Genomic DNA, 110,730 nt, shown 5'->3' on the forward strand with positions numbered 1-110,730 from the left:
TTGTGTATTATTGTATTGGAATTTGATATTAACCAAATTATTGAAAATGGATGCAATAAATGTTTTATTTGGGAAAATAGAAAATGCCAAGGATTTGGACTTTGGTACTATTTTTAATCAATCTATAGAATTATTCAAAAAGGTATGGCTGCAAGGTTTGGTCACCATTTTGCTAACCATGCTTTTAATGATGCCCTTTTACTTTTTGATGTATATACCGTTAATAGCTTCGGGTATGATGGATCCAGAGTCTTTCAATAGTGGAGGGCAACCGGATATATCGGTGCTTATTCCGTTTTATGCTTTGGGCGCCGTATTTTCATTTTTTGCAACGATTATCGGTGTTGGGCTTAAAGGTGCATTTTTCAGAATATGCAAACACAAGGATTTCAACGAAGCTAAAAATGATGATTATTTTTATTTCTTCAAGAAACCTTATTTTGGGAAAACGTTCGGCGTAGGAGCCATCTCCTTTGGTATTATGATTGGGGCGTATTTACTGTGCTTCTTGCCAATTATTTACGCAGTTGTGCCCATTTCTATTATAAATGTGATTTACGCTTTTAACCCTGATTTATCAACTTCGGATATAGTTAAAGCTGGTTTTAAGCTAGGAAATAAAAAATGGCTAATCACCTTTGGGTTGATGATAGTTGCAGGCATTTTGGCATCCTTAATCGGATTCTTGATGTGTTTTATTGGAATCCTTGCTACTTCTGCATTTGCTTACATACCTTTATATTACATTTATAAAGAATCCGTAGGCTTTGATGAGAAAACCGATATAGACCGCATAGGGACTGGGGAAATATAATATTCCAAAGCCAAAATTTAAAGCCCGCTTTTTAGTATTTAAAAGCGGGCTTTTTTTATTTAATTAATATACAGTTCATCCGAAAATTAGGTAGATAAACTTTTTTTCATATACATTTGTAGCCTCAAAAATGATGTATGGCGAAGAATTTAGTAATAGTTGAGTCACCTGCAAAGGCCAAAACAATAGAGAAATTTTTAGGAAAGGATTTTAAGGTAGAATCCAGTTTCGGACACATTGCTGACCTCCCTTCTAAGGAGTTAGGTGTTGATGTGGATGGGGATTTTAAACCGAAATATCAAGTGTCTCGGGACAAAAAAGATGTTGTAAAAAAATTAAAGGAACTTGCCAAGAAAGCCGAAATGGTTTGGTTGGCAAGTGATGAAGACCGAGAGGGGGAAGCTATTGCGTGGCATTTGGCCGAAACGTTAAAATTGGATAAATCCAAAACGAAGCGTATCGTGTTTCATGAAATTACCAAATCGGCCATTCAAAAAGCAATTGAAAATCCACGAGGTATAGATTATGATTTGGTGGATGCGCAACAGGCGCGCCGTGTGCTGGATAGAATTGTGGGATATGAATTATCTCCGGTGTTATGGCGAAAAGTAAAAGGCGGTTTGTCTGCCGGACGGGTGCAATCCGTTTCCGTACGATTGATTGTTGAAAAGGAAAGGGAAATTGAAGGGTTTACGCCGGTTGCTTCTTATAGAATAGATGCTGAGTTTTCAAATGAAGACGGTCAAGCCTTTAAGGCCAAATTGTCGAGAAATTTTGAAACCGAAAAAGAGGCTCTTGAGTTTTTAAATAAAAATATTGGTGCCGCATATGAGGTTTCAGATTTAGAAAAGAAACCTGCGAAAAAGACATCGGCACCCCCATTTACAACGTCAACCTTACAACAGGAAGCCTCAAGAAAGCTTGGGTTTTCTGTGAGCAGAACCATGACCAATGCCCAACGTTTGTATGAGGCAGGTTTGATTACCTATATGAGAACGGATAGTGTGAATCTATCTGATGAGGCCAGGGCCGGGGCAAAAGCCGAAATTCTTTCAGCTTACGGTGATAAATACAGCAAACCTCAAAATTATAAAGGCAAATCCAAAGGGGCGCAGGAAGCACATGAGGCCATTCGTCCAACTGATTTTTCAAGACATTCCTTGGCTATTGAAAGAGACCAAGCTAGATTGTACGAATTGATTTGGAAACGTGCCATCGCTTCTCAAATGAGTGATGCTGAATTGGAGCGTACCAATTTGAAAATCAAAGTCAACAGCTCAAAGGCTGTTAGTCAGCAATTTGTAGCCAATGGTGAAATCATCACCTTTGACGGCTTTTTAAAGGTATATTTAGAAGGTACCGATGATGAAGAGGTGGAGCAGGATGGTATTTTGCCAGATATGAAAGTTGGTGAAACCCTAAATAACCAATACATCACGGCCACGGAGCGCTTTACCCGTCCTCCATCCAGATATACCGAGGCATCTTTAGTAAAGAAATTAGAGGAGTTGGGTATCGGTCGTCCGTCAACTTATGCGCCAACTATATCCACCATTCAAAATAGAAATTATGTGGAGAAAGGTTCTAACGAAGGTGTTGAAAGAAAGTATAAGCAGTTTGTGTTTAAAAGCGGTGCTGTAAAAGAAAAGAACCTTACTGAAAAAACGGGAGCCGATAAAGGAAAATTGGTGCCAACCGATATAGGAATGATAGTAACGGACTTCTTGGTAAACCATTTCGAAGCTATTTTAGACTATAATTTTACGGCCAAAGTTGAAGAGGATTTTGACGACATTGCAGATGGCAAGGAAGATTGGACGGAAATGATGCAATCATTTTACAAGAAATTTCACCCCGTGGTGGAAGATGTAAAAGAGAATGCCGATAGGGAATCTGGTGAACGTATTTTAGGTGAAGACCCAAAAACAGGACGCCAGGTAAGTGTGCGACTGGGGAGGTTTGGGCCAATGGTTCAAATTGGTACCGTGGACGACGAAGAAAAACCCTTGTTTGCTAGCTTAAGCCCAGACCAGCAATTGAATACCATTACTTATGATGAAGCCATGGCATTGTTCGAACTGCCTAAAACCCTTGGGAATTATGAGGGTGAGGAGGTTCAGGTAAACAATGGACGTTTTGGGCCATATGTTAAATTTGGTTCGTCATTTGTGTCCTTGCCAAAAGGTGTCGATCCTTTGAGTGTGGAGCTTGACGAAGCAATTAATTTAATAGAAGAAAAGAAAAAGGCGGATGCACCTATATATATGTATCAGGATTTGCCGGTGCAAAAAGGTAAAGGGCGTTTTGGACCATTCATCAAATGGAATAACATGTTCATCAATGTGAACAAAAAGTACGATTGGGATAATTTGTCAGATTCTGATATTGTGGAATTGATTGAAGACAAAATTCAAAAGGAAAAGGATAAATTGATCCACCATTGGGAAGATGAAGGTATCCGAGTTGAGAAGGCGCGTTGGGGCAGGCACAATGTCATCAAAGGCAAAATAAAAGTAGAATTGCCCAAAACCGTTGATGTTACGGATATGACTTTGGAGGAAGCCAAAGCCCATATCGAGACAAAAGCACCAAAGAAAAGAGCGACCAAAAAGCGAACCACAAAAAAAGCAAGCGAAAAAAAATAAACACAACACCCAAGCATGAACTTCAATTTTCTCTCCCCAGTATCTGACAATGTTTTAGCCCATAACGAGTTGTTGTCGATGCAAGCCCTGGGAAGGAAGCTACGGGTGCATTCTAATCAGCGAGGTATTCCGGATTTGGATGGGGTCAATATCGCCATATTGGGCATCATTGAAAACAGAAATGATGTAGATTATATTGGTGAGGCCTTTGAATTGGATGAAGTTAGAAAATCCCTTTATGCCCTGTTCCCGGGAAGTTGGTCCGCTACCATTGCCGATTTGGGTGATATCAATGCCGGTGAAAGTGTTGAAGATACATATTTTGCTCTTAAGGAAACCATTGCCATTCTGGTAAAGAAAAATATCATTCCCATTTTGTTGGGAGGCAGTCAGGATTTAACCTATGCCAACTATAGGGCATATGATAGTGTTATCCCAATGGTGAATTTGGTCAACGTGGATTGCAAGTTCGATTTGGGCGATTCAGCTAAGCCCATCAAAAACAATAGTTATGTTGGGAAGATAATTCTCGACGAACCGTATAACCTGTTCAACTATTCCAATATCGGATATCAAACCTATTTCAATTCACAGGAAGAAATTGATTTGATGGAGCGCCTCTACTTTGAATCCTATCGTTTAGGCCAGGTCAACCAAGACATCACTATTGTGGAACCCGTATTGCGGGATGCTAATATCGTAAGTTTAGATTTAAGATGCGTTAAGGGCGCAGAAGTGAGTTTGCGCCAAAAGTTTTCGCCAAACGGATTGGACGGAAAGGAAGTGTGTGCCATCGCACGTTATGCTGGCATCAGCAATAAAGTCAGCTCTTTTGGCATTTATGAATATAAACCTTCAAGTGACGATGCCCTTTCGTCGATGCTTATAGCTCAAATCATTTGGTATTTTATCGAAGGTGTAAACTGCCGGGTGAAGGATGATGATTTCACGGATGAAAGTAGCTATCAAAAGTTTACCGTATTGGTTGATGAACAAGAACTTGTCTTCTATAAAAGTAATAAAACGGGGCGTTGGTGGATTGAGATTCCTTTTTTAGCCGAGGTAAATAATAAATTAAAAAGACATACGTTATTACCATGCACGCACCAGGATTACGTCGATGCCACTAAAAATACGGTCCCAGACCGCTGGTATAAAGCGTTCCAGAAGAATTCCGTGTAATAGACAAAGTATGGTCAAACGGTTAATTTTATCGATGAAATGCTTTCTTTTTACGATGAAACGTTAATTTTTTAGACAAATAGTTGTTTTTCTTAAAATATATAAATATGTTTACGCTCTCAAAATTGAAGCATAAATAATTAACCTCGAGTTTTCTATGAATATGAAGAAGTTTGTTTTATTAACCGCAGTTTTAGCTCTGCTCACTAGTTGTGGCTCTAACGATAAGGGTGAACTGGTAGGAGTTAAAGGAAAAAAATGGCATCCAGAAAAACCTTATGGTATGGAATTGGTGCCTGGTGGTGCTTTTATAATGGGTAAAGCTGACGATGATCTTGCCGGGGTAAATGATGCTCCTGGTAAAACCGTGACGGTAAGAGCCTTTTACATGGATGCAACCGAAATTACAAATAGCGAATACAGACAATTCGTTCATTGGGTAAGAGATTCTATATTACGTATGAAATTGGCAATTCTTGCCGATGAAGTCGGGAAAACTCCTGAAGATGGTGGTATTGGTGAGTTTGCATTTAAGGATGCTGATACCGCTAATATGTCCGTATACGAAAAATATATGTTTGAAAACTACACTGGATTGGGCCCGACTGGCTATGAAGGTAGAAAAATCAATAGAGATATCGATTTGATTTTGGATACAGCAGACTATCCGGATGAATTCTATGCAGAGGTAATGGATACCATGTATTTACCTTTGGAAGAATCTTATAACGGACAACGCACTTGGGATGTGAAGAAATTCAAGTTCCAGTATAGCTTTATGGATATTCAGGAAGCCGCTAGAAATAGAGGTGTCAAGCGCAGTAAAGTAATGAAGAAGGAAGAAATCGAAATTTATCCAGACACAACGGTTTGGATTCGCGATTTCCAATACTCTTATAATGAGCCAATGCACAATGATTATTTTTGGCACGAGGCCTACGGGGACTATCCTGTAGTAGGCGTTACTTGGCAACAAGCCAAAGCCTTCTGTGAGTGGAGAACAATCAACAAGAATTCTTATCAAAAATCAAGAAAAGGAGCGGCTTTGGTCAATACCTTTAGATTGCCATCCGAGGCAGAGTGGGAGTACGCAGCCAGAGGTGGTCTACAAGCGGCAACATATCCTTGGGGAGGCCCATATACCAAGAGTGATAGAGGATGTTTTATGGCAAACTTTAAGCCGGTACGTGGGGACTATGCGGCAGATCAAGCATTGTACACGGTAGAAGCAAAAAGCTATGAGCCAAACGATTACAACTTATACAATATGGCAGGTAATGTTGCTGAATGGGTAAATGCATCGTACGACCCTGCATCATATGAGTACAATTCAACCATTAACCCAAGCGTTAATGATCCAGACAACAAACGTAAAATCATACGCGGCGGGTCTTGGAAAGATGTAGCTTACTTTTTACAGGTAAGTACTAGAGATTACGAATACGCAGATTCTGCGAGAAGTTATATAGGTTTCAGAACGGTTCAGGATTACATGGGGACAAACGTAACCCGGAACGCAAGAAACAAGTAAAATCAAAATAATAACTATTAATTTAACCTACTTGAGCGGTTTATCTGCTCAAAATTAAAAACCAGAAATTATGGCACAGTCAAAAGCAAGTAAAAGGTTCATGAATATGGCCTACGGATTGGGAGCATCAATTGTAATTGTTGGAGCTTTATTCAAAATTACACACTTTGAAATAGGATTCCTTACCGGAAATGTTATGTTAACGATAGGTCTTGTTACCGAAGCAATTATATTCGCGCTCTCAGCGTTTGAACCTGTAGATGACGATTTAGATTGGTCTTTAGTATACCCAGAATTAGCTGGAGGATCTGCTAAGGAAAAAGAGAACCCTAAAGGTGTTTTATCTCAAAAATTAGATGAATTATTAAAAGAAGCTAAGATTGATGGAGAATTAATGGCCAGTTTAGGCGATAGCATCAAGAATTTTGAAGGTGCTGCAAAAAGCATTTCTCCAACAGTGGATTCAATCCAAGCTACTCAAAAATATGGTGAAGAACTATCTTTAGCGGCCGCTCAAATGGAATCTTTGAACAGCTTGTACAAAGTTCAATTGGATAGCATTAACAAACAAGCTTCTATCAACGAAGAGTCTGTTGAAAATGCAGCCAAGGTAAAAGAACAAATGGAATCTTTGGCGTCTCATTTATCCTCACTTAACGGTGTGTACGGTGGTATGTTGTCTGCTATGAACAAAAAATAATTAGGGGTTAACCCAAATTTAATTAACCATTAAAACCTAATTAACATGGCAGGAGGAAATTTATCACCAAGACAGAAGATGATAAACTTAATGTATTTGATATTTATTGCGATGCTCGCATTAAACATGTCAAAGGAAGTTTTATCAGCCTTCGGATTAATGAACGAAAAGCTTACAGAGTCTAACGAGGCTACTGAAGCTAGAAACGCAAGTTTCGTAGCTAGTTTGGACCAAAAGGCTTCAGACCAGCCCGAAAAATACAAACCTTTAAAAGCCAAAGCAGATCAGATTGACGCGCTTGCGCACAAGTTTGATTCTTATTTAGTGGATTTAAAAGGAAAGATGACCGCTACGGTGGACGACCCTACCGATTACGAAATCATGGATAAGGGTGATTACCTTGACCAAAATTTCTTTAAGGGCGATAAGCTTAAACCTGAAGGAGAAGAATTCCTAAATCAGATCAATGGATTTAGAGATGGAGTGATTCAAGTACTTTCAGGCGATAAAGCTATGGAAGGGATCATCAAGGAAGTTCAGGACAAATTTAGTACTGAACAAGAAGTTAACCGTGACGGTATTAAAGTAGATTGGTTGGATTACCACTATAAAGGTTTCCCTCTGGTAGCTTCCTTAACCAAAATGACACAACTACAAGCTGATATCAAAACTACCGAATCTGAGATTTTATCAAAAATGTTAGAGGGTGAGTTGTCTAGCCAGGTATCTATGACGAACTATACCACTTTAATGGAGACCTCTAAATCTGCCTACTTTAATGGAGAGCAGTTTGATGGTCAGATCGTACTAGGTCGTAAAGATGCTACAACCAAGCCTAAAAGAGTAGAATTAAAATTGGATGGCAGACCACTTTCTGAAAACCAATATACTATCGAAGATGGTAAGGTGAAATTGAAATTAGGAACTGGTGGTGTTGGAGAGCACAAAATCACAGGTGACCTTATTTTTGGTGAAGGTGGTGAGGAAATTAAAGTTCCTGTAAACACATCTTTCGCTACTGTGGCAAAACCAAATTCGGCAACGATTTCAGCTGATAAAATGAACGTAGTGTACCGTGGAGTAAAAAACCCAATGACTATTTCGTTTGCAGGTATTCCTGATAACAAAGTTTCGGCTAGTGCCCAAGGATTGGCAAGAGGTGGTGGAAGCAAATACGTAATGGACGTGACTACTGTAAAGGGACGTGAGGTAACCATCAACGTTACCGGTACACTTCCTGACGGTGGTAAAGTATCGGATAGAGCTACTTTCAGAATTAAGGATTTGCCAAGGCCTACAGGTACTATCAGAGGTGAAACTTCTGCAAAAATGCAACGTCAGAGTTTAGAAAAATCTACTGTTGGTGCTATGTTTGAAGACTTTGACTTTGAATTACCATTGCGTGTTACAGGATTTAAATTTAAAGTTCCTGGACAACCAACAATAAATGTAAGAGGAAGTAAGTTAGATAGTAGAGCCAAAAGTGCTTTACGCAAGGCCAAGCGTGGTTCTGGTGTTCAGATATTTGATATCGAAGCTAAAGCCAGTGGAGTAAGTGTGATACTTAAAAAGGTATCCCCAGTATTTATTGAGCTTACAAATTAAAAAGAAACTATTGGGCTAGCCTCGGTTGGCCCAATATTTATAAAATTGAAAATAAGATGAATTTGAAAAGTGTTTTGTTAGCTGTTGTTGCTGTTTTTACGGTATCTAGTGTATTTGCCCAAGCGAATATATTAAATGCCAAAAGCCCTGAGGAAATCGGGGTAAGAACGGCGGAACAAAAGGAAATTGACAACGATAAACCATTGGAATATGGATATGTTGACGATAGAGATATCCTTTTTTCTAAAATGACATGGGAAAAAGTTGTGCTTGATGAGCGCGCCAACTTTCCATTGTATTATCCAATAGATACCAATAATATTGGAAACGACAGGAGATCTCTTTACGATGTTTTGATGAAGAACATCAAAAATGGGAAAATCAAAAACATTTATGATGATTCTTATTTTACTACTAAGCGTACACTTAAAGATATTCAGGCCGCATTGAAAAGTATTGATACTACCGAATTGGGTATCGAACAGTTGAATGCAGGCGAACAATTATCTGATGAGTATATAGACGTAAGGGAAATTACAGCCGCCGAAATTCAAGAGTACCATATCAAGGGACTTTGGTATTTCGATAAGCGTCACGCTGAAATGAAGTACAGACTTTTGGGAATTGCTCCAGTAGCGCCAGATGTTAACTTCATCGATGATGATAATCCAGATTTAGTGGAGTTATTCTGGGTATTTTTCCCAGATGCCCGAGAAGTATTGCATGAGGCTAAAGCCTTTAACAATTCCAATAGTGCCATTCCGCATTCGTTTGATCATATTTTGAATGCCCGTCGTTTTCAAGGTTATATTTACAAAGAAGAAAACGTACAAGGCGATAGAAAGATTAGCGAATACGTTTCGGATAATGCTTTAATGCAACTTCTTGAATCTGAGCGCATCAAAACAAAAATCAGGGATTTTGAATTGGATATGTGGACATATTAGTTTAAAACCTAAAGTATAAAAATGAACGCCCGCTTTTTTTTTGCGGGCGTTTTTATTTATCTAATATTCAAACGGCACCAATTCCTCCTCTTCATTTCAAGGGGAGGACAATCCTGCCTTTGGCGGGATTAGGAGGGGTTTATGTGCATGAGTGGGTAAGTCGTTGCAAGTTCGGCCTAAATTCTTCACCATTTCCACTATATTCGTACCAAATGAAAAAAGAATACGACTACATCATTGTGGGCCTTGGTTTAGCTGGCATCAGCTTTTGTGAGCAGTTAAGAAAGCATAATAAGACCTTCGTGGTCTTTGATGACGGCTCCCAAAAATCGTCCACAGTTGCGGGAGGATTATATAATCCAGTCGTTTTAAAGCGTTTTACTGCCGTTTGGAAAAGCGATGAGCAATTGCCCTTAGCACTTGCAATGTATCAAGACTTAGAGCAATTGCTGGGAGTAAAAGTGGATTTTAAAATCCCGGTGTACCGAAAATTTGCATCAATTGAAGAACAAAACGATTGGTTTGCGGCCTCAGATAAACCGGCACTTAAGCCATATCTTGCAAGTGGCATTATTAAAAATGAAAACCCAGCCATTCAAGCCTCCTTTGGTTTTGGTGAAGTGCTGCATACAGGGCGGATTGACGTCAAAACTCTATTGGAAGCCTATCGTAAATATTTATCTGAAAAAGGGCTTCTTAGAAAGAAGTCTTTTGAGTGCTCGGAGGTTTTAAACAATACTGATTCAGTAAGTTATAAAAATATCAATGCGAAACATATTGTGTTTTCTGAAGGCTTTGGGGTCGCCAAAAACCCCTTTTTTCAAAACTTGAAATTATCGCCAACTAAAGGAGAACTACTGGTTATCCATGCGCCCGATTTGAAGATTGATTTCGTATTGAAAGGTCCAGTGTTTTTGATTCCTTTGGAAAACGATTTATATATCGTTGGGGCCACTTATGAACTCTACGATTTAACCCACAAACCTACTGATAAAGCCAAAAACAAATTATTGGAAGGTTTAAAAACGATGATTTCCTGTCCGTTTAGTGTTGTAAATCAAGTAGCGGGCATCCGCCCCACAGTTAGAGATAGGCGGCCTTTAGTGGGGCAACATCCAGTTCATAAGAACCTGTATGTTTTAAATGGATTAGGAACCAGGGGGGTGATGATAGGGCCCTATGTAGCCAAACAACTTTACAATTTTATTGAAAACGAAGAAGAACTTGAGCCCTCAATAAATATTTCCCGATACAACTAGGATTGTCCCTTTTTGTTCGCTAATTTTTCATCATAATTCATGAACATATTGATCCAAATATTTCGGGAAAGGCGCATGATTATTGGCATAAACACAATTAGGGTCCCCACTATCGAAATAAAAGTTATTTTTAGGTTGGCACCTAAAAAAAGATTGCTAATGAAGAAAGCGGCCACCGCAAAAGCAATCCCAACAGCATAGCTGACATACATGGCGCCGTAGAAAAATGAAGGTTCGATTCTATATTTGGTATTGCAGTGCGAACAGCGCTCATTAACTTTCAAAGTTTCTGAAAACACATAAGCATTTTTGTTGCTGTACATCGATTCCTGATGGCACTTAGGGCAACTTCCCGTCAAAATGCTGTACAATTTCGTCCCTTTTTTAAACATTTATTTCAAAAATATGTCAGCTCGCCACAACTGTGGTGAGGCTTCAAATTAAACTGTCATTCCCATGAAAATGGGAATCTAAATAAAAAATTTCAAGAAATTTTTTATCGTATTTTTGCTCGCAACAAAAGTAATTGTAATAATCCAAAAGGTTGTAACATTAGTCACATTTCTATGTTGAATATCCATAACTTATCTATTTCATTTCAAGGCGAATACCTGTTTGAAGATATTACCTTTAAGCTAGGTAATGGTGATCGTGTAGGTCTGATTGGAAAAAATGGTGCCGGGAAATCTACGATGCTCAAAATTCTATCCAAGGAATTGGAACCGGATTCGGGACAGATTGCTACTGATAAAGCACTGAAGATAGGGTTTTTAAAGCAGGATATTGATTTTGTTCAAGGGCGAACAGTTTTGGAGGAAGCCTATCAAGCATTTACGGAAATCAAGGCTTTGGAAGCCAAAATGGAGCGCATCAATACGCAATTAGCCGAGCGTACGGATTATGAAAGTGAGGGTTACAACCAATTGATGATTGATATCAATGATTTACAACATCAATATGAAATTTTAGGTGGTTATAATTATCAGGGTAATACAGAGAAAATTCTGCAAGGGCTTGGGTTTTCACGTGATCAATTCAATAATCCTACCGATACGTTCTCTGGAGGGTGGCGCATGCGGATTGAGCTGGCAAAATTGCTACTTCAAAATAATGATATCCTCCTTTTGGATGAGCCTACAAACCATTTGGATATTGAATCTATTATTTGGCTTGAAGGTTTTTTAAAGAACTACCCGGGAGCTGTGGTAATTGTGTCTCATGATAAAATGTTTTTGGACAATATTACCAATCGGTCTATTGAAATCTCATTGGGCAGAATTTATGATTACCCGAAGCCCTATTCCAAATATTTGGTTTTAAGAAGGGAACTGCGCGAACAACAGTTGGCCTCACAAAAAAATCAACAAAAACAGATTGAGCATACCGAAAAATTGATTGAAAAGTTCCGGGCAAAGGCCTCTAAGGCCACCATGGCTCAATCCCTCATTAAAAAACTGGATAAGATTGAGCGAATCGAGGTGGACGGGGATGATAATAGCGTTATGACCTTAAATTTCCCCGTATCTGTAACACCGGGCAAGGTGGTAGTAGAGGCAGAGAGGATTTCGAAAAGTTACGATGAAAACGAGGTGTTAAGATCAATCGATTTATTAATCGAACGTGACAGCAAAACCGCTTTTGTTGGGCAGAACGGTCAAGGAAAATCCACTTTAGCAAAGATTATTGTTGGTGAAATCAAGCACCAAGGACAGTTAAAGTTGGGACATAATGTGCAAATCGGCTATTTTGCTCAAAACCAAGCTGAGTATTTGGATGGCAACAAAACGGTGCTGGATACCATGATAGATGCTGCCAATGAATCCAATCGAAGTAAGGTACGCGATATTTTGGGATCGTTTTTGTTTAGGGGAGACGAGGTTGAAAAGTATGTGAGAGTACTTTCTGGTGGGGAGCGCAACCGATTGGCGTTGGCCAAGTTAATGCTTCAGCCATTTAATGTCCTCATAATGGATGAGCCTACCAACCATTTGGATATCAAATCGAAAAATGTTCTTAAAGAAGCGCTCAAGCGCTACGAAGGGACATTGATTGTGGTGTCTCACGACAGGGATTTTCTTCAAGGGCTAACCAATAAAGTGTACGAGTTTAAGGACCACAAAATCAAAGAATATTTAGGCGATATCGATTATTATTTGGAGCAACGCCAGGTACTGAATCTTCGCGAGGTAGAAAAGCGTACGGTGGTTAAAGATACACCGAAACAAAAAAATAAACAGTCCTACGAAGAACAGAAAAGGCTCAAATCATTAAATAACAAATTGAGCAGCGTGGAGGCCAAAATTTCTCAATTAGAAAAGGAAATAAAAGAAGACGATGTAGAATTGGCCACGAATTATGATGCTACGGTGGCTGATAAAAGTTTTTTTGATAAATATCACAAAAAAAAGCAAAGGTTGGAGGAGCTCATGGCAGACTGGGAAGCTATTCAATATAAGTTGGAAACTCTGTCCTAACCGGTAATCTACCTTTTTAAGTTTTTTTTAACTGCAATCGGCAGGTATTTTGAATACTTTCGTAGAGAATGCCTAAATTGTCATGTCAAAATTTTTTGGCTTTCGCTAACCATCAACATTCATGCGCAATATCATCTTATCCCTTCTGGGTGTTATACTTATTATAGGAGCCGTTTTTATTGGTAATAGCATTGCCGAAAATAAAAAGAAAAGGCGGCCTGTTCCGAAAAAAGTTGTAAAAACGGTGTTTACCGACACGGTTCAAAATGGCATAGTTCAAATAGTGATTCCAGCCAATGGAAATTTAGTGGCCAAACAACGTGTGGAATTGTTTGCCGAAGTACAGGGCATATTTCGGTCTAACGGAAAGCTTTTTAGGCCTGGGCAGAAATATGTCAAGGGGGAAACGCTCATTAAAATTGACGCTTCTGAGCATTTTGCCAATGTGCAATCGGCCAAAAGCAATCTTTATAATTCTATTGCTTCAATAATGCCGGATTTAAGGTTGGATTTTCCTGAAGTTTATCCTAAGTGGCAAACCTATATCAATAATTTTAATTTGGAGGAATCAACGCCGAAATTGCCCGAAATGACTTCTGAAAAAGAGAACTTTTTTATCACCGGTCGAGGCATTGTATCCAGTTACTACAATGTGAAAAACTTGGAGCAACGTTTGGCAAAATACAATATCCGCGCACCATTTTCAGGTATTTTAACGGAGGCCTTGGTTACAGAGGGCTCGCTAATCAGAAACGGACAAAAATTAGGCGAATTCATCAGTCCTTCAGTTTATGAGATGGAGGTGGCCATTAGTAAGGCATATGCAGGTTTTCTTCAAGTTGGGGAGCAAGTTGCGCTTAATAATTTGGAGCATACTGAAACGTATTCTGGGGTAGTTTCCCGAGTTAATGGACGCATCGACCCCACGACCCAAACTGTTACGGCCTTTATTGAGGTGAAAGATGAGCGCCTAAAAGAAGGCATGTACCTTGAGGCCAATCTCAATGCTAAAAAAGAAGAAAATGCCATAGAAATTAGTAGGAGTTTGATGCTGGAGGGAGAACAGATTTTTGTAGTAAGAGATAGTATTTTGGATGTGATAGATGTCAATCCCGTCTATTTTTCGGATACCAAAGTGGTGCTAAAGGATATTCCCGAAGGCACTGTGATTATTGAAAAGCCCGTTCCAGGAGCCTACGCAGGCATGATGGTACGGCCTTTCGGTATAAAACAAAAGGAAGCTCCTCAAAAAACTAAGATAAGAAAAGCGCAATAGGCATGAGGAAATTAGTTGCCTATTTTATCAAACATAGTGTTGCGGTCAACGTTGTTGTTATTGCGTTTTTGCTTTTTGGCCTTTTCGGAGCTTCTAAACTGAAATCCTCTTTCTTTCCTTTAGTCGATTCAAAAAATATTAATATCAGTGTAACCTACCCTGGTGCTTCGCCACAAGAAGTAGAAGAAGGTATTATTCTGAAAATAGAAGATAATCTCAAGGGACTTAACGGCGTGGAACGTGTCACGTCAACTTCTAGGGAGAATAGCGGTACTATTAATGTTGAAATTGAAAAGGGAAAAGACGTTGATTTTATGTTGCTTGAAGTCAAGAATGCCGTGGACAGAGTGCCGTCTTTCCCTATCGGGATGGAGCCTTTGGTAGTGGCCAAAATAGAGAACATGCGCCCCACCATAACCTTTTCTATTAGTGGTTCCAACATTCCTTTGGCAACCCTTAAGCAATTAGGAAGGCAAGTTGAAAATGATTTAAGAGGTATTGATGGCATTTCCCAAATTGAAATTACTGGCTATCCAGATGAAGAAATTGAAATAGCGGTTAAGGAAACCGATTTATTGGCTTACAACCTTTCTTTTGCCGAAGTTTCTCAAGCTATCAACCGGTCCAGCCTTATAACTACTGGTGGTACAATAAAGACCGTTGCCGAAGAATATTTAATACGGGCCAATGCCCGCTCTTATTATGCCGATGAATTATCTAACCTTGTTGTAAAAGCTGATCCTTCTGGGCGTATTGTTCGGTTGAAAGATATTGCTGAGGTAAGTGATAAATTTTCAGAAACACCCAATGCCTCATATTTCAACGGGAATTTAGCAATTAATGTAACGATTACTAGTACGAATACAGAAGATTTAATTTCTTCCGCCGAGAAAACCAAAGCATATATTGAAGAGTTTAATCAAAAATACGACAACGTTCAGCTCAATGTGGTCAGGGATTTGTCTACTACGCTTGTACAACGAACAGACCTCCTTACCGAGAATGCCATTATAGGCATGATTTTAGTGCTCACCTTTTTATCCCTTTTTCTGAACATCCGCTTGGCGTTTTGGGTGGCTTTTGGGCTACCCGTGGCCTTTTTGGGTATGTTTATGTTTGCAGGGTTTTTTAATGTCACCATTAACGTGCTGTCCTTGTTTGGAATGATTATCGTGATTGGTATTTTGGTGGATGATGGTATTGTAATTGCCGAAAACATCTATCAGCAATACGAAAAAGGTAAATCCCCCAAGCAGGCTGCCATAGACGGCGTAATGGAAGTGTTACCGGCAATTATATCAGCAATAATTACCACGGTATTGGCTTTCAGTATATTCCTGTTTTTGGATGGCAGAATAGGAGAGTTTTTTGGGGAAGTATCGGTTGTTGTAATACTTACGCTTATCGTGTCTTTAGTCGAAGCTTTAATTATTTTACCAGCGCATTTAGCCCATTCCAAAGCGCTTAAGAAGCAAAGCACAGAGCCGAAATCTGGCATAGCTGGTGTTTTTCAAAGGTTGTTTTCCAAACTTCGGTATATCAATACCCTGGGTGATAGTATCATGAAATGGCTAAGAGATAATATGTATAGCCCAACCCTAAAATTCGCTTTGAAATATAAGTTTTTAACCTTCTCTTTTTTCGTGGTATTCTTCATATTGACTTGGTCAAGTGTATTAGGGGGTATCATAAGAGTATCCTTTTTTCCGCAAATTGCCAGTGATCGAGTGCAAGTATCGTTGAATATGCCAAATGGCACTAATGAAAAGGTAACGGATAGTATAATTTCGTTTATCGAGCAGAAAGCTATTGAAGCAACAAATGAAATTCATAATGAGTTTTTGGGTGAAAATGCTGAAAGTCATCTGGTGGAAAACATGATTAAACGTTTAGGGCCAGGGTCTTCATCGGCCTCGGTGTCAATCAATCTATTGCCAGGGGAAGAACGCCCTAATGAGATTACCGCAGGCATGGTGACTAATAAGATTCGTGAAAAGGTTGGACCAGTATTTGGAGTCGAGAGTTTAATTTTTGGATCCGGTAGAAATTTTGGTGGTAGTCCTGTTTCGGTTTCTTTGTTAGGCAATGATATCAATGAATTAAAAGCTGTAAAAGCCGAGTTAAAACAAAATCTTGAAAATAATATCTTATTGAAAGATGTTGCGGACAATGACCCGGCTGGCATAAAGGAAATCCGTCTGAAGTTAAAGGAAAGCGCCTATGCGCTTGGACTGAATTTGCAATCTATAATGGGGCAGGTGCGATCGGCATTTTTTGGTGCCCAGGCACAACGTTTCCAAAGAGGTCAGGACGAAATTAGGGTTTGGGTACGCTATGATAAAGAGGACAGAACATCCGTTAAAAATTTGGACAATATGCGCATTGTAACACCTAATGGCCAACGCGTTCCATTAAAGGAAGTAGCCACTTATACCATAGAACGAGGCGATGTGGCTATAAACCACTTGGATGGGCGCAGGGAAATTCAAGTTTCTGCCGATATCAAAGACCAAAAGAAAACGAGCGCCACGGATATTATGGCCGAGATACAAAATGATATTATGCCAGATATCCTGGCAAAATACCCAACGGTTACGCCGTCTTATGAGGGCCAGAACCGGGAACGTTTAAAACTCACCAATTCCTTAGGCCCAGTGGGTTTGGCAGTTTTAATCCTCATTTATATTGTAATAGCGTTCGCTTTTAAAAGTTACAGTCAACCGCTTTTGCTCATTATTTTGATTCCGTTTAGTTTGCCTGCAGTCGCTTGGGGCCATTGGATCCATGATTTTCCTTTGAATATTATTTCCCTTTTGGGGATTATTGCGCTCATTGGCATTATGGTGAATGACGGATTGGTACTTATTAGTAAGTTCAATAATAACCTTCGGGAAGGGATGACCTTTGACGACGCCCTTTACGAGGCTGGTCGTTCAAGGTTTCGGGCTATCTTCTTAACCTCAATAACAACTGTGGCAGGTTTGGCACCTTTAATTTTTGAGGAAAGCAGGCAGGCGCAGTTTCTAATTCCCATGGCGGTTTCTATAGCATACGGCATCGGCTTTGCTACTGTTTTGACATTGATTATGTTGCCTATCTTTTTATCCTTTGGCAATAATGTAAAAACGACCGCTAAATGGTTATGGCTCAATAGGGAAATTTCAAAAGAAGAAGTTGAGCGCGTGGTTTATGAAAAGGATGATGATTTGGAATTGGAAGACACGGAGACTCATTTGATGAATGATAAGTATGTGACCGAGGAAGAAGTATTAGCTCTATTAAATAAACAAAACAATTCCGATGAAAAGTAGAATAGTACTATACTCAGCATTAGTTTTACTTGGAATGTTTGGTAATTCCCAACAGGTACTGGGTACAGAATACGCACTAAAATTGGCATTGGAGCATAATTATGGTATTAAAATTGCCAATAACCTAGCGGAATTGGCCGAGAACAATGCCGATATTTTGAATTCAGGCTACTTACCGACACTCACGGGGAATGCAGGGGCTTCTATTGATAGACAAAATACTGAAGGGCAATTGGCCCCTCAGCCCGATCCAGATAACCCTGATGGCCCAGCTATTCAAAGACCACCTCGTATAGCTAATGGGGCTGAGACGAGGAGATATAATGCTTCACTAAATTTAAATTATGTATTGTTCGATGGGTTGGGCAGAATGTATAATTACAAACGCTTAAAGGAAGAATATCAGCTGTCGGAATTGGACGCACGGGAAACCGTGGAAACTACAATTACACAATTATTCTCAATATATTACACCGTTGCGCAATTCTCTGAGAATACTAGGATTTTGGAGCAGACCTTAACCATTTCTAAAGATAGACTAACCCGAGCGACGTATCAGTTTGACTATGGTCAAAGCACGAAGTTGGAAGTGCTGAATGCCGAAGTAGATATAAACAACGATAGCATCAACCTTATTAATGCCCGACAGCAATTGAGAAATGCAAAACGAGACTTAATGGTAGTTTTGGGTAATAAAATGCCGATTGAGTTTGACGTGCAAACGGATGTCAGCTTTCTGCTTAATTTGGATAAAGAAGAGTTACTTTCAAAAACTCAGATGAACAACATTGACTTATTGAGGGCCGAAAAAAACATCAGTATCAGTCAATTTGATGTAAAAGCTAGCAAAGCCCAATTTTTACCTTCGGTGGGATTACAGGGGTCTTATGGTTGGAACGAAACTGCAAACAATAACAATCCAATAGCGTTCGTACTCCAAAGTACGAGCAGTGGGGTTTCGGGTGGGGTAAACTTAACATGGAATCTGTTTGATGGAGGTACTTCAATAACCCGAACAAAGAATGCTAGAATCAATCTCGAAATCCAAGAGCTACAAAAAGAGCAGTTGCAAATGGATGTGGAACGGAATTTTAACAATGCTTGGGAAGACTATCAAAATAAACTTACTGTTTTGGGGATGCAGGAGGGTAATATCATCACCGCGTCCAATAATTTTGAAAGAACCCAGGAGAAATTCAAGCTAGGACAGGTCAATTCTATTGAGTTTAGGCAAGCTCAGATTAATTTAATAAATGCGGAACTCAATAGAAACCAGGCTAAATATCAGGCTAAAGTGGCGGAGTTGGAAGTCTTGAGAATAAGTGGAGAATTGCTGAACGTCGATTTTTGAAGAAATTAAATGTTAAAATTTTATGTATTTCGTCGAATAAAATAGTTTTTCATCTATATGATAGCTAATTTCGTTGAGTATTAGTCCTAAAATCGACCTAAAGATGAAAACCTTAAAGCTAACAATTCTTAGTCTATTCGTAGCAGTTTCGGCTTTTGCGAATATTTCGAATAGTGAAAAAGAGGCGCTCTTAGCCCTTTATAACAGTACCAATGGCGCGCAATGGAATGCTACTTGGGATATTAATGCCTCCATAGATACATGGAACGGTGTTAAAATTGAAAACGGAACGGTTACCGAAATCAACTTACCTTTCAATAACCTAAAAGGTGAATTGCCTGCTGAAATTGCCAGTTTGGTAAATCTTAAAACCTTAAATCTTGGTTTTAATGGCTTAACTGGAACTATTCCATCGGAGTTGAGCAAGTTGACCAACCTTGAGGCTCTTGAATTGTTTATGAATAAATTTGAAGGCGATATTCCTTCTGAATTAGGTAACTTAAAAAACCTAAAATCCTTAAAATTATATAGTAACCAATTAACGGGAAATATTCCTTCTTCTATTATGGAATTGACCAATTTAGAAGAGTTGTTATTGGGTAGTAATTTTTTAACAGGAAATATTCCAACCGAAATCTTTGCATTGACCAAGTTGAAAAAATTCAGCGTTATGGACAATAAAATGGATGGTGAAATTCCTGTTGAGATTGCACAATTGGAAGACCTGGAAGAGTTATTATTGTCAAGCAATCAGTTTACTGGGGATTTGCCAATGGAGTTGATTAATTTGACAAACCTTAACACCATTATGGTTAGCGATAACAACCTGAACCAAGAATATATCAGTGTTTCAGGCAAGAATCCACCAGCTTTGATGCGTTTAAATACCCAAAGCGCTACGGCCACAATGGACATTGAAAAAGATTAATTAGTAAAGTTATTTATCAATAAGTTAATGGGAAAGTAGGTGCAGTAGTTGCACCTACTTTTTTTGTTTATATATGAAAGAGCATTATTTTACCTGTCCTTATTGCTGGCAAAACATTTCGATGTTGATCGATGAATCCGTCTCCAGTCAATCCTATATAGAGGATTGTGAAGTATGTTGCAACCCTATTCAACTCACTGTAAAATTTTCCGAGGCGGAATTAACAGACTTTCAGACCACTAGTATCGAGTAACAATTTTTTTCGTTTGAAGCCTTGCCAAATCTAAAAAGGGTTGTATATTTGCTGTCCAATATCGCGGGATAGAGCAGTAGGTAGCTCGTCGGGCTCATAACCCGAAGGTCACTGGTTCGAGTCCAGTTCCCGCTACAAAGTAGATTTTACGGAAACATAAGAGACAATGCGGTTTAAAATAGATTTGAGCCGCATTTTTTTATGCCCAAGAAATCTTGTCTTTTTAAAAACCGTACACTCTAATGTACACCCTTTGGCTGCAAAAAAACATGTTCAACTGGCCTATATATTCGAGGAGAAATTTATTTTTACTTTTTGTTTTTGGTTGCAGTCTTTTAGGGGTTTCTCAAAATAAAAGGAGTTATACCTACGCAAGAAAGGACTCCAAGAAGTTGAGATTGGATGTTTACACCCCCGAGCACCTAAAAAAAGGAGAAAGTTTACCTGTGGTCATTTGGATGCATGGAGGGAGCTTTTCTGGAGGAGAAAGGGATGGCGCTACCGAGACCCGCTTTATGAAATATCTAACAAAAAATGGATATATCGGGGTGTCGATTTCGTATAGATTGTTGCTAAAAGGTTCTAAAACCGGGTTTGGATGCAATTGCCCTGCGTCTTTAAAAAAGGAAGTGTTCCGTCAGGCCGCAATGGATTTTTTGGACGCGACTAAATACATTATTGCCCGAAAGAAAAAACTCCGGATTGATATTGATAAAATAATTGCAGGAGGCAGTAGCGCCGGAGCGGAGGCGGTATTGCATGCAGTGTATTTGAAACGATTTTTGCTTGATGATGTTAAAACATACGCCAAAGTGAATTTTGCCGGTGTTTTTGCATTGGCTGGCGCTGTCATGGATACCAGCTATATTTACGAGGACAATGCCGTTCCAGCGGTTTTGTTCCATGGGACTGAAGATAAATTGGTGCCTTTTGGGGAAGCCCCGCACCGCTATTGTTCTGAGGATGATTCAGGTTTTTTGGTTTTAAATGGCTCAGAAAGTATTGCCAATAGATTGCACCAGTTGAACCAATCGTACTATCTACATAAAGTAATAGGAGGAGGGCACGAAGTCAACCATATTCCTTATGACGAATTGGATGCTGTGTTTGAGTTTTTTGAAACAACACTGGGCTCCGGTGAAACTATTCAGACCGTTCGTTCCGTGAAAAAGTAGGATTGGATTATTCATCCATATGATGTTTTTAATAGGACTTATGCCTCAAAGTGTATTTCGCTTTGATAAACAAAAAAGGCTTTCTAGAAAGAAAACCTTTTTCTGTTACCGGTTGCTCAACCAATAACCAAACTAAACTAAACAAACTATAGTGCTATTAATTAATTCATTAAGCTAGTTACTTACTATCTTTTAAAACTTTGCAAGTTTTGTTGTAAACGTATTTCCTAAATCGTTTTTAGCCCTTACAACATATATACTTTTAGGTAAATCGTAAATATTAAAATTATATCCACTTCTAAAATTGCCATCGAATGATTTTACCAGTTTACCATGTATGTCATAAATGGAAACTGTTGCGACATCAACATTTAATGAAAACTCGTTTTGGGCAGGGTTGGGATACAAAGTAACGTTGCGTGTTGTTTCAAAATCATTTGAGGAAAGTGTTGATAACTGATTCCCATAAATTTTGAATTTGCCCGGAGCTAGGCTGATTGAGGTAGTACTGCCGTCAATAGTTGCTGGTGAGCCTGAGGTATCCATTAAATCGTACCAAGTTCCCCCGTAAGGGAAATTTGGATTGATATTCATAGTGGTCAATTCAAAATTAGCGATGATAATCACATTTTTTAATTCAGAACCCGAAGTGTTTTCATCTCCGGTGAAAATGCTTATCCGAGGACGAAGGTTTCCAGAGGAAATATTATAGTCTCCCTCAAATACAGGTTCGTTAATTTTTAAATTATTGATTCTAGACCACGCTTCGTATATCGGGCTTCTATTGACATCGTTAATCCAATCTTGGGTCCATTGTGGTTGTGGTTTGGTATCTAATTTACAATCGCCTGATGGTGTTCCGCCATCGCCTCCGGGAGGGGCATCATCTGGTAGGTTTAGTGTACCATTGGAGCACGTAAATATAGAGTTATCCATGCCCAATTCTCCGAAATGCCAGATCATTTTTGGCCCGGGAATGGTTAAGGAAACTGCACCTAAAGCAGATATTCTAGACAAAGCAGTGTTGATATCCTTTGTATCATAGCCACCACCGCTATTGCCAAAACGCCAATTTTTTTCCATTGTTCTTACCTCGTCATGACTTTCAGCATAGCCTACTACGCGCGGTGCTGTATAACCTGTGCGTGCCTTATGTCCCATGCGGCTAATGTTGGAGCTACTGGAATATCCCATAGTCAATTGGGCATAGGGGTCGGTCATTTTTCCCCATAGCATAATGCCTTTTGGAATGGCATCACCCAATCGGTAATTGGCCCATTCGCTTTCTTCTGTATCACCTCCTAGATGTTCGAAAATCACATAGTGGGTTTCGTCCAAACTCCAGGAATAATCGGCATATTCTTTTAAAACGGCCACACGATCGGCCTGATAACTATTGGTGCAACTTTCATTGCCGCTCGAACAATTTTGTGTAAATCCCTTGGTCAAATCCCAACGGAAACCATCGATATTAAATTCTTCGATCCAATGTTTTACCACTCGTTTTGTGTAATCTTTTGTGATAGTATTGGAGTGATTAAAATCCGAACCTACATTGTAAGCATGTCTTGGAGACGTATTAAAATAGGGGCTGTCAGTACTTGGCTCGCCCCATCCGTCACCATCGGGATCATTCATCCACATGCGTACCATAGGGTTTCTGCCAAAGGCATGGTTTAAAGCGATATCCAAAATTACGGCAATACCGTTTTGGTGACATACGTCTATAAACTCTTTAAATTTGTCCTCAGTACCATAAAACTTGTCCAAAGCCATATGAAATGAGGTATTGTAGCCCCAACTTTCATTGCCTTCAAACTCCATCACTGGCATTAACTCAATAGCATTAATATTTAAATCTTTGAAGTAATCAATCTTACCAATCAAATCCTGGTAATTTCGGTCCGCATCAAAATCGCGAATCAACACTTCATAAATCACTAAATCTTCTTTTTTAGGTTTTACGAAATTTGTGACCTGCCAATTGTACGGTGTTTTGTCTGTTTGTAAAACGGTAACCTCGCGTTCCTGTCCTGTTGGATAGGCAGGTAAGCTTGGGTAGGTTGATGCAGGAATGAATGGGTCATCAAAAGGGGATAATACCAAGGTAGAAAAAGGATCGGCCGTCTTTACCATTTCCGGAGAATTGGCAATCGGCGTTTTATCCACCACCCAGTATTGATAGGTTTCAATTTTTTGTGAAGTGAGCCCTGTCAGTGTTAACCAAAATTTATTTCGTGTGGTGTCATATTTCATGGCATCTGAGATTTCGGGTTCCCATCCGTTGAAGCTTCCGGCAACATATACAAAATCCTTGCCCGGCGCATTTAACACCAATGTCGCAATTGTTGGGTCTGAGTCGTCGTAATTGATGCCATCTTCATAATCTTCCGGCATCGTTGCACTATTGGAGCCAGGGTCAATGATGGCTGAAAATTCGGCCGATTTTGTTGTGCCTCCGATGGTGGCTTCCAAAACGTAATTCTTGTTTACCAAAATATTCATATCCGTAAAGGAGTAGGAAGATATACCGTTTTGGGTGTTTATGGTAGCACCATTTGCCTTTAGGACATAATTGGCGTTGCCACCGGAGTTGGTGGCAGAAATACTAAGATTTCCACCAGACGATATAATGGTTGTTGCGTCTGTAGGTGATGTAAGTGTCAGTTGAAGGGTGCCCACATCCTCATCTAAGTCTTGAGATTTTTTATCTCCTGTGCCGTCCTTTGCTTTAATTAGAAAACCTATGCGTCCGATGCCTGTTCTTCCATAAAACGTGGTAGGGGTGAAAGTAATGGTATAGGTATCGCTACCGCTATTGTAGGTCAGTCGATTGGCTTCGTTCGAATTGTTCCATGTGCCGTTGGTAGGGCAATCTTGCTGGTTAGAGATATTTGTATCCCAGGACCAGGCCCAAAGGTAAAGTGCATTGCCAGTAACGCCCCATGTAGCTTCGTTAATACTGCTGCCTTGAAAGGTAATCGTTATTGAGTCATCCTCTTCAAAGGGAAGTGGTGAAACGCTGTACGTAACTGTTTGTTGTTGTGCCAAAACGAAAGCTGATACAACGAAAAGCATATATGTAATTTTTTTCATTTGCATTATTTTTTTGTGATAGTGGACTAGGTCGAAGTTTATAGCTATCTAATAGCTTCGAAATAGTATGTAAAATGTTAAGGCACCACGATGCTTAAAGAAAACATGGTGCAAGTTTTAGGCAAAAAAGGCTGTACGATATAATTGGCACAGCCTTTTTAGTCACTTAACACTCTTAAATCAAATTCCTAGTTAGGAATGATGACGTAAGCGCCATCCAAATCATTGAACCAAACGTCGTAGGTTCCTGTAGGTGCGTTAAAGGGGATATTATCTCCACCTCCTGCAAGTACTGAAGTGCCATAGAGTTCAGACGAACCGGTATACCTCCAAACATCGGCCCAGTCGTCGTTTGCTCTAATTAGCATTTGTCCTCCATTGGTTAAGGTAACACCATTTAGGTACCATAAATGGGGGTTATTAGGATCTTGTGTAAAATCGGTATCTGAGCCCCATCCACCTGGGGTGGCATCTCCGATTATGCCTATAGTACCATAAGTTGGCGCTCCAGAAGCATCGTATGGGGTTACTGTAAAGCTTCCTCCTTCTCCAACTGTGGTGAAGGTATAGGTGTAATAACCAGCAGCGCCTACGTTAAACGTTCCGGGGTCAGATCCGCCACCTGGATTAACTGCCAAGGTTGAGCCATCATTTGTTCCCCATTGTGGTTGCCACTGTCCTTTTACTTCTAATAATTTGAAAGCTCCTGCACCAAAGTATCCTGTAAAGAAATAGCCGTTGGGTACATCTTGATCTCTAAATATAGGTGTATTGTTATTGTCATTGCTCCATCCTGGAGTAGTGGCATCTCCTACCATATATAAATATGGGAAGGATACATTATACGGAGTAATTGAAACCGTAGTGGTATCGCTTACGCGTTCTAAAGTATTCCCATTTTGGTTAGTATTTCTGGCAATGATTCTCATATCGACATTTCCTGCAGTATCTGGAGCAAGGCCCAAGCCTATGGCTACAGCATTTAAATCAGAATTCGTAACGGATAAAGTTGTGCCATTGGTAACCGTTCCAACGGTAACTGGGACAGCAAAGTCCGTTCCGGCTGCGGCTGCTTCTACGGTATAGATGACTTCGATACCTAAGGTTGAAGATAAAACGGCATCCTCCCAATCAATAGTCATTGCTGTTTCCCCTGAATTGGCCAAAGCTAGAACAAATGCATCATTATTTGATGGGCTTGACATCATGGGAGCATCTGTAGGGTATGTAGTAACCAAATAAAGTACAGAATTGCTTAAAGTGCCTCCTGCATTAATTCTGAAATAAACGGCTACATCCCTAAAGTTTGCAGCTCCTGCATCCCTAATAGCATTGTTCAAATCAGTTACGCTAATGGAAAAGGAATTAGAGCTAACGTTTCCAAGATTAACTGTGGAGGTAAAATCGGCATCCAAAGACATTTCCACATCGTATGATGAACTACCGGTTACCTCGTCGTTCCATGCTATGCTTAGGGCGGCATTATCTGGTGTGCCAAAATTTAAGAACACACTGCTTATACCTGGTTGTTGCAAGGTGAATGCTGGATCAGGTGATGTTATTACAAGCGTTTCCTCAGTTTCACAGGCTGTGAATATCAAAGCAAGTGAAAGAAAAAGAAAGCTTATTTTGTTTGTTAATATTTTCATCTCTAATTTTTTTTATGATTATAAATTCAATGGGATTAGTATATAACGACCGTCTAAATCGTTAAACCAAACCTCGTAATCGTCCTCTACAACTACAGGTGTAATGCCACCTTCAGTAGCCTGTCCAGAAAATTCTGTACTTCCGCCCCAAGCTGAACCAGTATTTGTAACAAATTGCAAATCTCCGGGAACGAGACGAACACTTGGAAGGTTCCAAATATGGCTGTCAAAACTAGATTGTGTCATAGCAGTTGTAGTAACCGCCGAACCTTGGATTTCCATACTTGTAAAATCTGTGGCACCAGATTCATCATAAGGTTCCATTGTATATGAATTATCACCGAAATTGATTGTAAAGTGATAATATCCAGAACTGGTAACTCCAAACCGTCCGGGATCACTGTCTTGAGTCCCAGGATTACCCGCAATTTCTCCACTTGTTTTGGGTGTGTCTTCTCCTTCGCTGTCTGTAACACCCCATTGTGGTTGCCACAAGCCTCTGGTTTCTAAAACTTTGAATCTACCTTCACCAAAATCGCCTGAACTATTTGCGAAAAAACCAGTATAGTGATACAAATTTGAATTGCCAGCATCCCTAAATAATGCAGGGTTGTTTGAATTGTTGCTCCACCCGGGAGCTACGCCATTTCCAACTAAATAGTAATCGTCAAAAGGATAGTTGAAGTATGGAAATACCATAAAACTAATACTGTTAGAAGCCACAGGTATGCCATTTTGAGTTCCTAATGAAGAAACTATCCGTGCATATAACGTGCTCCAAGCAAAAGGAGCTAGCCCAACGGTTCCGGCTGCGGAATTCAACTCGCTAACAGAGAGTGTAGCGACATTATTTCCAGATACCGTTGTTGCAATTGTTGACGTTGCAAAAGCCTCATCAGCGGCAATTTCTATGCTGTAGTTTACAGCAGCCTGCTGTCCATAATCAGCTTCTGTCCAAGTTAAGGTCATCGCTGGATTATTGATGTTTACTGGGTCAAGCTCTACATTGGTAATAGATAAATCTGATAAAACCACTGGAGCTGTTTCCGAGATAAAGAATTCATCTGTCCCATCTTCACATGAACTTGAAAGTAGCATAGTGCACACTGCAAGTACAACTATTGATATGTTTTTAATATGTTTCATTTTAAATCTTTTAAGTATTAATACCCAGGGTTTTGCTCAAGGTTAGGGTTAGCGGCTAAACTACCTACTGGAATTGGGTAAAGGTTAAAGTGTGCAGGTAGAGAAATACCATTACTACCATTTCCTTTCCAAACCCAGTTATAGCTACCGCCAGTAAATCTGCCATATCGGATTAAATCCTGTCTTCGGTGTGCTTCCCAGTGTAATTCACGGGCTCTTTCATCTAGGATAAGATCTAATGTTAATTCCCCGGAAGTAATAGTATTAGGATTATTTGCCCTAGTTCGAAGATTGTTGAAATAATCAACTGCGGCAGACAATGTGCCTCCACCACCACGTAAGTGCGCTTCGGCATACATTAAATATACATCTGCCAATCTGAACAATGGGAAATCGGTATCCACAAATGTTTGGTCTGGGCCGAAATCTCCAGTAGACGTGGCGTTTGAATATTTCTGAAGAATATATCCAGTGTCTCTATCTGAAATATCAGTAATTTCAATTGGTCTTCCTGCTGAAATAATCGTATTTCTATCGTCGTTGTTAAAACCGGCACCGAATAAATCAGCCAATTGCTTTCTTACTCTTAGGGCACCACCCCATCCGCCAGCTCCTACGCCAACTTCAGAGCCATTTTGCTCGATACTTCCAACAGATCCGTTGATCATCACTGTGGTAGGCCCGTAGTTTTGTACGGTAATACCATCCGAAACAATCGGGAAGATGATTTCCTTGGTTGCTGAATTGGTATTGTTGTCTGCCATAAAGTTATGCAGATAGCTATCGGCCAATTGATAACCACCACTGATAATTCTTTCACAGTAGGTAAGACACTCTGCGTAATGGGCCTCATTGATATATACCTCGGCATTAAGATAGATCTTTGCCAAAAGCATATACGCTACGCCCTTATCGGCTCTGCCATATTCATTCTGCCCTGGAGCTGGTAAATCATTTTCGATAGCTAACAATTCTGATTCAACAAAATCGAACAGTTGAACTCTATTATAAGCTTCTGGCTGTGAATTGATTGGTGTATTTTCGTCAGAAAAATTGGCTTGTCCGAAAAGGTCCATCATATAATAGTAAGCCATGGCTCTCAACAGCCTTGCTTCAGCTCTATAGGCCACAATTTCACTTCGTGTGTTGGCTGAGACACCCCGTGCATCCAATGCGCCATCTGTGGTTTCTCGTAAAAAGCTATTTGCCAAGGCTACAGATAAATGAGCCCTACTAAACATGCCTAATAATAATGGGTTTTGGGAGGTCCAAATATTTCTTTGGATTTCGCGTGTACCCGGGTCATTTTCATAGGACCAAATCATCTGATCTGCCGAAAGAGTTTGTGTATAAAGTAGTACACGCCCAAACTGGCTAGTACCGGCATCAATACCCTTTAAGTTTGAGCTTTCTGGCCCGTCTGTCCCGGTTAAAGCTAAGTTTGCATAAATACCTGCTAAAACTTGCTTGTAGGCTCCTTCATTTTGAAACAAATCCCCACCAAGTGTGGTTTGATCATCTTTCGGAGTGATATTTAAGTCATCGGTACACGAAGTCAATGTAACGACAAGCAGTAATATCAGACCAAATGTGTCGTGTATTTTAAATCTTGTATTCATAGTTTGTTTTTTTTAAAATTTAAAATTAGCGCCCACCAAGAAAGTTCTTGGTCTTGGGTATACTACGTTGTCGATTCCTAAAGTCAAAGTAAGATCGGAATCGTTATCCGTTACCTCTGGGTCTAATCCGCTGTATTCGGTAATGGTGAATACGTTTTGAACACCCCCCCATATTCTTATACTTTTTAAGGAGTTGGATATCTCATTAAAGGTGTAGCCTAAAGTTATATTATCCATTCTTAAAAAGGAAGCGTTTTCTACATAAATATCGGAAGTGATGACGTCCGAAGTATTTTGGAAATTGGTTTCCAAAACAGAGGTTGGCACGTTGGCTGGTATACCGTTATCCAACAACAATGCATATTGGGATTTCGAAGATCTAACGTTATTGTAAACGTAGTTACCAAGGTTAGCTCTTAAGTTGAAGGCAAAATCAAAATTCTTGTAAAAGATATTCGATTGAAAACCTAAAATGGTATTAGCGCCAGGGTTTTCCTTGATATAGCGGTCTTCATCATTAATGACGTTATCGCCATTCAAATCCGCATAGGCACCTTCAATTGGGTTGCCGGATGGGTCGTACAATTGCTTAAATACGTAAAAGGAATTAGGCGCTTCGCCTTCCCTATGGATTTGGATATTATTACCTGTTCCTCCAGAAATACCGCCTGTTCTCACATCTTGGCCAAGTGCTAATTCTTGGATTTCTCTGTCCAATAATGTGGCGTTAAGGTTAAAATCTAATTTAAAATCATCGGTGTTTACAACGTCAGTGTTTACAGAGAATTCCATACCTTGAATCTGTAATTCACCTATATTTTGGATGACACTATTTGAAAAGTTGGTACCGTCAGCAACTGTAGCTGTAAATAACAAGTCGGTTGAATTCTTCTGGAAGAAGTTTAACGAACCCGTAACCTTATTGCCAAAAAGGCCATAATCAACACCAAATTCAATAGTAGTTGTCTCTTCCCATTTTAGGTCAGGATTTATCTCTGAAGCTATTAGGGATTGGATTACTGAGTTGCCAAATTGATACTGAGAGTTGCTCAATCCACCTCTATATCGGTTTAGGAAGATATCCTTTTCGTCAATATCCTGCTGCCCCGTAATACCAAAACCAACCCTAAGCTTTAAGTTTGAAATGGTTTCAGAGTCTTTTAAGAAATCTTCATCACTAATATTCCAAGCAAATGCTGCGGCAGGGAAATCACCCCACCTATTATTTTCGCCAAAGCGGGAGGTTCCATCGCGCCTGTAGGTAAGAGTTAATAAGTATTTGTCGAGGAAACTGATATTGGCTCTTCCAAAAAATCCTATTAAGACAATATCTGGATCCGCATAAAAATCATCAACACTTAATTCATCCCTTATGTTTCTACCATTTTTTCCGTTATTGATAAAACGTTGATAAGAGTACCCCGCTGTAAGCTCAGCACCAACTTTATCAAAATCTTTTTTATAGGTCAAATACCCGTCAAAAAGTCTGTTAATCCTTATTTGATTGTTTCTCTTGAAGGATCCAATAAAGTTTAGTCGCTCATTTGAATTTGGAGTGCCAAAGGCATTTATATCGGTACCAGTAGATTTTGTTTGGTCAAAACCTAAATTCAATACTGCTCTTAATTCTGGTAAGAAATGGAATTTATAATCGAAATTCAAATTACCATAAGCTCTATTGGCATCACCTGTATTATTCCTTTGTAATAGCGAAGCTACAGGGTTTTGGGTGCCAATGGATATAATATTGCCATCCCTATGCTGGTAATAACCCCCAAATGGAGAAGAAGGATCAAAAACAGGTTGCGTAGGATCGTAGCGCATAGCTGCACCGATTTGTCCAGCATCCGCAAAGCGGTTGTCCTCGAAAGCCAAATTGGCGTTTAAGTTTACTTTTAAATGATCATCAAAAAACGATGGGTTTAAGGCGACACTTAAGTTTCGTCTATCAAAATCTGAAGTTTCCAGTACACCTTCTTGTTTCACCGCCCCAAAGGAAAATCTAGTTGGCAGTACCCTAAGCAAGGAGCCTTGCATTGATATATTATGTTGACTTGAAGCTGCAGTGCTTCTAAAAACTTCCTCTTGCCAATTCGTGTTAGCATTTCCTAATAAACTCTCATCAATAGTTTGATTGTTGATGGGTTGGCTGGCCACTAATTGACGGAAGCCATCAGCAGAAAATACGTCGATATAGTCTGTTACCTCACCAAAACTAAATTGTGTGTCATATGTAGCGCTAAAAGTAGATTTACCTTTTTTGGTAACAATAATGATTACACCGTTTGCCGCTCGAGACCCATAGATAGCGGTGGCCGACGCATCTTTCAAAACGGAAAATGAATCGATATCATTTGGGTTGATGGAAGCTAGCACACCTCTTGATCCGGTAACACCTTTATTATCAATAGGTAAACCGTCAATAATAATTAAAGGATCATTGGATGCATTAATAGAAGAACCACCCCGAATTCTAATTTGGGAACCAGAACCTGGTGCACCACTAGTATTAACACTCACACCTGCAACACGACCGTTTAAAAGGTTTTCGGCTGTTACAATGTTACCTTTGGTAAAGTCTTCTTGTGTTATGGCCTCAACCGAACCGGTAGCGTCCTTTTTGGTTGTGGAACCATAACCAATCACCACAATTTCTTCCAGTTGCGCAGCGTCTTCGGATAACTGAACATCCAAAGAGGTTTGACCGGAATAAGTGATTTCTTTAGATTGATAGCCCACATAGGAGAATACAATAACATCACCATTATTGACTTCAATCTGATAATTTCCATCAAAATCCGTGGCGGTTCCCGTTGTAGTTCCTTTGATTACAACATTAACGCCCGGGAGTGGGATGGAAGTTGACTGTTCTGTTACCATTCCTGTTACCAAGTTTTGCCCGAATAAGAACACAGGGAAAACCAGCATCAAAAACAGTAAGCTTTTAGTATTTGTTTTCATACAGTTTATTAAATTAATGTATTAATTAGTCAGTTATACTTTCACTTCTCACGTCAAAATTATGTAAAGGAATTGTTAAGAAATAATTTTCAATTACGAAATATTTAACGAAAACGTTTTCGTGTTGACAACTTTTTAATTTTTTGTCTTAAAATTGAGAAATTAACATTTTTATGCCATCAAATAATTATGCGTGCATAGTTTAGATTACATGGGAATAATTATTATTTTAGAGTGAATTTCAATCCATGAAGAAAAAGATAACATTAAAGCAGATAGCCAAGGAATTAGATGTTTCAGTATCAACGGTTTCCAAGGCATTGAGCAACAGTAAGGAGATTAGCGAGGATACTACCCAAAAAATACAGGCCTTTGCCAAACTCTATAACTACAAGCCCAATAATATAGCGCTTAGCTTAAAGAATAGAAAAACTAAGACTATTGGTATACTGATTCCTGAAATTGTGCACCACTTTTTTTCTACCGTGATTCGGGGTATTGAGCGTGTGGCCAATCGTCGAGGATACAACGTTATTGTTGGACTTTCCAACGAATCGTTTACTAAGGAAATCATCAATATGGAAATGTTGGCCAATGGTAGTATTGACGGCTTTATTTTATCCATTTCTAAGGAGACTCTTTTGAAACAGGATTATCACCATTTTAACGCCACGATAAATCAAGGGATGCCAATCGTAATGTTTGATAGGGTAGTGAATGAGGTACAATGTGATAAGGTGATTGTGGATGATTTTAATGGAGCGGTTAAGGCTGTGAAAAAGTTGATTGAAAACGAATGTAAAAACATTGCACTAATAACCACAATGGACTACGTGAGCGTTGGTAGGCTTAGGACTCAAGGCTACTTGGATGCTCTGCAAAGTAGCGGGATTGAGGCCGATTCCAATTTGATTTTGAAGATTGACGATAGCTTGGACGTTGAAAACCATGTCGAGGTTTTGGAAACCGAAATTGCCCATTTTTTTAAATCGAATCCCTCCATCGACGGAGTATTTGCGGTAAACGAATTGTACGCGGTTAGCGCCATGAAAGTGGCCAGAAAATTAGGGCTTACCATTCCGGATGACATGCAGGTAATCGGGTTCACTGACGGAGTGCTTTCAAAACATGCCACACCTAGCCTTACAACGGTTAGCCAACATGGCCAAAAAATGGGAGAACAATCCGCTAATTTATTGATTGATAGACTGGAAGCGGAAGAGGCCGAAAGCGAGCAATACTTTACAAATAGCGATCAAAAAAGAGACTTTATAAAGGTGGTTATCGAGACCGAAATCATTGAAAGGGAATCTACTAAATAGTTTCGTAACCAAATTTGGCCATTAGGAAAATCAAAATTCTTTTATATCTTTGATTCGAAATCAAAACTTATATTTTCACTTCTCACATAAGTTTTGGTAAGTAATATCTAAAATATCGCTTATCAAATAGTATTAATCATTAAAATACTATTTAATGGAAAAGCGTCGATTAAGTTTCTGGGAAATTTGGAACATGAGTTTCGGGTTTCTGGGAATCCAGATGGGCTTCGCCCTTCAGAATGCAAACGCCAGCCGAATACTTCAAATCTTTGGAGCGGATGTTCATGAATTATCATGGTTTTGGATCATTGCACCATTAATGGGTTTAATTGTTCAACCCATCATTGGACATTATAGCGACAAAACTTGGGGTAGATTTGGCAGAAGAAAGCCTTATTTTTTGGTGGGAGCTATTCTCGCCTCAATTGGGTTAATATTAATGCCGCAGGCCGATATTTTTATAGCATTTATACCTGCCCTATGGGTTGGCGCTGGGATGCTGATGATTATGGATGCTTCATTTAATATTGCCATGGAGCCTTTCCGAGCATTGGTTGGAGATAACTTAAGAACAGACCAGCGAACGCTCGGTTTTAGCGTTCAAACTGCACTTATTGGTTTTGGAGCCGTAGTAGGTTCTTGGTTGCCCTATGTTTTAGCAAATTGGTTTGGAGTTTCAAATGAATCTGCATCTGGGTCCGTGCCATTTCATTTGGTATTGTCTTTTATTATTGGGGCTATTATCTTAATCGTTTCAATTTTAGTTACTGTAACAACTACTAAAGAGTATTCTCCTGAGGAACTGGCTAGTTTCGAGGATGAAAAAGCACATTCTGAAGCGCTTGAAAAAGACGGCGAACAAGAAAAATCAAGTTTATTGGACATTTTTGAGGATTTCAAAAAAATGCCCGAAACGATGCGCCAGCTAAGTTGGGTGCAGTTCTTTTCTTGGTTCGGACTTTTTGGGATGTGGGTGTTTGCTACACCAGCTATTGCACAGCATACCTATGGCTTGGCATTTGATGATAGCAGTAGCGCGTTATATCAAGATGCTGGAGATTGGGTTGGGATTCTCTTTGGAGTCTACAATTTTGTTTCCGCATTTTATGCATTTGCATTGCCATCTATCGCAAAAAAGGTTGGACGAAAGAAAACGCATTCCATTTCACTAATTATTGGTGGTTTGGGGCTACTATCTATTTACATCATGCCAGACAAGAATTGGCTAATGCTTTCAATGATAGGTGTTGGGGTGGCATGGGCAAGTATTTTGGCAATGCCTTACGCGATTTTAGCAGGGTCTATTTCTCCAAAAAAAATGGGCGTTTACATGGGAATCTTTAATTTTTTCATTGTGATTCCTCAAATTATAAATGCGCTTATCGGAGGACCTTTAGTGAAGTATGTTTATGGAAATCAAGCAGTAGTTGCTCTAGTAATGAGTGGTATAAGTTTTTTAATTGCGGCGGCTTTAGTGTTTAAAGTTAAAGACGTTGACGATGTAGTGGAAAAGAAATATTAATAAAACTCTTATCCGCCCGAGTAAGAGTTTCCCGCTGTAAGCGGGACTATGGGGCTTTTCAAATGAATAAAAAAATAGGAGTCATATTCGATTTGGATGGTGTTATCGTCGATACGGCAAAATACCATTATTTGGCATGGAAAGACCTTGCCGATCATTTAGGTTTTGAGTTTACCGAAGCGCATAATGAGCAACTGAAAGGTGTTAGTCGTGTGCGCTCGTTAGAAATCCTTTTGGATATCGGAAAGGTGCATCTGTCCGAAGAAAAAAAGCAGGAATATCTGTTGAGCAAAAACGAACATTATTTAGAGTATATCTATAAAATGGGGCCTGATGAAATCCTTCCTGGGGCAAGTGAGTTGCTCGATATGTTGGATGAATTGGGTTTTCATTATGTGTTGGGCTCAGCGAGCAAAAATGCACCGCTAATCTTAAAACAAGTAAAACTATTCAGCAGATTTGCTGGAATTGTAGATGGTAACAGTGTTTCAAAGGCCAAACCCGATCCGGAGGTATTTTTAATTGGTGCCGAAAAATTGAATTTAAAACCTGAGCATTGTGTGGTTTTCGAAGATGCCATTGCCGGTATTGAAGCGGCCAATAGGGCAAATATGATATCTGTCGGTATTGGAGACAAGGACGTGCTCCATGAAGCCGATTTTAATTTTAAAAATTTAACTGAAATCCCAAATGATTTTTTCACAAGGAAGGTTTCAGAAAAAATATTGAAAGGAAATGAACCAAAATTATATTAAGCCAGATAGCTGGTCGATTATAGAGGAGGGGTTTGATGCCAGTCGTGTTAAGTCCTCTGAGAGTTTATTTAGTATAGGCAATGGTGCCATGGGGCAACGTGCCAATTTTGAGGAGCAGTATTCAGGAGCCACCTTCCAGGGTAGTTATATTGCTGGCGTGTACTATCCGGATAAAACCCGTGTGGGTTGGTGGAAAAACGGTTATCCAGAGTATTTTGCAAAGGTGCTCAATGCACCCAATTGGATTGGTATTAATGTGTTGGTTAATGGCGAGCCTTTGGATTTGCATACCTGTAAAACTGTTAAAAAATTCAGGCGAGAACTTAATATGAAGGAAGGCTGGCTGTCCCGATACTTTATAGTCAAACTCCCAAATGATGTGGAGGTTGAGGTTTCGATAAAACGTTTTTTAAGCTTGGAATTGGATGAAGTGGGTGCAATTCAATATGAAATTAAGCCGATAAATATGGATGCCGAAATCGTCTTTCAGCCTTATTTGGACGCTGGGATAACGAATGAGGATACCAATTGGGATGATAAATTTTGGGACACCACCCATGTAAGCCATCTCAACCATCAAGCCTTTATCGAAGCTAAAACCATGAAAACGGATTTTCATACATGTACGTTCATGGAGTCCAAGGTTTTTATTTCGGAAAAACCAATTTTGGTAGAGCACAATGTTACTGCGGATTCCAATCGGGTGGCTTTTAATTACGCCTATCCTGTTAAGCAGGGAGCGGTATATAGCATTCAAAAATTTGGCGGGTATGTTGTGGATAGAAATCACGATAAATCCAAATTGGTGAAAGTTGCTAAAAGCGTTCTCAAAACAGCCACTAAAAAAGGATTCGATAAGCTACTTGAAGAACAAAAGAAAGCATGGAGCAATATTTGGGAAATGGCAGATATCACTATTGAGGGTGATGTAAAAGCACAGCAAGGCATCCGATTCAATATTTTCCAATTAAACCAAACTTATTTAGGCAAGGATTCCAGATTGAATATTGGCCCGAAAGGGTTCACTGGCGAAAAATACGGCGGTAGTACCTATTGGGATACTGAGGCCTATTGTATTCCATTTTATATGGCTACAAAGGATCAAAAAGTGGCACGTACCCTTTTGGAATACCGCTACAACCATTTGGAAAAAGCTATTGAAAACGCTAAAAAATTAGGTTTTAAAAACGGGGCAGCCTTATATCCGATGGTAACAATGAACGGTGAGGAATGCCACAACGAATGGGAAATCACTTTTGAAGAAATACACAGAAATGGAGCGATTGCCTTCGCCATTTACAATTATTGTCGCTATACGGACGATTACTCGTATATTCCTGAAAAAGGATTGGAAGTGCTCATTGGTATAGCGCGTTTTTGGCAGCAGCGCGCCAACTTTTCAACGGCTAAAAACCAATACGTTATTCTTGGTGTCACAGGACCTAATGAATACGAAAACAATGTGAATAACAATTGGTACACCAACTATATAGCGAAATGGTGTATCGATTACACCTTGGCTCAAATTGAAAAGGTGGAAGAGGGATATACCAAGGATTTTTCGCGAATTGCCAAAAAAGTGAAATTGTCAAAAAAAGAATTGGCACTTTGGAAGGCGGTTGCCGATAATATGTATTTCCCGTTTTCAGATAAGCATAACGTTTATTTGCAACAGGACAACTTTTTGGACAAGGAACTGATTACCGTTGCCGATTTACCAAAATCTGAAAGACCCATTAACCAAAAGTGGAGTTGGGATCGGATTTTACGGTCGCCCTACATCAAGCAGGCGGATGTGCTTCAAGGCTTATACTTCTTTGAAGATCATTTTTCAGATAAGCAATTAGAACGGCATTTCGACTTTTATGAACCATTTACGGTACATGAAAGTTCTTTGTCGCCCTGCGTACACAGTATCCAAGCTTCAAAATTAGATAGAATGGAGCAGGCTTATACTTTCTATTTAAGAACGTCGCGGTTGGATTTAGACGATTATAATCACGAAGTCCACGAAGGTCTGCACATTACTTCAATGGCTGGTACCTGGATGAGTATAGTGGAAGGTTTTGGCGGTATGCGGGTTAAGGATGGAAAACTGTCTTTCGCTCCTAAAATTCCAAAACAATGGAAGGGCTATTCTTTTAAAGTGAATTTCAGGGACCATATTTTAAAAGTAAATGTGACTCCTAAGCAGGCCAATTTTGAGATGCTTTGTGGCGAAGCACTTGAAATTTTGGTAAACGACAAGCCCCTAACATTGGAAAGCAATGTATTAAAAGCAGTGAGCTGATTTCCGGAAGTACAAAAAATAGATATATGTCAGTTCGAGTGTCCCGACAGGTTTCGTCGGGATGTATCGAGAACCATTTAAAAAACAAAATGAGCTAATTAAAATGTTAAAACATAAAATGAAATCAAAAAATTTAATAATCCTTATTTTCCTCATATTGATCTTCAATTTTGGCCATGCTCAAGAGTTGACTTCCCCAAATGGAGCGCTTTCAATGCAATTTTCTTTGGAAGAAGATGGCAAACCAATATATCAATTGTCCTATAAAAATGAAGAGGTCATAAGGCCAAGTCATTTGGGTTTAGAGCTAAAGGATGATAAAAAATCATTGCTTAACGATTTTGAAATTGTTGAAACAAAGACATCAGCTTTTGATGAAACATGGCAACCAGTTTGGGGTGAAGAAAGCAAAATAAGAAACTATTACAACGAGTTAGCTATAACCCTAAAACAAAAGGAAACCGATAGATTAATGTTGGTGCGTTTTAGGATGTTTAATGAAGGCTTAGGGTTTCGTTATGAATTTCCACAACAAGACAATTTAGTGTATTTCGTAATTAAAGAAGAACGGACACAATTTGCTATGACTGGAGATCATATGGCGCATTGGATTGCTGGTGATTATGATTCCCAAGAATACGATTATACCAAGTCTAGGCTTTCGGAGATAAGGGAAAAGTTTGATAGCTCGCGCCAGAGCAATGCTTCGCAAACCGCATTTTCAAAAACTGGGGTTCAAACGGCATTAATGCTAAAAACGGATGGTGGCTTATACATCAATTTGCATGAAGCGGCGCTGGTGAATTATGCTTGTATGCATCTGGATTTAGATGATGAGAACATGATATTTGAGTCGCATTTAACTCCAGATGTAAACGGTGATAAAGGCTATATGCAAGCCCCGTGCAATTCGCCGTGGCGTACCATTATGGTTAGTGATAATGCACGCGATATTCTAGCATCCAGAATCACTTTGAACTTAAATGAACCCTGCGCCATTGAAGATACCTCTTGGATAAAACCAGTGAAGTACATAGGTGTTTGGTGGGAAATGATAACCGGTAAAGGCTCTTGGGCGTATACCGATGAATTGCCAGCCGTCCAATTGGGAGTAACGGATTATTCAAAAGTCAAACCAAACGGTAAGCATTCTGCAAATAATGAAAAGGTAAAGCGCTATATCGACTTTGCTTCTGAACATGGGTTTGACGGGGTATTGGTTGAAGGCTGGAACGAAGGTTGGGAAGATTGGTTTGGAAAATCAAAGGATTATGTGTTCGATTTTGTAACGCCATATCCCGATTTTGATGTGCAGGAAATTCATGATTACGCCAAGTCAAAAGGCGTCAAAATGATTATGCATCACGAAACTTCTGGTTCCGTCAGAAACTATGAGCGTCATATGGATCAAGCTTATCAATTTATGAAGGACAATGGATACGACGCGGTGAAAAGTGGGTATGTTGGTAATATCATTCCAAGAGGCGAACACCACTACAGTCAATATATCGTGAATCATTATCAATACGCTATTGAAAAAGCGGCCGACTATGAAGTGATGGTGAATGCCCACGAAGCTGTTCGTCCGACAGGCATTTGCAGAACGTACCCTAATTTAATTGGGAACGAATCCGCTAGGGGGACAGAGTTTCAGGCGTTTGGCGGTTCAAAACCAAATCATGTCACCATTTTGCCGTTTACACGATTGATTGGCGGGCCGATGGATTATACCCCCGGGATTTTTGAAATGGATATCAGCAAGTTGAATCCGGAAAATAATTCCCATGTGAATAGTACGCTTGCCAATCAATTGGCATTGTACGTTACCATGTATAGTCCGTTACAGATGGCCGCTGATTTGCCGGAGCATTACGAACAATTTATGGATGCCTTTCAATTTATAAAAAATGTGGCGATAGATTGGGATAAGAGCGTTTACTTGGAGGCTGAACCTGGGGATTATATCACCATAGCTCGAAAAGAAAAAAGCGGCAATAATTGGTTTGTTGGAAACGTAAATGGGATTGTCCCCAGAAAATCATCTATCAAATTAGATTTTCTTGAAAAAGGGAAAAAATACATGGCGACCATCTATGCCGATGCCAAAGACGCGCATTTCAAAACCAACCCGCAAGCATACACAATCAAAACGAAAAAGGTGACCAATAAATCTAAATTATCCCTGACGTCAGCTCCGGGAGGTGGTTATGCTATTAGCATCGTTGAAATAAAATAACAGAATTATGGCAAAGTATCATAAAATAATAAAACAGTTAGCTTTTGTTGGGTTTCTGTGCGTATATACAGTAACTTTATCGTGCAAAAAACAAACCGCAGAAAACAAGGAAGAGGTGGCCGAAACATCTTCATTTACAGAAAAAAAAGATATCCAACGCATTGAGCCACTAAACTGGTGGGTAGGTTTCAAAAACCCATCCTTGCAACTTTTGGTACATCACCCGAACATTTCAAAATGGACACCTGAAATTAGATACACAGGGGTTTCAATTGAAAAAGTACATCAGGCAGATAGCCCAAATTATCTCTTTTTGGATTTAAATATTTCAGAATCTACAAAACCTGGAAAATTCAATATCATTTTTAAAAAAGAAGGAGAGCCGAGTTTGGTGCATACTTATGAATTGAAATCACGTTCAAAATCAGCTGAGGATTATTTAGGCTTTGATAGCACTGATGCCATTTATTTAATTACGCCTGATAGGTTTGCCAATGCAAATCCAGAAAATGATGTGATTGCATCCATGAAGGACACCAGTTTGGACAGAACTGATGGTTATGCTAGACATGGTGGGGATATCAAGGGCATCATCAATCATTTGGATTATATTGAAGATTTGGGGTTTACGGCTATTTGGTCATGTCCGTTGTTGACCAATGATATGCCAGAAGGTTCGTACCATGGATACGCCATAACCGATTATTATCAGGTCGATCCGCGTTTCGGCACCATTGTAGACTATTTGGAATTGTCCAAAAAGCTTTCCCAAAAAGGTATGAAATTGATTATGGACCAGGTGGCCAACCACTGTGGTGTAGAGCATTGGTGGATGAAAGATTTTCCGTTTAAGGATTGGGTCAACCATCAAGAAAAATATGAAAACAGGGATGAAAACTGGGAGGCTGGAAAGAATATTATGACGACCCACAGACGGACCACTAATCAGGATATTTATGCTTCAGAAATTGATAAAAAAGGGATGAACGAAGGCTGGTTTGTTTCGGCAATGCCAGATTTAAACCAGCGCAATCCGTTTATGGCGCGATATACTATTCAGAATAGTATTTGGTGGATTGAAACGGCAAATTTAGGGGGCATTCGTCAGGATACTTACCCTTATCCCGACAAGCATTTTATGAGCCAATGGGCGGGTGAAATCATGCATGAATATCCTAATTTCAATATTGTAGGAGAGGAATGGACAAACAACCCATTGCTGATTGCCTATTGGCAAAAGGACAACGCTAACAAGGATGGTTACAATTCTAATTTGAAATCCCCGATGGATTTCGCCATGCAGGAAAAAATCGTAAAAGGTTTGAACGAAGAGGAAACTTGGGGTACAGGCTTTATCGAAATTTATCGGGCCTTGGCTAACGATTTTATCTATGTAAGTCCGAAGGATATTATGGTCTTTCCCGATAATCATGACATGAGCCGCATATTTACCCAAATGTACGGTAGTGTGGTGAATACCAAAATGGCGCTGAGCTACATTTTGACGTTGCCACGAATTCCACAATTGTATTACGGTACCGAAATTTTAATGCATGATTTTGATAACCCCGGCGACCATGGATTGGTTCGAACCGATTTTCCTGGGGGATGGAATGGCGATACTGTAAACGCATTTACGGGCGAAGGTTTGACCAATGAGCAAAAAGATATGCAGGCCTATCTCAAAAAGATATTGAATTATAGGAAGCAAAGTACTGCGATTCACGAAGGCAAAACCGTTCATTTTGCTCCTGAAAATGGTATTTATGTGCTTTTCAGGATTCACGAAGACGAAGTTGTGGTTCATATCATGAACAAAAATGTGGAGCCGGTAGAACTGGAATTACAGCGATTTGAGGAAGTTGGTTTAGATGGAAAGACACTAAGAAATATACTTACAAGTACTGATGTGCTCTGGAAAGACAAGTTCGTTTTAACCGAGAAGGGTACTACACTTTTGACTACGAAATTGGATTGATGTGACAGACCTCACAGGTTTTTAAAACCTGTGAGGTCTCCAAAAATCCAAAAGACCAAATACATGAAATACGAGCCATTAACTTCTGGTAATTATTATCACATTTACAATTGTGGTAATAACAAGGAGGACATATTTATTGAAGAAAAAAATTATCCTTATTTTTTGAATCTTATCAAAAAGTATATTGTCCCTGTTGCTGACATACTATCATATTGTTTGTTGAAAAATCATTTTCATTTATTGATAAAAACGAAAGATGGGATTGATGCCAAAACCATTTCTCGTGCTTTTTCAGATACTTTCAATGCTTATGCTAAGAGTATCAATAAAAGTTATGGCAGAACGGGAAGCTTATTTCGAGATAGGTTTGCGCGCATAAGAATTGACGATGAAAGCTATCTGAAGTCTTTAATTATTTACATTAATTCGAATGCCGTACAACACGGATTTGTGTCCAATTTTCGGGAATATGAACATTCGTCGTTTCATGCATTAGTGTCCAATAAGGTAACACTCGTTAAACGTGAATTTGTTTTGTCGCTATTTGATGGTTTAGAAAATTTTGAGACTGTGATGAACGCCAAAATGGAAATTTTGGAAGAACTGATTTTAGAATGATTCTATAGGATGAAAAAGACCTCACAGGTTTTTAAAACCTGTGAGGTCTGAAAAAAAAATAAAAATTTAAACAGATGAAATATGGTATCATAGTGTTTGTGTTTATAACGATGTTGTCTTGCAAAAATGAAATCAAACAGGAAAACTCTATAAATAATCAGAATAGAACAACCTATTTCAAAACATATCCAAAGGCGCAATTATCCAGTGGAAAATTAATGCGCATGGACAGTTTTCCTTCGAAATTTATCACATCAAGACCTGTTGATATTTGGTTGCCCAACGATTATTCAAAAGAGAAGAAGTACGCCGTAGTTTACATGCACGACGGGCAAATGTTATTTGATTCCACTTCTACATGGAACAAACAAGAATGGAAAGTGGACGAATGGGCTTCGAAATTAATGGACGAAAACAAAACAAAGGATTTCATTGTTGTTGCCACCCACAATATCAAAGCAGAGCGCTGGCAGGATTTATTTCCGCAGAAGGCATTTGCAAATTTGTCAGAAGGCGATAAGCAGATAATCAACCAGCAAAAAAAACATATTAAAGAAGGCAGTAAGCTAAATGGTGATAATTATCTAAAGTTTTTGGTAGAAGAATTGAAACCGATTGTGGATATCGAGTTTTCAGTGCATAAAAACAAAGAAAACACTTTTGTGATGGGTTCAAGTATGGGAGGGCTTATGAGCATGTATGCGATATGCGAGTATCCTGAGGTGTTCGGAGGAGCAGGTTGTCTGTCCACCCATTGGCCTGGAGCACAACCGATTGACAATAATCCGCTCCCATGGGCCATTCTTAAATACATGGAAAATAACTTGCCAAATCCATCAAACCATAAAATATATTTCGATTACGGTACTGAAACCTTGGATGCACATTATCCGCAGTATGCTCCAACAGTAACACAGATTTTAATGTCAAAAGGCTATTCAGAAGATAATTTCAAAAATTTAAAGTTTGAAGGTACAAACCATTCTGAAAATGCGTGGAATAAGCGACTGGATATTCCCTTTACTTTTTTATTAGGACAAGATTAAAATGAAATCGATTCAATACATATTAATAGCATTAATGATGGTAGGTTTAAGTTGTACGAAAGAAAAAAAAGAAGCTAAAGCCCAAACAAGTGATGTTGAAATAACCAAGAAAAAATACGTGGTCTACCAAGTGTTTACACGTTTATTTGGCAACACCAATACCACCAACAAACCTTGGGGTACCATCGAAGAAAATGGCGTTGGTAAATTCAATGATTTTACAGAAACGGCATTAAAAGAAATCAAGGATTTAGGTGTCAGCCATATTTGGTACACGGGAGTGCCTCATCACGCGGTCATCAATGATTATACGGAATATGGTATTTCAAACGACGACCCCGATGTAGTGAAAGGAAGAGCAGGTTCGCCGTATGCCGTAAAGGATTATTTCAATGTAAATCCAGACTTGGCGGTTAATGTGGAAAACCGTTTGGAAGAATTTGAAGCATTGATAAAACGCACTCACGATGCGGGCCTGAAAGTGATAATCGACATAGTGCCCAATCATGTGGCAAGAAACTACAAAAGTATTTCCAAGCCTGAAGGAGTTACAGATTTTGGAGAGGATGATGATGCCTCCATATCCTACCATAAGCACAATAATTTTTATTACAACCCGGGCGAAGCCTTTAAGGTGCCCGATTGGAAAAATGGCTATTCTCCTTTGGGCGATGAAAAACACCTTCTTGAGGACGACCAATTCCCAGAGCAACCCGCAAAATGGACCGGGAACGGTTCAAGATTGTCGCAACCCGATATGAACGATTGGTACGAAACCGTTAAGGTAAATTATGGCATTTCACCAGAAGGGAAAAAGGATTTTGACGAACTTCCCGAAGGTTTTGAAAAAGAAGACTATAAAAAACACTTCGAGTTTTGGAAGGACAAGGAAGTGCCAAATTCTTGGTTGAAATTTAGGGATATTGCCTTGTATTGGGTGGATAAAGGTGTTGATGGTTTTCGATATGATATGGCAGAAATGGTGCCAGTGGAGTTTTGGAGTTTTATGAATTCGTCTATCAAAGTGAAAAATCCAGATGCTTTTTTATTGGCAGAAGTGTACAATCCATCATTGTATAGAGATTATATCAAAAAAGGAAAAATGGATTACCTGTATGATAAAGTTCAGCTTTATGATACCATAAAAAGCGTAATGCAGGGCAAAGGAAAAACGGATCATATACCGCCAATTTTGGAAGAGCTGATGGATATTGAGCATCACATGCTTCACTTTTTAGAAAACCATGATGAGCAACGATTGGCAAGTCCAGATTTTGCTGGGAATCCTGAAAAAGGCAAGCCGGCGATGGTGGTTTCGGCGACATCAACAACCTCGCCCACTATGATCTATTTCGGACAGGAAGTTGGGGAAGATGGTTCTGAGGACGCTGGTTTTGGTTCGCCAACACGCACCTCGATTTTTGACTACGTTGGTGTACCCGCACATCAGCGATGGGTGAACGACAAAAAATTCGATGGGGGACAATTGTTTGACGGTGAAAAAGCCCTGCGTGATTTTTATAAAAGATTGTTGAATTTCACCATTCAAAGTGATGCCCTAGTTGGGAATTATTCAGATATCCACAGTTACAATCGCAAGTACACCGAAGGCTATAATGATAAAGTTCTGTCCTTTGTGAGGTGGAGTGACAATGAAAAACTGATTATAGTCGCCAATTTTGATGATGTCAATACCTATGAATTTGATTTAGAAATTCCTGAGCGTATTATTAAAAATTGGAAGTTATCCGACGGCGATTACCTAATGCGTGATGTTCTTTACCGCGAATATGTTTCAAAATTGGAGGTTGAAAAGGGGAAAGGAAGCATCAATATTCGATTGAAGCCTTTGGAATCCTTCATTTTAAAAATCAAATAGCCCATGAAGCATTTACTTCTTTTATTAGCTTTTGTATTCATTTTCAATTGTAAAGACGAAAAACAAGCCCCTGTGAAGCATGTTGAAATCCCTTTTGTCTGGGAGGGCGCGAACGTGTATTTTTTGTTGACGGACAGGTTCAATAATGGCGATACTTTAAACGACATCAACTTCGGCAGAACCCTTAAAACTGGAAAACTCCGTGGTTTTGAAGGTGGTGATATCAAAGGGGTCACCCAAAAAATTAACGAAGGTTATTTTACTAATTTGGGTATAAATGCCATTTGGATGACGCCAATAGTTGAACAAATCCATGGAGGGACAGATGAAGGTACTGGGTTAACCTATGGGTTTCATGGCTATTGGGCCAGTGATTGGACGGCCATCGACCCAAATTTTGGCACAAAAGAAGATTTACGAGAATTAGTTGAAACCGCCCATAAAAAAGGCATTCGAATTCTTTTGGATGCTGTCATCAACCACACGGGGCCTGTGACTGAACAGGATTCGGTATGGCCAGAGGAATGGGTGCGTACGGAACCAACTTGCGATTATAAATCGTTTGAAAATACGGTGACCTGCACTTTGGTGGAAAACCTCCCGGACATCAGAACAGAAAGTAATGAAACGGTGGAGTTGCCTCACCAATTAGTTCAAAAATGGAAGTCTGAAGGCCGTTTTGAGGATGAGGTTGCAGAACTGGAAGCCTTTTTTAAGAAAACTGGCTATCCTCGTGCACCTCGTTTTTACATTATGAAATGGCTTTCGGATTATATTTTAGAATTTGGCATTGACGGGTATCGGGTAGATACAGTGAAGCATACCGAACCTTATGTTTGGCAAGAGTTTAAAGATGTTTGTAATGTGGCTTTCACAGAGTTCAAAAAAAACAATCCTGATAAAGCGTTAGATGACAATCATTTTTATTTGGTAGGTGAAGTCTATAATTATGGTATATCGGCAAAAAAAGCCTTTGATTTTGGCGATAAAAAAGTCAACTATTTTGATGGCGCTTTTAATGGATTAATCAATTTTGAAGCCAAATGGAATGCAAAGGAATTACCAATTGATGCGTTTTTTCAAAACTATTCAGATGTTCTAAACTCAGATTTAAAGGGGTATAGCGTTTTAAATTATTTAAGCTCCCACGATGACGGAGATCCTTTTGACCCTTCAAGGGAAAAACCTTTTGAAACCGCAACGAAACTATTGCTGTGTCCAGGCGCATCGCAGATATATTATGGGGATGAATCTGCACGTTCATTGGTGATTGAAGACACTCAAGCTGATGCTACTTTACGGTCATTTATGAATTGGGAAGCGATTCAGAATGATGCAACAACTCAAGATATTTTGAAACATTGGCAGAAACTGGGGCAATTTAGAGCCAAACATCCTGCCGTAGGTGCTGGTGTGCATCATATCATTTCGAAAGATCCTTTTGTGTTTTCGAGATCGTTTAGCAAAAACAGCTTTGAGGATAATGTGGTGATAGGCTTGGGGTTGTCCACGGGAAAAAAAGTAATCAATGTTTCGGGGGTTTTCACCGAGGGTGAAAAAATTCATGATGCATATTCCGGTCAGGAAGCTGTAGTTACAAATAAAACCCTCACTATTACTTCAAATTTCCCAATAGTTTTGCTAGAACGGTAACACGTTTTATACAATTCCGCTTGAACATTTCAAATTATTTCAGAGGTATCCCCAAAAAAAAGTGAAATTGTTTCCACCGATACTTTGGAAATTTCATCAAAATTAGGATATTTGAGTCCTAGTATCTTTAATAATACAGTTGTCTTCAATTGTGTACCGTTTCTATAATTTGTGAAATGGTTTAAGAATTAGCCCTAATGACGTTTTAATAAATTTCAAAGTATAAACTCCCTGCAAACTCTTTTCATGTCCTGCAGGCATAAACAAATAGATAAAAATGAGTATTTTAAACACATTCAGTGTAGAAGGAAAAACAGCATTGGTAACGGGTTGTAAAAGAGGTATCGGAAAAGCAATGGCCGTAGGTTTGGCCGAAGCAGGCGCTGACATTATCGGTGTTTCCACATCCTTAGAATTAAGTGGCAGCGATGTTGAAAAAGAAGTGCGTGCGATAGGTAAAAACTTTAGTGCTTATCAATGCGATTTCTCGGATAGAAAGTCATTGTATGAATTCATTGAAGCCGTAAAAGCAGATCATCCTAAAATTGATATTTTGGTAAACAATGCAGGTACTATCTTAAGGGCGCCCATAGCTGAACATCCTGATGAAATGTGGGATAAAGTGATTGAAGTAAACCAAAACGCGCAGTTTGTGCTTACCAGAGAAATTGGAAAAGAAATGGTTGCACGGGGTTCAGGAAAAATTATATTTACCGCGTCGCTCTTAACATTCCAAGGGGGGATTACTGTTCCAGGATACGCCGCAAGTAAAGGTGCCATTGGGCAACTTACCATGGCCTTCTCAAACGAGTGGGCAGGCAAGGGCGTAAATGTAAATGCCATCGCTCCAGGCTATATCGCCACAGATAATACAAAAGCTTTAAGAAATGATGCCGCAAGGGCAGAATCAATACTATCCAGAATTCCGGCAGGTCGCTGGGGGAAACCTGAAGATTTTGCGGGCCCAACCGTATTTTTGGCTTCGGAGGCTGCATCCTATATGAATGGGGCTATCGTGGTAGTTGACGGTGGCTGGATGGGTAGATAGTAAAATACTGATCCGCTATTGGTTTGGTCAAAAATATACTTGAAAATTAGGGTTACATTTAAAAACCAAAATTATATACTAAACTAAAACTAAACTTTACTTGAAAAAGCCTTTATGAATGATGAATTCATAGAGGCTTTTTTATTTGGAAACAACTTGTATGATGAGCTTTGAATTGCCATTATAAGTGATCACAATCTGTGCTGTGTCATTTTGATTCTCCCTTAAATGAATGATTTTCAGGTACGCATTTTCTTTGCTCCCCAAAAGTGAAAGATCAAAGTTTTCGAGAATTTTAAACTGATCTCCGTTTTTCCCTTCAGACCTGATAGAATTGATAAAACTGCCCGTATTGCCTCTTAGGTTTTTTATTTTGATGATTTCGAAATCACCTTGCTTCACACATATTTTTTTTGGTCCCTTTAATTTACTCGAAATCAATGGTAATCCATTGGGAGCATCTTCGTTATAAACCTCCATATTTAGTTGTCTGCCTCCACCGCGCTTAGGCGAACCTCCGGCAATATAGATGCCTTCTCCGGAAACAATGGTCTGTGTGCCATGTCTGGAATAGTGCATATCGGCTTTCCTTGACCAAGTGTCTTTTTCCAAATTATAAGCTTCAACACGTTTGTAAGCTGGGCCCCGTTGCTCGCCTTCTCCACCCATAACAAAAAGTTCGTTATGGAATAGAGCCACTCCCGGTGCCGCTCGAGGTGTGGGGAGAGGTTCGTTCAAAATAGACCATTTTTTTGACTTAAAATCATAAACATCAACTTGGGCAATCAATGGCCCAAAAACCCCGCCATCACCACCTGAGTGTCTTCCGCCCAGAGCATAAAGCTTGTCATTGACTGTTAATGCACTAAAATGGTCCCGTGCATTTGGGGCATCGGATAATACTGTCCAAGTATTTGATTTTGGGTCATATTCATCCAGCCAGTTTACATAACCGCCGTCGTGGCCTATGGTGTTGCCACCAACCAAATAGAATTTATCATCATAGACCACCAAACCCGCGCCCCCTCGTCGTCTATCTTGTGGGATTTCAGGGCCTTGGATCCAAGTTGCTGTAGGCGGATAGTACAACCAAATAAAATCGGCAGGTTTTTCACGTGGAAATTTGTTGGTCTTAAAACTGCCAATTACCCAAATAAACCCCTCAAAAAATGTAGCCTGAAAATGATTGAACTCCTTTGGAGCACTCCCGCCGATAGACCACTTGTCTTTTTTAAAATCATAAACATCCAATTGTTGTGCCTTTTCCCGTCCGCCAAACATATAGAATGCATCCCCTGCCTGAACAAAAGAGCATTCGTGGCGCGCCACATAGTCTTCATTTTCATCTTTATCGATCCATATATCTTGCTGTGAGTAACTTAGCTTAAAATTGGCCAAGCACAATAAGAGAAAAATATGGCAGAAGGAGAACGAGGATTTTTTTTGCATTATCGGATTCATTAATGTTGCTTTAGGCCGTTAATGTGCCTTTATCATTGTAATGATTAAAAATTGTAACAATAGAGAACGTTTGATTGTATTTTGTTGAAAATACAATTTATTATCTTAATTTGTCCCTTTAGATTTACTGAATGGTTCAACCGCTAAAAAAAAGCAAATGAAAAATAGAGTATTGTTTTTAGTATTATGTGTTTTACTAAACATTGGCATTGCCCTAGGGCAGTCAAAAGAAGATAGTGTTAACAGTGAAGCCGTTTCGAAAGCCTGGAATTTAAGGGCGGTGAGCGATTTTGAATTAGCGCAAGGTGGGAAGGCGACATATTATAAAGATAAGCGAAATGGTGCTCTGGCCGTGAATGCTGCGGATAAATCTCAGAGAGATGTGTTTGCAAGCGCTGAAATTACTTTTGAAGGCAAATCTGGGTTCTACAAGCCATTTTTGCGCACAATGACCGAAAATGATGGTGAATCTGTGTATAAAATTTCGGTGAATGGAAATGAGATTAGAACCATTACAAACCCGAAAACCAAGGCACCTTTTGAAAGGGTAACCCACGATTTGGACGTAATTATGTTGAATACAAATGATATCGTTGAAATTCAATCTAAAGCAGTTACCAATGGTGAAATCCCTGAAAATGATGGCACTGCTTGGTCCCGGGGGCGCTGGACGGGCTTGGATCTTATCCCGAAAGAACTACTATCAAACAAAAAGGAATTCCTGCAAGCCTTACTAAAGGATGTGGTGCCGTTTGAAGAAAATGAAGGTCTTTTAGAGGTTGAGGCTGAGGATTTTCACCATAAATCCAATAATGGGTCGCCTCGTGACTGGTACGTGAGGTCCAAAACAAGTATTGTCCCAATTAAAGACGTTATCTTGGAGGATCATGCCGATTCAGCAAGCGGAGAAGCTTATCTTGAAGCTTTACCTGATACACGGGTGACGCACGATGATACACTCGTTAAAAATGAGAATTTTTTCGGGGTTCCTGGGACTGGTGGAACGGTTTCTTATAAAGTTAAAATACAAAACCCCGGCACTTATTACGTATGGGTTAGGGCATATTCTACAGGAAGTGAGGATAATGGTTTGCATGTTGGTTTAGATGGAGAATGGCCGGAAAGTGGTGCAAGAATGCAATGGTGTAAAGGGAAAAATTCTTGGACCTGGTCTTCAGCACAACGAACAAAAGAAAAACATTGTGGTATTCCTCAAAAAATAACTTTAAATATCAAGGAAAAAGGCATTCACTACATCACTTTTTCCATGCGGGAGGACGGTTTTGAGTTTGATAAGTTTATCCTTTCCAAAGCTGCCGATTTTAGGCCCGAATAATTTTTTTACGCTCTGCTTTTTGTGTAAAACCCTTATTTTTCAGGTGTTTGGTTAAATGGATTTACAAAACCAAATAGAACGTTAATACCCTTTTTTTATGTACTTAATTTCATTACTTTTGGCGGAATTTAAAAAACAAGAAAGGATTATGAAACTTATTAAATTATCAATTATAGCGTTAGTGATAAGCTTTGCGTCATGCCAAAACAAGCCTGGAGCGGTTAGCAAAGATGCGCTAAAAACCGAAATAGACTCTGTAAGCTATGCCATAGGAATGGATGTAGGAAACAGTGTGAGTTCAAATTTTGAAAACATCAATAACGATCTGTTTATTGCAGGTTATATGAATGTTTTGGATTCAGCAGAAGTATTGATAGATAAGGATGAGGCTGCAAATATAGTACAAGGTTATTTTCAAAAAAATCGTGAGAAAATCATGAAAAGGCAACAGGAAATCGCCGCTAAAAAAGCTGAGAAGGCATTTGGACATATCAAGACTGAAGGCGAAGAGTTCTTAAAGAAGAATGTAGAAAATCCTGATGTTAAAACCACTGACAGTGGACTGCAGTATATTGTTTTGAAAGAAGGTAATGGTGAAAAACCAACCACTGCTGATAGGGTAAAGGTACATTATCACGGTACTTTGATTGATGGTACTGTTTTTGACAGTTCTGTTGATAGAGGGACACCAACCGATTTTGGAGTAACTCAAGTGATTAAAGGTTGGACTGAAGGTTTGCAATTAATGAACGAGGGGGCCAAATATAAATTTTTCATTCCTCAGGAATTGGCTTACGGTGCGAGACAATCTGGACCAAACATCAAGCCATTCTCTATGTTGATTTTTGAGGTTGAGTTATTGGAGATTTTAGATAAAAAATAGATTTTATGCATATTTAGATTATAGAAACAGGAGGCAATTTAGCTTCCTGTTTTTATTTGAGACATATTACATTGTAACTTTGTATTTAAAAGAAACTTACAAATGGCGCATAAAGCTGGCTTCGTAAATATCATAGGCAACCCAAATGTGGGCAAATCTACTTTGATGAATGCCTTTGTGGGGGAAAAACTATCTATTATTACCTCAAAGGCGCAAACCACCCGTCATCGGATTTTGGGGATTGTAAATGGTGACGATTTTCAGGTAGTGCTTAGCGATACCCCGGGGATTATTAAACCGGCCTACGAATTACAGGAATCCATGATGGGTTTTGTAAAATCTGCTTTTGAGGATGCCGATATTTTAATTTACATGGTTGAAATTGGTGAGCAGAATTTAAAGGATGAAGCCTTCTTCCAAAAAATCACTAATGCCAAAATCCCTGTCCTGTTGCTGTTGAATAAAATTGATACATCGCATCAGGAACAATTGGAAAATCAAGTGCAATTATGGACAGAAAAAGTACCCAGTGCTGAAATATTTCCCATTTCGGCTTTAGAGGGTTTTAATGTGAAGGAAGTGTTTAATCGCATTATTGAATTGCTTCCCGAGTCACCTCCATTTTATCCAAAGGATCAGTTGACGGATAAGCCTGAACGTTTCTTTATAAACGAAAAAATTAGGGAAAAAATCCTTTTGCACTATAAAAAAGAAATTCCTTATGCCGTTGAAATTGAAACTGAAGAGTTTTTTGAAGAGGAAAAAATTATTAGAATTCGTTCGGTAATAATGGTGGAACGTGAGTCTCAAAAAGGCATCATTATCGGCCATAAAGGAAGCGCCTTAAAGCGTGTGGGCATGGAAGCTCGAAAGGATTTGGAAACCTTCTTTGATAAAAAAATCCACTTGGAGCTTTATGTCAAAGTAAATAAAAATTGGCGGAGCAATCAAAACCAGCTGAAACGTTTTGGTTACAATCAGCGCTAAATTCTAACCTTTATTTTTTGATTTCGTAACATTAGCTTTAATGTTGGGTTTCATATTTGTGGTTTAATTAATCAACAAAAAATTATGAAACTCAAAAACGTATTCAAATTATTTAGTATTGCCCTTTTGGGGACTTTTACCGTATTTACTTCTTGTGGCGAAGATGGTGCGGACGGGGAAGATGGAATGGATGTTACCTCCTTTGCCAAAGTTGCAAAAGTTGTTTTCGGTGATGGCGTTCCAGAAATTTCTGCCTATGATGCCCAAACACAAACTGTATTTTCGACAAATTCTGAAGCAAAAGAAGTTGAGGTAATCGACATTTCAGATGTGGGCAACCCAGAAATGAAAATGTCGATTGATGTGACTGCTTACGGTGGTAACGTTAATTCCGTGGCATGCAAAAATGGCTATTTGGCCATTGCTATTGAAGCTGAGGATAAGCAGGCCAACGGTAACGTCGTGGTTTTTAAAACGGACGATTTACTAACGCCTTATGCTGATGTTACAGCTGGAGCATTGCCAGATATGGTAACTTTTACACCTGATGGAAAATATATCTTATCCGCCAATGAAGGTGAGCCAAACGATGATTATGATGTGGATCCAAAAGGTTCTGTCACTATAATAGAAATCGAAACAAAAACAGCTATTCAAATTTATTTTGATGCTTTCAATAGTGAAGAAGCCACCTTGGAAGAAAAAGGATTTAGGGTGTTTGGTCCGGATGCTGATTTAAGTACGGATGTTGAACCGGAATATATTACGGTGTCTTCTGATTCCAAAACCGCATTTATCGCTTTGCAAGAGAACAACGGTATCGCCAAATTAGATATCGATTCTAAAACGATTACAGATATCTATCCTTTGGGAACTAAGGACTATTCAAAAGTTGCTTTCGATTTAAGTGATAAGGATGGTAATACCGGGAAACTTCAATTTTGGCCAGTGTTGAGTTTTTATCAGCCAGACGCCATTGATTATTTTGAAATAGGTGGCAACGGCTATATTATTACTGCAAATGAAGGGGATGCAAGGGATTATGATGGCTACTCCGAAGAGGAAAGAGGAGACGATTTGACTTTAGACCCTACAATTTTTGGTGATCCGTCTGAACTTCAAGAGGAGGAAAATCTAGGTCGTTTAAAAGTAACTACTGCCAATGGAGATACCGACGGTGATGGCGACGTGGACCAAATTTACGGATACGGTGCGCGTTCATTCTCCATTTGGAGTACATCGGGGCAATTGCTATTCGATTCTGGAAATGAATTCACTTTAATGACCTTATTTGACTTTGGCAATTACCCCGAAAACAGGTCGGACGATAAAGGCACGGAGCCAGAAGCGGTCACCACTTTTGTGGAAGGCGATAACACTTATGCGGTTATTGGTTTAGAACGAAGTGGGGATGTACTGATTTACAATATTCGTGATATTTACAATCCATTTTTTGTCCAAAGATTGAGAAACACATCGCCGGAAGGTTTATTGGTGGTGGATGCGGAGGATAGCCCAAACGGTAAAACCTTGTTAATCGTTTCCAACGAATTTCCAGACGATGCTACTTTGAATATTTATTCAAAATAAACCACAAAGCATAAAAAACGAAAAGCCAGAGTACTAGTTTGCTCTGGTTTTTGTTTTATCCGAAATCAGAAAACCTAATACTAACTTCTTGATAAGATAACCATTAGTTAATATAACAATTCAATATTTGCATATCTCAAACAGTTAGTTTGGTTAGTTTTGAGTTAGTTAGTTTTTAAAAGCCTTTGGTTGTCCTCCTCTTTCAACTAGGGCTTTTTTTGTGAAATAACTTTTTTCATAAAGTCATGCAAATCATGCATTTCGGGCTTGCTGGAATCCCGCCCGATACGTCCCCCAAAGTATAACGCAAACCAAATAATTACCATCAAAACCATCAAACTTACCTGAACGATGTATTCATTGTTCAGGCTCCAATTGGTATAGGCCCAAATTCCAAAGGCTATAAAAAGTGTCGCTACAATAAAATGCAAAAACATAAACATGGTCCAAATGGTTGGGTTGGGGCCAAAAAGGCCATGAAGCAAACTGGAATTTGCATCCACTTCGTCAATTTCCAAATGCAGTTGTGGTGACCAAAAGTGCTGGCCTTTCTTAGGATATTTTATAAATACGTGATTGTCAATTCGGGTCACGGTGAAATCTGTCTGGGCTTTCTTGGCGTCCTCGAATCGTTGCAAAACAGATTGGTTGTCTTCTTCCAATTCCATTTTGAATCGGGGTCTTAGCACAATCTCATTTTTAGTTGGCATAATGTTCAGTTTGCATCGTTAAATTAGTGTTTTTTCTTCAATTTTATACATTACCTTTGCACCCTATTCAAAAAAGGCATGGGAAATATAGTCGCAATTGTTGGAAGGCCAAATGTTGGGAAATCTACTTTTTTTAATCGAATGATTCAAAAACGGGAGGCTATCGTTGATGCCGTAAGTGGTGTGACTAGGGATAGACACTATGGCAAATGTGAATGGAACGGACGAGAGTTTTCCCTAATCGACACTGGGGGTTATGTGCTTGGAAGCGATGATATTTTTGAAGCCGAAATCGATAAGCAGGTAGAGTTGGCCATTGATGAAGCCGATGCAATTATTTTTATGGTGGATGTTGAGAGCGGCGTTACCGGCATGGACGAGGATGTGGCTAAGCTATTACGAAAAGTATCAAAGCCAGTCTTTTTGGTTGTGAATAAAGTGGACAATGCCAAAAGGGGGGAGGATGCCGTCGAGTTTTACTCGCTTGGGCTTGGCGAATACTATACAGTAGCGAGTATTAACGGTAGCGGTACAGGCGAATTATTGGATGCTGTGGTGGAAGCCCTTCCCGAAAAAGTAGAAGATAATGAAGAAGAATTGCCCCGTTTTGCAGTGGTGGGTCGGCCAAATGCAGGGAAGTCCTCTTTTATAAATGCATTGATTGGCGAAGACAGATATATTGTCACTGACATTGCAGGTACTACTCGAGATTCGATTGATACCAAATATAACCGTTTCGGTTTTGAATTCAATTTGGTGGATACTGCCGGAATCCGAAAAAAGTCCAAGGTAAAAGAAGATTTGGAGTTTTATTCCGTAATGCGCAGTGTAAGGGCTATTGAGCATTGTGATGTTTGTCTGTTGGTTTTGGATGCCAATCGTGGTTTTGACGGTCAGGTACAGAATATCTTTTGGCTTGCGGAGCGTAATCGAAAGGGCATTGTGGTGTTGGTTAACAAATGGGACTTGGTAGAAAAAGATCATAAATCCGTAAAAGCATACGAGAAAGCCATCAAAAAACAAATGGAACCCTTTACGGATGTTCCCATAGTTTTTATTTCGGCATTAACCAAGCAACGTATTTATAGAGCTATTGAAACTGCCGTTGAGGTATATCAAAACCGAGCAAAAAAAATCAAAACGAGCAAATTAAACGAGGTGTTGTTGCCTATCATTGAGCATTACCCACCTCCAGCGTACAAGGGCAAATTCGTTAAGATAAAATACATCATGCAATTGCCCACCCCTCAGCCACAATTTGCATTTTTCTGCAATTTACCGCAATATGTAAAAGATCCCTACAAACGCTTTTTGGAGAATAAGCTACGTGAGAAGTTTGATTTTACCGGTGTCCCGATTAGCGTTTATATGCGGAAGAAATAGTTGTGTTAGAAGTTAGAAGTTAGGAGTCGGTAGTCAGGAGTTTTGACTGAATCCTTAACTTTTGAATGCCAATTTTACTGCATACTGCCAACTGAACATCACCACCCCCCAGAAGCACCACCGCCACCAAAGCCTCCGCCACCGAAGCCACCACCAAAGCCTCCGCCTCCGGAAGACCATCCGCCACCGCCCGAACTTCTTCCCCAGCCACTGGAACCGCCACGATAGTTGCCACGGCCCATATTACTTAAAATGATGGCCTCTAAAATGTCTTGTCCGGTAGAGCGATGTCCTCTATTGCCTCCGCCACCACGTCGGTTTTTGGTAATGGCAATAAGTATCACAATAAAAATTAGGAAAAGCACCAAATAGAAACCAATGGGCAACTCATGGTTATTGGATTTTCGGGAACCTTTGTATTCCCCGTTCATCACCTCAAAAATGGCATCAGCACCACGATTTAGGCCACCATAGTAATCATTTCTTTTGAAAAAGGGGATGATGTCCCGCTCAATAATCCGCTTGGACATGGCATCGGTCAACAAATGCTCTACGCCGTAGCCAGTATTGATGGCAATTTTTCGATCCTTATGAGCAAGAAGAATAAATACTCCATTATCTTTCTCTTGACTACCTCCAATACCCCATTTATGCCCCCAGTTTGCACCTAAATATTTTATTTCTTCACCATTAGTAGAAGGAATGATTGCGATTACAACCTGTGTTGATGTAGAATCTGCATAATTAATCAATTTCCATCTCAGTTGCTCTTTTTCGTGGGCTTGAAGAAATTCACCTTTATCATAAACAACGTAGTCCTTTTTGATAATCTCTGGGTCAGTTGGTTTTTCAGGAATTTCAAATTGTGCAAAAGAAAAAGAAAATGAAACTAACGTGAATAGAATAAATAACCCAAACCTTTTTAGCTTGTACTGCGACTGTGACTGCCTACTGAATACTGACCATTGCATACTGAACCCCTATCCTTTTGAAATTTCGTTAGTCAATTCGTTTGTATCCCCATCCTCGTAGGGGAAATAATTCTGAAGCTGTTCACCAGATTTTAGAATACCTTCAACCAGCCCATGTTTAAAACTGCCTTTTTTAAAGTGGGATTGCATCACGTCTTTGGTGCTGTTCCAAAAATCGGTTTCAACTACGTCATTGATGCCTTTGTCACCATAAATCACGAAAGTTTTGTCTTCAACTGCTACATAAATCAGCACGGCATTCTGGAGTTTTGTATTGTCCATTTTTAAGATATGAAACAATTCCAAAGCACGATTGGATGCGTCCATTTCTTTCGATGTTTTTTCAATATGCACTCGGATTTCTCCGGAAGTATTCAGCTCAGCCTGTCGAATCGCTTCAATAATATCTTGCTCTTCTTCAGCAGTTAAAAAGTCTTCAATTTTGGACATTAAAACTCTACTTTTGGAGCATTTTTACTTCCGGGGTCACTCTTGTATCTTGGCATTTCCTCAAAACCAAACAACCCTGCTAGAAGTTTTCCTGGAAATTTTGTGGTAAAAATATCATACTTGTTTACCTTTTCGTTGTACCTGTTCCGTTCAACGCTTATTCTGTTTTCCGTTCCTTCTAATTGCGATTGCAATTCTAAAAAGCTTTTATCTGCCTTTAAATCTGGATAACGTTCAACGGTCAATAAAAGTCGTGATAAAGCACCACTTAAACCTTGCTGGGCTTGTTGGAATTGTGCCATAGTTTCCGGTGTTAGGCTATTGGCATCAATGGTTGTTTTGGTTGCTTCCGACCTTGCTTTAATTACACCTTCTAAAGTTTCTTTTTCGTGCGCCGCATAACCTTTTACGGTTGCAACAAGATTCGGAATTAAATCGGCTCGCCTCTGATAGGCACTTTCAACATTGGACCAGGCGGTTTTTGCATCCGCTTCATACTCTACTGCTGTATTGTTAAAGTTTTTTCCCCAGGAATAAAGTCCGATGACAATTATCCCAATAATAATCCATGGTAAAAATTTCTTCATGATAAATTAAATATGATGTTAGTGATATCTGTTAGACTCAAAATTGATTAAAAAGTTACTCTTACTTTTTTCTTTTGAAATTATCAAAAATGAAAAGGGGTGGGACGGATAAAAAATCGCGACAATTGAAATAATACTAGAGATGCTCCTTAATTTTTATCAATTGGGTTTTGATGTTTTCTAACTTATTGATAATATCAAAGTTGCTCAAGGCTTCCTTTTTATCTTCTTTCAAATGGGTTTTTGCACCCTCTAATGTGAACCCACGCTCCTTCACCAAATGATAGATAAACTTAAGGTTTTTAATGTCCTCAGGCGTAAACTTACGGTTGCCTTTTGCGTTCTTTTTTGGTTTAAGGATGTCAAATTCCTTTTCCCAAAACCGGATGAGGGAGGTGTTCACCCCAAAGGCCTTGGCCACTTCGCCAATACCATAATATCGTTTTTCGGGTAGCTCTATATGCATTAGTCGAGGGATTGGTTTTCTAAAGAAGCGTTTTCTAAAAGTTTGCTGAACTCTTCAGCCGTCAAACTACCGTAATAGAAGTTTATGGGATTAATGTGGCGACCGTCTTTCATGATTTCATAGTGCAAATGCGGTGCTTGAGAACGTCCTGTGCTACCAACAAAACCTATCAAATCGCCACGTTTTACTTTTTGGTTTTTACGAACATTGTACTTGTACAAATGCGCGTAAAGGCTCATGTATCCAAAGCCATGGTCAATGCGAATATGCTTCCCATAACCGCTTGCCCGCGAATCTGCGCGAACCACTACGCCATCTCCGGAAGCATAAATTGGGGTGCCACGTGGGGCGGTAAAATCCATCCCTTTGTGCATCTTTCTCACTTTGGTAAAAGGGTCGGAGCGCATCCCGTAACCAGATGCCATTCTGGTCAAATCCTCATTGCTCACAGGTTGAATGGCTGGAATGGCCGCCAACAATTTTTCCTTTTCCTCTGCTAAAACTGCAATTTCATCCAGTGATTTGGACTGTACAACAATTTGTTTTTGTAGAATATCCAGGCGCTTGCTGGTTCTAACAATTAGCCTTGAATTGTCATAGCCTTCCAAGTCTTTGTAGCGATTAATACCTCCAAAACCAGCCCGACGCTGTTCTTCCGGAATAGGGTTGGCCTCAAAATATACGCGGTAAATATTATTGTCTCTATCTTCAATACTCGCCAAAACCGCCTCAGCTTCAGACATTTTTTTGTTCAACAAATCAAACTGTAATTGCATGTTTTCCAGTTCGCGCTTTAAAGCCTTTTCGTTTGGGGATTCCACATAATGTCCAGCAATGAATACGAATAGGAAGGCAAATAGAGCCGAAGCCAGCAAAAACACCATAATAAACTTAAACGTGTTCCGTTTTTTGCGTTCAATTTTTCGGTAAGAAAGTGATTCAGGATCGTAATAATATTTTACCTTACTCATTACTTAATTTATGCTATTTTTGCAGCTATAAAATTTAATGTGGAAGTTGAATTTTACTAACAATTACAACCCAGATTTTTATGGTTTATTGCCTTGTAAAAGGGAATGATAAAATGGGTGATTTATTTGTCCAACTCCGAGTTTGATTTTCAAAATGGAGGATAAAGATAAAAATTGTTTTACAAAAACTATAATTTAACGAAGATTAGCTTAATTACATCCATGAAATCTCAAGAAGTAAGGTCCAAATTTTTAAGTTTTTTCGAGGGTAAAAAACATAGTATCGTGCCATCTGCACCAATGGTTTTAAAGGACGACCCCACCCTTATGTTTGTCAATTCGGGCATGGCGCCTTTCAAGGAGTTTTTCTTAGGGAACGCCGAGCCAAAAAGCAACAGAATTGCTGATACACAAAAATGTTTGCGTGTTTCTGGAAAGCATAACGATTTGGAAGAAGTGGGCTACGATACCTATCATCACACGCTTTTTGAAATGTTGGGGAATTGGAGTTTTGGCGATTACTTTAAAAAAGAAGCCATTGCTTGGGCATGGGAATTGCTAACTGAGGTTTATGGTATTGACAAGGACATCCTTTATGTGACGGTTTTTGAAGGTGATGAAGTTGATGGCACCGAAATGGATACTGAAGCCTATGATTTTTGGAAGGCACATATTTCTGAAGATCGTATTCTGAAGGGGGATAAAAAAGATAATTTTTGGGAAATGGGCGACCAGGGTCCCTGTGGGCCGTGTTCCGAAATTCATGTGGACATCCGTTCGGCTGACGAAAAAGCCAAGATTTCTGGTAGGGATTTGGTAAATATGGACCATCCGCAGGTTGTTGAAATTTGGAATTTGGTGTTCATGCAATATAACAGAAAAGCCAATGGAAAATTGGAAACACTGCCGAATAAGCACATCGATACCGGAATGGGATTTGAGCGTTTGTGTATGGTGTTGCAAGGCGTGCAGTCTAATTATGATACCGATGTGTTTACCCCGATAATCCGTGAGGTAGAAACCATTACTAATAAATCCTATGGAAAAGAAGAAAAAGTAGATATTGCGATTCGCGTGATTTCTGACCATGTACGTGCAGTGGCGTTTTCAATTGCTGATGGGCAGTTGCCGAGCAATACCGGCGCTGGATATGTTATCCGAAGGATTTTGCGCCGTGCAGTGCGTTATGGGTTTACTTTTTTAAATAAAAAAGAACCTTTTATTTACCGTTTGGTGGATGTGCTGAGCAATAGAATGGGAGAAGCTTTTCCTGAGTTGAAAGCCCAAAAGCAGTTAATTGAAAATGTGATTAAAGAAGAGGAGCAGTCTTTTTTAAGGACTTTGGAGCAAGGTTTGGTATTGTTGAACGGTATTGTTGAAGAAACTAAAGGCGAAACCATTTCGGGTGAAAAGGCTTTCGAGTTGTATGATACTTATGGCTTTCCAATCGATTTGACAGCCTTGATTCTTTCTGAAAAAGGATTAAAACTCGATGAAAAAGGCTTTGAGGCCGAACTGCAAAAACAAAAGGACCGCTCCCGAGCAGCTAGTGAAATGTCTACTGATGATTGGACGGTTCTAACCGAAAACTCAGATGAAGCATTTGTCGGCTATGATACGCTTGAAGCGAATGTAAGATTAACACGATACCGAAAAGTGTCTTCCAAAAAAGAGGGTGACATGTTCCAGCTGGTGTTTGATATTACGCCCTTTTATGCAGAAGGCGGAGGCCAAGTGGGGGATAAGGGGTATTTGGAAGATGCACATGGAGACGTGGTTTATATTTTGGACACGAAAAAGGAAAATAATGTGATTATCCATTTTGCAAAAAATTTACCAAAGCATTTGGGTGAAACCTTCAAAGCTGTGGTGGATGTCAAACAGCGTCATCGCACGGAATGTAACCATACAGCAACGCACTTGTTGCATCAAGCTTTAAGGGAGGTTTTGGGCACTCATGTTGAGCAAAAGGGAAGTGCAGTACACTCCAAATATTTGCGTTTCGATTTTTCCCATTTTTCAAAGTTGACGGTAGAGGAATTACGTGATGTTGAGAATTTCGTAAACAGACGTATCGAGGGAAAATTACCTTTGGTTGAAAAGCGTAGTATTCCAAAAGAAGAAGCTATTGCCGAAGGTGCGATGAGCCTGTTTGGAGAGAAATACGGGGATACCGTGCGTTCCATTCGTTTTGGGCAGTCCATTGAACTTTGTGGGGGTACGCATGTGAACAACACAGCCGATATATGGCATTTCAAAATTGTGTCCGAGGGTGCTGTTGCGGCTGGGATTCGACGTATTGAGGCCATCACCAACGATGCAGTAAAGGATTTCTATTTTGAAAATAATAGAGCCTATTTTGAAATGCGCGATTTGTTGAATAATGCTAAAGACCCAGTGAAGGCGCTTCAAAATCTACAAGATGAAAACATTGGTTTAAAGAAGCAGATTGAATCGTTGCTAAAGGATAAAGCCAAAAACATTAAAGGGGAACTTAAAAATGAACTACAAGATATTAATGGTGTTCAATTCTTAGCCAAAAAATTGGATTTGGACGCTGGTGGCCTTAAAGATGTGGCTTTTGAATTAGGCAGTCAATTTGATAATCTCTTTTTATTATTGGCCACGGAGCAAAATGGAAAGGCTTTGTTGTCCTGCTATATTTCAAAATCGCTTGTTGAAAGTAAAGGGTTGAATGCGGGGCAGATAGTTCGCGAACTAGGTAAATATATCCAAGGTGGCGGTGGTGGACAGCCGTTTTTTGCTACTGCTGGCGGGAAGAATCCAGATGGGATTGGTGAGGCTTTGGGAGCTGCTAAAGAATATTTGAATTAATCTGTCACCCTGAACTTGTTTCAGGGTCTCATAAATGAACCTTCAGACCAAAATATCATTTTCCAAGAAGTCTAATAATCTAATTGACTACGAATCTAATATTCTACTAATCGGTTCCTGTTTTTCAGAAAATATTGGTGAAAAACTGGGCTATTTCAAATTCCAAAACACCCGAAACCCTTTCGGTATTTTATTCAATCCAAAGGCAATTGAAACGCTTATTGAAAATGCGGTCCGCCAAAAAGTATATAAAGATAGCGATGTGTTTTTTCATAACGAGCAATGGCATAGTTTTGACGCACATTCAAAATTAAGCAGGACCGCAAAAGAAGATTTGTTAAACCAATTAAACCGTCAAATCGACTTAACAGCCCAGCAACTTAACAAATCCAAACATATAATTATTACCCTCGGAACAGCATGGGTTTACAGGCATCAGGATTCTGATAGCATCGTTGCCAATTGTCATAAAGTGCCTCAGAAGCAATTTCAAAAAGAATTGGTTTCAATTGATTCAATTTTTGAATCCCTTCAAAATATTATTGATTTAATTAAAAGTGTCAATCCAATAGCCACCATAATTTTTACGGTGTCACCAGTGCGTCACCTAAGGGATGGTTTTGTGGAGAATACGCTAAGTAAGTCGCATTTAATAAGTGCGATTCATCAATTTTTGAATAGTAGCAATCGGTCGTTGAGCGGAGTCGAAACGTACTTCCCCTCCTACGAAATCATGATGGACGAACTTCGTGATTACCGTTTTTACGCCGAGGATATGATTCATCCCAATCAAACCGCAATCGATTATATTTGGGAACGCTTCAAATCCGTTTGGATATCCGAAGATAGTTTTCAAACTATGGAAGCCGTAGATACAATTCAAAGGGGACTTCAACATAAACCCTTCAACCCGCATTCAGAAGCCCATCAAAAATTTCTTCAAACATTGGAGGCTCAAAAGGGAATAGTTGCAAAACAAGTTCCGCATATTAAATTCTAAAGGTTTATTACAGCCGTAAATCGAAAATCGTACATCGTAATTCAAAATATACGCAATTCGTCGTATTGTTTGCCCTTGCGCATTGTGGCAACTTTGTAATGTTATTAATCAATAAAATTATTCAACAATGAGAAATTTAAAACAAATCATGTTATTCGTAATGGTGGGATCATTACTAACATTTACATCGTGTTCAAACAATGATGACGGCGGAGGCCCATCCAATGCGGGCTCAGGAACTTTAGTGGCAAAGGTAGACGGGACTTCATTTCAATCCATGGAAATTTCGTCCTCAGCTACAGTAGCAAATGCAGGCGGGACAAAAAACCTTATTATAATTGCCTCCAATAGTGATGGCAACGCATTTGCCTTTACCATATTTGGCTACACGGGGGAAGGGACCTATAAACTGACAGGTGCTGATATTGCTGTTACCAATACTGCATCCTATACCGAAACAAACGTAAATCTTAGTAACCCTACGGCATCAACAACCGAAATTTGGCAAGCGCCTTATGATGATACTGAAGTTGGTTCCGTGTCCGTTTCGGAGGAAACCGACACCCATGTAAAAGGCACATTCAGTTTTATGGGTAAAAATGTTAACGGCGATGGTTCTGTAAAAAATATCACCGAAGGCTCGTTCAATCTATCTAAGCAAACCACATAGATTTTTGTAGAAGTGAAGTGGCGCTAGTTAAGTGCTACTTCACTGTTATTATTAACAGAAACAAACTGAACAATGGGATATTTAAAACATGCAACCGGGAAAAAAAGAGTAGTTCTTGCCGTATTAATGATTGCTCTGGCCTTTGGGTCGAGTATAAATTTATCGGCACAATCCAAAAACCTTCAAAAATTATTGGATAACCCCAATAAAATGTACAGTAAGGCTTTTGTATATTCTGGAGCTACAGGCCCAATTCGCAAATGGCAAATTAAAAAAGGCTTTGCTTCAGAAAGCGACTATGTTATGCCAAAACGGGTGGGCATACTGGCCTTTGTGGTATCGGACCAAAGTAAATCCACTTCAACCAGTTACGGGTACACTACCGTTAGAACCACATCAAAAGCAACCAAGGAAGGTGCAAGTGCCGTAGCCAATGAAATTTACGACAGTACTATTGAAACCATGAAAAGCACCTTTAAGGACAAGGGCATGGAACTACTTGAAATCCAAGACTACTTGGATAATAAAGAAAAGGCAGATTTATACCATAATTACGAGTTGAAAAAATTGAAGGGGGTCAAGGCGTTTTCTGGACTAACCGGCCAAGGTAATTCAGGGCCAGTAGTGGGCTACAGAAATATGACATTGCCATATTTTGGCTCGTTTCCAAAGGCCGTAAAAAAGAGAAACGACTTCTTTAACCAACTTGGACTGGATGCTATTTTAGTTGTTGAAATAGGCATGTCGGTTGTGGGAAATAAGCTGATAGATGTAAAATCTGATATCTTGTACAAAAACCCGGCCAGTGGCACAAAGACCATTTATAGCGATTACAATGAAGGGGTTAGTGTTAAGTTTGGTGTAAGCCCCTACGAGAAAAAACCAACGTATGGCGGCATATTCTTGATAGAGGAGGTGGAGTACAAGAATAAAAAGGGCAAAACAAAAACAAGAAAGCAGGCCGTAGGCTTAGACCCAAATATATACAAGCTCGTCAACGCTGTTGTGAGGGCCAATGTGGGTGCCCTTGAAAAGTATGTACTTGGGAAGAAGTAAATCTTGTTGTTGGGATTTGTGATTGGGCGTGATAATCCAATTATTGCGCTTAATCTTTTTTTATAACGCTTCATCGAAAAATTGATAGTAAAACACGCATTAATTACTAGATTTAGAATGCTATTAATCAGTTCATACAGAAAACATCGATCGTGGGATTCTTTCCAAAAAGGACACGGTTGGTGTTTTTTCTTTTCCACTAATTTTCTTTTCTGTTTAATTCATTTCCGCTAAGATGGAACCTTATCTTGTTGTGAACGTTGGGATTGCTGTTTTGATTGCGATTTTAGTTGTTGCTGTATTGAAAACCTGTTTTTGCTTCAGTGCCTTATCAAAAGTAGGGTACGCCCGAAGGGTGTCACTTCAAAATGAAATTAAACGGGTAGCGCTTTCCGAAGGTAGAAATTCACAATTGGTTGCAGAGTTGGATGATTCCCATAGTGCTTATATGAATAAACTGTTTCAAATCACAAAAGATGTCCTTTCGCTTCAAAATATTATATTTGATAAGTAACACTTTTGCTAACCCATGCATCGCGTTTTTATTCTTGTCTCTCTCGTTCTGTGCAATCTCACCATGTCGCAGACCAAAAGCAAAGATTTAGACTATTTGCTACATTTATCTAAGGAGAAAAAAGGAGATACTTTAATCAGCATCTATAACAATCTTTCATGGGAGTTTAAAAACTCCAAGTTAGATAGCGCTTTTTATTACGCCAGGGAAGCTATCCGACTTTCAAAAGAAAATGGCTCAAAACTACAATTAGCCTATGGTTACAACAGTCTGGCAAATTGTTTTGAAAACAAAGGACTATTAGACAGTGCGCTAGTCTACCATCACAAAAGTTTAAAGTTAAAGTTTGAGGCTAATGACATGCAGGGTCAGGCCGATTCTTATAACAATTTAGGTATTGTTTATGATTTAAAAGGCGATTATTCGGAATCCTTGGAAAACTACTTCAAAGCATTAAAAATTTACGAATCCGAAGATGTTCCCTTTGACAAAATACCGTTGGTATTGAGCAATATTGGTATTGCTTACAAAAAGCAAAAGGAATATCAAAAGGCTTTGGGGTACTATAAAAGGGCGTTGGCCATTTATCAAAAACATGATTACTCTTTTGGTGAGGTAATTACATCGGGAAATATTGGTTCGGTTTTAATCAATTTAAAGGCGTTTGACAGCGCCATTGTGTATTCTCAAAGCGCCAAAGAGATGTATACTAAGTTGGGCTACCACAGATATGTACCTTATATGGTGCACAATATTGCGGTTGCGAAAGACAGTCTATATCTTTTTGCCGAAGCTCAGAGGAGCTATAGGGAGGCTTTGTCCCTTTATCAAAAAGATGACAATTTATATGAATACGCCAGCGCCAAATTGGGTTTGGCCAAAAGTTTTTTAAAAGAGGAAAAATATAAGCAGTCTATTGTTCAGGCAGATGATGCCCTGACTTTGAGTATGGGTAAAGGGTTTCTTGAGTTTGAGGTGGAGTCCTACAGGATTTTGGGAAATGCATATTCTGGTTTGGGGGACTATAAAAAGGCTTACGGTTTAATTGAAAACTATCGTATTGGGAATGAAAAGTTGTTTGAAGAAAACAAGACAAAGGCCGTTTTTGAGCTTGAAACCAAATATCAAACCGAGAAAAAAGAAAAAGAGATACTTGCACAAAGAACTGAAATCGCTGAAAAGGAATTGGATTTAAACCGAAAAAACACCCAATTGATTGGATTGGTGATTGTCGCTATTCTGTTATCTGTTTTGGGTTATTTAGTGTATAGCCAACAAAAACTGAAAAACAGGCAATTGCAAAAAGAAAGCGAGCTGAAAGAAGCTTTAGCTAAAATTGAAACCCAAAATAGACTACAGGAACAGCGACTTAGGATATCAAGGGACTTGCACGACAATATTGGGGCGCAGCTCACTTTTATTATTTCCTCCATTGAGAACTTGCAATACGGACTGAAAACAAAAAATGAAAAAATAACCAATAAATTATCCGGCATTAGTGCCTTTACAAAGGACACCATTTATGAATTGCGCGATACCATTTGGGCCATGAACAAAAGCGAAATTTCATTGGAAGATTTAGAGGCGCGCATTTCAAATTTTGTTAAAAAGGCAAATCTTCATTCTGACATTACCCGTTTCAATTTTACGGTGGATGAGGGGATTTCCAAATCTAGTGTTTTGAGCTCAGTGAAGGGAATGAATATTTATAGGATGATCCAGGAGGCTACTAATAATGCCATAAAATATGCGGGTGCGGAGAATATTTCAGTCAATGTCTCAAAATATGAAGATGGGATTTTGGTTAAAATAAAAGATGATGGCAAGGGCTTTGATCCGAAGAAGGTCGAACATGGTAATGGACTAAACAATATGAAAAAAAGAGCATCGGATATAGGGGCTGATTTTAAACTGGTTTCTAAACCAGGTTCGGGAACTTCCGTTATCTTTACCATAGACACCTAAAATGTTAACACCATAAACCAACCCATGTTTCCGTTGAAGAACATCTTTCTTTTTATGTTCTGTCTGAATTATATTGGAATTTTAATTTCCCAAAATAATTCGGATGTCAACGTGCTTTCGGGTAGCTTGGACCAATACACGATTTCAAAGCATTATACCTTTAGAGAAAGCGAAAATGCCCTGAGTATCCATCAAGTTTTGGAGGATGATGGATTATTTAAATTTGAAGAAAAGACGTTTTTAAATTCAGGGGTATTCCATCCTTATAACTGGATAAGAATTAAAGTTTTAAATGATTCCGAAGAGTCTGATTTTATATTCGAATTCAATCAAACGTATATTGATTCCTTGGAGTTTTATGTGTTAAAAGACAGGGAAATCATCCAAGCTTTTCCAAAAAGAGGGCTACATTTTGAAAACAATAATAATTCCTCTTTTCTATCTAATAAATATGCCTACACCTATCCGATTAAAATTCCAAAACATGATACCCTAAGCTTTTATGTCCATGCTGTGGTTAATGACGGAGCCTTTCGAACGGTAAACAAAATTTGGACTGCTAAAGGTTACGAACAACGTTCAGAAGATATAAAAGTCCGTAGTTCATATCTCATATTCTTTGCCGGTTTTACGGTTTTGGTGATTATTATTTCCATTGCCATGTTCTTTTTCTCAAGGCAAAGGCTGTATTTGTATTACGCCGGTTTTGTGGCAGTAATTTTTGCCAATTTATTAGGGTTGCGTTATTTCGTATCTCCCTTGTTTTTTGAGAAATACCTGTTTTTCGGGAACAACTTTTTGGAGATGTTTACCTTGGTTCAGGCCTTTTTCGTCATGCAGTATTTGAAGCATTTCTTTTACTTGAAAACCTACTATCCAAAGTTGCACCAAGGTATCGGGCGCATCGCGATGCTCACCTTTTTATTTTTTGTTGTGGCATTATTTTTAAGACGATTCGAATGGTTTTATGCTCTCTCTTATTATTCGGCAAAATTATTGTTGCTAATAGTAACCGTTGGCTTTTATACCATCGCCATTAAACTTTGTTTTAAAAAGGAAATTATGGCCTATTACTTCGTAGTGGCCTATTTTCCATTGATGCTGGTGGTGATTCATTATTTGCTCACGGCTTTGAAATTGACGTCGGGTTACAGCCCCATTGAATGGGAATTTGTCATTTTCTTTGAGATTTTTGTGCTTACTATCGCCATGGCGCATCGCTATTATTTGTTGATTCAGGAAAATATCGCCTATCAAAAGAAACTGTATGAACAACGTTTGAAAATTTCACGGGATTTACACGATAATATTGGTGCACAACTCACCTTCATCATTTCTTCCATTGAAAACCTTCCATACGGATTTAAAATTTCGGATAGCAAATTAAAGGCCAAGTTGCAGAGTATTAGTGCCTTTGCAAAAGAAACGATTTACGAGTTGAGGGATACCATTTGGGCGATGAATAAAAATAAGATTTCATTGGACGACTTGCAGATGCGGATTTCAAATTTTGTTGAAAAAGCGAATACACATTCTGAAAAAACGGAGTTTAGTTTTTCGGTTGACAATTCTATTTCAAAAGATATCAAATTTGGTGCAATAAAGGGGATGAATATTTACCGCATCATTCAGGAAGCGATAAATAATGCCTTTAAATATGCAGAAGCGAAACAGGTTTCGGTAAGTATTTCGAACGCTGGTGAGAGTATCAAAATCCAAATTTGCGATGATGGAAAAGGCTTTGATTTACAAGCTGTGGAAAATGGAAACGGATTGAACAACATTAAAAAACGTGCAAAAGAAATCGGGGCAACTGTCAATATTGAAAGTAAAGTGGATAAGGGCACAAATATCCACTTAGTGGTCGATTACTAAATACGAAATTTTACGTATTTTAAGTGAACAATAAAATCGTCATTTTTACAGAAATAAACATTTTAGATGAACATTAAAACTGCCATAGCAGACGACAATTCGTTTTTAATCACCGCGGTAAAGGAAAAGCTGTCTTTTTTTGAGGATATTGATGTGAAGTTTTCAGCGATGAATGGTTCCGATTTATTGGAAAAACTAGGGGACAATCATAATTTGGATGTCATTTTAATGGATATTGAAATGCCCGTACTTAACGGCATTGAAGCCACTGAAATTGTCAAAAAAAAGTATCCACATATCAAAATCATAATGCTCACGGTTTTTGATAACGATGAAAATATTTTTAATGCCATAAAAGCCGGAGCAGATGGTTACCTGTTAAAGGAAGTCAATCCTAAGGATTTGCACGATGGGATCGTTGAAACCTTAAATGGCGGTGCCGCCATGAATCCCTCCATTGCCATGAAAACCCTAAAATTGTTGCGAAACCCTATTGAAATTCAAAACCAACAGGATAAAGAGGACATTACTCTAACGGTAAGGGAAACAGAAGTTTTAGAGCACTTAAGCAAAGGATTGAGTTACAACGCCATTGCCGATAATTTGATTTTATCCACCGGAACTATCCGAAAACATATCGAGAACATTTATAAAAAGTTGCAAGTACACAACAAACTGGAAGCCGTTCAAAAAGCCAAGCGAAATAACTTGATTTAATGATTGTTTAACCTTGAGTTAATATCCCACTTGTCAAATCTATTTATATTTGTACTGTTATTTTGAAATAACATAGATGCATTAGTTAGACTTCAAAGTCGAAGGAAACTGATGTTTTTTTATGCCCAAATACCACTGCCCTACATCAAGTTCTCAAAATATTTCTAAATTAGGGCATGCGAAAAATTCTGTTTGGCGTGGTGATTACATTGATTGTGCTCTTCACCTATAAATACTGTGATAACAAAAAGGAAGATCAACTCGTTTTACGGGAAAGTTCCACTTTAATTCAGGAGCAAGTTAATAATGTTGGGAAGTTGGTGGTCACCGAAGGGCATTTTAGCGAGGTATTCAACTACGAAAACTCAAAGGGCGTTTTTGGCGATTTATTATCTGCGGAAAAGAAGGCTTTGGTGGTAGTAAATGCTGAGGTGACCATAGCATACGATTTGAGCAAAATCGAATTCGAAATCGATGAAACCACCAAAACGCTTACTATTACCAATATCCCTGAAGAGGAAGTAAAAATAAACCCGGATTTGGAATATTATGATGTGCAGGCCGATTATCTTAACCCTTTTGAAGCCAAAGATTATAATGCTATTAATAAAGCTGTAAAGGGGTCTCTCGCCAAAAAAATTGAAAGATCGGATTTAAAGAAAAATGCGAAAAACAGGTTGATTAGTGAACTGGCCAAATTTTATATCCTGACGAATTCCTTGGGTTGGACCTTAAAGTACGACGATACGCCAATAACCAATCACGAGGATTGGGAAGATATCAATTTATAAGCAGTTGCAAATCTGCTATCCCGCCACCGTTTACGGCCTCAATCTTATAAAATTTTAAGAGTTTAACAGCCCTTGCGGACCGCAAACCACTTTTACAATGTGCCACTATGGGTTTATTCATTGCTTTAAGGTGTTCAATATTATCCTTCAAGTCACTCAAGGGGATATTAATGGCGTCGGTAAGATGCACTTCCTCCCATTCCAGTTGTGTCCTCACATCTAAAATTACGGCGTCCCGCTTTAGGAATTCCGTGATTTTCCGAGAGTTTCTCTTGTAAAAAAAACGTAAAATGCCCACGGCTTAAATTTTTATAAAGTTAGTCAATTTTTTACCATTTGTTGATGGAATTAAGGGCTCAAATGCGTTTTATTTTATGTATATTCCGCTAAAATTAAAGCTGTCGTCATGGAACCCTATGTTACGTTGACTATTGAAAACCATATTGGTTATGTTGAGTTTTTTCACCCTAATCGAAACTCCATGCCAAGTACTGTTTTATCTGAATTGGAAAAAACCATTGTTGAGGCTGGAGTTAATGATGCCGTAAAAGTGATCGTTCTAAAGAGTGGTGGCGACCGCACCTTTTGTGCGGGAGCAAGCTTTAACGAATTGATTGCCATTGAAGATGCTGAAACCGGGAAGCAGTTTTTTTTGGGGTTTGCCAATGTGATTAATGCCATGCGTAAATGCTCAAAATTGATTATTGGCAGAGTTCAGGGCAAGGCTGTCGGGGGCGGTTTAGGTTTGGCGTCTGCCACGGATTATTGTTTGGCTTCGAAATTTGCTTCGATAAAACTGAGTGAATTAAGTATCGGTATCGGGCCATTCGTGATTGAACCGGCCGTGTCAAGAAAAATTGGAACTCCGGCGATGTCTCAAATGACGATTGATGCCGAAACCTTTTATGACGCCAATTTTGCAAAAGAAAAAGGCCTATTTTCGGATGTTTTTGAAACTACCGAAGATCTAGATATTGCCGTAAAAATTTTGGCCGAAAAACTAGCAGGTTATAATCCGGAGGCATTATCAGAAATGAAAAAAGTTTTTTGGAAAGGCACCGAAAACTGGGATAAACTTTTAGAACAACGTGCTGAAATTAGTGGAAAGCTGGTTTTGAGTAAGTTTACTAAGAAAACTTTGAAGCGGTTTAGGTGAAAACATTTCTGTCATTCTTTGCTGTCAGACTGAGCGCAGTCGAAGTCTTGTTTCAGAACCTCACTAGCTCATTTTAGCAATGATCCTGAAATACTGAAGTAAATTCAGCACAAGCAAGTTCAGGGAGACATTAAAACTAAGCTTCTATTCCAGAATTTACAATCCCCAACCCATCATCAATCAAATGCCCAAATTCAGGTTTGTTCTGTTTGATGGCTTCCAAATGCTTTAAAATTTTGGTAGCCAATTCATTTTCGTTGCCTAGTACCGCCAACTCATAAAGTTCAACGGGCAATAGCCAATCGTTGGGGTGGTTTTCCATCAATGCCTCCAAAACTTTGGTTCGGGAAATGGTTCTGTTTTTGCCTTCCCGGTAATCACGTACCTGTTGGTACAGGGCTTCCAGTTCCAATCTTTCTTTAGATTTTTTAACATGAATAGTTTGGGTGGAAGGCACGTGGGTAATCAAATCAAAGCTGTTTAAGTCCGCCGGCCCAGAAAATGCCGAAACAATATCTTTCCCAACGGCCATATCATAAACGCCCCATTCGGGTTTAAAAAGCACAGTGTCGTTATGTTTAACGGTACAATTTTTAAAACTGATCAAAATAATTTTCCCTTGAAGATTGCGTTTGCCAGTAATGATTTCACCAGAAACGGTAACACCACCCTCAAATTCTAGGGTAACCGTTTTTTCTTCATAAATGTTGTATGCCGATAAATCCCGCGGGCTCATATCTTCAATCGCAATATTGATGCCTTTCAGTTTTCCGATAGGGGAACCAAAACCTTTTTCGTGGGTGTCAGTGCCGTGCCCTACTAATTCTTTTTCGCGATAAGCCAATGCCGTTTTGCCCATAGTTTGGACGTATATTGGTTTGTTCTCATGTGCAATTACATCTGTAAAAATACCCGATATTTGAATCCCCGTACTCAATTCGACTGTTCCCAAGGCTTTGGAATCAATTAATTTTTGAACCCCCGACAGTCCACCTTTACGTAGGGCCATGGTATTCGCGAATTCTTCTAAAATCAAACTCAAATGTGCAAAATCTGGTGTGACGAATAATTGGGGTTGGGGTTTTGTAATATCAAAATCTTTGTATGTCGCATTAATGTCATAAGGTAGTTTTTTCACCTCGTCGGTCATACACCACGCGCTTTCGCCGATGGAGGACAATAAGCCTGCGCCGTATATTTTCGGGTTTTCAACCCTGCCGATTAAACCATATTCCACCGTCCACCAATGCAGGTTTCTAATCAACGCCATTTCACTGGGCTCGCCCATATTTTGTTGAAGCTCTTCAACCTTTTGTTCTGCTTTATTAATAGCTTCTTCCGCCGAATTCGGAGCCTCTTTAATGATGGACAGATGCCTTACGGCTTCATATAATTCATAATCCTTTGCTGAGGAAATGGCTTTGCATCCAATTTCACCAAAACGCCTCAAATACTCTGCATACTCTGGATTGGCAATGATAGGCGCGTGCCCAGCACCTTCGTGAATGATGTCTGGGGCAGGCGTATATTCAATGTGTTCCAACTGTCGAATATCACTAGCGATTACAAGAACATTATAGGCCTGAAATTCCATAAAGGCATTGGGTGGAATAAAACCATCAACGGCCACAGCAGCCCATCCAATGTCTTTTAAAATACGGTTCATGCCATACATGTTCGGGATACTTTCGATGGAAATCCCGGTCTGCTTTAAGCCGTCCAAATAGGAATGGTGAGCCACTTTGCTCAAAAAGTCTACGTTTTTGCGCATCACATAGCGCCAAACCGCTTGGTCGATAGCAGAATAGTCCTCATAATTTTGAGGTTTGATAAACTGCTTTAGGTGTTCTGGTAACTTTCGTAATATTTCGTTGGATTCAAAAGAATTCGACATTGTTAATTTTTGTATTGAAATAGCATTTAAAAATACGAATAATTCATCAAAATAGCTATTTTTTAACGTTTCTTTCAATTTAAGTACTTCGAATTAAATTGGGTCGACATCCTATTAAAGATTTCGATATATTTAGAACGCATAATTTGAATCGACATGTATACAAGACGCATATTTCCCATAAGGGGAGTTTTAAAATGGACACGAAGGCATATTTTTCTATTCTTATTAATTGCCTTAATCCCAGTAGTATTGTTTGATTTGTTTGGGTTGAAGTGGTTGCACGTGCCTTGGTTGCCCCTGGGCGTTTTAGGTACCGCAGTGGCATTTATTGTTAGTTTTAAAAACAATGCCTCATATGATCGCCTTTGGGAAGCCAGAAAGATCTGGGGCGGTATCGTAAATGCATCTCGCTCGTGGACCATTATGGTGAAAGATTTCATAACTAATACCCATGCGAAAAAACCACGTACGGAAATCGAACTGCAGGCTATAAAGCGTGAACTGGTCCATCGCCACGTGGCATGGCTAACAGCCCTGCGCTATCAATTGCGCAAGGACAAGCCATGGGAAATGCATCTGAAAACAGGTAAATCCAACCAGGAATTCCGAAGCAATTATTTTCGGGTGTGTGAGGATGAAATTATTGTCGAGAATGCGATACGGGATTATATTTCTGAGGAAGATTTCAATGCTATTTTTTCCAAGGGAAATCAAGCCTCCCAATTGCTGGGTATTCAGTCCAGACGTTTAAAGGAATTGATGGACGAAGGATTAATAGAGGATTTCAGACATATGGAAATGACCAATATGTTGGTGGAATTTTACACGCTCCAAGGAAAATCGGAACGTATCAAGAACTTTCCGTACCCTAGGCAGTTTGCCACATTGAACTACCTTTTTGTCTGGGTATTCATCATTTTGTTACCTTTTGGAATTATGGAAGGTTTTGAGGGTATCGGTGATCATATTTTAGAAGATTTGATGACACATAAATCCCACACATCCTTTACGCATCGCATTCAAGAATTTATAGCAGAGCATTTTGTTTGGTTTTCGGTGCCGTTCAGTGCCTTGATTGCCTGGGTGTTCCATACGATGGAAGCTATTGGTGAAAATACCGAAAACCCATTTGAGGGTGGGCCCAATGATGTGCCAATTACCGATATGAGCCGGGGTATTGAAATAGATATCCGTCAGTTGATTGACGACACGGATATCCCAGAACCTTATAAATGGGAAAATGATATAGTAATGTAGCCAAAAAATTATTGAGATATGTACACGTACAAAGCAAAAATTATCGACGTTTATGATGGCGACACTGTTACGGCGGTTGTGGATTTAGGATTTCTGCACTTTCAGGAAATGAAATTGCGCCTTTATGGTATTGACACTCCAGAATTACGGGGAGCAGAGAAGGAGCAGGGAAAAATAGTTAGGGATATTGTTAGGGACATGATTTTGGATAAGGAGGTCACTATTCGTTCTTACAAGGATAAACAGGGGAAATACGGGCGCTATTTAGCCAATATTATCCTTGACAATGGACTAGACTTTAACCAATGGTTGGTGGACAATGGACACGCGGAGCCATATTTTCCATGAATGGTTTTAAAAGAAAAAGAGGGCAATCGCCCTCTTTCTTGTACCTTTTTCTTTTATTAAGATAGGTTTTTATTTCTCCGTCCCAGGAGGATATTGCTCCATAATTTTGGCCACAAATTCCCTGATACGTTCTTCTTTTTTCTCAGGCTTGCTAGCTAAAAAGCCTTTGCCCATACCTTGCCAGATTAATTCTTTTTTCTTTGCATTGATCAGGTCAACAAACAATACGCCTTCGGTACGTGTAGACACAGCTGGTTGGTTCCAGCCCCAACCCCAGCCAGGACCCCAGCCCCAGCCTCCCCAGCCCCAAGGGCCCCATCCGCCCCAACCCCAGGCGCCAGCGCCCCAAGCGTTGTTGTAAACGTCAACGCGTTGGTTCGATTTGGTGAAAATGCTAATAAGGATATCTGGGTCTTCGGATTTGGTAAAGCCTTTGGCCATCAATTCATCCTGAATGGCCCGCAGAATACGGCGTTTGTCAATGTCATTAATTTCAGCTTTGTCAATGCCTGTTTTAAAAAAGGCAAACGTTTTAAAATTACTGAAATCTGCCTTTTTATCGTAGTCCGTAGAAACACGAACAGAGGAACAGGAGGTTGCAACAATCAAAAGGACAATAAGCGGTAAAGTTTTAAATATTTTTTTCATAGCTAGGATATTTTATAAACTAAAAAGTATCAAGAATCATACCATAAACCTTGATTTTTAGGGGTTTTCATATGTTTTTATTCAATTCCTCTTTTTGCCTGTCCTGAGCGGTTGCCTACCAGATGGTCAGGAGGTCGAAGGGTCGTAACCATACGGGCAATGTCTGCAGCCACTTTCACAACAGTAACCACGCTTTAAATGGTACCGCTCGGTAAAACACCGATAGCCTTCGGGGGTTAAGTAATAATCACCTTCTTCAATGGGGACAATCTTTTTCATATCTCTTTTTCAGCCTAACAAAGATATTTAAAATTAAAGAATTATTTTGTGGTTTGGTTTTTGACCTCTGTTAAATATGATATTGATTTCAAAATACATAGTGCCCAAAGGCTATAATGGTATTTCGATTTTCCCCTTCATTTTTTTACACCGAAAGGAATTGAAATTTAGCGCCACTTTGATCAATCACGAGAAAATCCATTTGAGGCAACAGCTAGAGTTATTGGTGTTACCGTTTTACATTTGGTACGGCATCGAATTTTTGATAAGATTGATACAATTCAAAAATTGGCACAGGGCCTATCTTAATATTTCTTTTGAAAGAGAGGCATATTCCAATGAAAAGGATTTGAAGTATTTAAAAAAAAGGTCATTTTGGCGATTTTTGAAGTATAGCTAAATTGATATAAAATGGCATCGAAGATTTTAAGGAAAAAAAATCAAAGTTCAAGGCAAAAATTTGAGACATAGCCTTTGTTATGGCGATGATTTTTAACGATGAAATTTGGTTTTTTAGTCAAAAGATTCATGTTATTTTGTGTTGATTTAGCTATATCTTCGCAAACGGTGAATTTTGAGTTTGAGCATACCAGAAATCAAAAGATTTTTCTTCCTTTTCAATCCGATGTAGAATTATACATCAAACGGGAAGATGAATTGCATGCTTTCGTGTCTGGAAATAAGTATCGAAAGTTAAAATACAATTTAAAAGAAGCCGAAAAGCTGGGCTTCGATACGCTGCTGACCTTTGGTGGTGCTTTTTCAAACCATATAGCCTCCGTAGCTTTGGCTGGCCAAATATTAGGATTCAAAGCCATTGGAGTGATTCGCGGGGAGGAGTTGAGTGCAAAAATTGATTCTAATCCCACTTTAAGTTTTGCGAGACAGAACGGAATGCGATTTAAGTTTGTGTCTCGGCAAACCTATCGAGAGAAAACCTCCGAAAGATTTTTGACCGAATTGAAATCTCAGTTCAATAATTTTTATTTGATTCCTGAGGGAGGGACAAACGTGCTTGCGGTAAAAGGTTGCGAGGAAATATTGAGAGACGCTGATGATAATTTCGATTTTATTTGCTGTCCGGTAGGCACTGGAGGCACTATATCCGGCCTTATAAATTGTTCAAAACCTAGTCAACAAGTTTTGGGATTTCCTGCCTTAAAAGGGGCGTTTTTGCAAGATGATATTAGTAAATTTGTGTGGAAGACTAACTGGGAGTTAATAAGGTATTATCATTTTGGTGGTTATGCCAAGGTGAATGCCGAATTAGTGGATTTCATCAATCAGTTTAAATTGGAAAATAATATTCAGTTAGACCCTATTTACACTGGTAAAATGCTGTTTGGGATTTCGGATTTGATTAAAAAACAATATTTTCCGGCGGGCTCAAAAATATTGGCAATTCATACCGGAGGTCTTCAAGGTATCGTAGGAATGAACCAAGTATTAAAAGCGAAGAATTTACCTTTAATTGAAATTTAAATGAAACGAATAGTCGTCATATTTCTTCTGGGAATTGTGTTGTTTAGTTGTGGCTCAAAAAAAACAGTGGTCACCAAAAAATCGCAAAAAACTGAGACGGAGGAAGTCAAAGTAGTAAAGAAATCATCGGAGCCTGAGAAGGAAACCGATCCTATTAATTCCAATACAAGTCTAAGTGCGACCGAACGTTACATCGAAACCTATAAATCCATTGCCCAAAAGGAAATGACATTGTATAACATCCCGGCAAGTATCACTTTGGCGCAGGGGATTTTGGAATCTGCTTCAGGGAAAGGTAGGCTTTCAGTGCAAGCAAATAATCATTTCGGTATCAAGTGCCATACGTGGTCAGGAGCTAAAATCTATCACGATGATAATAAAAAAGGAGAGTGCTTCCGAAAGTACAACCATGCCAAATATTCGTACAGAGACCATTCCTTGTTTTTAACCACAAGAAAACGATACGCTAGTCTTTTCGATTTAAATGTCCGTAATTATAAGGCTTGGGCAAAGGGTTTAAAAGCGGCCGGTTATGCCACGGATCGAAAGTATCCTCAAAAGTTGATTAGTTTGATAGAGCGTTACAAATTATACAAATACGACGATGAGGTGTTGGGTGCAACAGTTTCAAGAAAAGAAAATTTTAAAGAGACGATCCATGTTGTAGCAAAAGGAGATACCTTGTATTCCATTTCCAGGTTGCACGATATTAGTGTTGAAGAACTGCAACAACAAAATAATTTAACGAGTACGACCATTTCCATTGGGCAGGTACTTAAAATAAAAACCAAATAAATTTCAAATGATTTATCAACGAAGTAGCGCCTTGTTTGCCGAAGCGGAAAAGGTGATTCCAGGAGGTGTGAATTCGCCTGTAAGGGCGTTTAAAGGCGTGGGGGGTACTCCCATTTTTGTGAAGGAGGCGAAGGGTGCGTATTTGTACGATGAAGATGGTAATCGATTGATAGACTACATTAATTCCTGGGGACCGATGATTTTGGGGCATGCTTTTGAGCCTGTGGTGAAAGCCGTAGTTGAAAAGGCCAAAAAAGGCACTTCCTTTGGAATGCCGACCGAGATTGAAACAAAAATTGCCGAATTGGCTGTTTCCATGGTCCCGAATATTGATAAAATCCGTTTTGTAAATTCAGGTACTGAAGCCTGTATGAGCGCGGTACGTTTGGCACGGGGATTTACAGGTCGAGATAAAATCATAAAATTTGCAGGCTGTTATCATGGGCATTCGGATTCGTTTTTGATTCAGGCGGGTAGTGGTGCCAGTACTTTCGGAACGCCCAATAGTCCTGGGGTAACCCAAGGCACGGCCAAGGATACTTTATTGGCGAACTACAACGATATTGAAAATGTAAAGGCCCTGATTGCATCCAATCCGAATGAAATTGCTTGTATTATTATTGAGCCCGTTGCTGGAAATATGGGATGTATTCCCCCTAAAGAAGGGTTTTTGGAAGCGCTTCGGCAATTATGTGACACAAATAGGATTTTATTGGTATTTGACGAAGTCATGACAGGGTTCAGATTGGCAAAAGGTGGAGCACAACAATTGTTCAACATTAATGCCGATATCGTTTGCTTTGGGAAAGTCATCGGTGGCGGGCTTCCCGTGGGAGCCTTTGCGGCCAGAAACGAAATTATGAATCATTTGGCACCATTGGGTCCAGTGTATCAAGCAGGTACTCTAAGTGGTAATCCGTTGGCTATGGCAGCAGGTTTGGCGATGTTGACAGCGCTGAATAATGATTCAGAAATCTTCAACCGTTTAGCTGAAAAGACGGAGTATCTGCATAAAGGGATGGCAAAAGTTTTGAACGATAATAAAATTACACATACCATAAATCGCGTGGGGTCCATGATTTCGGTACATTTTTCTGAAGGTGAAGTAACCGATTTTAATTCATCGGCTAAAGGCAACAACGCTACATTTAAAGCCTTTTTCCACGGAATGCTCAAAGAAGGCGTATATATCGCCCCAAGCGCATTTGAAACTTGGTTCATCACCGATGCACTAACCTATGAAGATTTAGATTTTACGATTAAAGCTGTCGATAAGGTGGCGCAGACTTTATAAAAAAACGCCTCCAATACCGGAGGCGTTCTTCGTTTTAACTATAATAAAAATCACTAAACTAAATCATCAATCAATATTTTTAGGCTCTTTTGCCTTTACGCTTGTTCTTGGCTTTTTCTTTCATTTTAGCATGCCTTCTAGCCTGGGCTTTTTCCCATTTCTCGTATTGCTCATCATTTAAAATGTCTTTCATTTTTGCTTTAACGGCAATTTTATGATCCAACATTTTATTCATCATTGCTACACGCTCTTCTTTTGAGGGCTTCGTTGCCTCTGCACTTTCCTTTTTGGCTTTTCTTTCAGCCATGTGGGCTTTTCTCAATTTTGCATTTTCCAAATTAACTTGGTACACATTGTCTTGCTGGGACTTGTTCAAGTCTAAAAATAAAGTCATCTTTTTGGTCTGAATAGTCGCCATTTCTTCAGCTGACAAGTCCATTGCTTTTTGGCCTCTTTCTTTGGCTTGGGCAGATGTCATTTGAACTGCGAATATGGCCACGGCTAGGATTAAAAGTTTTTTCATCGTAATAAATTTTAAGTTGTTTGATGCTTTGACTGTGAAACCCAAAAATGGTTTAAAAACACCAGTGGCTTTAACGAGAAATTAACAAAAAGAAGAGTTCTTTAATGTCTTGAAATTGGAATTTCTAGGGTGATACCTGTTTGAAAATCAGGGGCATTGTTTACTTCAAGGTCTTCTTTGATGAATAGTGAGATTTTGTAGTTGGGTCTGCCGTAGGTATAGATAAAATTCCAGTCGTTTAGGGTTTGGTAAAGTGTAGCTACCCCATTTTGCCAACCGCCATTGATTTCTTTCCATTTGCCGAGCAACCTAAAATAATCGGCTTCCTCTTTTCTGTTGTATCGCGTCTGTACGTGATAATTCACCCCAAAAGCATGATAATTCCCTTTTTTAGTGTATTTCGTGAATTCCGCATGGACTTCAAAAGCTCCTAAATAAGCGTTGTTTCCCAAATCTATGTTGTCTTTCCCAGCAATAAAATTTTTGCGAAGTACACTGGCTCCAAGACCAAAATTGAATTCATTTTTGCTTTTTAGGATAAGTCGTTTTACCGCATTTGCTGATATCCCATAATCTAGCGACCTGTTAAATTTGGAGGTGTTTAACCCGACATGACTTCCAAATTTTCCATAAATCATTTTGTCATCATTTCTTAAAATCTCTGGATAATAGAAGTGATTTAGCTCAATCCCACCAATAAAAAAATCATTTGCATTGAGTTCGAGCGTCTGGCCGTTTCTGTCAAAATATCTAAAGTTGACTTGGTTTAACCCATAGTAGCGTCTTCCGAAAGGATCCTCGCCACCGGCTACATTGCTATGAAACCATTCAATGCCCTCGTCACTGGTGAAAACGGAAAAAGGATATTTTCCACGGGTAATTAAATAAGAACGAAGTGTTATTCCTAATTCATGCTGTTTGGCAACGGCAAAATTATAGTTAAATCGAAATTCTTTGATCACCGCATCAATCACAATATTCATATATTCTGCAGGGGTCGTTTCTTGGTCTACAAAATTAAACTGTCTATCGTGCCAGGTAACCTTACTCAACCGCTCTCTTACCTCAGGGTCTTTTGGAAAGTGTGCCTCAACAAAAGGGTGGAAACTATTGCCACTAGTATAGTTTAATGAAAAAAGAGGGCGTTGTGGCGGCGCAATTTTAAAATTCTGATTGATTCTGGCACTAAAAATCCCAAAATGGTGTGTGGCCAAAACACTGGGCCTGTCTATCCCGTTCTTAAAGATAATGCTATCACGTTCCTGTGAAAAGGTACATGTGGCACAAAGTGCTGTTAAAATTATCAGGGCTTTTTTACGCATCGGGCAAATATACTGGATTTTCGTTTTTTCGATTCAAATTAAATGGGTAGTCGGACTGCCAAATACATCCTTAATCGATTTTATTGTATTTTAGTAAAAACCCTCATTCAATGCCATATTGGTTATACATTGTACTTCTGATTATTTTGATCTACGTCATTATCAGTGTGGCATTGTACTATTTGCAGGATTACTTCTTGTTCAAACCTGAAAAACTGCCTGCGGCATTTCAGTTTAATTATGAGAACCAAATTACCGAAGAGCATAATCTGGAAACCCGTGATGGAGCTGTTATCAATGGACTGTTGTTCAAGCCGAAAGGCAAGTCACGTGGGATTGTATTGTATTTAAAAGGCAATTCCAAAAGCATCAAAGGCTGGGGCAAGTTTGCGGTGGATTTTACCCGACACAATTATAATGTGTTGATGGTAGATTACCGTGGTTTTGGAAAAAGTACGGGCAAGCGGTCTCAAAAAGCCATAAAGCGCGACTTGCAACGTGTGTACGACAAAATCAAGGAATATACTACTGAGGATAGAATCATTTTGTACGGACGTTCCCTAGGTTCGGGTTTTGCGGCAAAGTTGGCCTCCATGAACCAGCCCAAACTGTTGATTTTGGATGCGCCCTATTACAGTCTCACAAAGGTTACCAAGCGCTATGCGCCATTTATGCCTTTGTCCGTTTTAATTAAATATCCGTTGCCCACCTACAAATGGTTGAAATATGTGCAGTGTCCTATTCATATCATTCACGGCACCAATGACAAATTGATTCCGTACAAAACCAGTATAAAACTGTCCAAGGTCAACCCAAAGCTGACCAAGTTGCATACCGTTATTGGAGGTGGGCACAAAAACCTAAATACCTTTGAATCCTACCATAAAATGATCGATGATATTTTAAATACCAAACCCAAAGCTATCGATTTGTCAACTACCAGTATCCATGTCAAGCACAGTTCAAAACCCGATAAGGCGAAAGCTTAGGAGATTTTCCCTCGGTGTAATTAGCCTATATGTTATGATTTCAACACTCCTGTATTTTATGCAGGAAAAACTGCTGTTTTTGCCAAGTGTCCTTCCCCAGGATTACCAATTTGAATCCCTACATAGTTTTGAGGAAATCAATTTGAAGGCAGATGACGGTGGGACCTTAAATGCGATTCATTTTAAACTGGAAGCTCCAAAAGGCGTTATTTTATATTTTCATGGCAATGCAGGTGATTTATCTCGGTGGGGAACCATTGCCGAGTTTTTTGTGGACAAAGGTTACGATGTACTGATTATGGACTACCGTAACTTTGGAAAGAGCACCGGCAAATTAAGCGAAACGGCATTTTATACGGATGCCCAACTGTTTTATGACTATTTGAAAACCAATTATGCCGAAAGCGATATCACCCTTTACGGCCGGTCACTCGGCACTGGGATCGCTACCTTTTTAGCCTCTGAAAATAACCCCAAACAATTGGTTTTGGAAACGCCATATTACAGTATGGCCCATGTTGGGAAATCCCGATACCCCATATTGCCAGTGGACACCTTATTGAAATACCGTTTTCCAACTTTTGAATTTATTCAAAAGGTGAAATGCCCCATCCTAATGTTCCACGGGACGGATGATGGTGTGATTCCCTACGATAGTGCAGAAAAATTATTTCAAAACGCACCCAAACCCCAAACCATCTTTATCACCATTAAAGGAGGGAACCACAATAATTTAATCGAATTTGAGACCTATAGAAATGCTATAGAGGACTTGTTTTCTTAAAATTCTTAACATCTTCAAAACCAAATCTTAAAGAAGTCATAAAAATAGATTTGGCTTACGTTAAAAATTTCTAAACTACTGTAAGTAAATGGAATTTTTGCCGTCTATTTGTACAAGTTTAGTTTACATAAATTTAGTTTAGTTTAGTTTAGTTAAAAGAAAAGCCAGTAACGTTTTGTTGCTGGCTTCTTTGTTTTTGAATTGAACGGTCTGTATAAGAATAGTTGCGTGGTATGGTAACTAACTTTCCAAAAATGGAACGAGCCAGATGAAAATCTTTCAGGTTTTTTCGGAGAGGCAAGAACCAAGTAATTATTTTTACAAGGTGTTACACAGGCTTTTATTTAATTTCTCTTTTATATATTTTAAAATTAAAATCTTCAGCACCCAGTAAGCCAGTTCCACCAATTCCCTCAATAGTTCCTGTAAAAGTAGTATTTATATCAGAGCAATAAAACTCTATTCTGGCTACGCCTTTTGAATTAGTAATAATATCTGGTTTCCAAAACACGGTATTTCTGTAATCAGGAAAAGGGTCATCTATAGTTTCATTATTATAAACAGTCTGGTAGAATTCTCGTTCACCGTAATAGCCTTTTAGTATTTTTAGATTGAACTTTTTTATAAGTTCTTCATTTGTATATTTTATACGATCATTTTTTCTGTATATAATGCTACTTATTCTATCTTCAGATATATATGTCTCACCATCAATAGGTTTTCTTATTTTGGAACGTTGATTATTAGTTATACAATTTACACAATTTAATAAACCATAGCCACATACATAATCTGGCGATGGAAGTGAACTAACCAAAGAACTTAAATACTTATCTCTGAACACCTTCTTTTTCTTTGCTGAAACGACAACCTCGTTAAGTTTATTAACGTCATCTGCTATGATTAATGGCGGTCTAACATCTTTAAATGTTTCTTCAATTAATTTTGGAAAGGGATAATTCGTTGACATGGTTCCATTATTCCTATTAATGGTATTAAAGGGAGCATCTTTGATATCAATAACATATTTAGGTTTTTTCGGTGCTAGCGGTCTCAAATAAAAATAACCCTTTTCTGCCGTTTTTAAATGTTCATAATTTATAGTAAAAAAACCCATAGAATCTGCCATGATAGTACCTTGCTCCTTTGCAGATTCTGGATCAAAGAGCGTTACAAGTGGATGTCCTGGTATTTTTGATTGCTTCTTTATTTTTTCTAATCGAACCTTACATATAATGGAGTCTGAAAGTATTGTTTTTCTAAGTTTGTTGTTTTCTTTTAAGTTGTCTTCATGCCATACGTACCGTCTCCACCCTTGTGTAAGCAATAGTAGATTTAAAGCTTCATACCTGTTTTTGTTATCTTCATTAAAATAATAAGCTGGATTATAAATATTGCCTTTTAATTGTGTTGATAGCTGATAGTGGGTAAGTATATTTTTTGGTTCAAATTCATTTTGATAAACTTTGTCGTAAACACTTAAACCTAAATGTGCCATAACGGGTTCTCCGTCCTCATTAGTAGTTATTATTTTTAAGGTTGCTTTTTCTCGGGTTTTATATTCACTTTTATCTAAAATTGTTTTTATGTTTAATTTTTGATCCAGTTTTATATAAACTAATCGTTCAGCAATTGGTTTTAAATCAGAATTAAAAAGAGTAGCTTCTGCAATGCCTTGAGGTACATCTTCTAAAGGCATTTTTATAATTACTTCTTCTTTTAATTTAGCAGATGCTATGCTGTAAATAACACCTCTTGTCTGTAGTCGTAAGTATATAGTTTCTGGTTTCTGGTTTTTACTTTGGGAGATTTTAAAGGATAAAAAATCTTTTGTGCTTGCTATTAAACCGAGTGTTTTACCTGTAGATTTAATTTCAGGTAATTGATAATTTTTATCGGACTCAGATAGTTTGATATAATAGGTGTTTGCTTTTTTTGGCGTGAAATTTAGACTTCCCATTCCTGCATGCACGCTTTTAATATTAAAAAGAGGCAAATTGTTCTCGTACAAAGTTCCTGAAAGTTTTACGGGTAACCCTTCTTTGTTTATAGCTTTAAATGCAAGTTTGTTTTCTATATCTGAAACTAAATAACCCCCTTCAGGGAATAATGAAAATTGAGATATGGTATCATTTTTAATAAAAGCAACGTTTTCTTTTTCTTTTATATTTTTAACAATGTTAATTTTTTTAAGTGCATAAAGTGTTTTTTGGTTTTTAAAGTACGAATGTTCGCTATAACCAGCAAGAACGTATTGTCCTGTTTTTAATGAATCTTGAATATAAATATGCCCATCAACAAAACCATTTTCTATTTCATATTTTTCTTCCCAAACTGCTTGTTTTGTTTCATTATTAATTAATTGCACATAGAGAGTTTTACTTCTTTGAGAAGGAATAAGATGTTGCGCATCTAAAATATAGGCTTTGAACCATAAGTTGTCTTCAGTTTCATAAATATCCTTGCTTGTTTGAAGGTAAATATTATCGAAAGATTGATTGTTCGCAAGCTTTTGGAAATTATTTGCCATAGTATCTATGACATTTCTATTATTCTGAGAATGAAGTACACAAGAAATAAAATAGAGATATATTAAAATGTAATGTAGCTTTTTATTGATTTCCATTGAAGATTTTTTTGGCTTGCATATAACAATTGTATAAACACACCTGGTGTATTCATTTACCTTATGCTTTGTTAAAAATAAGGAAAAATCGCAGGGGTATTGCAGAACTCGTTCAGTTTTTACAAATTGTCTTTGGGCGAAAGATTTATGACACTATTTTGGCCAGTATCTGCTGTCAAATGCAACAAAAAAAAGGATTGCATCTTGACAATCCTTTTATATTATGAGATGCTGAATCAAATTCAGCATGACAAGAAATAATGTATTACACTACCTCTACAAAAAGCCCTTTCTCGGTCTTTTCCACCTTGGCTAAACTGTTTTTAGTCAGTTCTTTAATGGATTTATCCCACTTTTTATTGGATAGGCCGGATTGGGATTTTAAATCTACCAATTCCAATTTTTCGGACTTGTTTAGAATTTCCAAAATGGTTTTGGCGTCATCGCTGATGGCCAAAGGTTTTTTCTCTGGTTTCATTTGGGGGAAGAACAGTACTTCCTGGATGGATTGGTTGTTGGTTAAAAACATAATCAATCGGTCCATGCCTATACCCATCCCAGAAGTTGGGGGCATCCCGTATTCCAAAGCCCGTAAAAAGTCGTAATCGATAGTGGCCGTAGCTTCATCGTCACCTTTTTTGGCGAGTTCCAATTGGTGTTCAAAACGTTCGCGCTGGTCAATTGGGTCGTTCAATTCGCTGTAGGCATTGGCAATTTCCTTGCCACAAACCATCAGTTCAAAACGCTCGGTCAGTTCCGGATTATCACGGTGCTCCTTGCACAATGGACTCATTTCCTTTGGGTAATCCGTAATAAAGGTCGGTTGGATATAATTGCCCTCACAATTTTCGCCAAAAATCTCATCAATCAACTTGCCCTTGCCCATGGTGTTGTCCACCTCAATGCCCATATCTTCGGCGGCTTTTCTAATTTCAGCTTCGGATTTTCCGGTAATATCAAATCCCGTAAAATGTTTTATGGAATCCGCCATAGTCACACGTTGGTAAGGCGCTTTAAAATCAATTTCATGCTCCCCAAAAGTGGCCTTTGTCGTACCATTAACAGCTATAGCGCAGTGCTCCAATAATTGCTCACAGAAATCCATCATCCAGTTATAATCCTTGTAGGCAACATAAATTTCCATGGCGGTAAACTCTGGATTATGGGTACGATCCATCCCCTCGTTTCTAAAGTTTTTGGAAAACTCATATACCCCGTCAAAACCGCCAACAATCAACCGCTTCAAATACAGCTCATTTGCAATGCGCATGTACAAAGGAATATCCAAAGAATTATGGTGGGTCACAAACGGACGTGCCGCAGCACCACCGGCAATCGGTTGCAATACAGGCGTTTCCACTTCAAAATACCCGGCATCATTAAAAAACTGGCGCATGGCATTGAACAGTTTCGTACGCTTTACAAAAACGTCTTTCACATGTGGATTCACTACCAAATCCGCGTAGCGCTGTCTGTAACGTAACTCGGGGTCGTTAAATTCGTCATAGGTGTTGCCGTCTGCATCGGTTTTAGGCAGTGGCAACGGTTTTAAAGCTTTACTCAATAGGGTAAAATCTTTTACCATCACTGTTTTTTCGCCCACTTTGGTGGTAAACAATTCACCTTCAATCCCGATAAAATCACCGATATCCAACAGCTTTTTGTACACATTGTTGTACTTGCTTTTGTCGTCACCCGTGCAGATTTCATCGCGATTAAAATACACCTGAATTCGACCTTCACTATCCTGAAGCTCAGCAAAACTAGCACTCCCTTGAATACGGCGCGACATCAATCGGCCTGCAATCACCACGGATTTACCTTCCTCAAAATCGGATTTAATATCGGTTGTCGTCTGTTTTACGGGATATAAATCTGCAGGATATGGGTTGATCCCCAAAGCTCTCAATTTTGCGAGTTTGTCGCGTCGTACCAGTTCTTGTTCGGAAAGTTGCATGCCTTTTTTATTTAAGGTTGCAAAATTACATTATTTCACCTAAGAATAAAATAAAGCCCCTAAGGATTATTGATAATCTTTAGGGGCTGTTGACTAATTCAAATAAAAGTTTGCTAGCTAGGCATTTTGAGAAAATATTGTCAATTCGAGTGAATTTTGTGATTGAAATGAGCAAAATTTGTATCGAGAATAAATATTTTCGATATCAAAATCTGTTCTCGATACGATTTTGAGCTTCGCTCAGTATCTTCAATCAAAATATATTTTGACTTCGATAATCTCAAAATCACTCGAACTGACAGCTTTGGCATGCTTTAGATTTAAAATGAAGATAAGTTAAAGTTTAGCTTGGGGCAACCACCTTGCCTTTAATTTTCAAGATTTTCTGCACTTCCTTGGCATTGGAAATTACGGTGATGGTTTTAGTGAAATTACCCAGTTTTTTGGTGTTGTATTTCACTTTTAATTCGCCCTGTTCGCCTGGCAAAATAGGGGTTTTGGAGTAGGAGGGCACCGTACAGCCACAGCTGGTTTTTACCTCCGAAATAATTAAAGGTGCATTGCCTTTGTTAGTGAATTTAAAAATTCGTGTGCCGTCCGAACCTTGTTCGATGGTACCATAATCCATTACTTCGGTTTCAAAATCGATAATAGCCACTTCCTCCAGCATTGCCATTTCTTGTGCTTGGGTAATTGCAGTGGCTCCCATAAAAAGGAACATTACTAAAATGTTTACTGTTCGTTTCATGATTAAATTGTTTTAGCTGAAGTAGTTCAAAATTTTGAGTTTGCCTAATGCACCACTTCAATGATTAATACGAAAGCAAACATCGCCATTTACATTTGGGAATGGGGTCGAAAAACAGGTTGAAATCGGTACTAGTACCAAGGTTGAATTTTGTAACTACTTGTGATACAGCGACTTTAATTCGTCTCTTGAACTCACATTTAGTTTGCGGTACACGTTGTTTACGTGCGTTTTTACGGTACTTACACTCACAAAAAGTGCATCGGCAATGTCTTTATTGCTATTATCTTCCAGCAAAAGTTGCAATACATTTTGTTCTTGTTTGGTCAATTGCGAAGTGGCTTCCGCCAAACCCTTGCCATTTTTGCCCCGAATTTTTCGTATCAATTTCAAATTAAAAAGCAAGGAAATCATCAGTAATCCAAATAGGATATAGGTCCAAAATAAATCAGTGTCGGATTCCGTTGGCGAAACAATAAATTTATCCGAGGCCAGTTCAGCTTTGTACTGACGCGTATATGCCGAATTTGGATAGCTGGATTCCAATCGGCTTAAAAGCCCGTCGTAATAGGGGTTGTCTTTCAAATCCTCAAGATAATATCGGTGAAATGGACTGCTTCTATCCGATAGGAATGCGTAAATATAGAGTTCCGCCAAAGGCTCGTTCAACGAAACGCCAAAATCTTGTAGTGTTTTAAACCATTTTTTGTTGTTCAATTCCCTGTTGGCGATACTTCTGAATTCGGAATAGGCGAATTTCATTTCGTCCTTTAGCGAATCAATTTTTATAAACGCCCCTGTTTTCGGATTGGAAGACACAATATCACAAAACATTTGGGCATCAAAGGACAAAGGAAATTGAATCGTATCATTGTGTTTCGCAATAAAAAGAATGTCCTTGCTGTCTGAGCAATGCCCTTCAAAATGGATATTGATATCATCTTCGGAAACACAATTGTCTACATGGAGTTTATAGATTTTTTGCTCCGTGTCCAACTGATTGCCCGTGAATTGAAAAAAACCAGTGGAATCTGCAGAAACTCTAGTAATAATCTGCTCGTCGTTAATGTTGGAAAGTGTTCTGTAATCGTCAATAACGGATAGATACACCTGATTTTCCCAACGATCATGGTCAATAAACCCTTTAAAATTGTGCTGGGCAAACGCCGAGTTCCCAAAAAGTACAAAACATAGGATTCCGTAAAAAAATCTCATAGCACTAAACTACTGTTTTTTCTTTTAAGTAAAAATTAAATCAAATTGGCTAACATTACCATCTTATTTTTTTTGAAAAGCACTAAACTGTGTCAGGTTGAGCGCAGTCGAAACCTATTATAACCCGAAATTTTTTTGAGACCTTTCGTTAAGCTTCGCTTTGTACTTTCAATGAAAATATATTTTCATTTCAGTAATGCTCAAGGTGACATCTGAATTTTAAATTATCCTAGTTTTGTTGTAACGAAACGATTGTAAAAGCGTCCGATAGGTAATCATCAATCTTAAATCAATTTATAATGAGTTTTTGGAGAGTTTTACTTTCTATTATTTGCCCGCCATTGGCCGTTTTGGATAAAGGCTGTGGCTCTATTATTATCGTTTTTCTACTTTGGCTTTGTGGCTGGGTGCCGGGCGTTATCGCCGCCTTGGTCATACTTAATAATCCAAAAAATTAGTTTGCAGTCTCAGTCTCAGTTGGCGGGTGTTGATAAATCCTCTTTTTTAAGCTGTCTATAACCATATTCAAAACTTTGCGTCTTTGCGACTTTGCGAGAAAAATGGTGTAATTTTGCAACCAATGAATAAAAAGGTAGAACTTCAGGACTTAGGCTTCAAAGATTACAAGGCTACTTGGGATTATCAGGAAACCCTTTTTAAAGCTATTGTAGATACCAAAATAAAAAATAGACGGGAGGCTACGGAGGAAGAAACCCAAAATCATTTTTTGTTTGTGGAGCATCCGCACGTCTATACTTTAGGCAAAAGCGGGGATTTATCTAATTTATTGCTGAACGAAGCCCAATTAAAGGGCAAAGGCGCTTCTTTTTACAAAATAAATAGGGGTGGGGATATCACTTATCATGGACCCGGGCAGATTGTGGGCTATCCCATTTTGGACTTGGAAAACTTCTTTACCGATATCCATAAATACCTGCGTTTATTGGAGGAAATGATTATCCTCACATTGGCAGAATACGGTTTAAAAGCAGAGCGCAGTAAAGGGGAAACAGGAGTGTGGCTCGATGTCGATACCCCGTTTGCACGTAAAATTTGCGCCATGGGCGTACGTGCGAGCCGATGGGTGACCATGCACGGTTTTGCGTTAAATGTTAATGCCGATTTGGGCTATTTTGATAATATTATTCCCTGTGGGATTCGTGGAAAAGCAGTGACCTCTTTAAATGTTGAATTGGGGGTTGAAGCCGTTGATGAGGCTGGGGTTAAAGAAAAGTTGTTGAAACATTTTTCGGATCTTTTTGGGGTGGAGTTTTTTAACGATCTTGAAAATAAAAAGTAATGGATTTAATTTACTAATATTTGGTTTGGGACTCTTTATACATCTTATATACAATTTTCAATGAACTATATATACTGGCATTTTTATTGTGTGCTTAGTTGACAAATCCAACCTTTTTTTGAGTTGCTTTCGATGTCTATACCTACTGCCCGGTTTGTCCTAATTTTTTAACTTTTTCCAACCACTTTGTTCTAAACTTTTCTTTAGAAAACCTTATGGGGCCAATGGTTGTAATTCTTACTTTTTTTACTCCAATGAAGTTCATTGTTAATTTCTTCATTGCTTTGTGGCTAGGACTTGCATAAAACCACTTGTAGTACCAACTAGGTTGGTCTAAAGTACTTATGATTCTAGCAGTTTTACCCGTAAAATGTTTATCCCACCATAAAGAATCTTTTCTTTTGCTAAACGCAAATCCAGGAAGAAGCACTCTGTCTAAAAAGCCTTTCATTATTGCAGGTACTGAACCCCACCAAACAGGATACACCCAAACTAAATGGTTTGCCCATTTTAATATGTCTTGACTTTTTAATAAATCAGGTTCAAGTTCGGTTCTTTTCCTATAACCAAATTGTAGATTTGGATTAAAACCTAAATCTTGAATAATGATTTCTCGAATTTCGTAACCTGACACTTCAGCTCCTTTTTTATAGGCTTTTGCTAAGGCGAAATTGTAACTTTCTTTATCTGGGTGGCCTATTATAAGGGCTATTCGTTTATTCATCAATGTTTTATTTTAACATACCTAATATAGGTGTGATTCCAATTATTAGTAAAACTATCCAGCCTAGATGTTTTCCTTTTGTAGAAATGAAAACAAGAAAAGAGGCGCAGAGCATTGTAATTGCTATGCAAGTGATTATGAATTGCATCATATCTGCACTCATTTCGGTCTGCCTTGTTCCAATTTTGATAAGTAAAACACCAATACACCATCCAAATAATGATGTTAAGTGCCAAGTAGCCCAAATTATTCTTAGGTGCCTTTCTTTTAATTTAGACGTTACAATCGTGGGAATTATTTTGTTAGATTTTTTTAGATTCTTAAAAATTAAAATTTCTCCAAGTATAGAGTGCACTAATCCTAATATAAAGTATAGCGTACCTGCGATGAACAAATATTGATTCATGAGAAATCTTTAAAGATTTTGCTTATTAGAAGATGATTTTTGTAGGCCCATTAAAATCAGTATACCAATAGGCATAAGCAATATCCATTGAAATGCATAAACCTTATGCAGAAAACTGGTAATTAAAAAAGGAATGCCTGATAAAATGTAAAGAACAGCTATGGGTTTAAGAAATTCTTTTGCTTGATGGCTAACTTTTTTAAATCCAACTTTTAAGATGATGTAGGAAGTAGAAAACAAAAGTATAGTTACGATGTGCCACGCTCCGGTTAATTCGGCTTTTTGTTGAATACTGATATTGCTATCTAAAAGTGGATTAACCAATTCCATTTGCCCACCAACGGTATGAAGAATAGCGCCTAGAAGATTTATTATACCAGCTATTTTTATGTATATTCTTTTCATTTATTAAAAATTTGAATTAGAAGTATTTTTTGATTTTATGTAAAAATGGGGTTGTAAGTTTGTCCTCTTTAAAAAACCTATAAAGAATAATACAGGTTGGAATAGTTAAATAAAATGAGCAGATTAAGAATGTGGCTAAGCCAAAAGAAATTGCCAAAATTTGAGAAAAAAGTTCGCCAATACTATCTTCCTGTTCTATAAAAAAGTTGCTTACACCAAAAGCATATTCATAGAATCGCATTGAGGTTTCGTAGATTAGCCAAGCTGGGTAAAACCATTTTCTAATAGGTTCCCACCATGTTCCAAAAATTGATTTTTGTTGATTGCTGAATTCTTCCATTTTTAAATCTTTTTGCAAAGGTCATTTTAATGGAAGGTGTGTCATTTGATATAGATCAAATTCGAACTTTAGGGTTGCGAATCCTACTTAATGTTTCAAGGGTAATACCTAAGTAAGAAGCAATATGTGTGAGCGGTATTCGCTGTGTAATGTTTGGGTAAATACTTATTAAGTTCTGATATCTTTCTTCTGCCTTTGAAAATTGAATGGTGTGCAATCTTTCGCAAAGTCCTAGCATAGTTTCTATTACCACTTTACTAATAAATCGTTCAAAATCGTGGTGTTTATTTGAAAGGAAGTCCATTGTTTCTTTGGAAAACTCAAGAACTGTTGAGTCTTCAATAAATTCGATATAATGTGGACTCGGTTGTTCGCCGAAAAAACTTATAATGGATGCGATAAATTGATTTTCAAATGTAAACCAATCCGAAATGTCTTTGCCATCCTTTAAATAATAAGCCCTCGCACATCCTTCAATAATTAAATATGCATTCTTAGAATATTGCCCTTCTCGAACAACAGTATCACCTTTTTTGAAGGTAACAAGTTTTGAATTAGAAATGAACTCTTGTTGACAGCCATGCGTTAAGGGTGAATAAATTTCTTCAATTTCATTTAGGGTTTTTTCTACATTCATCTTGATAAACTATAGTTTCTTATTTAGAAGATAGGTTTCCTTAATGGTCAAAACTAAGATAATATTGATTTTTAAAAGGTTTGCCGACTGTAAAAGCAAGCTAGAAGAATTAACCAAATCAATATTTCTCGGGTACAAATGTCTGATAATTCATTGGAGGCCTTACATAGGCTTCATAATCGGGCAGTTCTGGCAATTCAATGGGTTCAATATTCATTTTTTCATGGGGAATCATGCTCAATACGTGGCTGATGCAATTTAGGCGTGCTTTCTTTTTGTTATCTGAGTTAACCACATACCACGGTACTTGTTTGGTATCAGTATGCGCAAACATTTGGTCCTTCGCTTTCGAATATTCCAACCATCGGGAACGGGATTCCAGGTCCATGGGGCTAAACTTCCATCGTTTCAATGGATTGCTAATACGATTTTTAAAACGCCTTTCCTGTTCTTCGTCACTTACCGAAAACCAATATTTCAAAAGAATGATGCCTGAACGTACCAACATCCTTTCAAACTCAGGGCAGGATCGTAAAAACTCACGGTATTCCTTATCGCTACAAAAACCCATCACCTTTTCCACGCCAGCACGGTTATACCAACTTCGGTCAAATAAAACGATATGTCCAGCGGAGGGTAAATGCTCCACATACCGTTGAAAATACCATTGTGTTTTTTCCTTTTCTGTAGGAACGCCCAAAGCTACTACCTTGCACACTCTTGGGTTTAATGGTTCTGTAAAACGTTTAATGGTGCCTCCTTTTCCGGAAGCGTCCCGGCCCTCAAAAACGATCACTACCTTTAGGCCTTTGTTTTTTACCCATTCCTGAAGATGTACTAAATCGGTATGTAGTTTTTTAAGCTCGGCGTCGTAGTCGAAATTGTTTTTGGACATAATTGTACGGTTCTTTAAACCACCAATTTAACAAAAAATAATGAGGTGAAATGGATTAATTCTCGGCATTAAAAAACACTTTGTAATAGTGCATTTTCTTTTCCTCATCATAACCGCGCTCCAAATACTCAGTTGAAGCATCCGGTGCATCAATGTCTAATTTGATTTGGATATTTGTGTCCAGCTTTATATCCGTTTTGATTTTGCGCTTTTCTTTATTAACAACAGCTTCTGCCACATCAAATTGGTTGCGGATGAGGAGGTTTTGCTCACCTTCAAATTCTTTTTTATAATTGTCAAACTCCCTTTTATGTTTGTCTTCTTCAAAAAGTTCATCTTTGAAACGCTCTACATTTACTACCTCATTTTCCTTGAAAAAGTCAATAGTTTTTGCTAAAAAGGTATTGTGTTCTTGGGCGCCATAGGTGGTTTTTACGATTTCGGTTGAAAATTCTTTACATAGCTCCAAGTACTGCTGGGTATGGCTATTGGCATCGTCGGCATATTTGATATTTAAAAAATGATTGAGCCAATATTGGGCGTCATAACTATTGTTGTCCACACTAAAAACGATGTTGCCCTCGGTATCGGATTGGTTTAAAATCAAACAGCCTTTGTCCACTTTTTTTGAACTTATACCCTTTTGGACTAAAACGTCATAGCTATTATTTTCCAAATACGTTTGAAAAAAATTCACCTTGTTTTCAATCTTGAAAATGCCAATAGCATTGGTCGTCATATCCCTAAATTCGATGCCTTCAAACTCAACGATCAGCACATCCCCGGTTTTGATATTTGCCGAATTGGACTGCTCGTAAAGATGTGTTACCACGTGTTTTGAAACCTCAACAAAACTATCTTCATCGTCAAAAATTTGTGTGGCATAACTAAAAATTTCGTTCAAGGCTACATTAGCATGGTGATTAAAACGATAGCTCTGAACGGCGCTTCCAAATCCTCTTAAAAGAAAAGGCAACATCAAATCGTAGCTGGCTTCGTCAAAGTCCACTAATTTATTTGAAAAGGCATTTTTGGTGTCGTTGAACTTATTGCCAACTTTGTGGATGATACATTTTGAAATAGAAGCGTTTTTTCTTGAAATCATGGTTTGGAATTAAGATTGCAATAGTAAATAATAAAGTTGAAAATGACATAAAAAAAAGGCGCCAAAGCCGAATACTTTGACGCCCGAGATTCGAGGACTTGTGTTTTAGTGCTTTTAATTCTTATAACTCCTTTTGTTTAATAATTCAAAATGATAGTGGTATCTAGTCATAATTTAGTATGCTATGGACTTCAATCCCGACGCGTTTATTGTTGTAATAGGTTTTTTGATGCTAAAAATGAATTCCCTATCAAATGGATTTAAAATAGAAACAACAATTCTCCCAATGTAACGCTTCAATCGTTTGGTTTGAGCATCCACGGGCTTTAGAAAAAATGGCAAAACATCCCCAAAACTAAGGACGTTTAGTGCATTTTTGGGAAATCGCATTTGTAAACGTTTGATTAATAGCTGGGTTAAATATAAAGTTTGTTTTTTAGATAGAAAAATGTTTATTCCTATTTAAAACATTCTTTTTCAACAAGTTTTAGGCGTAAATTGTTAATTGATTTGATACATTAAAATTGAATTGTTTTCGCCCTTTACTACAAATTCCAGCGCATTATCCTTATCCGTGTTATCCAAATCGATTATGGAGTTGCCGTAAACCGGGAAATTAGGACGCATCGTTCCTTGACTATCAAAAAGAAGTACTTTTTTGGCCTGTAGATCTGTTACCGAAACATAGATTTTGTTGTTGATATAAAAGATTTTGGGACGGGTATAATTGCCAAAATCCAATTCCACAACTTTGCTCTTTATGCCCAATTTGTTGTCATTTAGAGTGACTCGTGTTTTGCTGGTAGTTTCCAAAGAATGGTTGGATGATAAATTTAAGTTGACCTTGCTGGTATTGCCCCGTGTATCTATGCTGACAAGCTCACTGTTGCTGGCCGTTGTAGTAAATTTATTTTGATACAAAAAGACAGGCTCATTTGAAAATGAAGTATTGGCTTTTGGGGTTACCCGGGTTTTTCCGGTGCGGTCCAAAATATAAAGTTTGCTTCGGGTTTTTAGCACGAGGTAATCCTTGGCTCCAATTCTAAAATGTTTGGGTTGTGAAACAATGGGAGCATTGGCAGATTTAAATGTAAATCCTTTTACAATCTTGCCTTTGGTGTCGTACATCAAAACATTTTGTCCTTGGGTCACCAAAAGGCGGTACTTTTTGTTGTTGTCGTAGTCAAAAAGCGAAAGCGGTTGGGTAATGTTATCGTTAAATTTTAAAGGAAATGGCCCAACGTCCCTTCCTTTTCTGTCAATAAGGTAAACCCTATTTGGGGTTGCAAAAACCAATTGCAACCGACCGTTTTTATAAATATCCATTTGGGTAACTTCACCCAGGATAGGCCCGTTCAGCCTCTTTTTCCAAAGGACTTTTCCCCTGTTGGAAATCAAATAAAGGGTGTTGTTGATATCCTGAACAACGATTTCCTTTTGTTTAGTAACATGATTGGTCACCAATTGTGGTGCATTAAGCAGGTCATTTTCTAATTTAACATTGAATTCCTCGGTAATTGAGTTTTGAATTGCATTCTTTCCTTTCTTTTGAATCGCGCCATGAACGTGGGCAAAGTCAGAATCGTTAATAAATTGCAGACCAGATAAGCGATAAGCGTCGAGCTTCAAATTTTTGCTTGCGCCAAGATTTTTCGCCACTACAGTTTCAAGCAAATGGGGCCTAAGGACAAACATCATTGAGCTTTCGCTACTTAGATGTTCAGTCAATTTCCTATAGTTTTTTCTTTCGCCTAAAGTAGTTTTGTTTTGATGGTTGGCTATGATGTTTTGAAGCAATTCCATGGAATTGGAAAAGACAAAAAAATCATCTATCAAACAATACCTGCTCGCAGTGGTGTACTCGATAAATGGCGTGAGCGTTTTAGCAAAAATTTCAGGTTGACCAAATTCAAAAACGGAAACATCCCTGTAAGTTTCAATTATATTTTGGTCGCCAAGCAACGCATCTTGGGTGGCAATAATATCAATGGAATGCAAGACAATGGCGCGTTCATCATCTTCATAAATCACCCCTATTTCCGTAATGTTGTCAAATAGTTTGGTAGTATTTGAAATAGAATCTTTTGCCCAATATTGTGCTAAATTTGGATAAAGGGTTGCAAAATCATCAAACGTAACACTTAAAAAGCCATCACTGTTATTGGGAGTAATCCATGGCATTTTATTTTCCTGTGGCACGGTGCCTTTGAAAATATCAAGAATATTGTATAAAGAATCCAGGGACTTCGCTATGCCATTAAAATAGACATCATTTTGTTCCATTTGGATGTCGAGGGCCAAAATATCGGTCAGTTTTTCCGCTGATAAACGCTCTTCAATAAAAAAGGACTTCAATGATGATGAATCGGCTTTAATTAGGGCGGAAAAGGTTTCGTCAACATCAACTACATCGTTGAAATTGGCCAATTTCGATACCCTGCCATTTCCTTCAAAACTTCGGTCAAGAATGTTTTTCGAGGACGAAAGTAAAAAGGTGCTGTCGATCACCGTACTGTAAAACGTACTGTTATTTAATATAGACTTTACAATGGTTTTATTCTTGAACTTAAGTGTTTCCTCTGAGTAATTTTTAAGAGAATCGGATGAAAAAATATCTTCTGTATATTTTGAAATAACAGTATATTGAGTGCTATCATTTTCTTTTGAAAAACAAACCAGTATATCCCCAGTGGGATTCAAATACGAAAGATTTTCTAGCTGTTTTTCAGTTATGCCATAAGTTTCGGTTTTGGAAAACGCTTGGACAAATCCATTGTTTTGCAAGGCACTTTTTAGGTTTTCGAGGTTCGAGGTTTTGAGGACTATTTCAGAATCTTCCGGAGTAAAATCGATGAGTTGAGCGCGTTTTGTTCTGGAATTTGAGCAACTACAAACCAAAATAAGTAGGAGGGAATAGCAAAAAAATCTCATGGACAGACTGATTTTCTGCAAAAGTACATGAATTTTTTCGTTTGGAAATTCTCAAAAACCCAATGAAAAAAATTATATGGACTAGCGAAGCTGTTCCTGATGTGAAACTAAATTTTGTTCTTTTTCTCTAGGACAAAATTTAGTTTTATACAGAAGAAATATAGAATTTATCGAGATTAAAAAGAAGCGTTCAATATAACTTCCTTCCCTATTTTATGGGAGGTGTCGTCCCGATAGCTATCCGGAGGCGGACGGGTAAGTTTCAATCAAAGATTAAAAATCCAATTTAAGTTGTTCGGGCAATAATCTAAACGATTTTCGGTGATATTTGGTAATGCCGTATTTTTTTATCGCCTCTCTGTGTTCCCTTGTGGGGTAGCCTTTATTTTTTTTCCAGTTATACATCGGGTATTCTTCGTGGATGGCATTCATGTATTGGTCCCTGTGGGTCTTTGCCAAAACGGAAGCGGCCGCAATACTTAGATATTTGCTATCACCTTTAACAATGGTCTGGTGAGGGACGCTGTTATACGGTTTAAATTTGTTTCCGTCCACAATTATGAAATCTGGATTTTTGCGCAATTGCTCAATAGCTTTGTGCATGGCCATAATTGAGGCATTCAAAATATTGATTTCATCAATTTTCTCCTGAAAAATGTGGGAAACGCCAAAACACATGGCCTCGGCTTCAATAATCGGCCTCAATTTATCGCGCCTTAATTCCGACAACTGTTTGGAATCGTTAAGGATTTCGCTAGTAAACGCTTCAGGCAGAATTACTGCTGCAGCGGTAACAGGACCGGCCAAGCAGCCCCTGCCTGCTTCATCGGTGCCGCATTCGTAGGTGGTTTCTGAAAATTTTGCCATTAACATTGTCCAAAAGTAAAAAACAATTTGGAGACACATATATTATGCATACATAGTATTTTTTTTTGATTTTACTAGGGAATTCATAATTTGCATTGTTGAAAGATTACATTTTCTGCATTTTTTGTAAAATATTACTAACGGATTATAGTTTTTTTTGAAAAAACTGAACAATTTAAATGTTAAATATTGGATTTTATCAATAATTTTTAATTCAAAATTTTGTGGCTTTAAGAATTTATTAAGAAATTCGTCATCGACTAACTCAAATAATTATTTATATGAAATTAAAGTTGACCTGGTTGACGACACTGCTATTGGTGTTTTCAATCCAATTGTCCCAGGCTCAAGAAAACCGGGTTTCAGGTACAATTACTGATGTAAACGGTTTGCCCTTGGAAGGCGTTACCATTGTTGTTGATGGCACTGCCAGAGGTGTAGTTTCGGACTTCGATGGAAACTACAACATTCAGGCCCAATCGGGTGACATCCTCAAATTTAGCTTTATCGGTATGGAATCTCAATCGGTTACGGTTGGCACGAGTAATACCATAAATGTTACCCTAAAAGAGGATTTAGAAGATTTGGATACTGTTGTTATTACGGGGTATCAAAATATTGACAGGGTGGTTTTTACAGGAGCCTCTCAATCCGTAAAAGCTGAAGAAATTGAGTTGGCGGGATTGCCCGATATCACTCAATCTTTGGAAGGTCGAGCAGCGGGGGTAAGCGTACAAAATGTTACCGGAACGTTTGGAGCTGCACCAAGAATAACTATTAGAGGTTCTGCGTCGATTCTAGGGAATGCTGATCCCATTTGGATTGTGGATGGTGTTATCCAGGAGCAGATAGTAAATGTTTCATTTGCTGATTTAGTTTCAGGAGACCCCAATACTCTTTTAAGTTCTGCTATTGCCGGTTTAAATGCTAACGACATTGAAAGTTTTGAAATTTTGAGGGATGCCTCGGCAACGTCTTTATATGGTGCGCGAGCTCAAAATGGTGTGATTGTCATCACTACAAAATCTGGTCGAAAAGATCAAAAGCCGACATTTAGCTACAATGGTGATTTCTTAATGAGAGATAGGCCAAGGTACGCTCAGTATAATTTACTGAACTCTCAAGAAACCATATCGATATACCGGGACTTGGAGGCTAAGGGCTTTTTGCAATATCCGGATGTGTTGTATGGACGTAATGGAGGTGTTTACAATATTAGGGCTCAGGCCATAAATACCTATAACGAAACAAATGGAGCTTATGGAATTAGAAATACCCCAGAAGCAAGGGCGGCCTTTTTACAGCAATACGAATTGGCTAACACCGATTGGTTCAAGGAGTTGTATAGAATGACACCGACCCAGAATCACAATATTAGTTTTTCCAGTGGCTCAAAAAGTTCTAGAACTTATGCTTCGTTGGGTTATTTCACTGACGGCGGCTGGACAATAGCGGACCGTGTTAGACGTGTAACCGCAAATTTTAGAAACTCATTTCATTTAAATGATGATAAGCTAATTTTTACGCTTTTGGGAAGTGCTAATGTTGTAAATCAGAAAGCGCCCGGAACATTGGCAAGGCAGAATGATTTGTTTTTTGGATCATTCACCAGGGAGTTTGATATCAACCCTTTTAACTATGCTTTGACTACGAGTAGAGCTTTAAGGCCACGGGACGCCAATGGGGAATTAGAGTATTACAGGGCTAATTGGGCACCACTTAATATTCTGAATGAAATAGAAAATAATACGTTGGAAATTAATAGAACGGATGTCAAGTTTCAAGGCCAATTAGAATATAAAATCAACAATAATCTAACTTACAGCTTTTTAGGTTCTGCCAGATATGTTAAAAATATTGGAGAAAATGCGGCAAGGGAGGCGTCAAACAGGGTTGCGGCCTATAGGGCTGACGAAAATCAACTCGTTAGGGATGATAATACCTTTTTGTTCACCGATCCTGATAATCCTGTGGCATTACCAAGTGTGGTTTTACCAGTTGGAGGCATCTTGACCGAAACAAAAAATACACTTACGGCTTATACCTTTAGGAATTCATTGCGGTTTGATAAGACTTTCAAGGATGTCCATAATGTTAACATTTATGCCAATCAAGAATATAGGCATGCTGATAGGACGTCCTCTTTCTTTACAGGATACGGATATCAATTCAGCAGAGGTGGAGCTGTTTTTACTGATCCCGATATATTGAGGAAAGTTATTTTGGAAGGAGATGATTATTTCGCTTCTCAAGAAACACGGTCTCGAGAAGTGTCACTGGCTATGCAGGTGAATTATGATTATGACAAAAAGTATGTTTTGAGTGTAACCGGCAATTACGAAGGTTCCAATAGGGCTGGCGAGTCCTCAAGTGCAAGGTGGTTACCTACCTATTCCGTAGGTGCGCGTTGGAATGCACATGAGGAAAAGTTTCTTAGAGATTCCAATATCATTTCAAGTTTGGTTTTTAGGCCAAGTTATGGGGTAACAGGTTTACTTAATGATGCGGCCAGTAACAATAGAGCGGTATTCTTAAACTCGATTACGGATAGGTTTAATCTGGATGACCGGGAGAATTTTATTGATATTGAAGACCTAGAAAATTCTGAATTGACCTACGAGCAAACAAGAGAGCTAAATCTAGGTTTAGAAATAGGTCTTTTTAACGAGCGTGTGAGGGCAATCTTTGATGTTTATTCGCGAAGGGGTATTGATTTATTGGATGTTGTCAGAACATCCGGTATCGGAGGTGAATTTACAAAACTGGGGAATAACGCCGAAATGACGACTAATGGAATTGAGTTTCAATTGAACACCGTTAATGTGAGTTCTGATGATTTTCAATGGCGTACAGGTTTCAATATCTCGTTTATTGATCAGGAAATAACAAACCTACAGCAAAGACCGAACGTTTTTTCATTGGTTAACGGTACTGGAAATGCTATTGGTACAGAGCGCAATGCACTTTATTCTTTTAATTTTGATGGATTAAACGAATTTGGAGTTCCTACCTTTGACTTAGGACAGGATGAATTTGGAGAGGATATTGATCCAATTTCTGGAATTGATTTCCAAGCAACGGAGGATATTTTAGATTTCCTTGTATACGAAGGCCCTTCATTGCCTACAATTACAGGCGGACTTGCTAACAATTTCAAATATAAGAATTGGAATTTTAGCTTTTTTGTGTCCTTTTCTGGAGGTAACAAAATTCGTTTAGATCCTGCATACGCCTCGGAGTATACAGATTTAAGTGTGTTCCCAAGAGAGTTTGTTAACCGTTGGCAACAACCGGGAGATGAAAATCTTACTGATATTCCTGCTATACCGTCACGTTCACTTATTCAATCTATTGGTAATAATAGTATTACCAGAGCATATAATGCCTACAATTATTCAACGGCTAGGGTGGCGGATGGTGATTTCGTTAGGATGAAAAACATATCCCTGGGGTATACCTTTGATGGCCAAACAGTGAAAAATTTGGGGCTAAGTTCATTACGTTTTAATCTTCAGGGCACCAACCTGTTTCTGTTCTATTCTGATGATAAGTTAGGGGGGCAAGACCCGGAATTCTTCAACAGTGGTGGGGTTGCTTCACCAATTACCAGGTCGTATACGTTTACACTTAATGTTGGTTTTTAAAAAAAATACTATGAAAAGCTATATAAAATTTATCCCGTTTTTATTACTTGTTCTAAATCTTAGTTGTGATGAGGTACTTTCTGAAGTACCCGACAATCGAACGGAAATAGATTCGGCAGAGAAAATTTCTGAATTATTAGTTGCGGCCTATCCGCAGGCCGGATATGTTCCTTTTTTGGAGCCTATGTCTGATAATGCTGATGACAAGGGGCCTGGGGCAGAATCAGATGTAAGAATCAATGAAGAAATGTATTTTTGGAGGGATTTAAATGACGATGATGAAGACACTCCTACATTCTATTGGAATGAAGCATACGAAGCAATTTCTCATGCAAATCAAGCGCTTGCTTCCATAGAAGAATTAGGTGGTGGAGAAGAGTTCAATTCCCAAAGAGGAGAGGCCCTTTTATGCCGGGCTTATGCCCATTTTATGTTGGTTAGTATTTTTTCTAAACGATACGATCCTAGTACGGCCAATACAGATCTGGGTATTCCATATGTTACGGAGCCTGAAACTGTATTGATTCAAGATTATGATAGAGGTACGGTTGCCCAGGTTTATGCTCAGATAGCAAAAGATTTAGAAGAAGGTTTGCCACTAATTGAGAATGAATACGAGGTTCCAACATTCCATTTCACCAAACAGGCCGCAAATGCATTTGCATCCAGGTTTTATTTGCATATCGGAGAATGGCAAAAAGTTATAGATCATAGCACGGAGGCATTAGGTTCAGGTGGTGCTACTATACTTAGGGATATAAATGGCTTGTACGATCAATTACCTGGGGCGCAATTACAATTGCAGTACTCATCGTCCACAGACCCTTCAAATTTATTATTATCTGCGGGGAGTTCGGTTTACGCCAGGGGCTTTTTCTCAGGATTAGCTAGATATCAACTAAGTAGACTTTTGCAAATTCAAATTTTGGGAGGTAACCCTTTAGGCAAACCATGGGCGTATTCCATATTTACCTATAACGGCGATATAGGCTTAACTTTAATAAAGTATAACGAATATTTTAGGTTCACCAATCAGGCGGCTGGTATTGGGCTACCCTTCGTCACATATATGCTATTGACCACTGACGAAGTTTTGCTTAATAGAGCAGAAGCCTATGTAATGCTCCAGCAGTATGATAATGCGGTATCAGATATAAATCTAATGTTTTCAACTAAAACTAGTGGGTATGCTGCTTCAGATGCTTTAGAGCCTGCGGACATTGAAGACCCTAATGGCAACTTTGCATTTACCGATACGAGTGCTTATGCGCCTTTTTACACAATATCTTCGAATGACCTTCCTTATGTAAATTTAATTTTGACAATGAGAAAATCAATATTCTACAATGAAGGTTTGCGCTGGTTAGATATAAAAAGACATGGTATTGAAGTCGAGCATAGAATTGTAAATGTAAACGGAAGTACAATTGATACATTTACATTACCGAGAGGCGATGATAGAAGAGCAGTACAAATCCCACCAGACGCTCAAGCATTTGGTATAGAACAAAATCCAAGATAATATTTTAAAAATTTAAGATATGAATAAAATACTTTATAAATTATTAAGCATATTGTTTTGCTGTGCTGTATTTGCATTTACAGCTTGCGAGAGAGATGCTTCAATAACTGAGTCCCAAATTGATACTACACCACCCATATTGAATGATTTGGATGTTTGGTTGAGAGAAAATTTCGTGGATCCCTATAATATTGAAATTCAATATAAATGGGACATTAATGACACGGATGTTGACAGATTTTTGCACCCTCCATTTCAGTCCAGTGTGAGGCCGGTGGCTGAAGTTTTAAAGAGTGTATGGATAGAGCCTTATACTCAATTGGGGGGCGAAAACTTTATCAAGCATATTGCACCAAGGGAATTTGTATTAGCCGGCGGATTTAATTTCAACCCTGGAGGAAATACAATAACCTTGGGTATAGCCGAGGAAGGAGCAAGAATAATTATATTTAATATAGATTTTTTAGACTTTACCAACATTGTGTACGAAGAAGATACACCAAACGATTTTGACGTGCAGTTTTCAGTAACTGGGCCATTATCGACCATTCACCACGAGTACGGTCATATTTTGAACCAAATCGAGCCTTATGACCCAGTTTTTGATTTGGTAAACCCCGCCAATTATACCTCTTCATGGGCCGATAGAAGTAATGAGGAGGCTAGGGAGCTGGGCTATATTTCTGCCTATGCCTCAAGTGAGCCAAGTGAGGATTTTGTAGAAATGATACAATATATGTTGGTGAGATCTGCTGCGCAATGGGATGATTTGGTAAATGGCATATCTAGTGAACAAGCAAGATTGAGTATTAGGCGCAAAGAGCAGCTTGTTGTTGAATATTATCAAGAAAAATTCAACATAGATTTTTATGAACTTCGAGAGCTAACCTATCAGGCCTTGTTGGAGATATAGTTTAAAGAGAATAACAAAAAATTGAATTTATGAAATTTTTAATAAAATATAAGTACCTAAGTTTTATACTATTGTCCTTTTTTGTACTGTTTTCGTGCAGCGAGGATGATACGGAAAATGTATTTGGCCAAGCACCGGCCGATAGGGTAGCTGATAGAGTTAATGAACTGCAGAACCTTTTAGTGTCTCAGCCCAACGGTTACAGAGCGATATATTTCCCAAAGAATGATCAAAGGGGAGGTTTCACCATTTTCATGCAGTTTAATGCTGATGGCACAGTAAGACAAACTTCGGATTTTGATGACGACAGTACGCTTCAAAATTCCAGCTATGAGGTAAGGCTTGGGACTACAACGGAACTTGTATTTACAACGCGTAATCATATTACTAAGGCAACCGATCCTACAGCCGTTACACAAAATATTAATGGTTTTCAAACAGGTATTGGGTTTTTTGGGACATCTGTTTTTCAATATTTCAGCAACGACAACGGGGTTATTACTTTTAGAGACGTAAGAAATAGGGACACCGCTTCCTTAATTCTTTATCCTTCGAATTTTACGGACTTTGATGCTGAAAGTGTGGCAAGTGTAGAAGCTTCCTATGCTAACAGACAGGCTTTTGATGACGTGGATTGTTCAACGGCGTCAGTTTATGATAGTCTTGTTTTGGAAGCTCCAGGTGAGGGAGGGATGGTTACCTATGTTTTGAACTACACGCCTAATACTATATTTTTTGACGCTGAAACAGTGGACAATGAAGGTGTTACCAGTGAGAAGGGTATAGGTGCCGCTTTTACTTTTATCGACGGAAAAGAGGCGATAATAATAAGTCCCGCATTGGAAGTTGGAGACAGTGTCTTCAAGGATTTTGTTTTGGATACTAGTAGTGGTAAACCGCAATACGTCGCAACCTCAAATGGTGCTACCGCTACAATTTCAAATTCCCCATTGTCAAGTCCTTCAGGGGAGGCTATCAATGATGATATTGCTTTATTGGAAAGTGCCTTTTTATACAGAATTTCTCTGGGTAGTAACCCTTTAACGAGCCCCTGTTTTCAGGAAGAAGTTATAGATCAAATTAATGCTAATTTGGATGCTGGGTTTGGTCCTGGAGCATTTTCTTTAACTCAGTTCCAGTTTATTTTTAATTTTAATAGTGATGCATGTGATAATTTTTTGTTTGTACAGATCACTCGTGCAGCCGATGGGGCGGCATTCAATGCGTTCTATTGTTATAACAGGGCTAGTGTAAGTAATAATAGGCTTTTTCAAGAATATACAGGGCCATTTGGGACAGGAAACGGACCATTTTTAGAGCCTTTTTATGCCCCGCTAATAGACTTTTTTGATAATCCAGCCTCTACAAGCTCAGGTATGCTCTATACGAATGAAGGCCCTTTCCGATCAAATACAAATGGTTTCAGTAATATATCTGGAACATTTACTAAGATGGACAATCAGGCTTTAAGGGTTTATGGGCTATTTTTTGGCTAATAATTCCTTTTGAAGGAACTTTGACTGAAAATTTTTTAAGGCAATCCCTAAATTTGAAATAGGTTTAGGGATTGCTTTTTTATTAACTCAGAACTATAACTTCCCTCTCTAAAATATAATTTCCCCATTTTTCATCGTTATCATATTTTGTATTTACATTTGCAACGTTTTTTATGATTATGCGAAAGTTAGGCCTTACAATCCTTTTTGGTGTTTTTTCTTGTGTTGCGTTTGGGCAGGTGCTTTCCGGCAAGCAAACAAAGCCTCAAGATTCATTGGGCACAAAACCTCAGGAAACATTGGCCACCCAGCCAGAGGATAGTTTAAGGACTTCGCGTTCCGCGGGTCGCGGGGGAAATCTTTTGGATCGTATCGATCCAAAAGACCCAAAGGAAAAGAAAGCAAAAATTGAGGACTACCTCATTATTTCCCATGAAAACGATACCACACATGTCGATACATCTTTAACGGTTTTTAAAGATTACAAATTCAATTATTTAAGACGGGATAACTTTGGATTGGTGCGTTTCTCAAACATTGGGCAATCCTATAATAGCCTCACCTATAATTTCCAAAGTACGGATTTAATGCCCAGCTTTGGAGCCAGGGCCAGGCATTTCAATTATATGGAAATTGAGGATATTTCCTATTATCGTGTGCCAACCCCTTTATCGGAATTATTATATAAATCTGCTTTTGAACAAGGACAGATGGCAGATTCATTTTTTACGGTCAATACCTCGCCCCACCTTAATTTTTCAATTGCTTACAAAGGACTTCGTTCTTTGGGAAAATACCAAAGTATTTTGACCAGTACCGGAAATTTCCGGTTCACGACAAATTATAATACCAAAAATCGGCGATACAAGATGCGAGGGCACATTGTAATGCAGGATTTGTTGAATAATGAAAACGGAGGTATTCGGGACGATATGGTAGAGAATTTTGAAAGCGGCATTGACGAATTTCGCGACCGTTCCATTTTGGAGGTCAATTTTGAGAATGCAGAAAATATTCTAAAAGGCAAACGTTTTCATTTAGAACACAGCTATGATGTCTTTAACAAAAAGGTTAAAAAATTCCTCCCAACGATTTTAAACGATTCTACTTCAAAAAGTCGTCTCACCTTAAAACATATTATATCCTTTGAGGACAAGTATTTTCAATATGATCAGACTTCCGCTAATAGTATTTTTGGTGACGCATTCGTTACATCAGGGCTAAGGGAACGTTCTACGCTTGAGCATTTGTTTAATCAGGTACAGTTGCAGTACTTCAATAACGAACTTGGGGATTTTCAGGTAAATATTAGTAACGATAACTATAACTACGGCTACGATAGGGTAGTAGTGCTCAATGGAAATACGATTACCAACAGATTAAAAGGGAACATTTATTCGGCAGGAGGAAAATACCATAAATATTATAGGGGCTTTGATATCCATGGCGAAGCGGGAGTCAATATTTCGGGTGATTTTCAGGGCAACTTTGTTAAAGCTCACGCCAGTTATAATTTTAATGATGTCATACTTGCAAAAGCCTCTATCAACCATAGCTCAAAAGCTCCTAATTACAACCAGCAGTTGTATCAGAGCAACTATTTAAACTACAACTGGCGGAACAGTTTCAACAATACCGAAACGCAACAGCTCGCTTTCTTTGTAAGATTTAAGAATATAGCAAATGTTACGGTGGATTATACCACCATCAGTGATTACATCTATTTTAAAAATGCTGAAAATGCCGCAGCGGGTACCCAGCAAATAAAAGCATTCCAGAACGATGGCACCATCAACTATTTTAGAATAAAAGGGGAGAATGAAATAAAATTTGGAAAATTTGCCCTAAATAATACCATATTATATCAAAACGTTCAAGATGAAAACAAGGTGCTTAACGTACCCGAACTAACTACCCGAAACACCATTTATTTTAGTTCACATGTCTTCAAGAAAGCCATGTTTTTGCAAACAGGCCTCACTTTTAATTATTTCACAAAGTACTACATGAATGCATATAACCCAGTTATGTCAGAGTTTTATGTACAAACAGATAGGGAGTTTGGCGATTTTCCAAGATTCGATTTCTTTGTTAATGCCAAAATCCGACAAACACGAATATTTTTTAAGGCCGAACACTTCAACTCCTCCTTTACGGGCTACGATTTTTATTCAGCCCCAAACTACCCTTATCGCGATTTCATAGTCCGATTTGGTATCGTTTGGAACTTCTTCATGTAGAAACCCACACAATATATATAACATAAAGTCACTTCGAGTGATTCTGCCCAAGCAGAATTGTATCGAGAAGTTGGGCGCTACCCAAGGGTCGGGCTTTCACTACTCAATCCCTCCTATCGTCGGGGATTTCAAACATGCCGTTCAATCCCTAGCGCGGGCATGCCCGTGGTCTGCACCGTCCGCCGGAAGGGTCCTGTGCGCCTGAAGGGTTTGGTTCCGTCCGCCTCTTTGCGTCTTTTCGCCTTAGCGAGATAAGTCCTTTCCGTTCTGGGCTAGGGGGCCTTTTCCGCCTTCAGGTAAGTTTGTGCACAAAAAAATCGTCCTGCAACCCCCGCATTCCCAGCACGTTGCATTGGCCGTACAAAAAAGTTGAAAAAAACTTTGCAAAAGGCATTGCGGAAAGCAAAAAGGGTTTTATGTTTGCACCCGCAAAAACGGGGAAGCCCGATGTTGCGGAGTTCATTTGCAGTAGTTTTTTTGGTCAAAGAGGGGGGG

The 110,730-nt window shown here is 38.7% G+C and carries 90 protein-coding genes and 1 tRNA gene; 57 read left to right on the plus strand and 34 right to left on the minus strand.

All coding sequences use genetic code 11. The features are described from left to right. Window positions 1–46 precede the first annotated feature (46 nt). From ACFSR8_RS03850 to ACFSR8_RS03885, 8 genes are all read left to right on the plus strand, one after another. Entirely contained in the window at window positions 47–814 is a 768-nt protein-coding gene (locus ACFSR8_RS03850) for a hypothetical protein (protein WP_380289193.1), read from the plus strand. Between the two features lie 137 nt (window positions 815–951). Then, entirely contained in the window at window positions 952–3,459 is a 2,508-nt protein-coding gene (topA, locus tag ACFSR8_RS03855) for a type I DNA topoisomerase (RefSeq protein WP_380289195.1), read from the plus strand. Between the two features lie 15 nt (window positions 3,460–3,474). Continuing rightward, on the plus strand, window positions 3,475–4,641 hold the full coding sequence (locus ACFSR8_RS03860; protein WP_380289197.1) for a formimidoylglutamase: 1,167 nt from the start codon (window positions 3,475–3,477) through the stop codon (window positions 4,639–4,641). Between the two features lie 163 nt (window positions 4,642–4,804). Further along, the gene (gene porK, locus ACFSR8_RS03865) at window positions 4,805–6,172 is read left to right on the plus strand and encodes a T9SS ring complex lipoprotein PorK/GldK (RefSeq protein WP_380289199.1); all 1,368 of its coding nucleotides are present in this window, start codon (window positions 4,805–4,807) and stop codon (window positions 6,170–6,172) included. A gap of 70 nt (window positions 6,173–6,242) precedes the next feature. Beyond that, window positions 6,243–6,872 (plus strand): type IX secretion system motor protein PorL/GldL, encoded by a 630-nt coding sequence (porL, locus tag ACFSR8_RS03870; RefSeq protein WP_186560138.1) that lies wholly within the window; start codon window positions 6,243–6,245, stop codon window positions 6,870–6,872. Window positions 6,873–6,917: 45 nt separating this feature from the next. Then, complete coding sequence (gene porM / locus ACFSR8_RS03875) at window positions 6,918–8,477, plus strand: type IX secretion system motor protein PorM/GldM (RefSeq protein ID WP_380289201.1); 1,560 nt, start codon at window positions 6,918–6,920, stop codon at window positions 8,475–8,477. 56 nt (window positions 8,478–8,533) lie between these two features. Next, entirely contained in the window at window positions 8,534–9,424 is an 891-nt protein-coding gene (gene porN / locus ACFSR8_RS03880; protein WP_380289203.1) for a type IX secretion system ring subunit PorN/GldN, read from the plus strand. A gap of 212 nt (window positions 9,425–9,636) precedes the next feature. Continuing rightward, window positions 9,637–10,683, plus strand: coding sequence for an NAD(P)/FAD-dependent oxidoreductase (locus ACFSR8_RS03885; RefSeq protein WP_380289205.1), 1,047 nt, complete (start codon window positions 9,637–9,639; stop codon window positions 10,681–10,683). Here ACFSR8_RS03885 and ACFSR8_RS03890 read toward each other — a convergent pair. Continuing rightward, on the minus strand, window positions 10,680–11,075 hold the full coding sequence (locus tag ACFSR8_RS03890; RefSeq protein WP_380289207.1) for a DUF983 domain-containing protein: 396 nt from the start codon (window positions 11,073–11,075) through the stop codon (window positions 10,680–10,682). The genes ACFSR8_RS03885 and ACFSR8_RS03890 overlap by 4 nt on opposite strands. A gap of 174 nt (window positions 11,076–11,249) precedes the next feature. Here ACFSR8_RS03890 and ACFSR8_RS03895 point away from each other — a divergent pair, with 174 nt between their 5' ends. The 8 genes from ACFSR8_RS03895 to ACFSR8_RS03930 all read left to right on the plus strand — a co-directional run bounded on the left by ACFSR8_RS03895 (window position 11,250) and on the right by ACFSR8_RS03930 (window position 21,451). Further along, a complete protein-coding gene (locus ACFSR8_RS03895; protein ID WP_380289209.1) occupies window positions 11,250–13,157 on the plus strand; it encodes an ABC-F family ATP-binding cassette domain-containing protein in 1,908 nt (635 codons plus the stop codon). Between the two features lie 121 nt (window positions 13,158–13,278). Continuing rightward, on the plus strand, window positions 13,279–14,433 hold the full coding sequence (locus tag ACFSR8_RS03900) for an efflux RND transporter periplasmic adaptor subunit (RefSeq protein WP_380289211.1): 1,155 nt from the start codon (window positions 13,279–13,281) through the stop codon (window positions 14,431–14,433). 2 nt (window positions 14,434–14,435) lie between these two features. After that, entirely contained in the window at window positions 14,436–17,744 is a 3,309-nt protein-coding gene (locus ACFSR8_RS03905; RefSeq protein WP_380289213.1) for an efflux RND transporter permease subunit, read from the plus strand. Further along, a complete protein-coding gene (locus ACFSR8_RS03910) occupies window positions 17,734–19,095 on the plus strand; it encodes a TolC family protein (RefSeq protein WP_380289215.1) in 1,362 nt (453 codons plus the stop codon). Before ACFSR8_RS03905 ends, ACFSR8_RS03910 begins: the two co-directional genes overlap by 11 nt. Before the next feature lie 103 nt (window positions 19,096–19,198). Further along, the gene (locus ACFSR8_RS03915) at window positions 19,199–20,023 is read left to right on the plus strand and encodes a leucine-rich repeat domain-containing protein (RefSeq protein ID WP_380289217.1); all 825 of its coding nucleotides are present in this window, start codon (window positions 19,199–19,201) and stop codon (window positions 20,021–20,023) included. A 73-nt stretch (window positions 20,024–20,096) separates the two neighbouring features. Next, window positions 20,097–20,276, plus strand: a complete 180-nt coding sequence (locus ACFSR8_RS03920; RefSeq protein ID WP_380289219.1) for a CPXCG motif-containing cysteine-rich protein — start codon at window positions 20,097–20,099, stop codon at window positions 20,274–20,276. A gap of 62 nt (window positions 20,277–20,338) precedes the next feature. Further along, window positions 20,339–20,411: transfer RNA gene (locus ACFSR8_RS03925), tRNA-Met, on the plus strand. 107 nt (window positions 20,412–20,518) lie between these two features. Then, entirely contained in the window at window positions 20,519–21,451 is a 933-nt protein-coding gene (locus ACFSR8_RS03930) for an alpha/beta hydrolase (protein WP_380289221.1), read from the plus strand. Between the two features lie 192 nt (window positions 21,452–21,643). On the opposite strand, the gene ACFSR8_RS03935 is transcribed toward ACFSR8_RS03930, so the two are convergent. From ACFSR8_RS03935 to ACFSR8_RS03955, 5 genes are all read right to left on the minus strand, one after another. Then, window positions 21,644–24,547, minus strand: a complete 2,904-nt coding sequence (locus ACFSR8_RS03935) for an alpha-amylase family glycosyl hydrolase (RefSeq protein ID WP_380289223.1) — start codon at window positions 24,545–24,547, stop codon at window positions 21,644–21,646. A 188-nt stretch (window positions 24,548–24,735) separates the two neighbouring features. Continuing rightward, window positions 24,736–26,196 (minus strand): SusE domain-containing protein, encoded by a 1,461-nt coding sequence (locus tag ACFSR8_RS03940; RefSeq protein ID WP_380289225.1) that lies wholly within the window; start codon window positions 26,194–26,196, stop codon window positions 24,736–24,738. 18 nt (window positions 26,197–26,214) lie between these two features. Further along, the gene (locus ACFSR8_RS03945; RefSeq protein WP_380289227.1) at window positions 26,215–27,342 is read right to left on the minus strand and encodes a SusE domain-containing protein; all 1,128 of its coding nucleotides are present in this window, start codon (window positions 27,340–27,342) and stop codon (window positions 26,215–26,217) included. A 17-nt stretch (window positions 27,343–27,359) separates the two neighbouring features. Next, a complete protein-coding gene (locus ACFSR8_RS03950; RefSeq protein WP_380289229.1) occupies window positions 27,360–28,961 on the minus strand; it encodes a RagB/SusD family nutrient uptake outer membrane protein in 1,602 nt (533 codons plus the stop codon). 12 nt (window positions 28,962–28,973) lie between these two features. Beyond that, a complete protein-coding gene (locus tag ACFSR8_RS03955; protein ID WP_380289231.1) occupies window positions 28,974–31,922 on the minus strand; it encodes a SusC/RagA family TonB-linked outer membrane protein in 2,949 nt (982 codons plus the stop codon). A gap of 248 nt (window positions 31,923–32,170) precedes the next feature. Here ACFSR8_RS03955 and ACFSR8_RS03960 point away from each other — a divergent pair, with 248 nt between their 5' ends. The 11 genes from ACFSR8_RS03960 to ACFSR8_RS04010 all read left to right on the plus strand — a co-directional run bounded on the left by ACFSR8_RS03960 (window position 32,171) and on the right by ACFSR8_RS04010 (window position 48,272). Next, on the plus strand, window positions 32,171–33,244 hold the full coding sequence (locus tag ACFSR8_RS03960) for a LacI family DNA-binding transcriptional regulator (protein WP_380289233.1): 1,074 nt from the start codon (window positions 32,171–32,173) through the stop codon (window positions 33,242–33,244). 154 nt (window positions 33,245–33,398) lie between these two features. Further along, window positions 33,399–34,766 (plus strand): MFS transporter, encoded by a 1,368-nt coding sequence (locus ACFSR8_RS03965; RefSeq protein WP_380289235.1) that lies wholly within the window; start codon window positions 33,399–33,401, stop codon window positions 34,764–34,766. A gap of 62 nt (window positions 34,767–34,828) precedes the next feature. Beyond that, window positions 34,829–35,521, plus strand: a complete 693-nt coding sequence (gene pgmB, locus ACFSR8_RS03970; RefSeq protein ID WP_380289237.1) for a beta-phosphoglucomutase — start codon at window positions 34,829–34,831, stop codon at window positions 35,519–35,521. Next, on the plus strand, window positions 35,502–37,811 hold the full coding sequence (locus tag ACFSR8_RS03975; RefSeq protein WP_380289240.1) for a glycoside hydrolase family 65 protein: 2,310 nt from the start codon (window positions 35,502–35,504) through the stop codon (window positions 37,809–37,811). The genes pgmB and ACFSR8_RS03975 overlap by 20 nt, the downstream gene beginning before the upstream one ends. 118 nt (window positions 37,812–37,929) lie before the next feature. Continuing rightward, complete coding sequence (locus ACFSR8_RS03980; RefSeq protein ID WP_380289243.1) at window positions 37,930–40,047, plus strand: glycoside hydrolase family 97 protein; 2,118 nt, start codon at window positions 37,930–37,932, stop codon at window positions 40,045–40,047. 7 nt (window positions 40,048–40,054) lie between these two features. After that, window positions 40,055–42,025 (plus strand): glycoside hydrolase family 13 protein, encoded by a 1,971-nt coding sequence (locus tag ACFSR8_RS03985; RefSeq protein ID WP_380289245.1) that lies wholly within the window; start codon window positions 40,055–40,057, stop codon window positions 42,023–42,025. Window positions 42,026–42,088: 63 nt separating this feature from the next. Further along, entirely contained in the window at window positions 42,089–42,646 is a 558-nt protein-coding gene (locus ACFSR8_RS03990; RefSeq protein ID WP_380289247.1) for a transposase, read from the plus strand. 74 nt (window positions 42,647–42,720) lie between these two features. Then, the gene (locus tag ACFSR8_RS03995; protein WP_380289248.1) at window positions 42,721–43,692 is read left to right on the plus strand and encodes an alpha/beta hydrolase; all 972 of its coding nucleotides are present in this window, start codon (window positions 42,721–42,723) and stop codon (window positions 43,690–43,692) included. Window position 43,693: 1 nt separating this feature from the next. Further along, window positions 43,694–45,571: an alpha-amylase family glycosyl hydrolase gene (locus ACFSR8_RS04000; protein WP_380289249.1), complete on the plus strand. Its 1,878-nt coding sequence runs from the start codon at window positions 43,694–43,696 to the stop codon at window positions 45,569–45,571. A 3-nt stretch (window positions 45,572–45,574) separates the two neighbouring features. Beyond that, window positions 45,575–47,224 (plus strand): alpha-amylase family glycosyl hydrolase, encoded by a 1,650-nt coding sequence (locus tag ACFSR8_RS04005; RefSeq protein WP_380289250.1) that lies wholly within the window; start codon window positions 45,575–45,577, stop codon window positions 47,222–47,224. A 283-nt stretch (window positions 47,225–47,507) separates the two neighbouring features. Beyond that, window positions 47,508–48,272 carry an SDR family oxidoreductase gene (locus ACFSR8_RS04010; RefSeq protein WP_380289396.1) on the plus strand — a complete coding sequence of 255 codons (765 nt, stop codon included), beginning with the start codon at window positions 47,508–47,510 and terminating at the stop codon, window positions 48,270–48,272. 141 nt (window positions 48,273–48,413) lie between these two features. Here the strand turns inward: ACFSR8_RS04010 and ACFSR8_RS04015 are convergent, their stop codons facing one another. Next, entirely contained in the window at window positions 48,414–49,721 is a 1,308-nt protein-coding gene (locus ACFSR8_RS04015; RefSeq protein ID WP_380289252.1) for a Kelch repeat-containing protein, read from the minus strand. 169 nt (window positions 49,722–49,890) lie between these two features. On the opposite strand from ACFSR8_RS04015, the gene ACFSR8_RS04020 reads away from it, so the two are divergent. The 4 genes from ACFSR8_RS04020 (at window position 49,891) to ACFSR8_RS04035 (ending at window position 54,529) form a co-directional block, all read left to right on the plus strand. Then, window positions 49,891–51,069 (plus strand): hypothetical protein, encoded by a 1,179-nt coding sequence (locus tag ACFSR8_RS04020; protein ID WP_380289254.1) that lies wholly within the window; start codon window positions 49,891–49,893, stop codon window positions 51,067–51,069. A gap of 148 nt (window positions 51,070–51,217) precedes the next feature. Then, a complete protein-coding gene (locus ACFSR8_RS04025; RefSeq protein WP_380289256.1) occupies window positions 51,218–51,952 on the plus strand; it encodes an FKBP-type peptidyl-prolyl cis-trans isomerase in 735 nt (244 codons plus the stop codon). A 102-nt stretch (window positions 51,953–52,054) separates the two neighbouring features. After that, window positions 52,055–52,939 carry a GTPase Era gene (gene era / locus ACFSR8_RS04030; RefSeq protein ID WP_380289258.1) on the plus strand — a complete coding sequence of 295 codons (885 nt, stop codon included), beginning with the start codon at window positions 52,055–52,057 and terminating at the stop codon, window positions 52,937–52,939. Between the two features lie 84 nt (window positions 52,940–53,023). Beyond that, complete coding sequence (locus tag ACFSR8_RS04035; protein WP_380289260.1) at window positions 53,024–54,529, plus strand: choice-of-anchor I family protein; 1,506 nt, start codon at window positions 53,024–53,026, stop codon at window positions 54,527–54,529. Between the two features lie 206 nt (window positions 54,530–54,735). Here ACFSR8_RS04035 and ACFSR8_RS04040 read toward each other — a convergent pair whose 3' ends face one another. Then, window positions 54,736–55,239 (minus strand): GTP-binding protein, encoded by a 504-nt coding sequence (locus ACFSR8_RS04040; protein WP_380289262.1) that lies wholly within the window; start codon window positions 55,237–55,239, stop codon window positions 54,736–54,738. Between the two features lie 78 nt (window positions 55,240–55,317). Here ACFSR8_RS04040 and der point away from each other — a divergent pair, with 78 nt between their 5' ends. Further along, window positions 55,318–56,622, plus strand: a complete 1,305-nt coding sequence (der, locus tag ACFSR8_RS04045) for a ribosome biogenesis GTPase Der (protein ID WP_380289264.1) — start codon at window positions 55,318–55,320, stop codon at window positions 56,620–56,622. A gap of 98 nt (window positions 56,623–56,720) precedes the next feature. On the opposite strand, the gene ACFSR8_RS04050 is transcribed toward der, so the two are convergent. The 5 genes from ACFSR8_RS04050 to ACFSR8_RS04070 form a co-directional block, all read right to left on the minus strand. Then, window positions 56,721–57,593: a TPM domain-containing protein gene (locus ACFSR8_RS04050; RefSeq protein WP_380289266.1), complete on the minus strand. Its 873-nt coding sequence runs from the start codon at window positions 57,591–57,593 to the stop codon at window positions 56,721–56,723. Between the two features lie 9 nt (window positions 57,594–57,602). Beyond that, window positions 57,603–58,043, minus strand: a complete 441-nt coding sequence (locus tag ACFSR8_RS04055; RefSeq protein WP_380289268.1) for a TPM domain-containing protein — start codon at window positions 58,041–58,043, stop codon at window positions 57,603–57,605. Next, the gene (locus ACFSR8_RS04060; RefSeq protein WP_380289270.1) at window positions 58,043–58,630 is read right to left on the minus strand and encodes a LemA family protein; all 588 of its coding nucleotides are present in this window, start codon (window positions 58,628–58,630) and stop codon (window positions 58,043–58,045) included. Before ACFSR8_RS04060 ends, ACFSR8_RS04055 begins: the two co-directional genes overlap by 1 nt. Window positions 58,631–58,766: 136 nt before the next feature. Then, a complete protein-coding gene (locus ACFSR8_RS04065) occupies window positions 58,767–59,096 on the minus strand; it encodes a MerR family transcriptional regulator (protein ID WP_380289272.1) in 330 nt (109 codons plus the stop codon). Continuing rightward, on the minus strand, window positions 59,096–60,067 hold the full coding sequence (locus ACFSR8_RS04070) for a M23 family metallopeptidase (RefSeq protein ID WP_380289274.1): 972 nt from the start codon (window positions 60,065–60,067) through the stop codon (window positions 59,096–59,098). The genes ACFSR8_RS04065 and ACFSR8_RS04070 overlap by 1 nt, the downstream gene beginning before the upstream one ends. Window positions 60,068–60,289: 222 nt before the next feature. On the opposite strand from ACFSR8_RS04070, the gene alaS reads away from it, so the two are divergent. The 9 genes from alaS to ACFSR8_RS04115 all read left to right on the plus strand — a co-directional run bounded on the left by alaS (window position 60,290) and on the right by ACFSR8_RS04115 (window position 71,490). Next, entirely contained in the window at window positions 60,290–62,902 is a 2,613-nt protein-coding gene (alaS, locus tag ACFSR8_RS04075) for an alanine--tRNA ligase (RefSeq protein ID WP_380289276.1), read from the plus strand. A 34-nt stretch (window positions 62,903–62,936) separates the two neighbouring features. Beyond that, window positions 62,937–63,902: a GSCFA domain-containing protein gene (locus ACFSR8_RS04080; RefSeq protein WP_380289278.1), complete on the plus strand. Its 966-nt coding sequence runs from the start codon at window positions 62,937–62,939 to the stop codon at window positions 63,900–63,902. Between the two features lie 127 nt (window positions 63,903–64,029). After that, complete coding sequence (locus tag ACFSR8_RS04085) at window positions 64,030–64,572, plus strand: DUF6252 family protein (RefSeq protein ID WP_380289280.1); 543 nt, start codon at window positions 64,030–64,032, stop codon at window positions 64,570–64,572. Between the two features lie 72 nt (window positions 64,573–64,644). After that, window positions 64,645–65,628 (plus strand): hypothetical protein, encoded by a 984-nt coding sequence (locus tag ACFSR8_RS04090; RefSeq protein ID WP_380289282.1) that lies wholly within the window; start codon window positions 64,645–64,647, stop codon window positions 65,626–65,628. A 235-nt stretch (window positions 65,629–65,863) separates the two neighbouring features. Continuing rightward, on the plus strand, window positions 65,864–66,142 hold the full coding sequence (locus tag ACFSR8_RS04095) for a hypothetical protein (protein WP_380289283.1): 279 nt from the start codon (window positions 65,864–65,866) through the stop codon (window positions 66,140–66,142). A 63-nt stretch (window positions 66,143–66,205) separates the two neighbouring features. Continuing rightward, window positions 66,206–68,107: a tetratricopeptide repeat-containing sensor histidine kinase gene (locus ACFSR8_RS04100; RefSeq protein WP_380289285.1), complete on the plus strand. Its 1,902-nt coding sequence runs from the start codon at window positions 66,206–66,208 to the stop codon at window positions 68,105–68,107. A 33-nt stretch (window positions 68,108–68,140) separates the two neighbouring features. Next, window positions 68,141–69,982 (plus strand): sensor histidine kinase, encoded by a 1,842-nt coding sequence (locus tag ACFSR8_RS04105; RefSeq protein WP_380289287.1) that lies wholly within the window; start codon window positions 68,141–68,143, stop codon window positions 69,980–69,982. A 66-nt stretch (window positions 69,983–70,048) separates the two neighbouring features. Continuing rightward, the gene (locus ACFSR8_RS04110; RefSeq protein WP_380289289.1) at window positions 70,049–70,699 is read left to right on the plus strand and encodes a response regulator; all 651 of its coding nucleotides are present in this window, start codon (window positions 70,049–70,051) and stop codon (window positions 70,697–70,699) included. A gap of 176 nt (window positions 70,700–70,875) precedes the next feature. Next, window positions 70,876–71,490, plus strand: a complete 615-nt coding sequence (locus ACFSR8_RS04115) for a DUF4230 domain-containing protein (RefSeq protein WP_380289291.1) — start codon at window positions 70,876–70,878, stop codon at window positions 71,488–71,490. Here ACFSR8_RS04115 and ACFSR8_RS04120 read toward each other — a convergent pair. Next, window positions 71,480–71,788, minus strand: coding sequence for a rhodanese-like domain-containing protein (locus tag ACFSR8_RS04120; RefSeq protein ID WP_380289293.1), 309 nt, complete (start codon window positions 71,786–71,788; stop codon window positions 71,480–71,482). The genes ACFSR8_RS04115 and ACFSR8_RS04120 overlap by 11 nt on opposite strands. Window positions 71,789–71,896: 108 nt before the next feature. Here ACFSR8_RS04120 and ACFSR8_RS04125 point away from each other — a divergent pair, with 108 nt between their 5' ends. Next, the gene (locus ACFSR8_RS04125; protein WP_380289295.1) at window positions 71,897–72,646 is read left to right on the plus strand and encodes an enoyl-CoA hydratase/isomerase family protein; all 750 of its coding nucleotides are present in this window, start codon (window positions 71,897–71,899) and stop codon (window positions 72,644–72,646) included. Window positions 72,647–72,782: 136 nt separating this feature from the next. On the opposite strand, the gene ACFSR8_RS04130 is transcribed toward ACFSR8_RS04125, so the two are convergent. Then, a complete protein-coding gene (locus ACFSR8_RS04130; protein WP_380289297.1) occupies window positions 72,783–74,540 on the minus strand; it encodes an aromatic amino acid hydroxylase in 1,758 nt (585 codons plus the stop codon). A gap of 156 nt (window positions 74,541–74,696) precedes the next feature. Between ACFSR8_RS04130 and ACFSR8_RS04135 the strand changes: the two genes are divergently transcribed. Further along, the gene (locus ACFSR8_RS04135) at window positions 74,697–75,800 is read left to right on the plus strand and encodes a bestrophin family protein (RefSeq protein WP_380289299.1); all 1,104 of its coding nucleotides are present in this window, start codon (window positions 74,697–74,699) and stop codon (window positions 75,798–75,800) included. A gap of 18 nt (window positions 75,801–75,818) precedes the next feature. Then, window positions 75,819–76,148, plus strand: coding sequence for a thermonuclease family protein (locus tag ACFSR8_RS04140; protein WP_186560016.1), 330 nt, complete (start codon window positions 75,819–75,821; stop codon window positions 76,146–76,148). Window positions 76,149–76,217: 69 nt separating this feature from the next. Here ACFSR8_RS04140 and ACFSR8_RS04145 read toward each other — a convergent pair whose 3' ends face one another. After that, on the minus strand, window positions 76,218–76,796 hold the full coding sequence (locus ACFSR8_RS04145) for a DUF4136 domain-containing protein (protein WP_380289301.1): 579 nt from the start codon (window positions 76,794–76,796) through the stop codon (window positions 76,218–76,220). A 126-nt stretch (window positions 76,797–76,922) separates the two neighbouring features. Continuing rightward, the gene (locus ACFSR8_RS04150; RefSeq protein ID WP_380289303.1) at window positions 76,923–77,075 is read right to left on the minus strand and encodes a DUF5522 domain-containing protein; all 153 of its coding nucleotides are present in this window, start codon (window positions 77,073–77,075) and stop codon (window positions 76,923–76,925) included. A gap of 76 nt (window positions 77,076–77,151) precedes the next feature. Between ACFSR8_RS04150 and ACFSR8_RS04155 the strand changes: the two genes are divergently transcribed. From ACFSR8_RS04155 to hemL, 4 genes are all read left to right on the plus strand, one after another. Then, window positions 77,152–77,475, plus strand: coding sequence for a hypothetical protein (locus tag ACFSR8_RS04155; RefSeq protein ID WP_380289305.1), 324 nt, complete (start codon window positions 77,152–77,154; stop codon window positions 77,473–77,475). A 128-nt stretch (window positions 77,476–77,603) separates the two neighbouring features. Further along, window positions 77,604–78,557 carry a 1-aminocyclopropane-1-carboxylate deaminase/D-cysteine desulfhydrase gene (locus ACFSR8_RS04160; RefSeq protein ID WP_380289307.1) on the plus strand — a complete coding sequence of 318 codons (954 nt, stop codon included), beginning with the start codon at window positions 77,604–77,606 and terminating at the stop codon, window positions 78,555–78,557. Further along, the gene (locus ACFSR8_RS04165) at window positions 78,558–79,352 is read left to right on the plus strand and encodes a glucosaminidase domain-containing protein (protein WP_380289309.1); all 795 of its coding nucleotides are present in this window, start codon (window positions 78,558–78,560) and stop codon (window positions 79,350–79,352) included. A 7-nt stretch (window positions 79,353–79,359) separates the two neighbouring features. After that, entirely contained in the window at window positions 79,360–80,646 is a 1,287-nt protein-coding gene (hemL, locus tag ACFSR8_RS04170; RefSeq protein ID WP_380289311.1) for a glutamate-1-semialdehyde 2,1-aminomutase, read from the plus strand. 79 nt (window positions 80,647–80,725) lie between these two features. Here hemL and ACFSR8_RS04175 read toward each other — a convergent pair whose 3' ends face one another. Both ACFSR8_RS04175 and ACFSR8_RS04180 read right to left on the minus strand, forming a co-directional pair. Further along, window positions 80,726–81,169, minus strand: a complete 444-nt coding sequence (locus tag ACFSR8_RS04175; RefSeq protein WP_380289313.1) for a hypothetical protein — start codon at window positions 81,167–81,169, stop codon at window positions 80,726–80,728. A gap of 101 nt (window positions 81,170–81,270) precedes the next feature. Continuing rightward, entirely contained in the window at window positions 81,271–82,491 is a 1,221-nt protein-coding gene (locus tag ACFSR8_RS04180; protein WP_380289315.1) for a hypothetical protein, read from the minus strand. Between the two features lie 110 nt (window positions 82,492–82,601). Between ACFSR8_RS04180 and ACFSR8_RS04185 the strand changes: the two genes are divergently transcribed. Continuing rightward, window positions 82,602–83,480, plus strand: a complete 879-nt coding sequence (locus ACFSR8_RS04185; RefSeq protein ID WP_380289317.1) for an alpha/beta hydrolase — start codon at window positions 82,602–82,604, stop codon at window positions 83,478–83,480. A gap of 34 nt (window positions 83,481–83,514) precedes the next feature. Beyond that, complete coding sequence (locus ACFSR8_RS04190) at window positions 83,515–84,264, plus strand: alpha/beta hydrolase (RefSeq protein ID WP_380289319.1); 750 nt, start codon at window positions 83,515–83,517, stop codon at window positions 84,262–84,264. A 340-nt stretch (window positions 84,265–84,604) separates the two neighbouring features. Here ACFSR8_RS04190 and ACFSR8_RS04195 read toward each other — a convergent pair whose 3' ends face one another. The 4 genes from ACFSR8_RS04195 to ACFSR8_RS04210 all read right to left on the minus strand — a co-directional run bounded on the left by ACFSR8_RS04195 (window position 84,605) and on the right by ACFSR8_RS04210 (window position 90,810). After that, window positions 84,605–86,890, minus strand: a complete 2,286-nt coding sequence (locus ACFSR8_RS04195) for a hypothetical protein (protein WP_380289321.1) — start codon at window positions 86,888–86,890, stop codon at window positions 84,605–84,607. A 265-nt stretch (window positions 86,891–87,155) separates the two neighbouring features. After that, window positions 87,156–88,847: a lysine--tRNA ligase gene (gene lysS / locus ACFSR8_RS04200; protein WP_380289323.1), complete on the minus strand. Its 1,692-nt coding sequence runs from the start codon at window positions 88,845–88,847 to the stop codon at window positions 87,156–87,158. Between the two features lie 343 nt (window positions 88,848–89,190). After that, complete coding sequence (locus tag ACFSR8_RS04205) at window positions 89,191–89,595, minus strand: DUF1573 domain-containing protein (protein WP_380289325.1); 405 nt, start codon at window positions 89,593–89,595, stop codon at window positions 89,191–89,193. A gap of 156 nt (window positions 89,596–89,751) precedes the next feature. Further along, window positions 89,752–90,810 carry a response regulator transcription factor gene (locus ACFSR8_RS04210; RefSeq protein ID WP_380289327.1) on the minus strand — a complete coding sequence of 353 codons (1,059 nt, stop codon included), beginning with the start codon at window positions 90,808–90,810 and terminating at the stop codon, window positions 89,752–89,754. A 299-nt stretch (window positions 90,811–91,109) separates the two neighbouring features. On the opposite strand from ACFSR8_RS04210, the gene ACFSR8_RS04215 reads away from it, so the two are divergent. Then, on the plus strand, window positions 91,110–91,268 hold the full coding sequence (locus ACFSR8_RS04215; RefSeq protein ID WP_158845287.1) for a YqaE/Pmp3 family membrane protein: 159 nt from the start codon (window positions 91,110–91,112) through the stop codon (window positions 91,266–91,268). Window positions 91,269–91,390: 122 nt separating this feature from the next. Beyond that, window positions 91,391–92,110, plus strand: coding sequence for a lipoyl(octanoyl) transferase LipB (gene lipB, locus ACFSR8_RS04220; protein ID WP_380289330.1), 720 nt, complete (start codon window positions 91,391–91,393; stop codon window positions 92,108–92,110). 142 nt (window positions 92,111–92,252) lie between these two features. Here the strand turns inward: lipB and ACFSR8_RS04225 are convergent, their stop codons facing one another. The 10 genes from ACFSR8_RS04225 to ACFSR8_RS04270 form a co-directional block, all read right to left on the minus strand. Next, window positions 92,253–92,834: an NAD(P)H-dependent oxidoreductase gene (locus ACFSR8_RS04225; RefSeq protein ID WP_380289332.1), complete on the minus strand. Its 582-nt coding sequence runs from the start codon at window positions 92,832–92,834 to the stop codon at window positions 92,253–92,255. 7 nt (window positions 92,835–92,841) lie between these two features. Next, window positions 92,842–93,240, minus strand: a complete 399-nt coding sequence (locus ACFSR8_RS04230; protein WP_380289334.1) for a hypothetical protein — start codon at window positions 93,238–93,240, stop codon at window positions 92,842–92,844. 9 nt (window positions 93,241–93,249) lie between these two features. Continuing rightward, window positions 93,250–93,645, minus strand: a complete 396-nt coding sequence (locus ACFSR8_RS04235; RefSeq protein ID WP_380289336.1) for a hypothetical protein — start codon at window positions 93,643–93,645, stop codon at window positions 93,250–93,252. Window positions 93,646–93,661: 16 nt separating this feature from the next. After that, the gene (locus ACFSR8_RS04240) at window positions 93,662–94,003 is read right to left on the minus strand and encodes a hypothetical protein (RefSeq protein WP_380289338.1); all 342 of its coding nucleotides are present in this window, start codon (window positions 94,001–94,003) and stop codon (window positions 93,662–93,664) included. A gap of 37 nt (window positions 94,004–94,040) precedes the next feature. Next, window positions 94,041–94,622, minus strand: a complete 582-nt coding sequence (locus tag ACFSR8_RS04245; protein WP_380289339.1) for a Crp/Fnr family transcriptional regulator — start codon at window positions 94,620–94,622, stop codon at window positions 94,041–94,043. A 118-nt stretch (window positions 94,623–94,740) separates the two neighbouring features. Further along, a complete protein-coding gene (gene ppk2 / locus ACFSR8_RS04250) occupies window positions 94,741–95,517 on the minus strand; it encodes a polyphosphate kinase 2 (RefSeq protein WP_380289341.1) in 777 nt (258 codons plus the stop codon). Between the two features lie 55 nt (window positions 95,518–95,572). Then, the gene (locus ACFSR8_RS04255) at window positions 95,573–96,622 is read right to left on the minus strand and encodes a nucleoid-associated protein (RefSeq protein WP_380289343.1); all 1,050 of its coding nucleotides are present in this window, start codon (window positions 96,620–96,622) and stop codon (window positions 95,573–95,575) included. A 174-nt stretch (window positions 96,623–96,796) separates the two neighbouring features. Beyond that, window positions 96,797–97,012, minus strand: a complete 216-nt coding sequence (locus ACFSR8_RS04260; protein WP_380289345.1) for a hypothetical protein — start codon at window positions 97,010–97,012, stop codon at window positions 96,797–96,799. Window positions 97,013–97,123: 111 nt separating this feature from the next. Next, the gene (locus tag ACFSR8_RS04265) at window positions 97,124–99,553 is read right to left on the minus strand and encodes a ribonuclease HII (RefSeq protein ID WP_380289347.1); all 2,430 of its coding nucleotides are present in this window, start codon (window positions 99,551–99,553) and stop codon (window positions 97,124–97,126) included. Window positions 99,554–99,826: 273 nt separating this feature from the next. After that, window positions 99,827–100,426: a ribonuclease HII gene (locus ACFSR8_RS04270; RefSeq protein ID WP_380289349.1), complete on the minus strand. Its 600-nt coding sequence runs from the start codon at window positions 100,424–100,426 to the stop codon at window positions 99,827–99,829. Between the two features lie 275 nt (window positions 100,427–100,701). Here ACFSR8_RS04270 and ACFSR8_RS04275 point away from each other — a divergent pair, with 275 nt between their 5' ends. The 5 genes from ACFSR8_RS04275 (at window position 100,702) to ACFSR8_RS04295 (ending at window position 110,235) form a co-directional block, all read left to right on the plus strand. Next, complete coding sequence (locus tag ACFSR8_RS04275) at window positions 100,702–104,064, plus strand: SusC/RagA family TonB-linked outer membrane protein (RefSeq protein WP_380289351.1); 3,363 nt, start codon at window positions 100,702–100,704, stop codon at window positions 104,062–104,064. Window positions 104,065–104,074: 10 nt separating this feature from the next. Continuing rightward, window positions 104,075–105,586, plus strand: a complete 1,512-nt coding sequence (locus ACFSR8_RS04280) for a RagB/SusD family nutrient uptake outer membrane protein (RefSeq protein WP_380289353.1) — start codon at window positions 104,075–104,077, stop codon at window positions 105,584–105,586. Window positions 105,587–105,605: 19 nt separating this feature from the next. Next, a complete protein-coding gene (locus ACFSR8_RS04285; RefSeq protein ID WP_380289355.1) occupies window positions 105,606–106,499 on the plus strand; it encodes a substrate import-associated zinc metallohydrolase lipoprotein in 894 nt (297 codons plus the stop codon). Between the two features lie 29 nt (window positions 106,500–106,528). Further along, on the plus strand, window positions 106,529–107,995 hold the full coding sequence (locus ACFSR8_RS04290) for a DUF4302 domain-containing protein (RefSeq protein ID WP_380289357.1): 1,467 nt from the start codon (window positions 106,529–106,531) through the stop codon (window positions 107,993–107,995). Window positions 107,996–108,174: 179 nt separating this feature from the next. After that, complete coding sequence (locus ACFSR8_RS04295) at window positions 108,175–110,235, plus strand: putative porin (protein WP_380289359.1); 2,061 nt, start codon at window positions 108,175–108,177, stop codon at window positions 110,233–110,235. A gap of 272 nt (window positions 110,236–110,507) precedes the next feature. Here the strand turns inward: ACFSR8_RS04295 and ACFSR8_RS04300 are convergent. Continuing rightward, a partial coding sequence (locus tag ACFSR8_RS04300) for a hypothetical protein (protein ID WP_380289361.1) occupies window positions 110,508–110,730 on the minus strand: 223 nt, incomplete at its 5' end.

The sequence above is a fragment of the Hyunsoonleella rubra genome (genome assembly GCF_042684665.1).
Lineage (GTDB): Bacteria > Bacteroidota > Bacteroidia > Flavobacteriales > Flavobacteriaceae > Jejuia > Jejuia rubra.

What these genes read in the sequence shown, in the direction of transcription:
- ACFSR8_RS03850 (WP_380289193.1), top strand. Translation starts at nt 47, where the DNA reads ATGGATGCAATAAATGTTTTATTTGGGAAAATAGAAAATGCCAAGGAT.
- topA (WP_380289195.1), top strand. Translation starts at nt 952, where the DNA reads ATGGCGAAGAATTTAGTAATAGTTGAGTCACCTGCAAAGGCCAAAACA.
- ACFSR8_RS03860 (WP_380289197.1), top strand. Translation starts at nt 3,475, where the DNA reads ATGAACTTCAATTTTCTCTCCCCAGTATCTGACAATGTTTTAGCCCAT.
- porK (WP_380289199.1), top strand. Translation starts at nt 4,805, where the DNA reads ATGAAGAAGTTTGTTTTATTAACCGCAGTTTTAGCTCTGCTCACTAGT.
- porL (WP_186560138.1), top strand. Translation starts at nt 6,243, where the DNA reads ATGGCACAGTCAAAAGCAAGTAAAAGGTTCATGAATATGGCCTACGGA.
- porM (WP_380289201.1), top strand. Translation starts at nt 6,918, where the DNA reads ATGGCAGGAGGAAATTTATCACCAAGACAGAAGATGATAAACTTAATG.
- porN (WP_380289203.1), top strand. Translation starts at nt 8,534, where the DNA reads ATGAATTTGAAAAGTGTTTTGTTAGCTGTTGTTGCTGTTTTTACGGTA.
- ACFSR8_RS03885 (WP_380289205.1), top strand. Translation starts at nt 9,637, where the DNA reads ATGAAAAAAGAATACGACTACATCATTGTGGGCCTTGGTTTAGCTGGC.
- ACFSR8_RS03890 (WP_380289207.1), bottom strand. Translation starts at nt 11,075, where the DNA reads ATGTTTAAAAAAGGGACGAAATTGTACAGCATTTTGACGGGAAGTTGC.
- ACFSR8_RS03895 (WP_380289209.1), top strand. Translation starts at nt 11,250, where the DNA reads ATGTTGAATATCCATAACTTATCTATTTCATTTCAAGGCGAATACCTG.
- ACFSR8_RS03900 (WP_380289211.1), top strand. Translation starts at nt 13,279, where the DNA reads ATGCGCAATATCATCTTATCCCTTCTGGGTGTTATACTTATTATAGGA.
- ACFSR8_RS03905 (WP_380289213.1), top strand. Translation starts at nt 14,436, where the DNA reads ATGAGGAAATTAGTTGCCTATTTTATCAAACATAGTGTTGCGGTCAAC.
- ACFSR8_RS03910 (WP_380289215.1), top strand. Translation starts at nt 17,734, where the DNA reads ATGAAAAGTAGAATAGTACTATACTCAGCATTAGTTTTACTTGGAATG.
- ACFSR8_RS03915 (WP_380289217.1), top strand. Translation starts at nt 19,199, where the DNA reads ATGAAAACCTTAAAGCTAACAATTCTTAGTCTATTCGTAGCAGTTTCG.
- ACFSR8_RS03920 (WP_380289219.1), top strand. Translation starts at nt 20,097, where the DNA reads ATGAAAGAGCATTATTTTACCTGTCCTTATTGCTGGCAAAACATTTCG.
- ACFSR8_RS03930 (WP_380289221.1), top strand. Translation starts at nt 20,519, where the DNA reads ATGTACACCCTTTGGCTGCAAAAAAACATGTTCAACTGGCCTATATAT.
- ACFSR8_RS03935 (WP_380289223.1), bottom strand. Translation starts at nt 24,547, where the DNA reads ATGAAAAAAATTACATATATGCTTTTCGTTGTATCAGCTTTCGTTTTG.
- ACFSR8_RS03940 (WP_380289225.1), bottom strand. Translation starts at nt 26,196, where the DNA reads ATGAAAATATTAACAAACAAAATAAGCTTTCTTTTTCTTTCACTTGCT.
- ACFSR8_RS03945 (WP_380289227.1), bottom strand. Translation starts at nt 27,342, where the DNA reads ATGAAACATATTAAAAACATATCAATAGTTGTACTTGCAGTGTGCACT.
- ACFSR8_RS03950 (WP_380289229.1), bottom strand. Translation starts at nt 28,961, where the DNA reads ATGAATACAAGATTTAAAATACACGACACATTTGGTCTGATATTACTG.
- ACFSR8_RS03955 (WP_380289231.1), bottom strand. Translation starts at nt 31,922, where the DNA reads ATGAAAACAAATACTAAAAGCTTACTGTTTTTGATGCTGGTTTTCCCT.
- ACFSR8_RS03960 (WP_380289233.1), top strand. Translation starts at nt 32,171, where the DNA reads ATGAAGAAAAAGATAACATTAAAGCAGATAGCCAAGGAATTAGATGTT.
- ACFSR8_RS03965 (WP_380289235.1), top strand. Translation starts at nt 33,399, where the DNA reads ATGGAAAAGCGTCGATTAAGTTTCTGGGAAATTTGGAACATGAGTTTC.
- pgmB (WP_380289237.1), top strand. Translation starts at nt 34,829, where the DNA reads ATGAATAAAAAAATAGGAGTCATATTCGATTTGGATGGTGTTATCGTC.
- ACFSR8_RS03975 (WP_380289240.1), top strand. Translation starts at nt 35,502, where the DNA reads ATGAACCAAAATTATATTAAGCCAGATAGCTGGTCGATTATAGAGGAG.
- ACFSR8_RS03980 (WP_380289243.1), top strand. Translation starts at nt 37,930, where the DNA reads ATGAAATCAAAAAATTTAATAATCCTTATTTTCCTCATATTGATCTTC.
- ACFSR8_RS03985 (WP_380289245.1), top strand. Translation starts at nt 40,055, where the DNA reads ATGGCAAAGTATCATAAAATAATAAAACAGTTAGCTTTTGTTGGGTTT.
- ACFSR8_RS03990 (WP_380289247.1), top strand. Translation starts at nt 42,089, where the DNA reads ATGAAATACGAGCCATTAACTTCTGGTAATTATTATCACATTTACAAT.
- ACFSR8_RS03995 (WP_380289248.1), top strand. Translation starts at nt 42,721, where the DNA reads ATGAAATATGGTATCATAGTGTTTGTGTTTATAACGATGTTGTCTTGC.
- ACFSR8_RS04000 (WP_380289249.1), top strand. Translation starts at nt 43,694, where the DNA reads ATGAAATCGATTCAATACATATTAATAGCATTAATGATGGTAGGTTTA.
- ACFSR8_RS04005 (WP_380289250.1), top strand. Translation starts at nt 45,575, where the DNA reads ATGAAGCATTTACTTCTTTTATTAGCTTTTGTATTCATTTTCAATTGT.
- ACFSR8_RS04015 (WP_380289252.1), bottom strand. Translation starts at nt 49,721, where the DNA reads ATGCAAAAAAAATCCTCGTTCTCCTTCTGCCATATTTTTCTCTTATTG.
- ACFSR8_RS04020 (WP_380289254.1), top strand. Translation starts at nt 49,891, where the DNA reads ATGAAAAATAGAGTATTGTTTTTAGTATTATGTGTTTTACTAAACATT.
- ACFSR8_RS04025 (WP_380289256.1), top strand. Translation starts at nt 51,218, where the DNA reads ATGAAACTTATTAAATTATCAATTATAGCGTTAGTGATAAGCTTTGCG.
- era (WP_380289258.1), top strand. Translation starts at nt 52,055, where the DNA reads ATGGCGCATAAAGCTGGCTTCGTAAATATCATAGGCAACCCAAATGTG.
- ACFSR8_RS04035 (WP_380289260.1), top strand. Translation starts at nt 53,024, where the DNA reads ATGAAACTCAAAAACGTATTCAAATTATTTAGTATTGCCCTTTTGGGG.
- ACFSR8_RS04040 (WP_380289262.1), bottom strand. Translation starts at nt 55,239, where the DNA reads ATGCCAACTAAAAATGAGATTGTGCTAAGACCCCGATTCAAAATGGAA.
- der (WP_380289264.1), top strand. Translation starts at nt 55,318, where the DNA reads ATGGGAAATATAGTCGCAATTGTTGGAAGGCCAAATGTTGGGAAATCT.
- ACFSR8_RS04050 (WP_380289266.1), bottom strand. Translation starts at nt 57,593, where the DNA reads ATGCAATGGTCAGTATTCAGTAGGCAGTCACAGTCGCAGTACAAGCTA.
- ACFSR8_RS04055 (WP_380289268.1), bottom strand. Translation starts at nt 58,043, where the DNA reads ATGTCCAAAATTGAAGACTTTTTAACTGCTGAAGAAGAGCAAGATATT.
- ACFSR8_RS04060 (WP_380289270.1), bottom strand. Translation starts at nt 58,630, where the DNA reads ATGAAGAAATTTTTACCATGGATTATTATTGGGATAATTGTCATCGGA.
- ACFSR8_RS04065 (WP_380289272.1), bottom strand. Translation starts at nt 59,096, where the DNA reads ATGCATATAGAGCTACCCGAAAAACGATATTATGGTATTGGCGAAGTG.
- ACFSR8_RS04070 (WP_380289274.1), bottom strand. Translation starts at nt 60,067, where the DNA reads ATGAGTAAGGTAAAATATTATTACGATCCTGAATCACTTTCTTACCGA.
- alaS (WP_380289276.1), top strand. Translation starts at nt 60,290, where the DNA reads ATGAAATCTCAAGAAGTAAGGTCCAAATTTTTAAGTTTTTTCGAGGGT.
- ACFSR8_RS04080 (WP_380289278.1), top strand. Translation starts at nt 62,937, where the DNA reads ATGAACCTTCAGACCAAAATATCATTTTCCAAGAAGTCTAATAATCTA.
- ACFSR8_RS04085 (WP_380289280.1), top strand. Translation starts at nt 64,030, where the DNA reads ATGAGAAATTTAAAACAAATCATGTTATTCGTAATGGTGGGATCATTA.
- ACFSR8_RS04090 (WP_380289282.1), top strand. Translation starts at nt 64,645, where the DNA reads ATGGGATATTTAAAACATGCAACCGGGAAAAAAAGAGTAGTTCTTGCC.
- ACFSR8_RS04095 (WP_380289283.1), top strand. Translation starts at nt 65,864, where the DNA reads ATGGAACCTTATCTTGTTGTGAACGTTGGGATTGCTGTTTTGATTGCG.
- ACFSR8_RS04100 (WP_380289285.1), top strand. Translation starts at nt 66,206, where the DNA reads ATGTCGCAGACCAAAAGCAAAGATTTAGACTATTTGCTACATTTATCT.
- ACFSR8_RS04110 (WP_380289289.1), top strand. Translation starts at nt 70,049, where the DNA reads ATGAACATTAAAACTGCCATAGCAGACGACAATTCGTTTTTAATCACC.
- ACFSR8_RS04115 (WP_380289291.1), top strand. Translation starts at nt 70,876, where the DNA reads ATGCGAAAAATTCTGTTTGGCGTGGTGATTACATTGATTGTGCTCTTC.
- ACFSR8_RS04125 (WP_380289295.1), top strand. Translation starts at nt 71,897, where the DNA reads ATGGAACCCTATGTTACGTTGACTATTGAAAACCATATTGGTTATGTT.
- ACFSR8_RS04130 (WP_380289297.1), bottom strand. Translation starts at nt 74,540, where the DNA reads ATGTCGAATTCTTTTGAATCCAACGAAATATTACGAAAGTTACCAGAA.
- ACFSR8_RS04135 (WP_380289299.1), top strand. Translation starts at nt 74,697, where the DNA reads ATGTATACAAGACGCATATTTCCCATAAGGGGAGTTTTAAAATGGACA.
- ACFSR8_RS04140 (WP_186560016.1), top strand. Translation starts at nt 75,819, where the DNA reads ATGTACACGTACAAAGCAAAAATTATCGACGTTTATGATGGCGACACT.
- ACFSR8_RS04145 (WP_380289301.1), bottom strand. Translation starts at nt 76,796, where the DNA reads ATGAAAAAAATATTTAAAACTTTACCGCTTATTGTCCTTTTGATTGTT.
- ACFSR8_RS04150 (WP_380289303.1), bottom strand. Translation starts at nt 77,075, where the DNA reads ATGAAAAAGATTGTCCCCATTGAAGAAGGTGATTATTACTTAACCCCC.
- ACFSR8_RS04155 (WP_380289305.1), top strand. Translation starts at nt 77,152, where the DNA reads ATGATATTGATTTCAAAATACATAGTGCCCAAAGGCTATAATGGTATT.
- ACFSR8_RS04160 (WP_380289307.1), top strand. Translation starts at nt 77,604, where the DNA reads ATGTTATTTTGTGTTGATTTAGCTATATCTTCGCAAACGGTGAATTTT.
- ACFSR8_RS04165 (WP_380289309.1), top strand. Translation starts at nt 78,558, where the DNA reads ATGAAACGAATAGTCGTCATATTTCTTCTGGGAATTGTGTTGTTTAGT.
- hemL (WP_380289311.1), top strand. Translation starts at nt 79,360, where the DNA reads ATGATTTATCAACGAAGTAGCGCCTTGTTTGCCGAAGCGGAAAAGGTG.
- ACFSR8_RS04175 (WP_380289313.1), bottom strand. Translation starts at nt 81,169, where the DNA reads ATGAAAAAACTTTTAATCCTAGCCGTGGCCATATTCGCAGTTCAAATG.
- ACFSR8_RS04180 (WP_380289315.1), bottom strand. Translation starts at nt 82,491, where the DNA reads ATGCGTAAAAAAGCCCTGATAATTTTAACAGCACTTTGTGCCACATGT.
- ACFSR8_RS04185 (WP_380289317.1), top strand. Translation starts at nt 82,602, where the DNA reads ATGCCATATTGGTTATACATTGTACTTCTGATTATTTTGATCTACGTC.
- ACFSR8_RS04190 (WP_380289319.1), top strand. Translation starts at nt 83,515, where the DNA reads ATGATTTCAACACTCCTGTATTTTATGCAGGAAAAACTGCTGTTTTTG.
- ACFSR8_RS04195 (WP_380289321.1), bottom strand. Translation starts at nt 86,890, where the DNA reads ATGGAAATCAATAAAAAGCTACATTACATTTTAATATATCTCTATTTT.
- lysS (WP_380289323.1), bottom strand. Translation starts at nt 88,847, where the DNA reads ATGCAACTTTCCGAACAAGAACTGGTACGACGCGACAAACTCGCAAAA.
- ACFSR8_RS04205 (WP_380289325.1), bottom strand. Translation starts at nt 89,595, where the DNA reads ATGAAACGAACAGTAAACATTTTAGTAATGTTCCTTTTTATGGGAGCC.
- ACFSR8_RS04210 (WP_380289327.1), bottom strand. Translation starts at nt 90,810, where the DNA reads ATGAGATTTTTTTACGGAATCCTATGTTTTGTACTTTTTGGGAACTCG.
- ACFSR8_RS04215 (WP_158845287.1), top strand. Translation starts at nt 91,110, where the DNA reads ATGAGTTTTTGGAGAGTTTTACTTTCTATTATTTGCCCGCCATTGGCC.
- lipB (WP_380289330.1), top strand. Translation starts at nt 91,391, where the DNA reads ATGAATAAAAAGGTAGAACTTCAGGACTTAGGCTTCAAAGATTACAAG.
- ACFSR8_RS04225 (WP_380289332.1), bottom strand. Translation starts at nt 92,834, where the DNA reads ATGAATAAACGAATAGCCCTTATAATAGGCCACCCAGATAAAGAAAGT.
- ACFSR8_RS04230 (WP_380289334.1), bottom strand. Translation starts at nt 93,240, where the DNA reads ATGAATCAATATTTGTTCATCGCAGGTACGCTATACTTTATATTAGGA.
- ACFSR8_RS04235 (WP_380289336.1), bottom strand. Translation starts at nt 93,645, where the DNA reads ATGAAAAGAATATACATAAAAATAGCTGGTATAATAAATCTTCTAGGC.
- ACFSR8_RS04245 (WP_380289339.1), bottom strand. Translation starts at nt 94,622, where the DNA reads ATGAATGTAGAAAAAACCCTAAATGAAATTGAAGAAATTTATTCACCC.
- ppk2 (WP_380289341.1), bottom strand. Translation starts at nt 95,517, where the DNA reads ATGTCCAAAAACAATTTCGACTACGACGCCGAGCTTAAAAAACTACAT.
- ACFSR8_RS04255 (WP_380289343.1), bottom strand. Translation starts at nt 96,622, where the DNA reads ATGATTTCAAGAAAAAACGCTTCTATTTCAAAATGTATCATCCACAAA.
- ACFSR8_RS04260 (WP_380289345.1), bottom strand. Translation starts at nt 97,012, where the DNA reads ATGCGATTTCCCAAAAATGCACTAAACGTCCTTAGTTTTGGGGATGTT.
- ACFSR8_RS04265 (WP_380289347.1), bottom strand. Translation starts at nt 99,553, where the DNA reads ATGAGATTTTTTTGCTATTCCCTCCTACTTATTTTGGTTTGTAGTTGC.
- ACFSR8_RS04270 (WP_380289349.1), bottom strand. Translation starts at nt 100,426, where the DNA reads ATGTTAATGGCAAAATTTTCAGAAACCACCTACGAATGCGGCACCGAT.
- ACFSR8_RS04275 (WP_380289351.1), top strand. Translation starts at nt 100,702, where the DNA reads ATGAAATTAAAGTTGACCTGGTTGACGACACTGCTATTGGTGTTTTCA.
- ACFSR8_RS04280 (WP_380289353.1), top strand. Translation starts at nt 104,075, where the DNA reads ATGAAAAGCTATATAAAATTTATCCCGTTTTTATTACTTGTTCTAAAT.
- ACFSR8_RS04285 (WP_380289355.1), top strand. Translation starts at nt 105,606, where the DNA reads ATGAATAAAATACTTTATAAATTATTAAGCATATTGTTTTGCTGTGCT.
- ACFSR8_RS04290 (WP_380289357.1), top strand. Translation starts at nt 106,529, where the DNA reads ATGAAATTTTTAATAAAATATAAGTACCTAAGTTTTATACTATTGTCC.
- ACFSR8_RS04295 (WP_380289359.1), top strand. Translation starts at nt 108,175, where the DNA reads ATGCGAAAGTTAGGCCTTACAATCCTTTTTGGTGTTTTTTCTTGTGTT.